The organism is Stenotrophomonas sp. YJH_SMC_91 (assembly GCF_059368495.1).
The window spans coordinates 225,067-336,395 of sequence record NZ_JCAFRT010000002.1 but is presented as its reverse complement, the minus strand read 5'-3'; the positions used below and the strand labels follow the sequence as shown (position 1 = coordinate 336,395).

The window sequence follows — 111,329 nt, the reverse complement described above, 5'->3', positions numbered from 1 at the left end:
TGTCGGTGAACACCAGCGGATTGTCGGACACGCCGTTGGCTTCAATTTCCAGCGTGGTCGCGGCCTGGCGCAGGATGTCCAGCGCCGCGCCCATCACCTGCGGCTGGCAGCGCAGGCAGTACGGGTCCTGCACGCGCACGTCGTTGTCGCGATGCGACTCGCGGATGTCCGAGCCCTGCATCAGCGCGCGCAGGGTGGCGGCGGTGGCGATCTGCCCGCGCTGGCCGCGGATCGCGTGGATGCGCGGGTCGAAGGGCGTGTCGGAACCCTTGGCAGCTTCCACCGACAGCGCGCCGGTGACCAGTGCGGCCTGGAACACGGTCTCGATCTCGAACAGGCCCGCCAGCGCATAGGCGGTGGAGAACTGGGTGCCGTTGAGCAGCGCCAGGCCTTCCTTCGCGCCCAGTTCGATCGGCTGCAGGCCGGCACGTGCCAGTGCGTCGGCTGCCGGTAGGCGCTCGTCACCGATGAAGGCTTCGCCAACGCCCAGCATCACGCTGGCCAGGTGCGAGAGCGGCGCCAGATCGCCCGAGGCACCCACCGAACCCTGTGCGGGCACCACCGGCAGCACGCCCTTGACCAGCATCGCTTCCAGCAGTAGCAGGGTTTCCTCGCGAATGCCCGAAGCCCCCTGCGCCAGGCTGACCAGCTTCAGCGCCATCATCAGGCGCACCACGCTGGCCGGCATCGGCTCGCCCACGCCAGCGGCATGCGAGAGCACGATGTTCCGCTGCAGGGTGGCTAGATCTTCGCGCTCGATGCGCACGCTGGCCAGCTTGCCGAAGCCGGTATTGATGCCATACACCGGCGCGCCCTTGGCGACGATGGCGGCCACCGCCGCCGCACTGGCGCGCACCACCGGCAGCGCGGCCGGGTCCAGTGCAAGCGGCGCACCGCGATAGACCTGCCGCCACTGGGCGAGAGTGACACGGCCGGGGCGAAGAACCAGGGTGTTGCTCATGTGTTGCTCCAGGAGGCAGGCAGGTCGGGCTGTCCGCGCACCACGCGCGCGTGCAGCGGGTTGAATCCAATGCGATAGACCAGGTCGGCGGGGCCATCGATGTCCCAGATCGCCAGGTCGCAGTCCAGGCCCACGGCGAGGCGGCCGATGCGATCGCTGCGTCCGAGCGCGCGCGCCGCTTCACGGGTGAAGCCGGCGATGCACTCATCGACGGTCAGGCGGAACAGGGTGGCGCCCATGTTCATCGCCAGCAGCGGGCTGGTCAGCGGCGAAGTGCCCGGATTGCTGTCGGTGGCCAGCGCCAGCGGCACGCCGGCCGCACGCAGCGCAGCGATCGGCGGCAGGGTGGTATCGCGGGTGAAATAGAAGGCACCGGGCAACAGCACGGCGACGGTGCCGGCGGCGGCCATCGCGGCGATGCCGGCATCGTCCAGATGTTCGATATGGTCGGCCGAGAGGGCACCGAAGCTGGCGGCCAGTTCGGCGCCATGCTGGTTGCTCAGCTGCTCGGCATGAATCTTCACCGCCAGCCCGTTGGCGCGCGCCGCTTCGAAGACCTGCCGCGCCTGCGCCGGCGAGAAGGCGATGTTCTCGCAGAATACGTCCACCGCTTCGGCCAGGCCTTCGGCGGCGATGGCCGGAATCATCACGTTGCACACCTCGTCGGTGTATTCCTGCGCCTCGCGGCCTGGCGGAATCGCGTGTGCGCCGAGGAATGTGGTCACCACGTTGACCCGGCACTCCTCGCCCAGCGCACGCGCTACCTGCAGCTGCTTGCGTTCGTCGGGCAGGGTCAGGCCGTAGCCGGACTTGATCTCGATCGTGGTCACGCCTTCGGCACGCATCGCCAGCAGGCGCGGCCGGCTTTCGCTGGCCAGCTGTTCCGGGGTGGCAGCACGGGTGGCGCGCACGGTGGAGACGATGCCGCCGCCGGCACGGGCGATCTCGGCATAGCTGACGCCCTGCAGGCGCTGCTCGAATTCGTTGGCGCGGTTGCCGGCGTAGACCAGGTGGGTGTGGCAGTCGATCAGGCCGGGCGAGATCCAGCGGCCTTCGCCATCGATGCGGGTGGTCGGCTGCAGGTGGGCGTCGCTGCCGGCCGGGCCAACATGGACGATGCGGCCGCCAGCGCAGGCCAGTACGCCATCGCGGATGACACCCAGCCCCTCGCCATCGAGGGTCATCAGGTGGACGTTGGACCAGAGGGTATCGACGTGCATGGCATCCACAACGCGGCTGTGCTTATATGTCTATACAATATAGGCGTCCATTTCGGGTTGTCCAGCCATGTCCGATTCGCGTTCCCCGCTCTGTTTCCATGCCGCCCACGCCCTTCTGGCCGACGGCTGGGCCCGCGATGTCCGCCTGCAGGTGCAGGACGGCCGCATCACGGCGATCCACATGGGGCAGGGCGCCCAGCACGGCGACACCCGCGTCGACATCCTGGTGCCGGGCCTGCCCAACCTGCACAGCCACGCCTTCCAGCGCGGCATGGCTGGGCTGACCGAGATCGGCGGCGGCGACGGTGACAGCTTCTGGAGCTGGCGTGAGCTGATGTACCGCTTCCTGGCCCATCTGCGCCCGGACGCGGTGCAGGCCATCGCCGCGCAGGCCTACATGGAAATGCTGGAAAGCGGCTTCACCCGCGTCGGCGAATTCCATTACCTGCACCACGACGCCGATGGTCGCGCCTATGCCAACCGCGCTGAGATGAGTGCGCGGATTGCTGCCGCCGCCGATCAGACCGGTATCGGCCTGACCCTGCTGCCGGTGTTCTATGCGCATGCCGATTTCGGTGGCGCGCCGCCGAATCCGGCGCAGCGTCGCCTGATCCACGATGTGGATGGTTTCGCGCAGCTGCTGGACGCCGCCAAGCCGGCACTGGCCGCGCTGCCGGATGCGGTGCTCGGCATCGCGCCGCACAGCCTGCGTGCGGTAACCGGCGAGGAATTGAGTGCGTTGCTGCCGCTGACCGACGGCCCGGTGCACATCCATATCGCCGAGCAGGTGCGTGAAGTCGAGGCCTGCCTGGCCTGGAGCGGCCAGCGTCCGGTGCAGTGGCTCTACGACCATGCACCGGTGGATGCGCGCTGGTGCCTGGTGCACGCCACCCACATCACCGACGATGAGCGCGCCGCCATTGTGGCCAGCCAGGCAGTGGCCGGCCTGTGCCCGATCACCGAAGCCAATCTGGGCGACGGCCTGTTCCCGATGCAGGCGTTCGCGCGCGAGGGCGGGCGCTTCGGTGTCGGCTCCGATTCCAATGTGCTGATCGATGCGGCCGAAGAACTGCGCCTGCTCGAATACGGCCAGCGCCTGACCCTGCGCGGTCGCAACGTACTGGCCCCGGATGCCACCCGCAGCACCGGCCGCTTCCTGTTCGAAGGCGCACTGCACGGTGGTGCACAGGCGCTGGGCGTGGCCGCTGGCCTGCAGGTGGGCGCCAGTGCCGACCTGGTCGAACTGGATGCCGGGCACCCGGCGCTGCAGGCGCGACAGGATGACGCATGGCTTGACAGCTGGGTGTTCGCCGCACGTAATGGCGCGCTGCGATCGGTCTGGCGCCATGGCCGCCAATGCGTGGCCGAGGGCCGCCACCTGCAGCGCGAGGCGATCACCACCGCCTTTACCGCCGCCCTGCGTGGCGTGCTGGGCTGATCGCCTCCCGTTACCGAGACCCCATTACGTGAAGGCCAGCAAGTCCGCCACGCTCAACCAGCGTATCCGCAGCGATCTGGAAAGCCGCATCCTCAGCGGAGAATGGGCGCCGGGCTTTCGTATTCCGTACGAACACGAGCTGATGGAGCAGTACGGCTGCTCGCGGATGACGGTGAACAAGGTGCTGACCGCGTTGGCCGAGAGCGGCATGATCGAGCGTCGCCGCCGTGCCGGTTCGTTCGTCGCGCGGCAGCCCCCGCACCTGGAGCAGGTGGCGCTGGAGATTCCCGATATCGCGATGGAGGTTGGCTCGCGCGGCCACCAGTACGCCTATCGCCTGCTGCAGCGCGACCTGCGCCTTGCCGATGCCGGCAATGCCGGTGAAGTCGAGCTGGCCGGACAGGAAAACCTGCTGGCGATGCGCTGCCTGCACCTGGCCGATGGTCGCCCGCTGGCGCTGGAGCACCGCCTGATCAGCCCGGTGGGGGTGCCGGAGGTGTTGGAGGTCGACTTCAGCACTACCGCACCGGGCAGCTGGCTGCTGCAGAACGTGTCGTGGACCCGTGCCCAGCACCGCATCAGCGCCTGGGGGGCAGATACCGCCACCGCCAAGCTGCTGGAGGTGAAGCCCGGTACCGCCTGCCTGGTGATCGAGCGCTTGACCTGGCGTGGCGAACAGCCGATCACCCGCGTGCGCCAGGTGTTCCTCGGCGACGCCTGGGACCTGGTGGCGCGCTTCGCGCCGGGCGCGCGATAGGGATTCCATCCACGCATGGCGTGGATCTACTGGGCCGGAACGACTGTCGCCTTGGACTCTGTCGGGGCGTGTGTGCGATGTGTATCGTCCCTGCATGAAGAGCAGGGACCTCATCCGGGATCTGGAAGCGGCATGTTGGATCTGTCGTCGGATCCGCGGATCCCATCATGTATTCGTGCACCCGCAGCACCCTCACATCATCACCGTTCCTCAGCCAAGGAAGGATCTGGGGAAGGGCTGGTACAGGCGTTGCGGAAGCTCGCAGGACTGACGTAGAAGGGCCCATGCGATATCCAGTCTTGATCGAGGCAGGCGATGAGCGCACCGCGTGGGGTGTGGTCGTTCCAGATCTGCCGGGGTGCTTCTCGGCGGCCGACACGCTTGATGATGCGCTCAGCGCTGCCGAGCAAGCTGCACTCGCCTGGATTGATGCGGCCCTGGATGAGGGGCGCTCGATTCCGACACCTTCCGCGCCACAGAAGATCGCCGCCGAGGCATCCAAGGACATCCGTTGGATTCTTGCGTACATCTGCATTGATCCGGCTCTGCTGGACGATACCATCGAGCGGGTCAATATCAGCCTGCCACGCCGGATCCTGGCGAGGCTGGATGCGCAGGCCAGAGCGGCGGGTGAATCGCGCTCCAGTTACATCGCCCATCTCGCGGCATTGGGCTGAGCTGGCGCCATGTGGAGCCGAGCCGATGCTCGGCTGCTGTTCGCGTGTGGCTCAACTCTGCAAAGGCATCCACGCGTGGCGTGGATCTACCAAGGGGTCGCGCATCGGGGTTCAGTAAATCCACGCCACGCGTGGATGCGGCCCCATCAGTACGTGGCGCACTGCCGCCAGCGCACCGGCTCATCCACGCCGGGGCGGGCGTTGAGCTGGATGCGCACGTTGCGCAGGGCGGGGTAGTGCAGCACTTCCTCGCAGACCTGCGGCCAGACCTTTTCCAGCTCGCCCGTGCGGTTGATCGCCAGCGTCTGCCGGGTCAGCCAGACCCCGCTGGCGATACCGGGCTTGCCGGCCAAGGCGCGGGACAGATCGGCCTGGAAGCGCTCCAGCGTGGCGGCATCCGGGTTGGGGTTGCTGCGCGCGTCGGCTGAGGGCGCGGCCGGTGCAGGCGCAGCGGCCGGCGGCGTGGTGGCGGGGGCCGGTGCCGGTTCGGGCGCCGCTCCAACCGCAGGCGCAACCGGCGCGGGGGGGGCCGCCACCTCGGCAACAGGCGCGGTGTCCTGCACATGCAAGCCTTGCAGGCTCAATCCCACCAGCAGGCCCAGCGTGACCGCGCCGAGCGCGGCAATGGCGATCCGGCGCAGGGCTTCATGGCGGGCGCTGGCACGCACACGGGTTTCGATTTCCGCCGGCAGGTAGGGCTGCAGCAGCGGCCACAGGCGTGGACCGTCCAGCACCTCGACCGCCTGCTTCTCGGCAGCGCTGCGCCCGTCGCGTTCCATCCGGCCTTCGGTCAGCAGCACGCCGCCCTTGGCGCCGGCCAGGCGCGCAGCAGCCCCCAGCTCGTTCACTGCGGCGGTGCCGATACGGTAGGCAAGGCCATGCTTGCAGGACACCAGCCACTGGTTGGGGCCGTCGCTGAGCAGGAAGTCGCTGCTCGGCTCGCGGGATTCCTCCGCCGGATCATTCAGTTCACGCAGGCCGCGCTGTTCGCGCAGCATGCGCTTGACCAGTACCGAGAACTCGCGCCAGTGCATGCCGGCCAGCGCTTGCAGGCCGAGTTGCATCTCCTTCTGCCGCCGCTTGATCCACCACAGATAGACAACAGCCAGGGAACAGGTAAGCAGGGCCGACAGCAGGGCCAGGATCCAAGGGAGCATGCAGGAGGTGCGCGGAAGGGGCGAATGCGGAAGACGACAGTGTAAAGGTCGCACTATCCGGCTGGGTCAGGACGTTCCTGACAGGAAGCGTGATGGAACGCTCAGATCGGCATACGGCGAGCACGAAAAACCCGCCAATCCTGAAGCCGTGAGGGGAGGGAACAAACGGCAGCCGAAGCGATTGGCGGGTTGCTCGCGATTGTCAATCAAATTTTATTGCATTGCAACAATGGCCGGTCAGGGCACGCTGCCTGGCGACTGATGGCTGCCCGGGGCGGGAGCATCGGTGCCCGAGGCCGCACGGTTTTCCAGCTTGGCCAGCCGCGCGTGCAGGGCGTCGATACGGGCTTCCAGCGCGGTCACCTCGTCCGCAGTTGGGACATGCAGGCGCTTGAGCACGCCCTGCACCTGGTCATCGAAGGCCTTTTCGACCTTGTTCCAGGTGCCAGAGGCCTTCTCGCGGGCCTCATCCAGTGAGGATTCCACGTTGTCGCGCCAGCCCGGGCCCTGTTCGCCGTGGCGTTCACGGCGGCGGGCCTCCCAGGCTTCGCCTTCCTTCACCAGGCCGTCGAAGAAGCGGCTGCCTTCGGCCTGTGCACGGCCCAGGGCGCCCAGGCCGGCCAGCCAGACCTGCTGCGCCGAGTCACTCAGCTTGCGCGAGAAGCGCTCGGCCTGGTCACCGAACGAGGCGTCGTCGTTGCGGCGGTCATCGTTTTCGTACTGGTTCATCGCACTTCCCGTGGGAGTTGGGCCTGCCCCGAGAGTAGCGCGCACTGGCGTTGCACGGCCGTGACGGCCGCCGCCGGGGTTCAGCCCAGCTTTTCCTTCAGGACGCGCTGGATCTCGCCCTCGACCATGCCCTTCATCGCCGACAGCAGGAAGCCCAGCTTGGCGGTCACGCGCACGGCGCCCGGCTGCAGTTCGATCGCACCGTCCACGCCGCTGCCAGAGAAGTTCAGCACGTCGGCGGCCCAGGACGACTTCAGGCCGAAGCGCTCGGACAGCTTGGCGGCGACCTGTTCGATCGCGGCGCGTGCCTGTGCGTCGGGCAGGGCGTGGGCGTGGCGGACATCGATGGTGGACATGCAGGCTCCTGGCGCAGGGCGGGGATGATCAATGAGGGCGAGCATTGTGCGCATCGAGGGCCGTCGCGCCAAGCACTCATCGCAGGTTCTTCTTCGTTGGCGGCCAACCTGCTAGGCTGCGCCGCGTGCAGAACCTGCTTGTTCACTTCAGTCAACAACAACAGCCCGACCAGCCGCTGCGGCCCGGGGTGCAACGCATCGTGCGCCAGGCCAACGGCAGCGTGCGGCTCGGCGACGCCGGCCACGGCGCCCTGCTGCTGGCGCAGTTCTGCATGGACGATCGCGGCCTGTGGCTGCAGGTCGGCAACGGTATCCGTGGCATCCACGTGAATGGTCGGCCGGTGCGCCGCATGGCGCTGCTGCGTGCAGGCGATGCGGTCTATGTGGACGGCGTGGAGATGGTGCTGCAGGGCGAGGTCGAGAGCCTGCTGCAGGCACCCGCGCCGAAGAACGACGATGGCACCGATGAGCAGCAGCGCCTGCTGCGCGGTGTCGGCGGCCTGCATCATGGCCGCAGCTATACGCTGTCGCGGGCACGGTTGATCGGCCGCGGCAGCGACGCCGACATCGCCATCGACGATCCGGCCTTCGCCGAACAGCACGCCCGCGTGGAAGTGCACGGTGATCGTGTGCTGCTGCGCGACCTCGGCAGTGCCGACGGCACCCGGGTCAACGGCGTAGCCGTGCGCCACTGCTGGCTGCAGGCCGGCGACCAGGTGGTGTTCGATGGCCAGCATCGTTTCGTGCTGGAAGTGCCGCATGATCCACGTCGGCGGCCGTTGCCGGCCGAGGACGAGTCCGGCGAGGACGCGGAACAGGCGCCGGTGCTGCCTGTGACGCCGCGCAGAGTCCGGCGCTGGCCGTGGCTGCTGGCCAGCGCCTTGTTGCTGGCGGCAGTGCTCAGCCTGCTGCTCTGGTTCGGCGCGCGCTGACGGTCGCGCGGTGACGGTAGTGCCGGCCGCTGGCCGGCAACCGCCGCCCCGAATCCATGAGGTTGCCGGCCAGCGGCCGGCACTACCCGGTCGCGTCGCCAATGGATTCCAATGAAACCAAATTTCCCTTGCGCCACAAGGCCGCAAGGCTGGTGCACTGCGGCATACTAGGGGTCTTGCCCCACAGGTGTGACATGACGCGCGCGTTCAACTTCAGTGCCGGCCCTGCGACCTTGCCGGAATCGGTCCTGCGCCAGGCGCAGGCGGAAATGCTGGACTGGCACGGGTCCGGCGCTTCGATCGTGGAAATGAGCCATCGGGGCGCGGAATTCATGTCCGTGGCTGCCGAAGCCGAGGCCGACCTGCGTCGCCTGCTCGACATCCCCGACGACTATGCGGTGCTGTTCCTGTCCGGTGGCGCCACCACCCAGCAGGCGCTGATCCCGCTCAACTTCGCCGCCCCGGGCCAGCGTGCCGATTACGTGGTCAGTGGCCACTGGGGCAAGACGGCAGTCAAGCAGGCCGGTGTCTACGTCGACGTCAACATCGCCGCCAGCAGCGAGGCCCACGGCTACCGCGAACTGCCGGCGCGTGCCGACTGGCAGCTGTCGCGCGATGCCGCCTACGTGCACATCACCGCCAACGAGACCATCCACGGCGTCGAATTCCGTGATGTGCCCGATACCGGCAACGTCCCGCTGATCGCCGACTTCAGCTCGTCCATGGCCAGCGAGCCGCTGGACGTGCGCCGCTACGGTGTGATCTACGCCGGCGCGCAGAAGAACCTCGGGCCCGTCGGCATTGCGGTGATGATCATCCGCCGCGACCTGCTTGAGCGTGGTGGCCAGCCGCGCGCGGACATCTTCGATTACCGCTCGCACGTCGCGCGCGATTCGATGCTCAACACGCCGCCGACCTGGAACTGGTACCTGGCCGGCCTGGTGTTCAAGTGGATGCTGGCCGAAGGGGGCGTGACCGAGTTCGCCAAGCGCAACGCCGCCAAGGCCGCGCTGGTGTACGGCGCCATCGACGGCTCCGGCGGCTTCTACCGCAATGAGGTCGCACATGCGGCCCGTTCGCGCATGAACATTCCGTTCTTCCTGCCCGATGCCGAGCTTGACGCCCGCTTCGTCGCTGAAGCCAAGGCCGCTGGCCTGCTGGCGCTGAAGGGCCACAAGGTGGTCGGCGGCATCCGGGCTTCGCTGTACAACGCCATGCCGCTGGCCGGGGCCGAGGCGCTGGTCGCCTTCATGGCCGATTTCCAGCAGCGTCACGGCTGAGCAATGAACGGCGCGCACCGTCGGGTGCGTGCCCCGCAACAGGGAATTCCGATGGCAAGCAGCAAATCCAGCAAGAAGGCGCCGAAGAAGGCCGAACCGGCCAAGGACAGCGCCTCCACCAAGGCCAAGGGCAAGAGCACGTCCAAGGCTGCGTCGAACCCGGCGCCCACCCTGGCGCCGCTGGCGCTGGCCGATGTGCGTTCGAAGATCGACCAGATCGACCGCGACATCCAGAGCCTGATCGCCGAGCGCGCACGTTTCGCCCACCAGGTCGGCAAGGCCAAGGGCAAGCTGGCCGCTGCCGTCGACTACTACCGCCCCGAGCGCGAAGCGCAGGTGCTGCGCATGGTGGTCGATCGCAATGAAGGCCCGCTCAGCGATGAGCTGCTGGTGCACGTCTACCGCGAGATCATGTCGGCCTGCCTGGCCCAGCAGGAGCCGCTGAAGATCGGCTACCTCGGCCCGGAAGGCACCTTCAGCCAGCAGGCGGTGCTCAAGCACTTCGGCCGCTCCGCGCTGGGCCTGCCGATGGCCAGCATCGAGGAAGTGTTCCAGGAAGTGGAAGCGGGCAACGCCGATTTCGGCGTGGTGCCGGTGGAGAATTCGGGGCAGGGCACCATCCAGATCACCCTGGACATGTTCCTGACCTCCAACCTGAAGATCTGTGGCGAAGTGGAACTGCGCGTGCAGCAGTACCTGATGTCGCGCAGCGGCCGCATCGAGGACATCGAGCGCATCTACGCACACCCGCAGTCGTTCATGCAGACCTCGGCGTGGCTGCGCGCCAACCTGCCGAAGGCCGAGAAGATTCCGGTGTCGAGCAATGCCGAAGGTGCGCGCCGTGCGCGCAACGCCGATGACGCAGCGGCCATCGGTGGCGAGAGCGCCGGCCACGTGTACGGCCTGAAGAAGGTGGTCACCAAGCCGATCCAGAACGATGCCGACAACACCACCCGCTTCCTGGTGGTGGGCCGCAACATCTTCCCGACCTCCGGCCACGACCGCACCTCGGTGCTGGTGTTCATCCATGACAAGCCCGGTGCGCTGTTCGACGTGCTCAGCCCGTTCGCCCGCCACGGCATCAGCATGAACCGCATCGAGTCGCGGCCGTCGCACCACGGCAAGTGGGAGTACGGCTTCTTCATCGACCTGGCCGGCCACATCGACGACGCGCCGATGCAGGCCGCACTGGCCGAACTGGAAGCGCACTCGGCGCAGATCAAGGTGCTGGGCTCCTATCCGGTGGCCGTGCCCTGAGTGCTGCTGCGGCGGCCATGGCCGCCGCTCCCCTGATGCATCGCCGGCGCTGCCGGTGTTTACGGAATGATCGAACGATGAGCAACGCGCAACACTGGATCGCCCGCAAGGGCCAGCCGCTGCAGGGCAGCCTGACCATTCCCGGCGACAAGTCGGTCTCGCACCGCTCGGTGATGTTCGCCGCGCTGGCCGATGGCACCTCGCATATCGAAGGTTTCCTGGAAGGCGAAGATACCCGCGCTACCGCGCGCATCTTCAGCCAGCTGGGCGTGCGCATCGAAACCCCCAGCCCGTCGCAGCGCATCGTGCACGGCGTCGGCATCGACGGCCTGAAGGCGCCGGATGCGCCGCTGGACTGCGGCAACGCCGGTACCGGCATGCGCCTGCTGGCCGGCCTGCTGGCGGGCCAGGCGTTCGACTGCACGCTGATCGGCGACGAGTCGCTGTCGGGCCGACCGATGCGCCGCGTCACCGGCCCGCTGTCGCAGATGGGCGCGAAGATCGACACCCAGGATGACGGCACGCCGCCGCTGCACGTGCATGGCGGCCAGACGCTGCATGGCATCGACTTCGCCTCGCCGGTGGCCAGCGCGCAGATCAAGTCGGCGGTGTTGCTGGCAGGCCTGTACGCACAGGGCGAAACCAGCGTTGTCGAGCCGCACCCGACCCGCGACTACACCGAACGCATGCTGTCCGCGTTCGGCGTGGACATCGAATTCTCGCCGGGCAAGGCGCGCCTGCGCGGCGGCCAACGCCTTCGTGCCACGGATATCGTGGTGCCGGCCGACTTCTCGTCTGCGGCGTTCTATCTGGTGGCTGCCAGCATCATTCCGGGCTCCGAGCTGCGCCTGAAACAGGTCGGCCTGAACCCGCGCCGCACCGGTCTGTTGCACGCGCTGCGCCTGATGGGTGCCGACATCACCGAAGAGAATCCGGCCGAGCAGGGCGGTGAACCGGTGGCGGACCTGGTGGCGCGCTATGCCCCGCTGAAGGGTGCACGCATTCCGGAAGAACTGGTGCCGGACATGATCGACGAGTTCCCGGCGCTGTTCGTGGCGGCAGCTGCTGCAGAAGGTCAGACCGTGGTGACCGGCGCCGCCGAGCTGCGGGTGAAGGAATCCGATCGTCTCGCAGCGATGGCCACCGGCCTGCGCGCGCTGGGCATGCAGGTGGACGAAACCGACGACGGTGCCACCCTGCATGGTGGCGTGCGCCTGGGCAGCGGCACCATCGAAAGCCACGGCGACCACCGCATCGCCATGGCGTTCGCCATTGCCGGCCAGATCAGTGACGGCGAAGTGCGCATCAACGATATCGCCAACGTCGCCACGTCCTTCCCGGACTTCGACGGCCTGGCCCGCAGCGCCGGATTCAACCTGGCCTGATCGTCACCGCATCCGCCGGGTCATGCCCGGCGGATCGCATTGCCCGGCAGGTGCCAACCTTGGTTGGCTCGCTCACATCTCCCGGTAGGTGCCAACCTTGGTTGGCACGCTTTCCCGCATAAAAGGACGGAGGCCGAAGCCTCCGTCTAAACATCACGAACCCCTCGTCCGCGATCAACGCTGCTCGGTACGGAAATCCACCGGGACCCGCACTACGCTTGCTACTGCGCGGCCGTCATGCACCGCCGGCTGGAACTTCCAGTTCTGCACGGTATTGAGCACCGCACGATCCAGATCGCGACTGCGCTCGCCGCTGCGCGAGACGATCGCAGCGCTGGCGACATTGCCGCGGGTATCGACATTCAGGCTGGCGATCACGCTGCCCTGCACGCCGCTACGCAGCGCGGCGGCGGGGTAGGTGGGCATGCGGTTGCTGGCCAGCGGGCGGGCTTCACGATTGCGCACTACCGGCGCGGCCTTCCGCGAAGCAGTAGCCGGGGTTGCCTGGCGCGCGGCAGGGGCCGCTGCATCCGTCACCGCGGGCTGCTCAGGGGCCGGCAGCATGCGCTCACCGATCGGCGCCGGTGCCACGTCTTCCTGGTTCGAATGACGCAGCCAGAGCAGGGCGCCGGCAAACATCGCCACGATCAGCGCGATCCACATCCAGAGCGACGTGGGCTTGTGCTGCGCGCTTGAATCCTGCGGCAGCTGCGGCGAATGAAGGTCTTCATGGGTGGTGGCGGTCATCGCAAACTCCTTCCGTCAATGGACGACGTGGGCAGTGTTGCCCGAGCCACGGACGGGAAGTGTCAGCGTTGCGTCAACGCCACCGGCAGGGTTCAGTTTGCCTGCCGGGAAGTGTTCAGTTACTGCGTCTTGAAGTCGAACGGCACTTCAATGCTGCCGGGTACGGCCTGGCCGTTGCTCTGCGCCGGAGTGAAGCGCCAGCGGCGCACAGCGTCGGTGGCGGCACGGTCGAGCTCGCGTGAACCGCTGCGCTGGATCACCGTGGCGTTGTTCGGATAGCCGGTGGCGTCCACGTCCACGCGTACCACCACCGTACCGGTTTCACCGGCGCGCAGGGCGGCGGCGGGATAGGACGGTGGCGGCGACTGTCCGGCAATCGGCATCGGCTGGCTGTTGCCGGTGGCCGCCGGCGCAGGGCCCGGTGCAGCCGGGGCCGCTTCAGCCACGGGCGCGGGCGGCGGCGGGGCCGTTTCCACCAGCTTCGGCGCTTCTTCCTCCACCGGTGCCGGCTTGGCATCGGGCATGTCGCTGGAACCGGCGGCAGCGGCCAGTGGTTCCGGCAGGGGCTCGATCTGGGCGGTTTCCTGCGGGGTCTGGGCAGCCGGATCGGCGCGGAAGAACTCCTTGTCGCGGCCGGTCAGCCAGACCAGCACGAACAGCAGTACGCCCACGCCGAAGGCGATGCCGGCGATCTTCAGGGCGTTGCGCGGGATATGCACAGTGAACGACTTGGCGGACGACGAGCGGGGTGCAGACATGGACCGGACCAGTACGGAATGGCTCGATTCTGCCACGGCGGGAATGAACCGGGCGGCAGAAATCCGTATAACAAGCGATAATCCCATCCCTGATACCCACCACGACACCTGCCATGCTTGATCCAGCCCTGCTCCGCCACCAGCCCGCCGACCTCGCCGAACGCCTGCGCACCAGCCGCGGCTTCGAGCTCGACGTGTCTGCCCTGGAGTCCCTGGAGGCTGATCGCAAGCGCATCCAGGTGCGGACCCAGGAGTTGCAGAGCCTGCGCAACAGCCGTTCCAAGGCCATCGGCCAGGCCAAGGCCAAGGGCGAGGACGTCTCGGCCATCATGGCCGAGGTCGCAGCCTTCGCCGACGAGCTGAAGGCCTCGGAAGTGGCGCTGGACGAGCTGCGCGAGAAGATCGAAGCGATCTCGATGGGCATCCCGAACCTGCCGGCCGATGACGTGCCGGCCGGTGCCGACGAGAACGACAACGTCGAGCAGTCGCGCTGGGGAACCCCGCGCCAGTTCGACTTCAAGGTGCTCGACCACGTCGAACTGGGCGCCCGCAACGGCTGGCTGGACGGCGAGACCGCGGCCAAGCTGTCCGGCTCGCGCTTCACCGTGCTGCGCGGCCCGATCGCGCGCCTGCACCGTGCGCTGGCCCAGTTCATGGTCGACCTGCACACTGGCGAGCACGGCTATGAGGAAACCAACGTGCCGCTGCTGGTCAACGCCGATTCGCTGCGCGGCACCAGCCAGCTGCCGAAGTTCGAGGACGACCTGTTCAAGACGGCCGTGGGCGATTCCACGCGCTACCTGATCCCGACCTCGGAAGTGCCGCTGACCAACATCGTGCGCGACGAGATCGTCGACGCCGAACGCCTGCCGTTGCGCATGACCGCCCACTCGATGTGCTTCCGTGCCGAGGCCGGCAGCGGTGGTCGCGACGTGCGCGGCATGATCCGCCAGCACCAGTTCGAGAAGGTCGAGCTGGTCTCGATCAGCCGCCCGGAAGACAGCGATGCCGAACACCAGCGCATGACCCGCTGCGCCGAAGTGGTGCTGGAAAAGCTGGGCCTGCCGTACCGCAAGGTGCTGCTGTGCACCGGCGACATGGGCTTCTCTGCGGTGAAGACCTACGACCTGGAAGTCTGGCTGCCGTCGCAGGAGACCTACCGCGAGATCTCCTCGTGCTCGAACTGTGGTGATTTCCAGGCCCGCCGCATGCAGGCGCGCTGGCGCAACCCGGCCACCGGCAAGCCGGAACTGGCGCATACCCTGAACGGCTCGGGCGTGGCCGTCGGCCGCGCGATGATCGCGGTGATGGAGAACTACCAGAACGCCGACGGCAGCATCACCGTGCCGGAAGCCCTGCGGCCGTACATGGGCGGACTGGAAACCATCGCCTGATTCCCTGATCGGGCGGTGCTGCGGCTCCGGTGGGTGCCATGCTTGCATGGCACCGAATCCACGCATGGCGTGGATCTACTGGAGGATGTTGCAGGCGCTCGGCATGATTTCACCGATGCCCCAGCAGATCCACGCCGTGCGTGGATGAACCGCCGTGATCACTCCACAGCGCGCAACTTCTCCAACGGCACCCATCCCGGGTCGCCGGCCTCCGGCACGCACCACGCCCAGCCATTGAGCGTGCGCTGCCCACGCAGCAGCTGCCCGGGATCCACATCCAGTTCCCGCGCGCAGTAGTCCTCCGTGGCAAACGCGCCACCCTGCGCGTCGCGACCGATCACCGGCGCCGGCACGAAACCGGGGTGCTGCCCCTCGGCCTCGCACAGGAACCAGTCATCCCAGCCCTCCGGGCCTTCATGGCGTTCGCCCACTACCAGCGCCTGGCCGCGGCGCAGGGTGATCGGGTGCGGAAATTCGCTGCGGTGCGCAGTGGTCACGATGTAGTTCATGGCCCCAGCCTAACGTGCTGGTGAGCGCCGCGCATGGCACCGATCCACGCATGGCGTGGATCTACTGATGCAAAAAAAACGGCCCCGCAAAGCGGGGCCGCCAGGGTGGGCCGGGATGGGGGAGGGGATCCACGGCCCGCGTTCAGCGCCTCGACGAGGAGAGAGCGGCGCCGAACGCTGGAACGCTTATGCAGCGACGGCTTCGACCACTTCGTGCGACGGCAGGGCTGCCAGTGCACCGGCAATCGCGTCTTCGCGGTGCTGCGGCGAGTAGGCGATGCCCTCGGCGCGCACGAACTCGACCTCGTTGACGCCCATGAAGGCGAACACCTGGCGCAGGAACGGCTCCTGGAAGTCGGCCGGCGAGTCGGTGTAGATGCCGCCGCGGCTGCTGGCGATGATCACCCGCTTGCCACCGGCCAGGCCCACCGGGCCGTTCTCGGTGTACTTGAAGGTGCGGCCGGCCACGGCCACGCGGTCGATCCAGGCCTTCAGCGTGGAAGGAATGCTGAAGTTGTACATCGGCGCGCCGATCACCACGATGTCAGCCTCCAGGAACTGCTGCATCACCTGTTCAGCATCGGTCGCCTCGGCGGCATCGGTCTTGGCCAGCGAGCTGCTGCGCAGATGCGGTACCGGATTGGCGTCAAGATCGCGATAATCGACCTGCAGGCCATCGATCTGGCCCGTGAAGCGGGCGACCACGGCGGCCGACAGCTGGCGCGAGACGGAATTGTCGCCAAGCACGCTGGCGTCGAGATGCAGAAGCTTCATGGCAGTCACCTATGTTCTGGAGGGAAGGGGCGGGGTGGCCCCGCCGACGGAGAGAACGATAGGTTGTTGCAAAGGCGGAATAAAGGTGATTGAATGCCACGTATTGTTCTAGATATGGAACTCGGGCATGCATGACCTGAATGATCTGTACTACTTCGCGATGGTGGTCGACCACGGCGGATTCGCCGCCGCCGAGCGCGCCTTGGGTATCCCCAAGTCGCGACTGAGCCGCCGCATCAGCCAGCTGGAAACCGACCTGGGCGTGCGCCTGCTGCAGCGCTCCACGCGCCGTTTCGCGGTCACCGATGTCGGCACCAGCGTGCACCGCCACGCCCAGACCATGCTGGCCGAGGCACAGGCCGCGCGTGAAGTTGTCGACCGCCTCAGCGCGGAACCGCGCGGCGTGGTGCGCGCCAGCGTGCCGGTGTCGCTGGCGCAGATGCAGCTGCCCAAGCTGCTGCCCAAGTTCCTCGAGCAGTACCCGAAGGTGCGCCTGCAGCTGAACATCAGCAACCGCCGCGTGGATATCATCAACGAAGGCTACGACGTGGCCCTGCGCGTGCGCTCGCGCCTGGACGATGACGGCAGCCTGGTGATGCGCAGCTTCGGCCAGGTGCAGGAATTGCTGGTGGCCAGCCCGAAGTACCTGGACCGCGCCGGCCGGCCGAAGGATCCGGAAGAATTGACCCAGCACGTCACCCTCAGCATCAGCGAAGACGAAGCCCGCCAACGCTGGGAGCTGCACGGGCCGGAAGGCGAAGTGCGCCGGGTCGACCTGCAGCCGCGCGTGGCCGGCTTCGACTTCCCGCTGCTGCAGAGCATGGTGAAGGACGGTTTCGGCATCACCATGCTGCCGGAAACCGTGTGCGCCGACGCCGTGCGCAACGGCGAGCTGGAAGTGGTGCTGCCGGACTGGTCGCTGCCGCAGGGCGTGTGCCATGCCGTGTTCGCCTCGCGCCGCGGCCTGCTGCCGGCGGTGCGCGTGTTCATCGACTTCCTGGCCGAACATCTGCCGCCGCAACTGGAGGCCTCGCGCCTGGATTGCGGTGGCGCCTGTGAAAAGGCCAAGGAGCGGATCAAGGCCAGTGCGCTGGGCGCGCTGGCGGTGGACGCGGGCTGAGGCACCTACCCGCAACTGCACCGCCAATCTGTGAAACGGTAGCGCCGGGCCATGCCCGGCGTTGCTACTTTTCGGCCCCGGTCAGTTCCGGCCGAACAGCCGGTCCCAGAAGCTGCGCCGCGGCGGTGCGGCCGGCCTGGGCTCGGTAATGACCGGTGCTTCCAGCACCGCCATCAGCTCCGCGCTGCGTGGCTTCTTCAGGAAGCGCGCGTAGTCCAGGTAACTGGTCACCTTGCTCATGTGCAGCCGCTCGGGCATTGCCGGCAGCGCGCCGCCCTGCAGCAGTACCCGCAACGCCTCTGGGCGATCCAGACGGATCGCCTCGAACACGGCGGTGCCACCGCATCCGGGCTCGATCTGGTTGGCGCGCTGCGGCGCATCCTCCAGCAGGGCACGCAGTGCCTCCACGTCATCGCGCTCCACGGCGGCCACCAGTCGCGCCAGCGCCTCGGCCTCCGCAGCTGGCAGGTTGTCGCGATACGCCTGGTCGGCGATCTCGCGCTGGTCGCGCCCATCACCGCCTTGGATGCACAGGAAATCTGTGACCAGAGCGACCGGAATGCCGGACGTATCCAGCGCCCAGTAGCTCGGATAGACGCCGTCGCCCCAGCCGCTGGTGAATACGACCAGGCCGTGCGGTGAGTCCTCGCCCCAGGGGCGGTACTCGGCGCCTTCATCCAGGCCGTCATGGTCGATCAGCGCATCCGACCACGCGTTGTCTTCGTCGCCATCGGCCTGTTCGATCAGGGCCAGCAGCGCCCGCTGGGTGTCGGTGTCCATGAAGCAGCCGATGCCAGCGTCGACCGGATAGCCGATGAAGCTGTCTTCATCCAGGCCGGTCAGGTCCTGCGTGGTCCAGCGCGCCATCTGCCAGTGCAGGGCAGACGCAGTGAGGGCTTCGCGGGGTTTGAACCAGACCACGGCCAACGCCGGGCGGCCGCTGTGCACGATGACTTCGACCGGATGCCGGCCCAGCGGCGCGGTGTAGTCGGCCAGCGCCGGCGCCTCGGCCTGCACCAGCGGATCGCAGACAACCAGATGCCCGCTGTTGACCGGCAGGTGTCCGGCGAAGGTGCGATGCAGGGCCACTGCGGCCAGCTGGGTATCGTCCAGCAGGGTGGTGCGCAGGTTGGCCAGATCGAGGTGGGCCATGGCGGCTCCGGATGCAGTCGAGCCCTCACCGTGCCGGATGCGAGGGGCGGGGGCAAGGGTGGTCTTGGGCAAATGGCCTTCACGTGCGAGAATACGCCGCTGCCCGGGCGACCGGGACCAGATTGGAGAGGTGGCCGAGCGGTTTAAGGCACCGGTCTTGAAAACCGGCGAAGGGTCAAACCTTCCGTGGGTTCGAATCCCACTCTCTCCGCCAAGAGGTTCAGAAGAGCCCCTGGAAACAGGGGCTCTTTTGTTTTTCCGGACAGTGCGAGAAGGATCTCGTGGGCGAATGCCGTCAGTTGAGGGCTCGTGTCATCAGTCTGACTCCGGTTGTGCCGGATATTGCTGCACGAACTGGTGGGTCGATCTCGTTCGGCTATGCCCAGATTCGCTGCCAATTGTCTCAGTTGACGCTTATGGGCAATGTCATTGATGCGGGCATCGTGTAGCTTCCTCAAGAAGCTTGTTGCCCCGCCTGCCGACTGGAAGCATCGGCTGATGGTTAGCAATGGATAGCAGCACAGTTGGATCGGAGCGACGGGCAGCGCTGCATCGATATGGTCCTATGTACATGTCGAAGCCTCCGTACCCGCTGCGAAATGCTGTTGCTAGGCAAGTTCGATCGGCAATTTCAAGGAAGAGGTAAGGTCATGAGGAAGATCCGACGGGGAAGTCCGGGTACATTTCTTTCTGAAGCACGTATCAGCTGGCTTGCCGCTCGGCTGATGATTACGCTTCTCTTTGTGGCGGGCTGTGCGATGTCCCCTGCAGCGCGTGCATACACGTCTATGCAGCAGGCAATGGCTACATGCCAGGCAACACTGCCTGCATACGCTGGGCACAACTATTGCGCACCTGGATATGGGGTCGGTTGGATCGGAAACCCGCCTGGACCTCACGCTTTCATGCGTCCTGTGGGGCAGTCACGATTGCATGTGGCAGCTTGGGGGTTTGGGTGTCCTTCCGAGGAGAAGTGGAGCAGGCGCGCAGGGCGATGCGTTCAGAAAGACGGCCCACCCGAGTATCCGCTTCCCGGTCTCGAGGATCCTGAAACTGGCGAGTACGGCTCACCGAAATGCGACAGCAATTGTCTCATTGCGGGAGGCAACGGAAGCAATCCCATTGACAGCGCCACCGGCAACAAGCGGCAGCATGAAGTCGACTTTGTTGGTGCGGGCGTCTTCCCGCTGAGCCTGGAGAGGACATACAACAGCGGTCGGGCGCTTGAAGGTGATCCTCTGCCGATGGGGGCGGGTTGGACGCATTCGTACTCAGCACGCCTTTATCCGGTGACGGATGGCAACTATGTGATGTATCGGATCATTGCGCAGCGCTCAAATGGAGCGCGGCAGAGCTTCACTCGCGTTGGCGATGAGTGGCTGAGCGATGCAGATGTTGCAGGTAGGATCAGTGTTTTCATGAGTGGAGGGGCACTCAGCTCGTTCACCTATTCGCGCGGCGACGGCACCGTAGAAACCTATGATCGTGATGGTCTGCTCACATCGATCACCGATCTTGGCGGTCATCGACAGGTACTGTCCAATGCTTATGCGGATGGCATCAAGAGGCTGGAGAAGGTAACCGACCCCGAAGGGCGAAGTCTGGTCTTCACGTACAAGGATCGAATGGTCGCATCGGTTACGTTGCCAACCGGGCGTGCTATCCGATATGGCTACGCCGATGGGGATCTGGTCAGCGTTTCCTATCCGGAAGCGCCAGCCGGTGAGTCCGTCCGTCGCTACCACTACAACGAATTGGATCAGACGACTGGTGTTTCCCAGCCCCACACGTTGACGGGCATCACCGATGAAAGTGGTCAGCGCTACGCGAGCTGGGGTTACGATGGCTATCGGCGTGGTGTTTTGAGTGTCCACGGTGACTACGCGACGGGTACCATCGATAGAACCTTGCTAGCGTTCAATGACGATGGCACGACGACTGTCACCGACAGCTTGGGGAAGGTGCGCCACTATGGCTTCGATGTGAAGCATCGTGTCGCCCGGCTCGCGTCCCTCGATGAGCTGTGTCTGGGGTGTAGCAACACCGCCAGGGCCAAGACCTATGATGGGAATGGCATGGTGCAGTCATCGGTGGACTTTGCCGGTAACGAGACAACATTCAGTCACAACGCGCGCCTGCTCGAAGTCCAGCGTGTCGAAGCTGCCAACGATGCAACGGGTCTGCGGCGAACCGTGCAGACCGACTGGCATTCCAGTTTAAGGGTGCCGGTCGAGCGCCGCATTCTTGATGCGGCGAACGTATTGGTATCCAAGTCCACCTGGACCTATAACGCACGCGGGCAAGCGCTGGCTGCCACGCAGGTCGATCCGGCGACGGGCGAGACGCGAACCACGACAAGCACCTACTGCGAAGCGGACGATGTGGCTGCAGCGCGGTGCCCATTGCTTGGTCTGCTTACTCAGGTCGACGGACCCCGATTGGATGTCACTGACACGACCTCCTATGTCTACTATCCCAGCAGCGATGCGGGCTGCGCTGCGGGCTCCGGCTCATGCCTCTACAGGAAAGGCGACCTGTGGAAAGTCGTTAACGCAGCGGGTCACATCTCCGAGGTGCTTGCCTATGACGGGGCTGGAAGACCGACGTCTGTCAAAGACCCCAATGGCATCGTTACCGAGATTGCGTACCATCCACGTGGCTGGCCAGCCATTGTCAGATTTGATTCCGCATCCGGCGCCGGTGCGCGCGCGATCAGTCTCGACTACTGGCCCACAGGCCTAGTCAGGCAGGTGACACAGCCAGATGGATCATCTATTTCCTACTCCTACGACGTAGCTCACCGATTGACGGCGATTTCCGATAGCCAAGGAAACTCAATCACCTTCATCCTGGACAATGCGGGGAATCGCGTCGCGGAAGAGACGCGGGATGTAAATGGCGAACTGAAGCGAGCGCTCAGCCGGATCTACAACCAGTTCGGGCAATTGGCGACAGAGGCGGATGCCGGCGCCAATCCCACTGATTTCTCCTACGATGCCAACGGTAACATCGCTTCCACGACCGATGCTCTGGGCCGCAAGAACCGACAGCAATACGATCCATTGAATCGCCTTGTGCTGTCCCTTCAGGATGTCGGCGGTTTGAATGTGGAAGTCCGTACGCACTACAACGCCATGGATCAGGTGACCCGGGTAACTGATCCCAAGGGGCTGTCTACAACCTATTCCTACAACGGCTTCGGCGACCTGACTGGGCAAGTCAGTCCAGACAGCGGTGCCAGTCTGTACACGGTTGACTCCGGTGGTAACCGTCGGACGTTCACCGATGCCCGTGGTGTTACTGCTTCGTATCGGTACGATGCTCTGGATCGGGTGATTGGAATTGCCTACCCGGATACCAGTCTTGACGTGAGCTACAGCTATGACCTGGCGCCAGAGTCGTGCCCTGCCGACGAGCGGTTTGCAAAGGGGAGGCTCGGCGAGGTGCAGCATGCTGGCGGCAGCACGCTGTATTGCTACGGTCGGCTTGGCCAGATCACCCGGAAGGTGCAGACGATCAATGGTCTGACACGGACAGTGCGATACTCCTACAGTCCATCCGGAAACCTTGCGACATTGGTGTACCCGGACGGGAGCATTGTCGACTACGTCCGGGATGGCTTTGATCGTGTGAATCAAATTGGCCTGACCCGGCTTGGTCAGGCCCGGCAGGTCGTGGTGAAGGACGTAGCCTACGCCGCCTTCGGTCCGGCGATCGGCTGGACGTATGGCAATGGTCGGCGGCTGGATCGTTCTCTGGATCTCGACTATCGCGCACAGGCTGTGAATGATCCGACTCCCGGGGGGCTCTCCCAGAGCTACAGCTACGATCCCGTTGGCTCCATCGTGGCGCTGAAGAATGGCAGTGGCTCGCAGGTGATGGCCCGCTATGCCTATGATGCCTTGGGGCGCCTCACGCAGACTCAGGATGGGCTCACCGCAACGCCCATCGAAACCTATGCATACGATTCCACTGGTAACCGCACGTCGCTGAAGACCGCGGGTGGCGCCTCGCTCTACACCTATCCCGCGACGAGTCATCACCTGACGGCTGTGGATGGTGTGGGGCGCGATCATGATGCCTCCGGCAACACCGTTCGCGTGGAAGGCAAGGAATACGTGTACAACGACGCCAATCGCATGGCAGCGGTGAAGCAGGACGGGAATTTGCTTGAGGGCTACGCATACAATCACCTAGGGGAGCGCATTCTTCGCGTTCCGTTCGGCGGTGATAAGCAGATCACCCTCTATGACGAAGCCGGGCAATGGCTGGGCGACCACTTTGAATCAGGTCGGTCGCAGCAGGCGATCTGGCTTGAAGACTATCCAGTGGCATTGATCAGCTCTGCAGACGCTGGTTCTCCGGAGTTGGTCTACATCCAGCCCGATCACCTCGGAACGCCGCGCGTCGTGGTCGATCCTGTCCGCAACACTGCCATATGGGAATGGAGCAGCAAGAGCGAAGTATTCGGCAATCAGATGCCGAATACGGATCCAGATGGAGATGGCGTGGCATTCGACCTTTCACTTCGTTTCCCGGGGCAGCAGGCGACGGAAGCGACCGGGTTGTTCTACAACTATCAACGCGAGTATGACCCAGCAGTGGGGCGCTACTCCCAAAGCGATCCGATTGGGCTCGCTGGGGGTATTTCAACATTCAGTTATGTAAGTGCTCGGCCTGTCCAGCGCGTTGACCCAAAGGGTCTTCGCGAGCTGCAGCGCTTGGCTGGACAGCTGGCCGATACAGGGCGGAGCTCGGAGATGGATACCGCAGGCGTTGTGGCATCGAGTGCAACGGCAGCGCAGTTCATGGATCTCGGTGCGTGGCTCGATCCGACAAGCGGCAACGCGTCGCTGTTGGGGGCGCTGATGAATTCGGCGTGGTTGACCGATAAGGAACGAAGGGATCTCGAGTACCGGAAGTACAAAGAGTTGAATCAGCAGGGATATAAGCGGGATGAGGATCCATGCAGAAATCTTAGGAATAGAATCGAGTACATGAAGAAGCTTGCCTTGGCGCGGCATTCATGGGACATGCGATGGATGACGCCAAAGTACCCTGGAGGGCGCCATGCTGCGGTGAATGCCAGAGATTGGGCGGAGCTGAAGATCCTTGAAGAGAGACTTCGGAGGGAGTGCCCCGATGAGTGCAACTGATCCGGAACTGAAGAGGCTGCTTGCGAGGTTCGATGATTACCACACCTTCGAAGGCTGCGAGCTGACGTGCCCTGAAAGCCATGGGATCGATGACGATACACCGCTGCATGTAGCGGCGTTCAACAATGACGTGGAGCTGCTGAAGGGGCTGATGCCGTTCGTGACGAATATTGACGTGCTCGGAGATATTGGGCTGACGCCGATGGCGAATGCGGTGATTAATGAAGGTTTCGAGGCCGTTGTCTATCTTCTTTCCTGTGGTGCGGACCCCATGATCTTGGATGAGGTGGGCGATTCGGTGCTGGAAATAATGAAGAGGAGGCCCGTCTTCAATGAGCTGGTCGAGCAGATCGAGAGCGGGTCGCCGGGGAAGGTTCGAGGTCGATGAGGTGTGGGTAATGGAGCGCGCTCTTGACTCTGCAGTTCTCGGCGGCCTGAGAGGATCGCGGCGTCAGGATGGCGCGTGATTGCTCGTAGGTGCCATCGTGTTTCGTCGGCGACACTTCCACTGGCGCGCTAGGCTGGATCAGCTCGTTCATATCGACTGCTGATGCATTGAGCCCAACCTGCGCCTCGAACTCTCACTTGTTCTTGTGCCTCGCGCAAGCAGGTCACCGACCGCGCTGACTCGGGGACAGGTATCGTCTTTCCCCACATTCTGTTTCAGCGCATCTCAATGGGTTCCTCGCAGTATGAGCAGGTGTGCATGCTCGGCGCGATCGCGCTCCCAGGTGATGCCGGACCGGCTTGAAAGCGCTGTGGCACGCGCGAATGCAGTCATTGACATTTCGGGTGTCCGCGCGGAAGCGTATGAGCGGGGCAGTGGCTTGAGGTCACCGCCGCTCGTGGAGCTTCGCTGTGTGTTCACCATTATCTGCAGTACGGAGGTTGCATGATCCCGTAAGAAGACGTCGTGAGGACGTGCGGGGTCTTTGCGATGCCTCGCAACTCCGCCTCCATTCAGACGAAAGCTTCGGCCCAGGAGGGGCTTTTTCTTTTCCGGAGGTGCCATGGCTCAGGGCCGGCACCCTGAGTCAGGCGCATGTGGATGGAGCAGGGTGTATTCACCCAGGCCGCCCACCCCTCGGCTTGTTATGGCACAACGGGTAACTCGAGCACGACCGGAAGGCCCCATGCGGCCCATTGCGGTCCACGAACACGCCGACCTTGCACACCGGACAGCGCTCTTCGTGGATGGCTGCGCCTGAAATCGCGGTCACTTCCACTGCTCCGTCCTTCACCAGCTCGTCCAGGAACGGCGAACGCTTCCCCTGTAGGGTGAACATGGCCACCGAGCGTCGCGCACGCGTCAGCGCGACATAGAACAACCGCCGCTCTTCGCTCAGCGGGTAGGTATCACCCTCCGGCATTGCCAGGGAAAGCACCGGGTCATCCGAGCGCAGGCTCGGGAAGCTGCGGTTGATCATGCCCGGCAGAATCACGTAGTCCGCCTCGCATCCCTTCGACCGATGGACCGTGAGGAACTCCACGTCCATCGTGCTGCCGAAGGCAGTCTTCCAATCCGGTGGTACCGCGCTGCGATCGGCGCGATACCGCCCCAGGATGAATACAGTCACGCGCCCATTGCGGCCCTGCGGCACCGCGCCTGACAACAGCTGCTGATGCAGCCTGGCGAGGTACTGGCGAACGCCATCCTGCAGCTCCTCGCGACGATTCATCTGGAACGCTTGCAGCACTGGCCCCATTGCCGGTGAGGCAGAACGAACCGCCTTGGCAATCTGCGCTGGATTCCGGCTGATGAAGCGGCTGGACGCATCGCAGAGCGCCTGCGGGCAGCGGAATGTCTGCTCCAGTTTCAGCACCTGGCCATGCCCCATCCATTCGCGGAATCCGGTCATCACCGAAACGTCGGCGCCGGCGAAGCGATTGATCGACTGCCAGTCATCGCCTACTGCAAACAGGTAGCGTCCTGGTTTACTTACCAATGCTCGGCAGAGCCGGGCGCGGGCGCGCGAGGCATCCTGGAATTCGTCGGCCATCACCAGTTCGTAGGGCGATTCATAGCGGCCCTGTTCGAGCAGGTCGGCCGCCATGTTGAGCATGTCTTCGAAATCGATGCCGTGCTCGTCAGCCAGTGCGTTGTCCCAGGCCTGGAAAACAGGGCTGGCGATTTCCAGGAAGCGCCGATGCCGTTCCTTGAACTGGTCTTCGGGCATCTGTCGCAGGCGCTCCGCCATATCGTCCAGCGTCAGGCAGTTGCTCTTGGCATGGGCAATGAAGGTGCGCATCAGCCCGATCAGATCCGCGTCCGGCATGGGCTTTGCGCCCTGCTCGGGCAGCTCGCGGTCGGGGTTGGGGTCGAGTTCGACACCGGACTCGCCAAGCCTCTCCGCAAGATCCTGCAGGGCATGTCCACTGCGCAGACCAAACGAAGTGGTTTCGACAAGGGCGGTGCCGCGTGCCGCATGCTGCTGGCGCTTCCAGTGCATGCCATCGGCGTAATGGGCGAAGTGCGGCGGCGGTTGGCCATCGGCATCCAGCGCAAAGTGCTCGTGATACAGCCCGGCGTACGGGTAATAGAAGTTGGGGCGATACTGGCAGTGGGTGTCCGTCGCAGTATCGAACTCGTAGCGTCGCTCGTAGTCGTACGTCACGCCGTTGTAGAACAGCCAGTCGGCGATCACGCATTCTTCCAGGCTCTTCACCCGCTCACCCTGCAGGGTGCGGATGTAGGGCGTGCCATCGCGTTCGTAGCCATCGGCCTCCATTTCCGCGCCGAATGCCGGCAGGTCGCGCCCGAACACCAGGCGGAACATGTCCCACTGGGTGCGGAAGTGGATCGAGCGATCCTTCAGGTCGTCCACCAGTTCGGCCAGCTTGTTGAAGCCCAGCGTGGCGTCAATGGCCCATTCGGGGATGTCGGGCTTGCGGCCGGTGGCCTTGGCGATGATGGCCAGGCCCAGGGCGTGGAAGGTCCGGGCCTCAACCACGGTGTTGCCCATGCCGAGTCGATCGAAGGTTCGCTGCGCACGCTCCTCCAGTTCCTTGGCAGCATCCTTGTTGAAGGCGAGCATCACGATGCGTTCGGGCTCGACAAAGCCGCGGTCAATGGCATAAGCGGCCTTGGCGACCATCGTGGAGGTCTTGCCGGAGCCGGCCGCGGCCACGACCTGCACCCGATTGTCGAAGCAGATGACGGCGCGGGCCTGTTCCTCGGTCAGCGGCTTGCTCTCGACCCGGCCCAGGAAGTCCCTGGCCAACACCAGCTCGCGCAGGGTCATGGCCTCATTGGCTTCGGCCCAGGCAGCGGGCCAATCCAGGTTCCAGTCGCGCAGGGCGTCCAGCGCTGCGTGATGGCTGTCCGCATGCAGATCTTCATGCACGTCTTCATCGCGGAACAGCTGCTCCAGCTCAGGCGGCTGCAGGGGCAGGTCTGAGCGCTTCGCCAGCAGCGCCTGCTGTTGCTCATGGGTGATCCAGCGGCGGCCGGCACTGCCACGATCGATGAGGGCATCCGCGTCGCTCAACCAGGACTGGATCTGCTTCAGAATCGTGTCGAACAGGGCCTTGCGTCCACGCGTGGTTCGCGCAAAGAGCAGGTGCTGCAGGGCCCCCGCAAGCCGGGACGCTGGTCCGTTGGGGAGCCCGTCCACGCACAGCCCGGCAGCATCGCCGGTCTGCAGTTCGACCCGTGACCAGCAGACCCCTCGATGGACCTGCACCTGCTGATCATCATCCACGCGCAGCCGGTACTGCTGGCCGGAGACACTGAGTTCAACGTACTCGCCATCAAGCCGCAGCGACCAATGGGGCGAACGGGTCAAGCGTCGGCCCCAGCCCGAAGGGCGCCATTCCATAGACATCCAGATACTGCCCCGCAAGCCTCAGTGGGGCGTACAGCGCCCCCAGGCCCACATGATAAGGGCCCTTGAAGATGCGTGCGGCCTTGCCCGCGGGCACGCCATCACTCGTAGGCGCGCTCCTGCTTCGTCGGCGGTACTTCCACCACATCACCGCGTCGGATCAGCTCGTCCAGATCCACCGCCGAAGCGGCCAGGGCATCCTGCGCGTTGAAATCCCACTTGTCCTTGTACTCGCGTGCCAGCAGGTCGCAGACCGCTTTGGCACGCGGATAGGCATCGTCCTTGCCCTCGTTCTGCTTCAGCGCATCGCGATGGATCTGGCACAGCATGAGCTGGTGCGCATCCTCGGCGCGCTCGCGCTCCCAAGTGATGTCGGGCAGGCCCGAAAGCGCAGCGGCAAGTGCGAACGCGGTCATTGGCATGTCAGGTGTCCAGGCGGCGATGGGAATCCGAGCGTATGCGAGCGGCGTTGGCTTGAGGCCACCGCCGCCCGCGTCGTTTCACTGCGTGTTCACCATTCGCCGCAGCATGGAAACTGCATCAAATGCAGTTGATCCAGACGATCTGCTCACGCATTCACATCCACGACAATCCGCCCACGCACCTTGCCCGGGATGATCTGCTCATAGACATCCAGCACCTCGGCAAGCCCAATCAGCTGCACTGTGCTTTCAAGCTTCTGTGGATCCAGGTCGGTGGCAAGGCGATCCCAGGCGCGCTGGCGAACCTCCTGCGGCGCATTCACCGAATCCACGCCGGCAAGCGTCACGTTGCGAAGAATGAAGGGCAGCACCGAGCCATGGAGCTCATCACTCTGCGCCAGCCCGCAGGCGGCCACGGCGCCTCGGTATTTTGTCTCGGCAATGGCGTTGACGAGGGTAGGGCCACCGGCCACATCCACCACCCCGGCCCAGCGTTCGGCGCTCACCGGCCGCTCGCGCGGTTCTGAAAGCTGCGCGCGATCGATGATCTCGGCGGCGCCCAGGCTGTGCAGGTACCCGGCGTGTTCCGGGCGCCCGGTGGCGGCCACCACGCGATAGCCCAGCTTTGAGAGGATCGCCACCGCGATCGAACCGACGCCACCGTTGGCGCCGGTCACCAGTACATCGCCCTTTTCGGGCGTCAGCCCCGCATGTTCGAGGGCCAGTACGCACAGCATGGCGGTATAACCTGCGGTACCGATGGCCATGGCGTCGCGGGTGCTGAAGTTGCCGGGAATCCGGTTGAGCCATTCGCCCCGCACGCGCGCGCGCTGGGCCAGCCCGCCGTGATGTCCCATGCTCAGATCCCAGCCATTGAGCACAACGCGGTCGCCTGGCTGGAAGTCGGCTCTACTGGATTCCAGCACCACACCTGCCAGATCGATGCCGGGAATGAGCGGGAACGTCCGGATGACCGGACTCTTGCCGGTCAGGGCGAGCGCATCCTTGTAGTTCAGCGTGGAGTACTCGACGTCCACCAGGACGTCGCCGTCCATCAGATCGGCTTCATCAAAATCGACCAGCTCGGTCGAAACCTGGTTGTTCGTCTTGCGGGTGAGCAGTGCTTTGAACGTCATGCTGGGCCTCACATTCAAGGAATGGGGCCATGCTAGGCTCGCACCGTCATCGCAACAAGAACGATGAATTTCCGTAGGTACTATGGTTTTCAGGAGTATGCATGCGTAGCAGGCGTTGGGATGGCAAGAGCGGTTGCGCGGTGGAAGTCACGCTGTCGGTGATGGGCGGCGTGTGGAAGCCGATCATTCTGTTTCACCTGATGACAGGCAAGCGACGTTTCATGGAGCTGACCCGGCGTGTGCCCAACGCCACCCAGTCCATGCTGACCAGCCAGCTGCGGGAACTGGAGGCTGACGGGGTGGTGATCCGCCACGTGTACCCGGAAGTGCCGCCGAAGGTGGAGTACGAGCTTTCCGAATTCGGTCGCACGCTGGTGCCGGTGCTGCTTGCCATGCGCGAGTGGGGTGAAACCTATCGCGGCCATAAAGGCACGGACAGCAACGGCTGAGACCTGGAGTGGAGTGCCGAAGCAGTATCCGCAGTACTGCAGGCAGCGCATGTGGCGCGCTGCCTGGTTTCATGAAGGGCTGCGATGCGGTTCCTGTTCCGTGGACGCCCGGTTGCCTATAGTGGCGCTGGAACCCTGCAATGGAATGCCCATGCACGTGATGTCCCCCAGCCGGTGTCTGACGCTTGCACTTGCCGTTGCAGTGAGTGCCGGCGCCTGTGCGCGGCCACCGTCCAACGAACACGAAAGGAATCCCGCCATGTCCGGCGCAACCCCGACCGGCCGCACGATCAACGGCCACACCTATACCGATGCACCCGTGGACGTGAAGCTCGGGCCGAATACCTTCCGCATTCCAGCCAACTACCTGGACAGCCAGATCGCACCGTGGCCGGGCGAGGGCGTGACGCTGGTCATCGAGTGGCCGGACATGAAGCCGACGGCGCCGGGTGCGCGGGCGAATCCGCGTACGAATGATTTCCGGAAGGAGATTGCTGTGGCGATCGATTACATCGATCGCGCGCCAATCGAAACATCATTGGAGCGATTGTCCTCTAACCAGGCATCCACCGAGGAAGGATCGGTGGAGCGAGGGGATCCTCGGGATCGGCTCGATCTGCGCATTGCGCGGCCCGACGTCATGGGTCTGACGCCTTACGCCATCGATGAAACGAGGATGGGGGTTTTCTCGAAGGAATACGAAGCACGCTATGGAAAACCGCCCACGCGCAATCCTGCCTTTGAAGATGACTGGTACATCGCGCGCGCTCCCAACGGCGGCCTGGCCACATTCATCAAATGCGAAAGCACGGCGTTCCGGGGGGATGGCGTTCGCCTGCAGGGCGATCAGGTCATCAGTGAGCAAGGACAAGCCGCCGCGGGGTGCTTCCACTATTTCTCGGATGTGGAGAACAAGCTTTCCATCTCGCTGAACTACAAGCGGGCCTTCCTGGCGGACTGGAAGCGGATGGAAGATGCGGTGCGGGATGTTCTCGCGCGCTCCCGCGTCCGGTAGTGAATGCATTCAGGAGCAGGCTATGAGTGGATTGACGCAAGAGAATCTCAAGATTCTGGCCAGCTATGCCAAGGCCGGAAACCGCGAGTTGTACTGGAACTATCTGTCGCAGCTGCCAGATGCGGATGGCTATGGCACGCTTGCGCTGGGTGTTGTTCGCAACGACAGCCTGCCAGGCCGCGTTGCAAACAGCTACGCGCAGGATTACGCCCGTGATCAGGAGGGCAAGGGCTCCGGCTTTCCCGATGCGCAGCTGAGCGAGCGCCAATGGGAGATGTTTGGGCAGACGCTTCTGCGCCAGGACCTGGAGCGACGCCTGTACTGGATGGAGCAGGGCCGCCCAGACCTGGCACTGAATCTTCCCGGCAAGGATGTAATGCTGGCTCACGACCGTGCATTTGAACGGCATGAACTCGATCCCAACTGCTGGACGCCGCGCGTGTTGCTGCAGGCGGCTGAGCAGAAGAGCGGCCCCGCGAAGCTGGAGCAGATCTGGACCAACATGCTCAACAATGACTACGCCGGAGGCCCGCGTGTAGGCAACACCAGCGTCGATGCCATCAGCCAGATGGGATGGACGAAAGGCGGCCAGTACCTCACCCGGTTGAGCGTGCTGGAAGCCACCCAGGCCCTGGAAGGGCGCTCGGCGGTCGATCCGAACGTCATCGGTGGCAACAGCTACTACGCGATGTACTTCGAGGCGGACAGGAAATGGGCCAGCATCAGTGCGGGCGGCGGTCACATGTCGCTGCGCGAGATCACCGATCCCTCACGTATCGCCGAACTCAACGACGCGCGCGAGGTTCGTCTGGAGCGCCTGGAGAAGCGAACCCAGTTCCACCCGGACGACCCATATCGGACCATTACCCGCAGCCCGCTGACCGCAGCGGTGGACGACGTGGCGGATCCCTCACAGGCGCCGACCCGTCTGGCCGACATTGGTCCTGGCCACCGTGAGTACACATTGCTGCAGCAGGTGCGCGAAGGCGTGGCCGCGATCGATGCCAGCGCGGGACGTACCCACGATGAGAACAGCGAGCGTCTTGTGGCGAGCGTGATGGCCTTGGCCCGCCGCAACCAGCTTGAACGCGCCGATCACGTGCTGCTGAGCGCCCAGACGGCCGACGCTCCCGCAGGGCGGAACGTGTTCGTGGTGCAGGGCGAGATGACCGACCCCGCCCACCTGCGCGTTTCAATGCCCACGGATATAGCAGTACAGACGCCGGTTGCGCAGTCGTTGCAGCAGATGAATGCGATCGACCTGGATCGCCAGCAGACTGCCGGGCAACGCCAGCAGGAAATTGATGTGCAGGCGCGCGAGAACCATGCGATGCGGATGGGATGAAATCACACCGCCAGTCGCGTATGGAACCTTTTCAGTAGTAAGGCGCAGCGCCTGCCAGCCAATGCCAGCCCCCGAAATGGGGGCCGGCACGCATCACGGCAGTGCGTGACTTACGGGATGGTGCAGCCGCTGTTCCGCAGGCAACGAGCAAACGCCGGGTAACAGACCTTCTCGCCATTACCCGCCGCCAGGCACGCGTCATACGCGGTGTAGCAAGGGGTACAGCGGGACTGCGCGGAGGCACTGCCGATTCCCAGGGTCAGTGCAGCAGCCGCAATAGCAACAGACAGCTTGAATCCAATCTTCATGCTTCACTCCGTTGATAGCCCTCCTTGGGCAACGGCAACGCTACAGGCGGAGGAGATCGTGCACAAGTGACTGGAAGTGCCGACGGTTTCGGACGTGCCTGAACCAGTGCCATGCAACGACCTGCTTGCCGACAGTGAATTCAGCGCTGCAAATGCTTCCGGTCAGAAGCTGTAGGCCGCCTGCACATACACCCGCCGTGGATCTCCGGGGAAATGCCCGTTGCGTTCAATGAAGCCACTGGCCGCGTACACCTTGTCGAACAGGTTCTTGACGTTGGCCTGGAACTGCCACTGCCTCCACGTGGTCTTCCAGCTCATGTCGAACACGGTGTAGGCCTTGACGGTCTGCCCATCCAGGCTGACGCGCTCGCCGACGTGATCCGCGCCAAAACCGATGGCGGAGTTGATCGCCGGCAGGTCATAACGCGTCCACAATCCCAGCTTGTTGCGCGGCGCATTGGCGAATCGGTCACCGGAGGCGTTGGTGATGCCATTCGGGCCGGCGTCCTTCACCCGCGCATCGTTGTAGGCGTAGGTCAGGTTCAGCACCCAGCGCTCGCTGAGGTCGGCCAGAAGGTCAAGCTCCATGCCGGTACTGCGTACCAGGCCCAGCGCGGCCAACTGGTTCACGCCACCGATCACCTCGCCGGTGGCCTGCACGATGTTGCTGCGGTCGATCCGGTAGGCCGCCATGTTCAAGGTCACACGGTCGGCCAGCAGCGACTTCATGCCCACTTCCCACTGCTTGCTGCGCTCGGCATCGAACGGTCCGCCAGCGGCCGGGTTCTGGTTGGCGGCACTCTGCGGCACGAAACCACTGGCGACGTTGGCGTAGACGTTCAGGCCCTCGCGCACGGTGAACGTGCTGCCCAGCCGCCAGCTGAGATCGTTGCCATCCACACTGTTGCCAGTGATGCGATCCTCATCCTTGAAGCCATCCCAGCGCACCCCGGCCAGCACATGCCAGCGCGGGCCCAGTGCCAGTTCGTCCTGCAGGTAGCCGCCATGGCGCTTGCTGCGGGTGGATGTGCTGCGCCAAGGCAGGGCCGCCAGGTTGTAGTCGTGCCAGGTACTGGCGCCGTACACGGGATTGAACAGGTCGATGCCGCGCACCGGCCCGGCGCCACGCGCAAGGTCAGCGCTGTTCGCGGTCTGTGCGGTGAAATCCGCATCCAGCTGGTACACATCGGCGCCGAACAGCACCTTGTGCTCAACCGTGCCGGTGGCCACCCGCCAGACGGCATTGCCGTTGGCAGTGAATGCTTCGTTGTCGCGTATCTGGTTGCGCAGCTGGCGGGTCATCCACTCGGCCACGCCATCGCGGTCACGATCGATCAGGCCCATCGGCTCGTGGTACATCTGGTGTTCGTTGTTGCTGAACCAGCGGGCGGCGAAGTCCAGGTCCAGAGTGTCGCTCGGCGCGAAACGGTACTGCGCCAGCGCCACTTTGGCGCGCATGTCGAGGAAATCACTGGCCTCGTTGTGGTTCCAGCGGCGGTCGGTCAGGAACGTGCCTGCATCGTTGACCGGCACGCCACGCAGGCGGTTGCCGCCAAGGTTCTGGGTGATGTCGGTGAACTGCAGCACCAGCTCGCCGGTCTGGCCAACGTCGAAGGCCAGCGAGGCGTCGCCGATCACGCTCTCGCTGTCGGTATTCCAGCGCACGCCCTGTTCACTGTCGGCATAGAGCCCGGCGCGATAGCGTACGCTGCCGGCGGCATTCAACGGCCCGGTACCCTCGATCGATCCGGCACGGAAGTCCTTGTCGCCGAGCTGGACCTCGATGCGGCGTTCGGCGCTGGCTTTCGGCTTGCGGGTCACGTAGTTGATGACACCGCCCGCATCACCCCCGCCATACAGCGCGCCTGCCGGCCCCTTCAGCACTTCCACGCGCTCGATGTTGAACAGTTGCGGCACCGAAAATCCTGCGTACGGGTCGCCGCGCAGGCCGTCATACAGCACGTTCTCCTGGCGGAAGCCGCGCAGGGTCACCCCGGCATAGCTGAAGTAGCTGATGCCGCTGATGCTGCGATAGAGGTCGGTCACCTGGCGCGCGGCCTGGTCGTCGATCAGTTCACGCGGGATGACCTGGATCGACTGCGGGACCAGCTCCAGGGGCGTATCGGTGCGGGTGCCGACCGCGGCATCGTCTACCCGATACAGTGTCTGTGCGCGTCCGCGGACTTCGACCTTGTCCAGATCCTTGGGTGCGGCAGCGGAGGACTCAACTGCATGCGCAAGGGTCGCCACGTGCAGGGCAAGAGCCAGGCACAGGGTGCGTTGCAGGGGCATGGGCAGGGGCATTGGGGAGGGGTACGTGTCTGCAAATGAGAAAGATTAGCATTTGCGATACTTCGACGCCTATTCCCCGGATGCGCTATGGACGCGCGCCGGGGTCCGTATACGGGGTGCCCGCCAAGGCCACCAGTACCCCGGTGGCACCGCGCACGATCAGCTGCCGCATGGCCTCACGCGGGTCCTCGCCCTGCAGCTGGCTTGCCAGTCCTTTCTCATAGGCCGCCACCATCGACGCCAGCAGCATGGCCGCGCCCAGTCGCGCTTCGGCGTCATGTTCGGGCCGGCCGACAGCGTGGGCCATCAATCGCGCCAGATCGTCAGTCAACTGCGCCTGCAGCCGTCGCGCGTGCGCGACCAGTACCGGGCTCTCCGCCACGGTGCCCCAGAAGGCGACAGCGCCGGCATTGATGCGCAGCAGCGGATGGCCAGCCTCCAGCAGCTCACGAACGAGCGACTGGAAGGCCGCGAGCGGGGTCAGGCCGCTGCGCGCCATCATGCCCTCGCGCAGCAGCGTGCGCGCCTCCTCATCCCGGTCGAACACCAGGTCTTCCTTGCTGGCGAAGTAGTTGAAGACCGTCTTGCGTGAGACGCCCGCGGCTTCGGCGATCTCGGACATGGAGACGGCCTCGAAGCCGCGCCGGATGATCAGCTCGGTGGCGACGTCCGAAATCGTTTGTCGGGTCACGGCCTTGCGTTGTTCGCGGCGGCCAGGAGGCGGGGTCATGGGCGGTTCACTTGTGAAAACGTACACCGAGTGTAACATTTGATCCGCCAGAGCGCCGACCCGGCGCTCAAAAGGAATCTCGATGCTGTACGACGTCGTCATTGCCGGTGCTGGCCCGGTTGGCCTGTTCCTGTCCTGCGAACTGGCCCTGGCCGGGTGTTCGGTGCTGGTGCTGGAACAGGCCGGGTCCGCCGGTTCGCCGTTGAAGCGCCTGCCATTGGGGCTGCGCGGCCTCAACGCCCCCACGCTGGAGGCACTGGATCGGCGCGGCCTGTTGGACGCGGTCGCCGCGACGCAGGTGCTCAAGCCCGACAAGGGCGCGCCGCCGCCCGGCACCGCCCATTGGCTGGCGCAGCCGCGTGCGCTGGGTGGGCACTTCGCGGGTATTCCATTTGCACTGGACGATGTGGACCAGGCGCGCTGGAGCTGGCGCCTGCCGACACCGGCGGGCACCCAGATGGCGGTGGAGTTGCAGGCCCTGGAAGCGGTGTTTGCCGAACGTGCGGCTGCGCTGGGCGTGCGCATCGAACGCGGGCGTGCGGTACAGGCGGTGGATGCGCACGAGGCGCAGGTTGCCGTGCACACCGGCTCCGGCAGGGTCCACGGCCGCTGGCTGGTCGGTTGTGATGGGGCCCGCAGCACGGTACGCAAGCAATCGGGCTTCCTCTTCGCTGGAACCGGGCCGGAGTTCACCGGTTACACGCTGCTGGTCGAACTGGCAGATGGGTGTGTACTCACACCAGGCCGACAGTTCACCGATCACGGGATGTGCAATTTCAACCCGCCAGGCATGCTGGCGCTGGCCGATTTCGATGGTGGCGCCGGCCATCGCACGCCACTGGACCGGCACACCGCGCAAGCGTTGCTGCGGCGGGTGTCTGGCTGCGAGGCAACGATCACTGCATTGCACCTGGCCACGACATGGACCGATGCTGCGCGCCAGGCGACGGCCTATCGCAGCGGACGTGTGCTGTTGGCAGGTGATGCCGCGCACATGCATTCGCCGTTGGGCGGCCAGGGACTGAACCTCGGCATCGGCGATGCGATGAACCTCGGTTGGAAGCTGGCCGCCGTGGCGCGCGGCAAGGCCGATGAGGCGCTGCTGGACAGCTATCAGGCTGAGCGCCATCCGGTGGGCGCCAAGGTGCTGGACTGGTCGCGCGCGCAGGTTGCGCTGATGCGACCCGGGGCCGGTTCGCGCGCACTGGCAGCGATCATGGCCGACCTGGCCGACACCCGCGATGGGGCCACGTATCTGGCCGAGCGGATCTGGGGTGTTTCGCAGCAGCTGGATCTTGACGGAGACCACCCGCTGGTCGGCAGGAGCGCGCCGGACTTCCGGTTGGTCGATGGCCGCCGCCTGGGCGAACTGCTGAGAGCGGGGCAGGGGGCGCTGCTTGTTTTCGACCCGGCCTCTTCGCCGCCGCAGCATGGCCGACGCTGGCAGCCTTCCATCGCCTGCGCCGCAGATACCGGGGATGCGGCGTCGGGCCTGGGGGCGGTGCTGGTGCGCCCGGATGGCATCGTTGCCTGGGCCTGTGGCACGCAAGGGGATATGTCCGGCCTCGATTCAGCGCTTGCTTCCTGGACCGGTCCGACCCGGTGATCTGCCGGCTAATGCGCAGTCACCATCGTCTGCGAGCGACAGCTGGCCTCGGTCATCACCAAGGCCAGCTGCTTCAGTGAGTAGGGCTTGCGCAGCAGCGTGAAACCGTGGCCTGGATCGCGGGCCAGCAGTTCGCTGTAGCCACTGGTGAGAATGATCGGAAGATCGGGCAGGCGGCTGCGGATGGTGCGGGCCAGATCCAGCCCATTGGTCCCGGGCATGACCACGTCGCTGAACACCACGTGGAAACGCGCAGCGTCGCGCTCGAGCTCCGCCAGTGCTTCGTCGGCATTGCGCGCGAGTACCACGTTGTACTCAAGCTCGCGCAGCGCACCGACTGCAAATTCGGCCACATCCACATTGTCTTCCACCACCAGCACGCACAATCCGTGACCATGCAGCAATCCCGGTTGCGCGGTCGGCAGCTCGATGGAGGCGTTTGCCTGCGCCAGCGGCAGATACAGCGTGAAGCGCGTACCGACACCGGCCTGGCTCTGTACGTCCACTTCGCCCTCGGACTGCTTGACGAAGCCGAACACCTGGCTGAGGCCAAGCCCGGTGCCCGCGCCCACTCCCTTGGTGGTGAAGAATGGCTCGAAGATCCGGTCCACCACGGACGGATCGATACCGGCACCGGTGTCGCTGACGCTGATCGCAGCGAAGTTGCCTTTCATCGGCGCCGCGAACCGTACGGAAGGCACCGATGCCAGCTGTTCCACATCGATCGTCACCTTGCCGTGGCCGTCGATGGCGTCGCGCGCGTTCACCGCGATGTTGATCAGTGCGGTGTCGAGCTGGGTCCGGTCCAGCAGCACCGGCAACGGGGCGTCGGGCAGGTTCACCGACACGGAGATGCGTGCACCCAGCACTGTGGTGATGATGTCTGAAAGCGCGCGTACGCTCTCGCAGAGGTCGAATACCTGCGGCGACAGGCTCTGCCTGCGCGAGAACGCCAGAAGCTGGGCGGTCAGGCGAGTGGCGCGGTCAGCGGCGGTTTCGATCGCCTGTACATAGCGCAGGCGCGCATCTTCGGCCGGCCAGGTATGCAGCAGCATGTCCACGGAACCGGTGATGACCTGCAGCAGATTGTTGAAGTCGTGGGCAACGCCGCCGGTCAGCTGGCCGATGGCCTCCAGCTTCTGCGACTGCCGCAGCTGTTCGCGGGCGCGTACCAGTTCAAGATGGGCCTCGCGTGCCTGCTCGGTGATGGCCGCTACCTGGCGGGTGTGCCGGTCGCGTTCGATCACCCGCTCGGTCTGCTCGCTGACCATGCAGATGATGCCGGCCACGCCTCCGCAACCGGCACGCAGCGGCGAGTAGGAGAACGTCCAGAATGTCTCGCGCAACGTGCCATCACGGTCCATCATCAACGGCATGTTCTTGAAACTGCGGCTTGTGCCGCCGAAGGCGTCGTTGACAGCATCGACGACGTCGGCCCAGACGTCCGCCCAGACGTCTTCCAATCGGCTGCCCATGGCGCCGTGCAGCTTGCCGCCCAGCATCGGCAGGTAGGCATCGTTGAAGAAGAACGCCTTGTTGTCGTGGCCCCATGCGATCCACAGAGGCTCCGGAGAATCCAGGATCATCGCCAGCAGAGCGCGAAGTTCGGGAGGAGCGTTGATCGCGTCGGTGGAACGGGCCCAGTCGCTGTCCTGCAGCAGTCGGTAGGCGAGTTGATCGGGTGCCGAGACAGGAAGGGGGAAGGGATGCATGGCCGTGCGCGAAGAAAGGTGCCGCAGCTTAGCCGAGGTGATGTCATTGTGCCCTGCACAGCTCCTTTGCCCTGGCTGTCATCGGCCCTGCGCGGCGGACGAGGTGGCTCACGGGGCGCCCTCTGACTGCACCATCATCCCTGCGCCAACAGCCTGCGTCGTGGCACCGTCGTATTGCAGCCTCAGACACCAAGAAGCGAATTCACCTGCCAATCGGCAACCCGCGCATGGCTCACCGCCTGATGACTGCCGCATCCGTCGCAGCGGAACAAGGCGCCGCCCGGCAGCTGGACCAGATTGTCTTCGCTGGCCGAGCGGGTTTCAGAGCAATGCCGGCAGATGACAGTGAGCGCCGTAATGCGCTCCACCCCGCCAGACAGGTCGAACACAGCTTCAAAGGCATGGATGACAGGGTGACCAGTGGCCGGCATCGGGAAAGTCGTCGTGATGGGGAGGCCTTATCCTGCCCCCCCTATCGTGACGGGCTGGTCGTCCGCATGCATTGGAACGATCAAGATGCCCGGCGGCTCAGAGATCCTTCTTCTTGCCGCTCAGGTCGATCGGCCTGTCACTGCCCTTGCGCTCGCTCGACCACACTTCCATGCTCTTGTTGCAGCGGCTCTCGCGGGCAGCCACTTCGGGTGGCAGGTCCTTCAGATGCGGCGACTCCTGGCAGGCCTGGTGCATGGTGCTGTCGTCGTACGTGGCACAGGCGCTGAGCGTGGCCAGGGCAATGGCGGTGAGGGAGGCGCGAAGCAGGGGCTGCAGGATCATGGAGAGTCTCGGGTGGTGCCGGGCTGGCCATGGAATTCAAATCCGTGACCCCGGGCACGAGCAATCCGTCCAACCGCACTTGTTATTCTGTAACAGATGCGCGATAGTCCGGCGCCTGCTGCTGTCAGGCGACGCAGATCATCAGGATCATGCTCAGCGCCAGCATCAGCACGAATACGCGCCGGCTCAGCGCAAGGCAGGCCAGGCAGGCGGCCAGTGCCCAGGCAGCCAGCAGCGCGCAGGCCAGCAGCCACAGCCCGATCACGATCAAGGATCCGGTCGCCAGCGCCGACAACGCGATGGCCTTGTACAGAGCCACGCCCAACACGCTGCCGAGCACGCCCGCCTGCAGGGCGATGGCATCGTGATGTGCGGGGGCAGGCGCGTGGAGCATGGTGGCTGGATGGTTCCAAGCGTGAGCGGCGCGCGTACTGTGCCCGAACACACATCCACGCCATGTGTACTTCGCCGACGGCGTGATCAGTGACGGCGGCGCGACAGCAATAGCCCAATGCCCACCACGGGCACGATCCCAAGGATCGGTGCTTTGTACAACGGCCAGCCATGCAGTACGCCCGTGATCACCAGTGCCGCCGTCGCCAGCAACAGGCCCGCACCCCAAACGCGTGCGGGCCAGGCACCGAAGAAGTGGCGACGTTGCGGAGCCGCGGCAGCGTTGGCGGGCCGATCTGCGAGCGCCTCTGCCAGTGCGTCCCGGAAGGTTGGGAAATCATGCATCGATGCCCGAGTGCGCTGCAGCAGCACGCTCGGTCCATCGATCAGGATCAGATCGACATGATCGTCCAGGTTGTAGGACCGGATCTGCTTGAACGGGAGAGGAGGACGGTGCTGGAATACCAGACGATCCTGTTCCAGTACCACCCGGTCCCGTTGTGGGGAATAGACAACGAAGCCGAGAATCAGCGGCGACAGCGTGAAAATCGCTGCCGCGCCCAGTGCCGGAAGCGGCCCAAGTTCGGGTGCGACGGCAAACAGGAGTATTGCCAGTGGTCCGGCTCCGGCGGCAACGATGGCGTACTGGTGATAGCGCCTGAAGATGCGTACTTCGCTGCCGATTTTCCGCGGCCGGGCGGGGAGACGGGAGCGGGCGGTGGGTGACTTCATGGACTGCGTTCGATCACGGCTTTCCGGCAAGAAAGCGTGGCGTCGCGTTGCAATGAAGTCCATACAACTATTTCGAATCCACCCTTGCTGGACCCCTGTGTGAGTCCTCGTGCGCCTTCGCCCACGCATCTGCTCAGTCGAACTCGCCCTCGGCCGATTCCAACCGCTGCCGGTACGCCGCCCGATGCTGGTACAGGCGCTGGCACTCGGCGGACCGGTGGATCCGGCTGGCCGGTTCGTTGGCCACGGCGTCGCACATCCTTGCGATGTGGTTGTTGGACGCCAGTTCTGTCACGAAGAACACGGCGGTGATGCCGGTACCCAGCAGCACGACATAGAGCAGGCGGCTGAGCCAGCGCGTGCGCTTGCGCTCGAAGTGCTGCTGGAGGGTCAGGTCGAAGCGGATGATGCTGAGCACGATCCAGATGATCGCGACCAGGAAGCAGAGCGTGGGCAGCAGGCCTCGCCAGAGTCCTGCTTCGTACACCGACTCGCTGTAGTGAACTGCTGCCCCGGCACCTGCGATGGCGATCGCCAGCGCCCAGTTACGGCCCAGCGAGAGCAGGTCATCGAGCAGCTTCTCGCGGTTCCTGGTCGATCCTGCTGCCACGTGGGCTCCATCTCCATGCTGCGACCGGCGGCGGAACTGCCGCCGATCCTGCAGATGGTGGAGCATCGCTGCGGCGATGAGAAGACCGCGCGGCTCAGTGTGCGATGGCGCGGGCGCCGATCCAGCGCCGGTAGCGGCGGGTCCGACACTTTGCGGCCGCCTGTGCCAGCAGCAGGGCCCATACCGGTGAGACCGTGGGTGCGGTGGGGCGGCGCCGGCTCAACCGGCCCAGCTGATACTTCACTGCGGCCATGTGCGCGCTGGCCGCCAGCGGCTTGCTGCGCCAGTTGATGTCGCGCAGTGTCGGCACCGGATCGCGGCCCTGCTGCCAGTGCTGCGGCAGATCCGGCTCGATCGCCAGCGCGGTGGCGATGCCGACCATGGCCACGCCGCTGGCCAGCACCTGCTCTGCCACTTCGCGGCGGCGGATGCCGCCGGTGACCATCAGCGGCATCGTTGCCACCGTGGCGATCTCGCGCGCGAATTCGAGGAAGTACGCTTCGCGGGCCACGCTGCGTTCGTCGCGTGCGGCGCCGGTCATGGCCGGTGCTTCATAGCTGCCGCCGGACAGTTCGACCAGATCCACGCCGAGGGGCGCCAGCATCTCGACCACGTCGCGCGCGTCCTCGGGCGAGAAGCCGCCGCGCTGGAAATCGGCGGAGTTGAGCTTCACCGCCACCACGAACATGGGCGCCACCGTCGCGCGCACACCCTGCACGATCTCCAGCAGCAGGCGCGCACGGTTCTGCAGGCTGCCACCCCAGCGGTCATCGCGGCGGTTCGACAGCGGCGACAGGAACTGGCTGAGCAGGTAGCCGTGCGCGGCATGGATCTCCACGCCGCTGAAACCGGCGCGCTCGGCCAGCTCGGCACTGCGGATGAAGCGAGCGATCACGTCTTCAATATCCGCCTCGGTCATCGCCCGCGGCGGCGCGAACTGTTTGGACAGTGCGCCCATGTCCAAGGGGACCGCCGAAGGCGCCAATGCCGGCTGGCCGAGCGCGGCCGGCATCTGCCGCCCGGGGTGGTTGATCTGCATCCACATCTGCACCCCGCGCGAGCGCGCGGCGTCGGCCCAGGCGATGAAACGCTCCAGGTGGCGATCGTCCTCCAGCACCACGCCGCCGGGGCCGGTCATGGCGCGGCCATCGACCATCACGTTGCCGGTGATGATCAGTCCGGCGCCGCCGTCGGCCCAGCGCTGGTACAACTGCAGCAGCGCTTCGGAGGGGGCGTGGTCGGCGTCGGCCATGTTCTCCTCCATCGCCGCCTTGGCGATGCGGTTGCGGATGAGGGCGCCGGAAGGCAGCGCCAGGGGCGAGAACAGCGACATGGGACAGCTTCAGGACAGGGGAATGGCGCTACGCTAACCTTCAAGTTTTATTGAAGGTCAATGGGTTCCGATGTCGAGGATTCAGGCAGATGAAGATCGGTGAGCTGGCCCGCCGCACGGGCCTGGCGGCGTCACGCATCCGCTTCTATGAGGAGGCAGGGTTGCTGGTCGTCCAGCGGCAGGCCAACGGCTACCGCGACTACCCGGAGCAGGCGGTGCTGCTGCTGGAGCTGATTACCGGTGCGCAGCGCGCCGGCTTCAGCCTGGAGGAGATACGCGCCTTGCTGCCACCGGACATGGGCCAGTGGCAGCACGACGCATTGATCTCAATGCTGCAGCAGAAGGTGGCCGACATCGAGGCGCTGCAGTTGCGGCTGGCAGAGAGCCGGGCGCACCTGCTGGCCCTGATCGAGGACATCCAGGCGCGGCCGGAGGGCATCGACTGCGCGGCCAACTCGCGGCGGGTGCTGGAGCGCGTCAAGCGCGGTGAGCTGGCGCGCCCGACACTTGCGGCCGGCGATACGGCGTTGCTGCGGCCGGATCGCCGCCGCCGCGCGGGCAGCAGCTGACAATCCGGCGCGAAGGTCAGTGGCTGCCCACGCCGGCTGTCTTGCGCTTCCTGTCCAGCATCACCGCCACGCACCACAGCAGCAGGCCGCCGATGGCGGTGGCGGCACCGACATAGCCGGTGCTGGCCGGGCTGAAGCCGGCACTGATCGCCATGCCGCCCAGCCACGGCCCCAGCGCATTGGCGGTATTGAAGGCGGCATGGTTGGAGGCGGCGGCCAGGGTCTGTGCTTCGCCGGCCACGTCCATCAGGCGCGTCTGCAGCACCGCCGCCAGCGCGCCCATGGTGCCGACGGTGATGATCATCGGACCGATCGTCCACACCGACTGCGCGGCCAGCGGATACAGCAGCAGCATCACGATCGACCACAGCAGCACCACCGCGGCGGCCTTGAAGTGGAACTTGTCCACCAGCCAGCCACCGGCGATGTTGCCGATGATCGCGCCGATGCCGAACACGCCCACCGCCAGCGGCATCCACGATTCGGCCACGCCGGTGACCTGCACCAGGGTCGGTGCCAGGTAGGTGAACACGCAGAACATGCCGGCGAAGCCAACGGCGCCGATCGCCAGCGCCAGCCACACCTGGGTGGTGTTGAAGGCGCGCAGTTCGCGCATCGGCGAGGTACGAACCTCGTCCGGGTCCGGCAGCAGGAAGCGCGCGATCATCGCCACGGTGGCGATGGCCAGCACGCTGACCAGGGCAAAGGCGGTGCGCCAACTCAGCTGCTGGCCCAGCCAGGTGGTCAGCGGATTGCCGACCAGGATCGCGATCGACAGGCCCAGCAACACGCGCGACATCGCCTGGCCGCGCTGGCCGGCCGGGCTGATCGCGGCGGCCACCAGCATCGCCACGCCGAAGTAGGCGCCATGCGGGAGGCCGGCGACGAAACGCGCAATGAGCATCGTTCCGTAGTTCGGCGCCAGTGCGCTGGCCAGGTTGCCGACGGCATAGAAGCCCATCAGTGCCAGCAGCAGCTTGCGGCGAGGGAAGCTGGCGCCGACGAAGGCGAGGATCGGGGCGCCGACGACCACGCCGATGGCGTAGGCGCTGATCAGGTGGCCGACCTGGGTTTCGGAAATCGACAGGCCGCGGCTGATCTCCAGCATCAGGCCCATGCTGGCGAATTCACTGGTGCCGATGGCGAAGCCGCCCAGCGACAGGGCAAGGATGATCAGGGTGCGCTGACGGGGCGTCAGCCGCGCAGCCAGGGAAGAGTTGGGGCTCATGCGGGGCGCGATGGGGGCGGGGAGCCGGTCATTGTACTGCTGCACCGCAACAAGGGCAGCAGCACTCAGGGTAAATCAGCGTTTGATCGGTGACACGTTCGCCCACCGGCCACCGCGCGGCGCGATCAGATGCCCAGCGCTGCCCGGGCGTGCGCATACTTGCCGCGCAGGCGCCCGGCCGTCGCCGCGTCGAGCATCGCCAGGCGCTGCGGATCGGCGTTGTCATCCAGATCGGCCTGCTTCACCTTCAGTGCCAGCGGGTGGGCGGCAATGCGCGCGTAGTAGCTGTCCGCGTCGGGGGCCGCGTCGCGGTTGAGCAGGTGCACCGCCTCGCGCAGCGGGGCGGGAAAGACCTCGATCCGTGCGGCAAACGCCGGGCAGTCTTCGGCTACGTCATGCAGCCAGGCCACCACTTCGGCGTCATCGTCGCCGCGCACCGCGGCCGCCACCCGCGCCACATGGCAGATGTAAGGCTGGCCGGCCTTGTCCGTCTGGCCCGTGTGGGCCTCGGTGGCCAGCGTGCGTGCAAGTGCTACCCAGTCCATTGCAGTCTCCTTGGATATCCGCAGACAGTTTCGCGCAGAAACCGTAGCGCTTGTGCATACGCCGATGACACTGCGATGGGCATCATGGCGGGGCAGGGGACGCAGTGTTGCCCCGACAAGGAGGAATGCGATGCAGGAATTCAGGCATGTGCTGGAAACCCGTGGCCGCTATCAGCTGGTAGCAGTGTCCTACGAGCCGGTGTACGCTCCGGGCGATGTGGTCGGCCATGCGGTCGTCGCCGACGATGGGGATCGTCTGACCGACCTGGTGTCACTGGCCGAAGCGCGCCAACTGCTGTTGCAGCGGGTGCGTGAAGAGGGCGAAGAGCCCGGGCTGGAGAACGAAAACAACCTGCGGAAGAAGGCGTCGCGCTGGCGCCGCCGCTAGGCCGTCGCGCCCTCGTGCGCATCATGGAGGATTCGGGTGTTGCCCAGTAAGAAGTATCTGCTCATCGCCATCGTCACGCTGGCGACCCTGCTGCTTGGTTTCGTGTTTTCCGGCTACCTGACCCTGTTGTTCCTGGGGTTGGACACCAAGCTGTTCACCTGGAACAAGTACTACCAGTACTACCACGCCATCGGCCAACCGCAGGTTGCGCCGTTCGTGGGCAAGATCAAGTGGGCCGGCTACGTGGGCTTCGGCCTGCCGCTGCTGGTCCTGCTGGTGACCGGTCTGGTGCTGCTGCTGAAGAAGGATAAGCGCTCGCTGCATGGCGACGCGCGTTTCGCCACCGGCGCCGACCTGTCCAGGCATGGCATGTTCAAGAAGACCGGCCAGAGCATCGTGGTCGGCAGCCATGGCGGCAAACTGGTGCGGCTGGATGGCCAGCAGTTCGTGATTCTCGCGGCACCCACCCGTTCAGGCAAGGGCGTGGGCGTGGTCATCCCGAACCTGCTGGAATACGGCGAATCGCTGGTGGTGCTGGACATCAAGCAGGAGAACTTCGACCTGACCAGCGGCTGGCGCGCCAGCCAGGGCCAGGAGATCTACCTGTTCAATCCCTTCGCCGAGGATCGGCGCACGCACCGCTGGAACCCGCTCAGCTATGTCTCCGATGATCCGGCATTCCGGGTGTCGGACCTGATGAGCATCGCCGCGATGCTGTATCCGGACGGCGCCGAGGACCAGAAGTTCTGGGTCAGCCAGGCGCGCAACGCGTTCATGGCCTTCACCCTGTATCTGTTCGAAAACTGGGACGACGAGCGCAGCAGTGGCTTCCCGGGCGGCTCGGGCACGCCGACGCTGGGTTCTGTCTACCGGTTGTCATCCGGCGATGGCACCGATCTGAAGAAGTACCTCAAGGCCTTGTCGGAGCGTTCGTTCCTCAGTGGCAACGCGCGTTCGGCGTTCGCCAACATGCTGTCCCAGGCCGACGAGACCTTCGCCTCGATCCTGGGCACCTTCAAGGAACCGCTCAATCCCTGGATCAACCCGGTGCTGGACAAGGCCACCAGCAGCAACGACTTCCTGCTGACCGACGTGCGCAAGAAGAAGATGACCATCTACATCGGCATCCAGCCGAACAAGCTGGCCGAGAGCCGGCTGATCATCAACCTGTTCTTCAGCCAGCTGATCAACCTCAACACCAAGGAACTGCCCAAGTCCAACCCGGACCTGAAGTACCAGTGCCTGCTGCTGATGGACGAATTCACCTCGATCGGCAAGGTCGAGATCATCGCCTCGGCGGTGTCCTACATGGCCGGTTACAACATCCGCCTGCTGCCGATCATCCAGAGCATGTCCCAGCTCGATGCCACCTACGGCCGGGAAGTCTCGCGCACGATCATCACCAACCACGCGCTGCAGATCCTGTACGCGCCGCGCGAGCAGCAGGACGCCAACGACTATTCGGACATGCTGGGCTACACCACCATCCGCAAGAAGAACGTCACGCACGCCCGCGAGAAGACCCACAGCTTCACCGAGGAGCGGCGGGCACTGATGCTGCCGCAGGAGCTGAAGGCGATGGGGCCGGACAAGGAAGTGTTCCTGTACGAGGGCATACCGCATCCGGTGAAATGCGACAAGATCCGCTACTACAAGGATCGCTACTTCACCTCGCGGCTGCTGCCGAAAGTCGACGTTCCCATGCTTAACGTCTAATTCACGTCGTTAAATTTGTGACGTAGATTCATATTCACTGACGTGAAAACGTGAGTTGAGTCAAGAATTCGGCATTTGTTCATAGATTTTCAGACTTGTCTGACATGGAATTGACGCGTGGTTGTGCGACCCTGTGCATGCCGTTCAGAAATGTGTGATGGATGGCAGATGTTGTAGAGCAGGGTGGCCAGGAGTTTGTGCCATGAAACATGGATGGTTTCGACGTTGGTGAGGTATGCGGGTGTGTCGCCGGGAGTGTCTGGCGGCCCCGCGACTTGGTTGGCAGCCGTTGGCTGCAGGGGAGCCGGAGTGGGTGTGCTGCCAGTCAGTGCGTCGCTCCGATTCCGGCGTGCGCGACGCAGCGCCGGACGACCAGGGGACCAATGCTCGGGACTGCTTTTTCGTACGTCAAAGTGAAGCCCGTATGAATCAGGCGTTTATCGCGAAAATGTCCATCGCCGCAGTGGCGGCGTTGATGGTGGCCGGTTGCGCCACCAAGTCCGCTCCCGATTTCGGAGGCCGCTGGAAGCCGGTGAACCGCTTTGCTGCGGCAACCACCGAGATCCCGCTGTACTCCAGCTACGTCTACCAGGCCTCGCCGATGGACGGCACGCTCAAAGCCATGCTCGAGCGCTGGGCCAAGGATTCCGGACGCACGCTGGATTACCGCCTGAGCTCGGACTTCACCCTGTACGGCGCGGTTTCCAACATCGACACCACCAACGCTCAGCAGGCCGTGATCGATCTGACGGCGGCCTATGCAGCGCAGGGCATCTCCGTCTCCATCGTTGGCAACCAGATCGTTGTGCAGAGCGCTGGCTCGACGCCGACCGCGTCGGCACAGGGCGCTGATTCCAACAGCGGCACCTGAGTCCACCTCGAAATCATCGAACGTGCCGCTCCCCGCGCCTGTCGCAGGGGTGCCACGCCCATTGATGTTTCAGCAGTACGGAAGAATCCATGTTCCGCAAGAAGGATCCCGGCAATAGTCCCAAGGTCGAGCAGTCGGTCGCCAAGGCGGTCAGCTACGAGATCACCGTGGCCGACATGGCGCGTCGCAGTGAGCGCCGTGCCTGGTGGGTCGCCACCGGCTCATTGCTGATGTCGCTGGCACTGGCTGGCGGCTACTACTACATGCTGCCGCTGAAGGAGAAGGTGCCGTTCCTGGTGATGGCCGATGCCTACACGGGTACCGCTACGGTGGCGCGCCTGAGGGGCACGTTCCAGGGCGAGACGATCACCACCAACGAAGCGGTCAACCGCAGCAATGTCGCCCAGTACGTGCTGGCGCGCGAGTCGTACGACTCCGCGGTGATGGGGTTGCGCGACTGGGAGCTGGTGTTCGTCATGTCCAGTGATGCCGTGGCCGCAAGCATGAAGCAGCGCTATGCCAGCAACAATCCGCAGAATCCGTTCGTGATGTACGGCCGGGGCAAGGCGATCAGGGTCAAGATCCTCAGCATCACCCCGCTGGGCGTGCAGGCGAACGGCAGCTTCCGTGGCGCGTCCGTGCGCATCCAGCGCAGCCTGCTCGACAAGCGCAGCGGTGTGTCGACCTATCTGGACAACCAGCTGGTCACCATGCGCTTCAAGTACAACCAGAATCTGGCGCTCTCCGAACAGGACCGCGTGCTCAACCCATTGGCGTTCCAGGTCACGGAGTACCGTGTCGACAACGACTATGCGCGCGGGGTACCCGTGCCGGATGACGGTGCCATGCAGCAGCAGGCCCAGGATGCCGCGCAACAGGCACAGCTCGCCGCGCAGCAGGCGCAGGGCATGTACGTTCCGAACAATCCGGCCGCTGCCACCATGATCGATCCCGCCACCGGTCAGCCTGTCGCAGTGCCGGCCAATGGGCAGATGCAGCCGATGCAGGGTGCGCCCATGCAGGGGCAGCCGGTCCAGGGGCAGCCGATGCCGGGGCAGGGCGCGCCGGGACAGCCGGCAATGATGCCGGCACCGAACCATTCCACCGGAAATGCTGATGGAGCAAGCAACCGATGAGTAGTCGAAAAATCAGGGGAAGCGCGTGGGCGCTGCTGTCGTTGCTGTCGCTGGTGTTTTCCAGCGCGGCGATGGCACAGGCAGTTGACCACTACGAGTATGAGAAGGACCGCATCTACCCGGTTCGCACCGGCCTGGGCCTCACCACCCAGATCGAGCTGAGCCCGAACGAGAAGATCCTCGACTACAGCACCGGCTTCAGCAGCGGCTGGGAACTCACCCGTCGCGAGAACGTGTTCTATCTCAAGCCGAAGAACGTCGACGTCGACACCAACATGATGGTGCGTACCGAGACCCATTCGTACATTTTCGAGCTGAAGGTCGTTGCCACCGACTGGCGCCAGCTTGAGCAGGCCCGTCGCGCCGGCGTGCAGTACAAGATCGCATTCGTCTATCCGAATGACACTGTGTTCGGCCCTGCCCAGTCGGCGGTCGAGGAGGAGGCGCAGCCGCTGCTCAGTACCGAGCTGGCCAAGGATCGCCAATACAACTTCAACTACTCCTATTCGACCAGCAAGGCCAAGAAGATGGGATGGCTGGTCCCGGTCAACGCCTACGACGATGGCCGTTTCACCTATCTGAAACTGCCCAACTCGCCCGAGTACAAGACCGGTATCTTCCCGGCCGTATTCGGTCGCGAGAAGGAGTATGGCGAGGATTTCGTGGTCAACACCACGGTTGAGGGCAATACGCTGATCGTGCACGGGACGTACCCGTACCTGGTCATCCGCCACGGCGACTTCGTCGTCGGCCTGCGAAGGAACGTGAAGAAATGAGCCAGCAGAACACTCCCGAAAACGATCCGAATCCGTCTCCGTACGGACAGGGGCCTGCGGCTCAGGAGCCATCGGCGAACCCTTACTACGGGCACGCGCAGGCAGAGGCGGCGCCGGATCTGGATGCCAGTGCCCCACAGCTTCGCTCTGCGGAAGAGCAGCGCTTGAACCGCAAGGCGCTGTTGTTCCTCGGCGGCATCCTGGTGTTGTTGCTGGCCATGGGCTTCCTGCTGCTGCGCAAGGGCAAGGAAGACGCTGAAGAAGCCAAGGCGCCGCCGCAGGTTGCACGTTCGAGCACCCCCGACCTGCCGATCATTGCACCCTCCGCGATTCGCGAGGCTGCCCGGGAAGCCGCCGAGCCCATTCCGATGCTGCCGCCACCGCCGCAGGAAACGATGGGCCCGACGTTCATTCCTCGTGCCGAACCCGAGCGCGAGGTCGAGCGTGGCCCGAGTCTGCTGGATCGCCGCATTGCCGGTAGTGGTGGCGCAGGCGTGGGCACGGGCGACGCTGGCGGCCAGGCCGCAGCAGGGGACAACGACGATCCCTACATGCAGGCCACGTTGGCTGCGCTGCAGGCGCAGAACGGCAATGCTCCGCCGGCCAAGGTGCGCCGCGGGCCTGATGTGGAGGATGTGTCCAATGCTTCCTACATCCGGAGCCCCGACGCGCTGCTGGTGCGTGGCACCTATCTGCGTTGTGTACTCGAGACCCGCATCATCACCGATCTTGCAGGTTATACGTCGTGCCTGTTGACCGAGCCGGTCTACTCGATCAACGGCCGCAGCCTGCTGCTGCCCAAGGGGTCCAAGATCTATGGTGCGTACGGTGGCGGTCCCAAGGGCAAGCGCGTGGAAGTGATCTGGGATCGCATCACCACGCCCAATGGCATCGACGTGGCCATGTCCAGCCCGGGCGTGGATCAGCTGGGTGGTGCCGGTCATCCTGGCCAGTACAGCGCGCACTGGGGTAGTCGCATTGCGTCGGCGTTGATGATCAGCCTGATCGCCGACGCCTTCAAGTACGCCGCAGCCGAACATGGCCCAGAGTCGACGACGGTTTCCAGCAATGGTTTCGCCGTTCGTTCGCCCTATGAAAGCGCCACCGCGCGCACGATGGAGCGTCTCGCCAACGAAGCCCTCACCAGTTCGAATCGCCCGCCGACTGTCACCATCAACCAGGGCACCATCGTGAACGTCTACGTCGCCAAGGACGTTGACTTCACCAACGTGCTCAACCCGCGCCGGTAATCCGAAGAACAACCATGGACGCCGAAGTGTCACCCCTCGCCCTCGTTTCCAGCGATTTCCTGCGCTATCAGTACGAAGTGCTGGGCATCGCCGAGTACATGACATCCCCGGAAGTGACGGAAATCTGCATCAACCGTCCCGGTGAGCTGTACCTGGAAACCCGGGCCGGGTGGCAGCGGGTGGAGGTGCCGGGCCTGACCTTCGAGCGGGCCCGGCAGTTCTGCACGGCAGTGGTGAACGAGAGCAACACCGGCCAGCGCATCACCGATGCCGATCCGGTGGTGTCGCTCACGTTCCCCACCGGCCAGCGTGCGCAGTTCGTGATTCCACCTGCCTGTGATGCCGGCAAGGTTTCGATCACGATCCGCCTGCCGTCCAAGCACACCAAGTCGCTCACCCAGTACCACGAGGATGGTTTCTTCAACCAGATCCTGGAACAGGATGGCAGTCTGAGCGAGCAGGACCGCGAGCTGCTGGAACTGCGCCAGCAGCGCGAGTACGCAGAGTTCTTCCGTCGTGCGGTGATGTACCGCAAGAACATCGTGGTCTCCGGTGCGACCGGTAGCGGCAAGACCACCTTCATGAAAGCGCTGGTCAATCATATCCCGGACAACGAGCGCCTGGTCACGATCGAGGACGCACGCGAGCTGTTTCTGACCCAACCCAATGTGGTGCACCTGCTGTACTCCAAGGGCGGGCAGAGCACCAGCAATGTCAGCGCAAAGAGTTGCATGGAAGCCTGCCTGCGCATGAAGCCAGAACGCATCATCCTGGCCGAGCTGCGCGGTGACGAGGCGTTCTACTTCATCCGCAACTGCGCATCGGGCCACCCGGGCTCGATCACCAGTTGCCATGCCGGTAGCCCGGAGCAGACCTGGGATCAGCTGGCGCTGATGGTGAAGGCCTCGGCCGAGGGTTCGGGCCTGGAGTTCAACGTGATCAAGCGACTGTTGATGATGACCATCGACATCGTCGTGCATATCAAGGCGCATGCCGGCTCGCGCTACATCACCGGCATCGACTTCAATCCTGGGCGTGCCCAGGGGCAGGAGGGCTGACCAATGCTGCCAGGACTGGAAATGATGGCGTGCCCGGAAATGGCCGTCTCGATGGACGTGATGCAGCACGTCATCAACGTGGAATCGTCGCGCAACCCCTATGCCATCGGCGTGGTCGGCGGCGCCCTGGTGCGCCAGCCCAAGGCCCTCGACGAGGCGCTGGCCACCGTTCGCATGCTGGAGGAGAAGGGCTACAACTTCTCCATTGGCCTGGCCCAGGTCAACCGTTACAACCTGGGCAAGTACGGGCTGGATTCCTACGAGAAGGCCTTCCAGCAGTGCCCGAACCTGCAGGCTGGTTCGCGCATCCTCGCCGATTGCTACAAGCGCTCCGGTGGTGACTGGGGCAAGTCGTTCAGCTGCTACTACTCGGGCAACTTCGAGACCGGCTTCCGTCACGGGTACGTGCAGAAGATCTATGACTCGATCCGCCGCGGTCAGCAGGTCGCAAGCAACGGCGTCGCGCCGATTGACGTGGTCAGCCGCGGCGAGCGTCGGGTGGTCAGGGTCGAACATCATCCGCAGACGGCCTCGCCGGCCCAGGCACGCATCGTCGCCCAGGCCAGTGCGCCGGTGTACGTGCCGTCCAATGACCCGGCCCGGGCCTACACCGTTTACCCATCCACCGGTGCGATGGCCCGCGGCAGCCTGCTGAACATCGCCGACCAGGCGGTATCGCGCGTGGTGCTGGGCTCGGTCGATCGAATGATGCAGCCACAGGCACTGGGTGGAAACGACATGCCGCAGCAAGCTCCACAGCCGTATCAGCAGCCTGGTGCGGCGCAGGGCGGGGCCGCCATGCCGCAACAGCTTCCCGGGATGGCTGCCGGGGCGAACGCGCCGGTGATGCTGCGCCCGTGGAATGAGCGTAACGCGCCGGCAGCGGACACCCAGAATTTCTACAACGCACCGGCGCCCCGTGCGCCGGTGCAGCAGATTCCCGCAGGGGATGCGGCCTTCGTGTTCTGACGAAGTCGTGGTGCGACCGGTCCCCCGGCTGGTCGATTCAGTTGTGTTAGTCCATCAACAAGGAAATCAATCCATGAAGCGATTCAATCTCGACCTCGTCCAGGCCCAGCGCACGCTGAAGACCATGCTGATGGCCGTCGCATTCGCCGGTGCTGTGTTCGCTCCGCAGGCCCTGGCCGGCACTGACTTCGGTGGTACCGATGGCAAGGTCTGCGGCTTCTTCTCCAACATCAACGGTCTGCTGAACATGGCCTCGATCGCCGTGGTCACGATCGCCGTGATCTTCGCCGGTTACCAGATTGCGTTTGCCCACAAGCGCATCGGTGACGTGGCCCCGATCCTCATCGGCGGTGTGCTGATCGGCGCGGCAGGCCAGATCGCGCGCATGCTGCTCGGCAAGGAGGCTGGCAGCTGCGAAAAGGTCGGTGGTGGCGACGGCGCTGGCATGGCGTTTGAAATGATCAAGCACGCCGTCCAGTACTACAGTGCATAAGAACGTCCTGTTCCGGGGATGCACGCGCCCAGCGATGTTCCTGGGCGTTCCCTACCTGCCATTTTTCATGGTGGCGGGTGGGTTGTTGCTGCTGAGCATGTACACGAACTTCTGGTTTCTGCTGACCATCCCGGTGGCCATCTTCATCATGCGGCAGATGGCCAAGCGTGACGAGATGATCTTCCGCCTGCTGGGCCTGCGCCTGATGTTCAAGCTCAAGGTGCGCAACGTGCAGGAGCATGATGGCATGTGGGTGTTCAACCCGAATCACTACCGCAACAAGCCAGCCCCCAGGGATTGAGGGCTGGATCCGGCCAGGCGGGCGTTGAGCGCCCGCCTGGCCAACTCCGCATCTTTGTCGGCAGTACCTTTTGGAAGCAGTCGTATGTTCAACCCAGATACCTCCATCAGCGAATTCATCCCCTTGTCGTCGCACGTGGCTCCGAATGTGGTGAAGACCACGGGCGGCGACTACCTGTTGACGTGGCACCTGGAAGGGCTGCCGTTCGTGGGGCGCGAAGAATGGGAGCTTGAGCATCGGCACAACACCTTCAACCGGTTGCTGCAGACGCTGCGCGCACCGGATTTCGTCAACGTTGCCTTCTGGGTGCATGACATCCGGCGCCGTCGCACCCTGAAGGGAAAGAGCTACTACAAGCAGCGCTTCAACCAGGATGTGTCCGACCAGTACATGGGCATGCTGTCCTCCCAGCGCATCATGCAGAACGAGCTGTACCTGACGATGATCTATCGTCCGGTGGTGGCGGGAAAGCGCTTCGTGGAGAAGTCCGCGAACGTGGACAAGCTGCGCGCCGAGCAGGAGCAGGCCGTCGAGAAGCTGATGGAGCTCGCCGGCAACGTCGAAGCTGTGATCCGCGACTACGCGCCTTACCGGCTCGGTATGTACGAAGCCAAGAACGGCGTGGTGTTTTCCGAAACGCTTGAGCTGTTCGGCTACCTGATCAACCGCATCGATGAGCCGGTACCGGTGCTGTCGGCGCCTGTGAAAGACTATCTTCCGGTCAGCCGTCATATGTTCTCGGCCAAGACCGGCGATTTCGTGATCAATACGCCCAATGGCGTCAACCATTTCGGCGCGATCCTGAATATCAAGGAATATGCCGAGGGCACCTATCCGGGCATCCTCAATGGTCTGAAGTATCTGGACTACGAGTACGTCATCACCCATTCGTTCAGCCCGATGGGACGCCAGGACGCATTGAAGGTGCTGGACCGGACCAAGGGCATGATGATCTCCTCGGGCGACAAGGCGGTCAGTCAGATCGTCGAACTCGACCAGGCGATGGATCATCTGTCGTCAGGCAACTTCGTGCTGGGCGAATACCACTTCATCATCGCGGTGTATGGCGACAGCCAGGCGAAGCTGTCGCAGAACGTGGCCTCGACCCGTGCCGAGCTGTCCAACGCCGGTTTCGTGTCGACCAAGGAGGATCTGGCAGTCACCTCGTCGTTCTATTCGCAGCTGCCGGCCAACTGGCGCTTCCGCACGCGGCTGGCCAACGTCAGCTCGCTGAATTTCCTCGGCCTGTCGCCGCTGCACAACTTCGCCACCGGCAAGCAGCACAACAACCCGTGGGGCGACTGCGTGACCACGCTGCAGACCACCAACGGTCAGCCGTATTACTTCAATTTCCATGCCACCCATCCATCCGAGAATTCGCTGGGTGAGAAGGCGATAGCCAACACCATGGTGATCGGCAAGTCCGGTACCGGCAAGACCGCGCTGATCAACTTCCTGCTCAGCCAGGTTCAGAAGTACGAGCCGTCACCGACCATCTTCTTCTTCGACAAGGACCGTGGTGCGGAGATCTTCGTGCGTGCCTGCGGTGGCAATTATCTGGCCCTGGAGAACGGTGCGCCGACTGGCTTCAACCCGTTCCAGTGCGAGAACAACGAAGCGAACGTGCAGTTCCTGGCCGACCTGATCAAGGTGCTGGCCGGCAAGCGCGAGTACAGCGCCCGCGAGGAAGAGGACATCTACCGTGCGGTGGAGAGCATGCTCGATACGCCGATGCATCTGCGCAGCATGACCAACTTCCAGAAGAGCCTGCCCAACATGGGCGACGACGGCCTCTATGCGCGCATGCGCCGTTGGACTTCGGGCAATTCGCTGGGTTGGGTCTTCGACAATCCGATCGATACGGTGGATCTGAGCAAGGCCAACATCATCGGCTTCGACTACACCGACATCATCGACAATCCCGAAGTGCGCGTGCCGGTCATCAATTACCTGCTGCACCGCCTGGAATCGCTGATCGACGGTCGACCGCTGATCTATGTGATGGACGAATTCTGGAAGATCCTGGACGGCGAGGGTGGCCTGAAGGAGTTCGCGAAGAACAAGCAGAAGACCATCCGTAAGCAGAACGGCCTGGGCATCTTCGCCACGCAGAGCCCGGAAGACGCGCTGAAGAGTGATATCTCCGCTGCCCTGATCGAGCAGACCGCCACGCTCATCCTGCTGCCGAACCCGAACGCCAGCAAGAGCGACTACATGGATGGCCTGAAGTTGACCGAGGCGGAGTTCAAGGTGGTCACGGCACTGGACGAGCGCTCGCGCTGCTTCCTGGTCAAGCAGGGCCATGCTTCCAGTGTCTGCCAGCTCAACCTGCGTGGCATGGACGACATCCTGTCGGTGATCTCGGCCTCGACCGACAACATCGACATCATGCATCGGGTGCTGCAGACGGCTGCAGTCCGCAATCGGATCACCGTGGACGAACTCACGCCGGAACAGTGGCTGGAGGACTTCTACAAGAACCGAAAGGGCTCTGGTAAAGCCAAGGCCTCTGCCGAAACCGATGCGGCTTGAAAGCCCTGGATCAGACAGCGCCGAATGAAATCCATTCCCCTGGAGAAGAACATGAGCATGACATCCCGAAATCACAAGCGCCACCGCGGTCTGCGTCAGAAGCGCCTGGCAGCCATCCTGCTGGGGAGCATGGTCATGTTCTCCACCACGTCGGTTTCGGCCGGTGGTTACCCTGTCTTCGACCTCAGTAATCTCATGCAGGCACTGAAGGACTTTGCCCAAGGGAAGGCGCAAATGAAGGCTGACGGGCTGGAGTACGCGGCTCAGGTAACTCGGTGGAGAAGGACGTTCCAGGAGTACCAAAATGCGCTTGTCCAGATCCAGGGCATGATCAACAACTTCGGCTTGCCGCCAGGCGCCACATTGGAGCGGGTTCCAGACGACTATATGGTCGCCGACCTCTGCCGTACGTCGGCGGGCTTCAGCGCTGGCAGCCTGCTGAAGAAGTTTGTGCTGGATACCTCCGGTGATCTCTACGCGCAGCAGCAGCAGCTGTGCGTCAACATCCAGATGATGGAAAACCGGAAGCGCAACGAGACGGTGGATTTCATCGAGAAGACCATTCCCAGCATCAACGCGTCGTTGTCTGAGATCATGGGCTGGCGAGGCGGCGCCGATGGCAATCTTGCGGGAACTCTTTCGGCCGTGAACAGTGACTCCCTGCGTACGGCAAACGATATTTCCAAGCTGCAGCAGGAGTGGGAGGCGCGCATGCGGTCCTACGACGCCTATCAGGAGTCAATGATGGCCAATCAGCGCGTGCTGGCGCGCGTGGCATTGAAGGGCAAGCCGGGCGTCATCTCGCAGCTGGTCAAGACGGCCGCATTGGAACGCGCTTTGCACGTCGACTGACGCCGCTTGGGGCAGGTGCATAGGCACCCGCTCCACGAGGTTGTCCGGTAGGGATACATCAAGGGATTGCGGAAATGATCAGGTCGATTGCCAATTTTGATTTCAATGGCGGATTCCAGGATTTGATGGGGCACGTTGCACGTGTCCAATCGATCGGGGATTTCGTGTTCTTCAAGTTCATCTTCGACTTCCTGCGAAGCAAGATAAACAAGTTCGGCATCGACATGATGGGGGAAATGATGCAGTGGGTCGGCGGCATCGCCCTCACGCTCATGACCCTGTGGGTGCTGGTGCAGGGCTTCCGCATCGTGACCGGCCGCAGCCGGGACTCAATGATGGTGCTGGTGACCAATATGGCGCGTGCGGCGTTGATCGTCAGCGCGGCCACCACGATGGGCGCTTTCGGCACCAACCTTCAGAGCTTCCTCACCCACGACGTCAAGGCAGAAATCACGAAGGTCGTGACAGGCTCGAACGAGTCACCCGAAGCTCAGATCGACAAGAGCCTGGCATGGATGCAGGTGGCGCTTTCCAGTATCGACGCCATCCAGATCATGAATGACGGGGAGCTGCTGGAGGACAAGAAGCGGGCACTGTTCTTCATCGGCATGGGCACCGCAGGTCCAGCCATCACCGCTGGTGCGATGCTGATGCTGTATGAAATCGCCATGGCGCTGTTCATCGGCTTTGGCCCCCTGTTCATCCTCTGCCTGTTGTTCGACCAGACCAAGCAGTTGTTCCAACGTTGGCTGTTCTACGGCATCGGCACGATGTTCTCCATGGCCGTACTTGCAGCGATGGTTTCCATCGCACTGGACATGGTGGTACGTGTGGCGGCCACTTTCTGGACCACAGCGCTGGTGCAGGAATTCATCCTCAAGGAAAGCATGTCCGACGGCATGACCAGCCAGGCGATGCAGCAGGGAGGCATGGGCCTGATCCTCACCGCGTTGATCCTGACTACACCCCCAATGGCAGCGATGTTCTTCCAGGGTACCCTGGGCACCTTCATGGCATATTCGCAGATAGGCGGTGGTGCAAGTGCCTCGCCGAGTGCCGATGGTCGTCCGCCGGGCATGTCGGCTCCGCCGCCGGCGGCTCCGGAGTCGTCTTCTGGCTCAAACTCCCATGGTCAGCAGTCGGCGATGGGGAAGATGTTTGATGGAACCGGAGGCCCGGGTTCAGCGGTTCCCGGTCAGCGTGGTGCGGCAAATCCGAGTCATGGAAACTAGAGATTCAGTTGATGAACGTAAGCGCCTCTCTAAAGCATCTGTGCTTGTCCCTGATCCTACTGGGCTCTGTGCACGTCAGTTCGGCGTTCGCTGAAGGGCGCTGCCCTCCGGGTCAGTACCCGATTGGCGACCAAGGCGTTGGTGGCTGCGCACCCATACCCGGCGCGGCTCAGAGCGCCCCGCAGGAGAATCCCGGGTATTGGGTCAAGACATGGGGTGCTGTCGCCAGCTCGCCTGGAGGAGATGCAGGTTCGGCCACTGGGCATCAGGCCAAGGCTTCGGCAGAGCGCCAAGCGGTCGAGCGATGCCGGCAGGGCGGAGCTACCGACTGCACAGTCGTTTTTACCTACTACAACCAGTGCTATGCGGTTGTCCGGGCTGCACGACCGGACAATGGCATGAGATTCAACACCGGGGCGACGAAAGAACAGGCGCAGGAGCGGGCAACCAAGGACTGCAAGGATTTGGGAAGTCAGGCTTGCTCCGTTTTCCATTCTGACTGTACCAAGCCTTTCTTCCAGCAAGACTGATCGGTTGTGACATCACACGGAGATTCAAGGCAAGGGCCGACTTCAGATCTTTGCGCGGTGATTCAGCTTTCGTAATTTCTGCTCTGCTGTTTGCTGCATTACTTGTTGCCAGCAACGCCTGTGCGGAGGGCCAATGCCCTGCAGGCCAGTACCCATCGGCGATCAAGGGGTTGGCGGGTATGCCCCGGTTCCTGGAGCAGTGGGAACTGCCCGCGAACCCGGACCTGCTGGCCAGCGCCGAGGACGCCGCCGAAGCGTGGAAGTTTGCCCAGCAGTCGTGCGGCGACACCGGTGGATGGGCGTGTCAGGTTGCATACGAGGACTGTACGAAGCCGGTCTATGAGTCATTCTGACCCGTTGATCGGATTGTCGGACTGGTAGTCAGCGCAACTCGCGATGGCGGCGGAAAGCTTCATGTGTTTGGGCGCAGCTCCGTTTGTTCTCTTGGCTCCAGCATCGACAGTGGGCAACGATCGTCCGCTCAGGTCGTCCCACCTCTCACAATGGGCAAAGGAATGATTCTCCCCATGAAACGAATCCACCTCGCTTTTCTTCCGTGTCTGCTGATTGCAGGCCTGCTGCCGTTCACTGCGCTCGCCGAAGGCAACTGCCCGCAGGGCATGTATCCCATCGGTGGCCAGGGTGTACAGGGCTGTGCGCCCATTCCGGTGAGCAGCTCAGGCTCCCCGTACAACAATCGCCCCAACTGGGCGCAGACCGTGCGTGGCGTGGCGATGGATGCCCGCGGCGATACCTTCATCAGCAACTCGATGCGTTCGCGGGGCAAGGCCAAGCGTGCTTCCATGAAGGAGTGCAGGGAGTTCGGGAAAGGCGAATGTACGTTGGCGACCCTGTTCCAGGCGCAATGCGTGGCGGTCGCCCACGCGGGTCTGGGCACTGAAACCACCAGCGTCGCCACCGCCATGTCCGAACAGGGGGCGGTCATTGTCGCGATGCAGCAATGCAACGCGAAGGCGGCATGGAAGCAGCTGCCGCAGGGACAATGCGGGATCGCCAGAACGGCCTGCACGGCGGATCTGTTCATCAGGTAAGGCGCCATTCACGCTAAGCCCCGTTTTCTGTGATCAATTCCGCTTTTCGATTTCCTCGCACTTCGACGCGGCAGAACGCCTCGCGGTAAGCTCCCCACGCGTCATGAAAATGACGCGCCAGTGCCGCCGAATGCAGGGGTTCTTCCGTCCAATGAGGACGCTGTCAGCCCCTGCATCGGGTAACGCTCGCCATCATCGCGGTCTTGCCGTACGCAAGGCTATGATCCCTGTCCGCGCAGGCGCGGATAAGCCGGAACGCGTTCCGGCTGGGCAGGGAGGCGGGTATCGGCATGACCACATTGAAGGAGTGGGAGGGGATGGAAGACAGGGTTGGCGCACACATGGACGATGCCCTGGCATTTGTTCCGTCCGGTGCGAACCTGCTGGAAGCCGTAAGGGGCGAACTCAACGGCGATGGCATCGAGTATCAGCTGCTGGTCATCGACCAGCCGACGCCGGAAGGGCTGGTGCCCGGCCAGCACGGGCCAAACCGGGTGCTGCTGTTGCTGCGCGGTGATGGGCGCGGGCGCTGGCAGCTGGCCGCGCGCAACGACAAGCTGGTGCCGTGTTCCACCCGAGGTGGCCTGGCCGGCGACCCTTTTGCGTATGCAATGGTCGAGAAGGGCACCTTCAGCGTGATCACCAATGGCGGTAGCCGCGAGCGCTGGAGCAGCACCTACCGGTTCCGCTATGCGCCCGCGGACAAGGCCTGCTGGGTTGACGGGGTGAGACGCAAGGTCGTGGATATCGAGACCGAAGCGACCAACATCCGGGATTACTCGGCGGCGGAGCTGGGCAGGGTGAGGTTCGAGGACTTCGACCCATCCAGTGTTGCCGAGGTGTCGCTTCCATGAGCCAAGCTCCAACCGGCGGAAGGGAATCCGCGCTGATGAAGATTCAGGAGTTGCACTGTGTCGACCGATAGAGAGTCGCAGCTGTTGCGACAGGCGACCAAAGCCGGCATCGACTCCCCGCTTGAACTGGCCAATTTCATGGCCCAGGCAGGGCACGAGTCGCGCGGCTTGAGCCGGCTCAACGAGAGCTTCAACTTCACCCGGGGAATCTCGCAGATCCCGGTGGAGGCTGCGTGGCGCAATGGCAACGCAGCGTTGGAGAGCGCCCGCCAGGAAGCGCTGCGTGGTCGGCCGGAAAACCTGGCTGAGCTGATGTACGGCGGGCGCATGGGCAACGACGCGCCTGGTGACGCGCTGAAGTACCACGGCCGCGGCTATCTGCCATTGGTCGGCAAGGAGAATTACGAGCGTGCCGGCAAGGCGCTGGATCTGGACCTGGTGAATCAACCGGAGCTGGCAGCGCAGCCCGAGCACGCAGGCCGTATTGCCGTATGGCAGTGGCAGACACGGGTGCCGGAGGGGGCGCGCCATGATGTGCGCGAAGCAACTTATGCGCTCAACGGCGCGCTCAATGGCATCGAGGCGCGCCGGCAACGATTTGAGGTCTGGCAGCAGAAGTTGACGCCGGACGTGATGGCGCGACTGGATCGCGGCGAAGTCGGTGCGCCGGCGCAGACCGTTGCACGCGACATGTCGCATGCCGGTGAGCCCGGCAACGCATTGTTCGAGGATGCGCGCCGGCACCTGCAGCAGATGGGGCCACAAAGTGGACTGCGCAGTGCACAGGAGCTCGACAATACCGCTGGCGCATTGGCGCTGGGGGCGCAGAAGGCCGGCCTGTCGCGTATCGATCATCTGCTGGCGGGCAACGACGGCCGTACGCTGTTTGCAGTGCAGGGCGCGCTGGGTGATCCGGCCATGCTACGTGCGTCTGTTGACCGGGAGCAGGCCTCCCAGCAGCCACTGGCGCAGAGCAGCCAGCAGTTGGCGGCCAGCGTTGCGCAGCAGGATCCGACGGCCGCGCTCGCCCGCGAGCAGGAGCAGCGTTCCCGATCCCTGTAGCACTTGATGCTGGCGGGCAGGGTGCCCGCCGGTGCTTTGCGTACGACGCGTGGCGCCCTGTGGCGCCGACATGGAAACCCACTCGTAAGGACACCACATGCGAATCGTTCCCTTGAATGCCCGGCAGGCCGCTGCCCGCTGCAATGCATCCGCGCGCCGCCTGCCGCTGCTCTGGCTGCTGTCACTTGGACTTGCCGCAGCCTCGGCACAGGCTCAGGAGGCAGCGTCGCACGTCGCGGAAACGCACGCCACGGCACAGGCGATCGCTGATGCGCCCGCAGGAACGGCACCGCCTGCTACCGCCGAGCCAACCGTTCCGGCGGTATCACCCGCACCGCCCGCATTGGCCATCGTGCCATTGTCGCCCGAGCGGGCGACCGAGCGGGCGCTCGGTGCCCGCTGCCCGGTGGATCTGGCCGGGCGACTGGCGACCCAGGGCGACCTGCTGACCGGCGCCTGCCAGGGCACCATGCCGGCGCATCTGGCCGCTCTGCTGGTTGCGCTGCCCGAGCAGGACATCCACCTGCCGCGCAACTGGCGCGAGCGAGAGGTACAGCAGAAGGCCTGGTTCAAGGCGGTGCCTGGGTACGGCCAGCGCCCGGACTTCATCGTGCGGATGGGCGACGTCTGGGTGCGCTCGCTGGAAGGGCGCGACGCCGACAGCACGTTCTACCTGGTGTCCGCGCCGTTCACCTGCAGCGACCAGGTCGCCAACCGCGATGACTACAGCGCGGAGCCGGTACGTGTGCCAGCGGGTAGCTGCCGCGAGGCCTATGTGGGCCAGCGTGTGTACCAGGTGCGTGGCGATGCGCCGCCGAGGGATGTTACCGCCGAAACGATGCCGGCCATGCCACAGGTGACCGAGGCGGATCGCGCACGCCAGCTGGCGCGTGGGGGCAGGATCACGCTGGATCACAGCAAGCTGCAGTTCGGGCCGGCCATGCGTTGGTTCGTGCAGTATCCGGAGACGGTGCCGAAGGGTGGGGCGCGTGCGTTCAGTGACTGGAACCGCGAGCATCTTGCCTTCGTGGTCTGGACCGGCGATCACTTCGAGTTGCGCGACAAGGTCCCGCGCAGCCAGTGGCCGTGTGATCCGGTCGCGCCGGGCGATCGCGCCTGCGGCGGCTTCCCGGATTCCGGGCCGGATCTGTTCGTGACCGCCAGTGCATCTGCACCGGTCGCGGCCACCAGCCCCTGAGTCACGGTGCTGAGGCGGGAGCCGGAATGACCGGCTCCCGCGCTGTCCATCAGGCCTGCAGGCTGCGGGTCTGATGCTGCTGCTGTTCCAGCTGTTGGTCGCGCTCCAGCGCAAGGCGCTGGCCTGCAGCCTGCTGGTCGATGCGCTGGCTGCTCTGTTCCAGCGGCGTGTTCATCGCCACTGCCGTATCCACCGACACGCGAAGGTGGGCGGGGTCACCGCCCTGGCCCTGCACGGCGAAGCTGCGCGAGGCATCGGCGTTCATCACCACTTCGTCGATGCGCTTGCCGCCTGCAGCGTGCATCTCCGCCGCCAGGCTGCCCGCCAGCTGCGTACTCATCACGTCCGGCACGCGGCCAACGCGCACGTCATGTGCGTGCACGCCGCGGATCGCGTCGTTGAACAGCGGGTTACCCAGGTGGTTGGCATCGTCCATGCGCAGCATGCTGGTGTGATGGCCATTCTTCTCCGCTTCGCGGCGTGCCGGTTCACCGGGCTGCAGCGGGCCGCGGATGTGGTCGTACAGATCGATGGCGCCGCCCGGGATGCCGCGTGCAGCGCGGGTGACGCCGCGACGCAGTGACTCGACGTCGTCGCGATACTCCTCGATCATCTTGGCGTTGTCTTTCGCCAGCTTCTGCGTTTCCGGGTGCTTCAGCACCGAGCCTTCGTTGAGGAAGTTGCCCAGCTTGTGCGCACCGAACGAGCTGGTGGCCGCGATGATCGGGCGGTCCGGAATCAGATCACGCAGGGCGTGATTGCTGAAGCCGTTTGCCGCGAGCGTCTTGATCTCGTCGGGCTTGGCATAGATGCGTACCTGGCCGAAATGCGGTGACGCGGCGCTGACCGGATCGGAGGCCATGACGTGGTTGATCATGGTGTTGCCGCCTTCCGGAATGCGATAGCTTAGGCTGACCGCGCCGTAGGCATTGAAGGTTTCGCCCTTGACGTTGAAGTGGTGCGAGGTGATCTGGGCAAGAGCGCCGCCGAGGGAGTGACCGGTGACGGTGACCTGGGGCGCGGGCACACCGTTCAAGCGGGATTGAAGCGCGGCGCCTTCGAGCGTCCTCTGTGTCAAAGCAATCGCGTCAGGCGCCTGCACGTTGGTGCGCGCAACCACCATGCCGCCGTCGGTCAGAATCGCATCGCGAGCGATCTGCTCGGTGCCACGATGCGCAATGACGATCTCTTTGGTGTCTACGCGCTGATAGACGGTGCCCTGATAGCCGTTAAGACGATTGTTGACATGCTCAAGTATCTTGTACTCATGGCCGTTTAACGTGACTTTTTCTTCTTGGCCGGGTTCACGTCGGCCGACGGCCCGATCCTTGTAGGCGTCATTGGATAACGCGGCGTAGTCCTGAGAGGTGATGGTCACGGCGCGACCTCACTTGCGGAGAGGGTGATCGTAAACAGCTTGTCCTGCAGATCAGCGGCGTAGTTGCTGCGATCGGGCTCGCCACTGGCTGGGAAGTTGGGAACGCGATCTGCCTTCGGATAGACCAGATCCGGATAGTAGAGCGTATGGGCGCCACCTTCGGTCAGCGGCTTGGCGTCGACGAAGGTGAGGAAGCGGGTCTCTTCTTCGGCACCCGTCGCCTTCAGCATTGCCCCGGCACCGGTGAACTCCCACTTGCAGACGCCACGACCGTAGTAGTCCTCATCCAGCATGCGGTCCACATATAGCGTGCCGCGGTACTCGCCCTCAGCGACCTTGCGCAGCTCCACCGGTTCCTGGCTGGTGATACGTGCAGCTGTGCCGGTGGCCGGCTCGATGTGGCCGCACTGATCCTCGTTGGTGACGTCGTACTGCGCTACGCCCTTGACCAGTGCGAAGTCGCCGGGTGCATCCTTCAGGCGCAATACCAGTTCATAGGCCTTGCGCGGGGTGGGGTTGAGCTTGGCGAGGCCGCGCCCGCCCTGGGCGACATCGGCTTCAGCAGCGGCACGTTCCTGGTTCATGGCGGTCTCCGGGTTGCAGGCGGTCAATAGAAGCAGAGCAAGGCACGGAATCATCTTGTGGCGCAATGTCGGCCTCCTTGGGGGTAGGGGTTGTTGAACTGGCAGCTCATGGCACGAGCTTCTGCACAGTGGTGGTGGTTGAGAACAGCGCGTCGCGCAGATCTTCGCTGTACCCCGACGGATCTTCCTCGCCACTGGCGCCAAAGTTGGCGACAGTGTCGGCGCGCGGATAGATAAGGTTTGGGTAATAAAGCGTAAGAGGTGAGTCGCTCTCCATGCGCTCCTTGTCGACGAACGTAAGGAATCGCGTATCCGCCTCGCCGGTCGTAGCGCGCAACATCGCACCGACACCCGTCAACGTCCAATGGCAGACGCCACGCCCGTAGTAATCCTCGTCCTGCATGCGGTCGAGGTAGAACGTACCGCGGTATTCGTTCTCGTCGACCTTGTGTAGTTCCACCAACTCCTGGCTGGTGATACGGCTGGCGGTACCGGTCGCCCACAGGACCCGGCCGCAGTCCCTGTGGTTGCTGACGTCGTACTGGGCAACGCCCTCGACCACCGCGAAGGGACCGGGGGCATCCTTCAGGGTCAGTACCAGCTCGTAGCCCTGCTGCGGTGACGGGTTGAGCTTGGCCAGGCCGCGTCCACCTGCGGCGACGTCACGCTCTGCGTCCGCGTAAGGCGAGCAGGCCGTCAGCGCCAGCAAGAGGCCCATCGGTACCAGATGGCGTCCCTCACGTGTCGGCATGGCTACATCCATGGCGGCATCCTGCATCGTGCATCCGTGTCCATATATCCTTCCCTGGTGACAGGTCTATCGATTATGGAGTGTTCTGGAAACCTGGCGCCAGCTACGGCAAGGTGTCCGCGACGGAATTTTGACGCATTCAGCGTTCGGGAGCGTCGCCGAATCGATTGCGGCACAGGCGATTCGGGGTCGGCCAGGCGATTGCGCTTCGCGTTCGACATTTCGCCGCCAATTTGTGACAACGGTCGCCAATTCACGCGACTCTCACGCAAGCGAGCATTACGCCATGAACCACACCATCCGTGCCGAAGCCATTGATGATCACGCCACCCTCCATGCGCTCACCGAGGCCGCATTCCGGAACGCTGCGCACAGCAGCCATACCGAGCAGTTCATCGTCGACGCCCTGCGCGCGCGCGGGGAGCTGAGCGTTTCGCTGGTGGCCGAGATGGACGGGAAGGTGATCGGCCATGTGGCGGTGTCGCCGGTGACGATCAGCGATGGCAGCACGGGCTGGTTTGGCCTGGGGCCGATTTCGGTATTGCCTGCCTGGCAGGGGCAGGGCATCGGTGCGGCCCTGATGCATGCCGCACTTGAAGCACTGCGTCAGCAGGGCGCACATGGCTGTGTATTGCTGGGCGAGCCGGCCTATTACGGTCGCTTCGGCTTCTGTGCCGAGCCGGGCCTGGTGCTGCCGGGTGTGCCGCCGGAGTACTTCCAGGCACTTTGCCTGCAGCCTCCGTTGGCACAGGGCGAGGTGCAGTACTCACCGGCCTTCGAGGCGACGGCCTGATCCGGGCCTGGCACGTTTCTGCTCAGGGCGCGCGCCAGACGGTCGGTTCGGGTTGCGGCTTCGGAATGCGGTAACCGCCGATGTGTTCAAGCAGTTCATTGGTACGGCGCTGCTCGACCAGTACTTCACGCAGCAGGTTGCGCACGGCGAAGATGGCGAACGGCACCAGGATCCAGACCAGGCTGATGCCCAGCGCAAACAGGGTCAACAGGGCTTTTGCACCATCCATGCGGCATTCCTTGGTCGAAAGCAGCCACGCTAGCACGTGGCTGCTGCCGACGGATGTCAGCCGTTGTGCCGAAGGTGGATCAGCGGATACGGACGGCCTTGCGAATCCAGCGGTGAACGTCCGGTTTCGACGAAGCCCATGCGCAGATAGAAGCCCACGGCCTGCGCGTTCTGTGCGTTGACGTCGGTGCTCAGCTGTGGGCACAGGGTCAACGCGTGCTGCAACAGTTGGCGACCAACCCCGGTGCCACGCACGTCCGGGTCAATGAACAGCGCTTCCATGTGGGTGCCGTCGATCAGCATGAATCCGAGGGGGCGATCCTGTGCGTCGACAGCAACGGTCATCGGCGCCTGCGGCAGGAAACCGGCTACTTCGGCATCGATGGCCATGCGGTCTTCGGCACTGAGGAAGTCGTGGGTGGCGTCGACGGCGCGACGCCAGAGGTCGACAAGAGCGGCGCCGTCGTCGGCGCGGGAGGGGCGGAGGGTGGTCATGGGTTCGCCAAGGTGCTTGCAAAGAATGCGTAGTATGGCGCGTCCCGATCCAGCGCGCAGATGTGGATTCATCCGGCGTTGCGATGGCGGACGAAGGGGCTGTAGGTAGTGGCCTCTGCGCGCAGCACAACGCCGTCCTCGAAATCGCTGCTGTCGTTGAAGGGCACGGTGGGCCACTGCGGCCATTGCGCCAGGCGTTCGCGGTAGTGGTGGGTTGCTGCAGCCAGTGCCTCGTCGTGTGCCTGCATGCGCTCCGCTGCCAGCCCGGAACGCACGCCGTGCACCACGTGCGGTTCCATCACGTCGAAGCCGACGTAGCGCAGGCTGTACATCAAGGGCCACAGCAGCAACCGGGTATCTCCCTCGCGGCCGTCGACTGCGCAGGCCCGTGCCGATGAGCCGGTGGTGATGCTCAGCAACGCACGCTTGCCGCGCATCGCTCCGTGCTCGTGACGCAGGCGGCTGTTGTACATCGGCCCGTACACCAGTACGCGGTCCAGCCAGCCCTTCAGGATGGCCGGCGCCGCGAACCACCACAGCGGGAACTGCAGGATCAGCAGGTCTGCGGCCCGCAGCAGTTGCAGGTGATGTTGCACATCGACGGGCAGCTGGCCCTGCTCGGCGCTGTGCCGCTGTTCGCGTTGGGCGTCGAAGTGGCCGGGATGCAGGCGATGCGGATGGTGTTCAGCCGCTTCCAGCGGATCGAAGCCCTCCGCATACAGGTCGACCACGTCCACCTGCAGCGCGTCATGCCGCAGCTGCTCGGCGGCCTGAGCGGCCAGATGTGCATTGAAGGAGCGGGGCTCGGGGTGGGCAAGCAGGATCAGGGCGCGCATGGGGCGAGGTGTTCGACGAGTGTGCGACCATCCTCGCGGTGCCGGCATGCGCCGGCAATTACGCACCTTGAGGTAAGCATGGCCTTTCCCGGGGATGTCTATGCCGCCGACTGTTCGGCACGCGATGCGCTTGCGCTGATTTCAGGCAAGTGGGTGATGCTGCTGCTGCCGGCATTGGCGCAGGGCCCGCTTCGCAACGGCGCGTTGCTGCGGAAGATCGAAGGCATCTCGCAGAAGGTGCTGACCCAGACCCTGCGCCAGCTGGAGCGCAATGGGCTGGTCGAGCGGTGTGACCGGGGCAGCAAACCACTGCATGTGGAGTACCGCCTGACCGAGGTCGCGCGCGGCCTGGTCGAGACGCTGTCCGCCCTGGATCGCTGGGCCGAGCACAACTTCCCGGCGCTCGATGCGGCCCGCGAGCGCTTCGACGCGCGCTAGCGGCGCCTGCACGGTCCCGGGCGTACAATGCGCCCCCGGCGGCCATCCTGGCCCAGTTGAAAAGCGAGAACCGCCATGACCGATGTCCTGGGTGTACCGGTGCACGACGCCGATGAACACTGGATGCGCCATGCACTAGCCCTGGCCGAGCGCGCGCAGCGTGAGTTCGACGAGATTCCGGTCGGGGCGGTGCTGGTGGGCGCCGACGGCCAGCTGCTGGGCGAGGGCTGGAACCTCAACATTGCCTCGCATGACCCCAGTGCGCATGCCGAGATCGTGGCCATGCGGGCCGGTGGAAAGCTGCTGGCCAACCATCGCCTGCTTGGCAGCACGCTGTACGTGACCTTGGAGCCGTGCGCGATGTGCGCGATGGCGATCGTGCATGCGCGCGTTTCGCGCCTGGTCTACGGCGCCAGCGACCCCAAGACCGGTGCGTGCGGCAGCGTGTTCGACCTGCTCGGCGATGCCCGCCACAACCACCGGGTCGAGATCCACGGCGGGGTGCTGGCCAAGGAAGCCAGTACGCGCCTGACCAATTATTTCCGCGCCAAGCGTGGCAAGCCGCCGCTGCTGCTGGAAGACCACGTCGGCGAGGGCTGAGGGGCGAACGGGTATGATGGGCGCCTCTTTCCTTCACCGGTAGGCCGCGCGCCTGCCCAGCAACGAGGCGACACAATGGCGGACACCGGCGCGGCCAACGAACGACTGATCTGGATCGACCTGGAAATGACCGGGTTGGACACCGACAACGATTCGATCATCGAGATCGCCACCGTGGTCACCGACGCCCAGCTGAACGTACTGGCCGAAGGTCCGGAATTCGCCATCCATCATCCGCTGGAAACGCTGGAGGCGATGGACGAGTGGAACCGCAACCAGCATCGTCGTTCGGGCCTGTGGCAGCGCGTGGTGGACAGCACCACCGCCCTCGGCCAGGCCGAGGCGCAGACGGTGAACTTCCTGGCGCAGTGGATACCGGCCGGCCTTTCGCCGATGTGCGGCAACTCGATCTGCCAGGATCGCCGCTTCCTGCACCGCCAGATGCCGCGCCTGGAGAAGTACTTCCACTACCGCAACCTGGACGTATCCACGGTGAAGGAACTGGCCAAGCGCTGGGCGCCGAGCGTGGCCGCCGGCGTCGGCAAGAACAGCAACCACACCGCACTGAGCGACGTGCACGACTCGATCGCCGAGCTGCGCCATTACCGCCAGTTCATGGGCACGCTGTCGGGCTTGCCCACGGCCTGAACAACAACGCCGGGCATGGCCCGGCGCGACCGGGTGACACGCGAACTGGTAGTGCCGGCCGCTGGCCGGCAAGGCGTCGGGGTCGGATCCCTTTCCCGCGGCAAGGGCTCCGACCCCTCTGTCGTGCCTCGCGACGAACCGTTCAACTCCCCGGCGCTAAGATCGGCGCCATGAACGAGCCCATCCTGCTTCCCCGCGACATTGCCCACGCCCCCCGCGACTGGTCCGACCTGCAGCGGGCGGTGGCCCTGCTGGAAGCGCCGACCCTCACCGCGCGCATGGCCAACCTGGTCGGCACGCCGCTGGAGTTCGCGGTGAAGGCGCTGCCCAAGGCGGTCTCCGGTCGCATACACGGAGCGGTGCAGGCGGCGCTGTCCAAGTCCGCACAGGCGGCGCTGTGGAGCATGGACAACACCCCCGGCAAGGGAGCGTCGACCCGTTGGCACAAGCTGGCGGCAGCCACTTCGGGCGCGGTCGGCGGTGCCTTTGGTTTCGCGGCCTTGTTCATCGAACTGCCGGTGTCGACCACCATCATGATGCGCGCCGTGGCCGACGTGGCCCGCAGCGAGGGCTTCGACCTGTCCGAGTTCAGCACCCGGCAGGCGTGCCTGGAGGTGTTCGCGCTCGGTGGCAACTCGCCGCGCGACGACGCCAGCGAGACCGGCTACTACCTGGCCCGTGGCTTCACCACCGACGTGATGCGGCATCTTTCGGCCGAACTGGCTGGGCGTGTGGTGACCGGCCGCGACCTGACCCTGGGCGTGGCACCGAAGGAAGCTGGAAAGCTGCTGGCGAAGATGGTGGAGAAGGTGGCGGCGCGCTTCGGCGTGGTGGTTACCGAGAAATTCGCCGCACAGGCGGTGCCGATCGTCGGTGCTGCCGCCGGTGCAACACTGAATACCATGTTCACCGACTACTACCAGGACATGGCGCGCGGCCACTTCATCGTGCGCCGGCTCGAGCTGAAGTACGGGGAAGATGTGGTGCGCGCCTGCTATGACCGCGTGGCGCATGGCGCGGTAAGGATCGAGCCAAGGCTGGAGTAGAGCCACGCCATGCGTGGATGAGCCCTCGTGGCGGGTGATCCTTGCCTCGAGGGAACAATTGTTTTGCCAGTGCATGCCTGTTGCCTGGCAGCCGGCATCCCCATCCTTTGCGGCACTCCCCCCGCAAGAGATTGCCGCCATGATGTTCACCCCCCACCGCCTGGGCGCGTTGACGCTGCCCAACCGCATCGTGATGCCGCCGATGACCCGCTCGCGCGCCGCCGATGGCAACGTCGCCACCGCGGAAATGGCCGCCTACTATGCGCAACGCGCCAGCGCCGGCCTGATCGTCAGCGAAGGTACCCAGATCAGCCAGCAGGGCCAGGGCTATGCCTGGACCCCGGGCATCCACAGTGCCGAGCAGGTGCAGGGCTGGCGGCAGGTGACCGATGCGGTGCACGCCGCCGGTGGCCGCATCTACGCCCAGCTGTGGCACGTCGGCCGTGTCTCGCATGTGGCCCTGCAGCCCGATGGCGCGGCGCCGGTGTCTTCCTCGGCATTGCTCGCCGAAGGCGTGAAAGTGTTCGTCGACCCGACTGGGGCGGGTCCCGAAGCCGGTGTGGGCGAGATGATCCAGCACTCGATGCCGCGCGCGCTGCGCGAGGACGAGATTCCGGGCATCGTCGCCGATTACGCGCAGGCTGCGCGCAATGCGCTGGCCGCGGGATTTGATGGTGTGGAACTGCACGGCGCCAACGGCTACCTGATCAACCAGTTCATCGATTCGCAGGCCAACCAGCGCACCGATGCCTACGGCGGCTCACTGCAGAATCGCCTGCGTTTCCTGCGCGAGGTGGTGCAGGCGGTGGTCGAGGTTGCCGGTGGCGAGCGTGTGGGCGTGCGCCTGGCGCCGCTGACTACGCTGCAGGGGGCGGTGGACGATACGCCGCAGGCGACCTATCTGGCTGCCGCACACCTGCTCGGTGAGATGGGGGTGGGCTACCTGCACATTGCCGAGGCCGACTGGGACGATGCACCGCCGATGCCGGTGGCGTTCAAGCAGGCGCTGCGCATGGTCTACCCGGGTACGCTGATCTACGCCGGCAAGTACACCGCCGAGCGCGCCGAGCAGGCACTGGCCGAAGGCTGGGCTGACCTGATCGGCTTCGGCCGGCCGTTCATCGCCAACCCGGATCTGCCCGAGCGCCTGCGTACGGGTGCGACGCTGAATCCGCCGGATCGCGCCACGTTCTTTGGCGGTGGTGCGGAGGGTTTCACTGATTACCCGGCGCTGGAAGAGAGCGTCGCTGCCTGATTCTGGAGGCTGCCGGCCAGCGGCCGGCACTACCAGTGGGCGAGGGGTAGTGCCGGCCGCTGGCCGGCATTTCAGTCAGGCGGCGAGGGGGGTAGTGCCGGCCGCTGGCCGGCATTTCAGTCAGGCGGCGAGGGGGGTAGTGCCGGCCGCTGGCCGGCATTTCAGTCAGGCGGCGAGGGGTAGTGCCGGCCGCTGGCCGGCATTCCACTGCCGGATCACGGCTTGTCGCGCACCAGCGCGTCGGCCTCAACCACGCCACCATCCTTGCCATGCAGGTAAAGGTGCATGTCCTGCTGCGGATACGGAATGTTGATGCCGGCCTTGTCATAGCCCAGCTTCAGCTGCTCCAGTAGCGTGACCTTGGTGCCGAACCAGTCGGCCGACTTCACGTAGCAGCGGATGCCGAGGTTGATGGCGTGTGCGCCCAGTTCGTAGACCACCACGTCCGGTGCGGGGGTCTGCAGCACACGCGGATCGGCCTTCATCAGCGCCAGCGCGGTGTCGCGTGCCAGCTGGATGTTGTCTTCGTAGCCGATGCCGATCACCAGTTCGACGCGGCGCGTCGGCTCGGCGGTGAGGTTGATGATCGGCGCGGCGGTGATCAGCGTGTTCGGAATGGTGGTGTGCTGGTTGTCGGCGCCGGTAAGCACGGTCTGGAAGATGCGCACTTCGCGCACCGTGCCGGTCTGGCCGGCCACGGTGACCACATCGCCCACGCGGAACGGACGCAGCGTCACCAGCATCACGCCCGAGGCGATGTTGGACAGCGAATCCTTCAATGCCAGACCGACCGCCAGGCCAGCGGTGCCGAGCACGGCCAGCAGCGGGGTGATCTGCACGCCCAGCGTGCCGATGGCCAGCACCACCACGATCACCAGTGAGGCGGCATACACCACGTTGCGCAGGAAGCTTCCCAGCATCGGGTCCACACCCATGCGCGCAGTGGCGCGCGGCATTGCATTGGACAAGCGACGTGCCACCCACAGGCCCACCAGCAGCACCACGATCGCGGCCAGCAACGGCACGCCGTAGGTTTCCAGCAGGCGTTCCCAGTCGAGCGAGTGGAACCAGGGCGTTGCGGCGGGGGCGGCGGGTGCTGCTGCGGCGATCATGCGGAAGTCCTTTGCTGAGAAACGGTGTCTGCGTGGGGCAGGGCGTGCGTGCACGCCAGAAACACGAAGCCCCGCAGAGGCGGGGCTTGCATGCAGCAGCAGTATCGGCCGACGCCGATGAACACGACGTCAGCCCGTGGCCATCACGGCATCAGCCGTTGGCCTTCAGCTTGGCCAGGCGCAGCCAGGTATCGACCACGGTGTCCGGGTTCAGCGACACCGACTCGATGCCTTCCTGCATCAGCCATTCGGCCAGATCCGGGTGATCGGACGGGCCCTGGCCGCAGATGCCGACGTACTTGCCCTTGGCACGCGCTGCCTTGATCGCCATCGACAGCAGCTTCTTCACTGCCGGGTTCCGCTCGTCGAACAGGTGCGCAACGATCGAAGAGTCGCGGTCCAGGCCCAGGCTCAGCTGGGTCAGGTCGTTGGAGCCGATCGAGAAGCCGTCGAAGATCTCCAGGAACTCATCGGCGAGCAGTGCGTTGGACGGCACTTCGCACATCATGATGATCTTCAGGCCGTTCTCGCCCTGCTTCAGGCCGTTCTGTTCCAGCACCTCGACGACCTTGCGGCCTTCTTCCAGGGTGCGCACGAACGGAATCATGACCCACAGGTTGTCCAGGCCCATTTCGTTGCGCACGCGCAGCACGGCCTTGCACTCCAGCGCGAAGGCGGCCGAGAAGCTCGGGTCGACGTAACGGCTGGCGCCGCGGAAGCCGATCATCGGGTTCTCTTCGTGCGGCTCGTAGTTGCTGCCGCCGATCAGGTTGGCGTACTCGTTGGACTTGAAGTCCGACAGGCGCACGATCACCGGGTTCGGTGCAACCGAGGCGGTGAGGGTGGCGATGCCTTCGGCCAGGCGGTCGACGTAGAAGCTGACCGGATCACCGTAGCCGGCGATCTTCTCATCGATCTTCTTCTTGGTCGCCGCGTCCTGGCGGTCGTATTCCAGCAGTGCGTTCGGGTGGATGCCGATGTGGCTGGCGATGATCATTTCCAGGCGGGCCAGGCCGATGCCGGCGTTCGGCAGCTGGCCGAAGTCGAAGGCACGTTCCGGGTTGGCCACGTTCATCATGATCTTCAGCGGGGCCGGCGGCATGTTGCCCAGATCGGTGGTGGTGCGCTCGACGCCGAGCTTGCCTTCGTAGATGAAGCCGGTATCGCCTTCAGCGCAGCTGACGGTGACCAGCTGGCCATCTTCAATGACCTTGGTGGCATTGCCCGAACCGACCACGGCGGGCACGCCCAGCTCGCGCGCGATGATCGCGGCGTGGCAGGTGCGGCCACCACGATTGGTGACGATGGCCGAGGCGCGCTTCATCACCGGTTCCCAGTCCGGGTCGGTCATGTCGGCGATCAGCACGTCGCCCGGCTGCACGCGGTTCATGTCGTCCAGCGTCTTGACCACGCGGGCCACGCCCGAACCGATCTTGGCGCCGACGGCACGACCTTCGGCCAGCACGTTGCCGCCCTTTTCGGTCAGCGCGAAGCGCTCGATCTGGGTGGCGTGGCTGCGCGACTTCACCGTTTCCGGGCGTGCCTGCACGATGAACAGCTTGCCGCTGACACCGTCCTTGGCCCACTCGATGTCCATCGGGCGGCCGTAGTGCTTTTCGATGACCAGCGCCTGCTTGGACAGTTCCTGCACGTCCTCGTCGCTGATCGAGAAGGTGTTGCGCAGTTCGACCGGGGTGTCCTCGATCTTCACGCGCTCACCGGGGACATCCGAATACACCATGCGGATCGCCTTGCTGCCGAGCGAGCGGCGCAGGATCGCCGGCTTGCCGGCCTGCAGGGTGGGCTTGTAGACGTAGTACTCGTCCGGGTTCACCGCACCCTGCACGACCATTTCGCCCAGGCCGAACGAGGAGGTGACGAACACCACGTCGCGGAAGCCGGACTCGGTGTCCAGGGTGAACAGCACGCCGGAGGAACCGACGCCCGAACGCACCATCAGCTGCACGCCGGCGGACAGGAACACGTCCTCGTGCTTGAAGCCGTGGTGCACGCGGTAGGCGATGGCACGGTCGTTGTACAACGAGGCGAACACTTCCTTGACCTTGTGCACGACGTCGTCGGCACCGGTGACGTTGAGGAAGGTTTCCTGCTGGCCGGCGAAGGAGGCATCCGGCAGATCCTCGGCGGTGGCCGAGGAACGCACGGCCACAGCCACGTCGCCGCCGCCGTTGTCGGCGCTGAGCTTGGCGTAGGCGGTGCGGATGTCCTGGTCCAGCTGCGGCTGCAGCGGGGCATCGATCACCCAGCTGCGGATTTCCTTGCCGGCGGCGGTCAGCGCGTTGACGTCCTCGACGTCCAGCGTGGCCAGCTTGTCGAAGATGCGCTTGGACAGATCGTTGTGCGCGATGAAGTCCTTGAAGGCTTCAGCGGTGGTGGCATAACCGCCCGGCACCGAAACGCCCAGACCGGCCAGGTTGCCGATCATCTCGCCCAGGGACGAATTCTTGCCGCCTACGCGGGCCAGATCGGCCAGACGCAGTTCGTGCAACCACAGGATGTTCTCGTTCAAGCGCGATGCTCCGTTTGGCCATCGCCCGAGGCGGGCTGAGTGGCCGCGTCCGTAGGAAGAAGCCGATATGATGCCGGGCAGACCACTGTCGGCACAAGCTTGTGCTGGCGGCCTTTTTAAGCTTCGTAGGGGGTAAAAGCGCGCATGTCGACCATCCGCCCGGTGTTCTACGTTTCCGATGGAACCGGTATCACCGCTGAAACCATTGGGCATAGCCTGCTCACCCAGTTCTCCGGGTTCAGCTTCATTACCGACCGCATGTCGTTTGTCGACGACCCCGAAAAAGCGCGTGAAGCCTGTGCCCGGATCCAGGCGGCGGGGGAGCGGTACCAGGTCCGGCCGATCGTGGTGAACTCCTGCGTGGACCAGAGCCTGAGCCTGATCCTGGCCGACAGCGGGGCGCTGATGCTGGATGTGTTCGCGCCGTTCATCGAGCCGCTGGAGCGTGAACTTGCCAGCCCGCGCCTGGCCCGGGTCGGCCAGGCCCACGGCATGGTCGACTTCGACACCTACCACCGCCGCATCAACGCGATGAACTTCGCCCTGACCCACGATGACGGTATCGCGGTGAACTACGACGATGCCGACGTGATCCTGGTGGCGGTGTCGCGCGCCGGCAAGACGCCCACCTGCATCTACCTGGCCCTGCATTACGGCGTGCGTGCGGCCAACTACCCGCTGACCGACGAGGACCTGGAAAGCGACCGCCTGCCGCCGCGCCTGCGCAACTACCGGCGCAAGCTGTTCGGCCTGACCATCGACCCGGACCGCCTGCAGCAGATCCGCCAGGAGCGCCGCCCGAACTCGCGCTACGCCAACCTGGAGACCTGCAAGCGCGAGGTGGCCGCGGCCGAGGTGATGTTCCAGATGGAGCGGATCCCGACGCTGAGCACCACGCATACCTCGATCGAGGAGATTTCCAGCAAGGTGCTGGCCACGCTGGGGCTGCAGCGCGAGTTGTATTGATCCGTGCGCCACGACCAACGGTCGTGGCCTACCTCCCGGGGCAATACCCCTCCTGCGCGGGGGCATCGACCCTCCTGCACGGTGGGTATCGACCCTCCTGCACGGTGGGTATCGACCGTTGGTCGATACCGAGCCCTTTGGTCGGGGTGATCCCGCCCCCACGTTGAAGCACCAACGTGTAGGATCGACCCATGGCCCGAGCCTTGCCCCGTACCGAACGCATTCCCCGCCTGAGCCGGTTGAGCTGGCTCATGGGCCTGTACGCGGAGAACTATCGCCATCTGGTGCGCCTGTTCGAACCGGCCGGACTGGCGGCGGGCAGCTACATTTCCTCGATCGGCGACGGCCTGGATGTCCGCCTGGACGTGATCGAGTGCCACCGCTACACGGTGGAACTTCGCCTGACCTACGACCTGGCCGACCCGGTCACCGGCGAGCCTGATCCGTCGGCCTACGTGCGCCTGTACCGTGACGCGCGCCAGGCCGAGACCACCCATTGCTATGTCGGCCGCCGCTGGCAGGACACCATGGGCCTGTACCCGCCGCCGGCGGAACTGATCAGCCACCGCATGCGCGTGAACACCTTCCTCGGCAAGTGGCTGGAATACCTCGCCGAGCGCGGCCACGGCGTGGCCACCCTGCGCCGCGATCCTGATGGCGCCACTGCGGCTGCCGAACGCCGCCTGTCGCTGGTGCGCTGATCGGCCATAATCCACGGCTGACCTGCCGCTGGATGCTGCCCATGCCGTACACCCCGATCGTCGCCACCCTGGGCTACGTGCTGTCGCCCGATCGTCGCCAGGTGCTGATGATCCACCGCAACACCCGGCCCGGTGACCACCACCTGGGCAAGTACAACGGGCTGGGCGGCAAGATCGAACCGACCGAAGACGTTGCGGCAGGCATGCGCCGCGAAATCGCCGAGGAAGCCGGCATCGACTGCACCGGCATGCGGCTGCGCGGCACCATCAGCTGGCCGGGATTCGGCAAGCATGGCGAGGACTGGCTGGGCTTCGTGTTCGTCATCGACAGTTTCGAAGGCACCCCGCACGGCGGCAACCATGAAGGCACGCTGGAGTGGGTGGACCTGGACAAGCTGGACACGCTGCCGATGTGGGAGGGCGACCGCAACTTCCTGCCACTGGTGTTCGACGCCGACCCGCGCCCCTTCCACGGCGTGATGCCGTACCAGGATGGCCGCATGGTCAGCTGGTCCTACAGCCGGCTGTAAGCCGGCGAATCGGGAGGGGGGCGATCTTTCGAGTGGGGATCAACCTTCCAGGTGGGTGCCAACCTTGGTTGGCACGCTCTTCCGGTTCATTAATGTCCGGGCAATATTGACGAACGCAAATTACCCGGGCAATATTCGCGCATCACCTCCGATGCCATTGCCATGCCTGCGTCCCGACTCCCTCCCTTCAGTTGCTTCGACGGCCACCGGCTGGTCGCCTCCGGTACCCCGGAAGTGGCTGCGCTGGCGCTGAAGCAGCTGCGTGCCGGCAACGCTGCCGGTCCGCTGCTTGTGTTCGACAACGCTACCGGCCGCACCCGTGATTTCGATACGCGCGGCAGTGACGCAGAACTGCTGGCGCGGGTCGTCGAAGCCTTTCCCGCCGCCGTCGAGGCGGATGCCGACGTTACTGCCGAAGAGGCGCCGGCAACTCCGCGTGGCCGCGGCCGCCCCAAGCTGGGCGTGGTCGCACGCGAAGTGACCCTGCTGCCGCGCCACTGGGCGTGGCTGGCCGAGCAGCCCGGCGGGGCCTCGGTAGTGCTGCGCAAGCTGGTGGAGGCGGCCAGCCGTGCTGGTGCCGACAAGGACCGGCAGCGCCGCCACAGCGAGCGTGCCTATCACTTCCTGCAGACCGTCGCCGGAGACCTGCCGGGTTTCGAGGAAGCGATCCGTGTCCTGTTCGCGCACGACCGGGCGGGCCTGGAAATGGCGTTACGCAGCTGGCCCGAGGATGTGCGCAATCACGCCCTGCGCCTGGCCTTCGATGATTCTTCGGACCACGCAGACGGCTGAGCCACCGCGCCGCTACTGAGCGGCGGCGCCACCTGATCGCGGGCCACGGCCCGCTCCCCTGTGCTTGCTTTGCTGGCGGAAACGCCGGGCAGGGCAGCGCCTTGCCCAGAGAACCCCATGGACACCCCCGCACATCCCATCCCCCCGGTCGCGCCGCCCCTCTGGCGCACCTATCTGACCCTGCTCCTGCCGATGCTGCTGACCAACGCATTGCAGCTGGCTGCAGGCACGCTGGACAACGTCTACCTCGGCCATCTGCTGGGTACGCAGGCGGTGGCCGCCGCCGCTGCGTTCTTCCCTGTCTTCTTCCTGCTGCTGGCCCTGGTAATGGGTCTGGCCACCGGTGCGATGGTGCTGATCGGCCAGGCCTGGGGCGCGGGCCGGCCGCAACAGGCTCGCGCGGTCGCCGGCAGTGCGGTGGCACTGATTCTGCTGTTGTCAGTGCTTGTGATGGCGGTGGGCGGCGGTTTCGCGCCACAGCTGCTGGCGGCACTGGGCACGCCAGCGCCGATCCTCGGCGAATCCATCGTCTATGCCCGTGTTCTGCTGCTGGCGGCACCGGCGTTCTTCCTGCTGTGGCTGGCCACTGCGGTGAGCCGTGCGGTGGGCGATGCCAAAACGCCGCTGCATGCGCTGCTGCTGGCCACGGTGGTCGGCCTGCTGTGCACGCCGCTGCTGATCCTGGGCTGGGCCGGCCTGCCGCAGCTGGGCGCGGCCAGTGCGGCAGTCTCGGCGGCGCTCGCCTCGCTGCTGGCCCTGGCCTGGCTGATGTGGCGGTGGCAGCGCATGGGGCACCCGTTGGCCCCGGGGCATGAGTTGCTGCAAGCCATCCGCTTTGATGGAGCGCTGATCCGTTCGATGCTGCACATCGGCATACCGTCTTCGTTGCAGATGCTCAGCCTGGCCATTGCCGAAATCGTGCTGCTGGGCTGGATCAACCGCTATGGCTACACGGCCACGGCCGCCTACGGTGCGGTCAACCAGTTGATGAGCTGGGTGCAGCTGCCGGCGATGTCGCTGGGCATCACTGCCACCATCCTCGCGGCGCATGCGATGGGCGCGGGGCGTACGGCACGGCTGCCGGCCATCGCACGCACAGGCGTGCTGCTTGGACTGGCGATGCTGAGCGGGGTGGTGGTGCTGGTTGTGGCGCTGGCGCCCTGGCTGACCGGCCTGATCCTGGCGGCGACCGACGTGCGCGAACTGGCCGCGTTGCAGTTGCGCACCGTGGTGTGGGGCGTGCTGGCGATGGGAGGCAGTGCGGTGCTGGTCGGAGTGATGCGCGGCAGCGGCACGGTGCTGTTGCCGGCGTTGCTGGGCATGGCTGCCGTGTTGCTGCTGGAGCTGCCGTTGGCGATGTGGCTGCAATCCCGGCACGGTCTGGCCGGGCTGTGGTGGGCATGGCCGCTGGGGTTGCTGGCCATGCTGGTGATGCAGGTGTTCTGTTTCGCGCATTGGCGGCGCCGCGTGCAGGCCGGGTAGTGCCGGCCGCTGGCCGGCAATCCGCAATGGACGGAGCAGCCGGCCAGCGGCCGGCTCTACCACTCGGTCGGATCGCATCCGGCGCGGATGCAGGTGTTCTGTTTTGCTCGCTGGCGGCCGGGCGCAGGCAGGGTAGTGCCGGCCGCTGGCCGGCAATCCGCAATGGACGGAGCAGCCGGCCAGCGGCCGGCTCTACCACTCGGTCGGATCGAATCCGCCGCGGATGCGGGTGTTCTGTTTTGCTCGCTGGCGACCGGTGCAGGCCGGCTCTACCACTTCAGTGCCGCTGTGCCAGCAGCAGGTGGAAGTGCTTTTCTCGGGTCTGGCCGTCATTGCCGGCTGCGGATTCGCGGTGGCTGCGCCAGGCCGAGACGCGGAAGCCCGATACCCGCAGCGCCAGCTCCACCGCGTCCAGCTCATGCAGCTGGAAGTCGGCGGCGAATGGCAGGCTGCGCATGAAGCTGGCATCGCCGAAGGCCAGGCACAGGCGGCCGCCCCGGCGCAGCACCCGCGCCAGTTCGTCCAGCACCGGGGCCAGGTTCGGCCAGAAGTACAGGGTGTTGACCGCCAGCGCGGCATCCATCGCGGCATCGGCGACCGGCAGTGCATGGGCGTCGCCGTGTCGCATCGCCGCACGTTCGGCCACCCCGGCGTCGGCCAGCCGCTGGTTGCCGGCCTCGACCATGGCCGTGGACAGCTCGATGCCCAGATAGTGGCTGTCGGTGGCCTGCAGCATCAGTGGCGCGAAGGCCGCATTGCCCGGGCCGACCTCCAGGACCCGTTCGCCGGCGCCGACGGCCAGCAGCCCGATTGCGGCCAGGTTGAGTGCGCCGTTGCTGCGGTTCATCGAGTCGGCCACCGCCAGCGCGGCCTCGCCGTGGGGCTGCCGCAGCTGTGCGGCCAGGGTGGGAGCATCCAGCATCATCATCGTCCGTTGCAGAGTTTCGGACGTGGCGGCGGCGGGTCCGCCGGTGACCATAGCGCCGACCCTGTGGCTTGGGAAGTAGGGAAACCCCGCTTCCGGGTGATGAGGAAATGTCCAGCGTCGCAGTCGGTGAGATCTGGTTGTCCACAGGGGGTGTGGATTACGCGTGGGCAACTTTGTGGATAAGCCGCGACAGGCGCCACCCCCCTAGGCTGTCAAGATGGGTGGCGAAAAATTCACCGCTGGTGAGGGCAGGTGAGGGAGCGGTGAAGGCGGGTCCTGCCAGTGCTGTCGCCAGCGGCGGCGCTCGCGGTAACCTGTGGGCCTTGATGCTCCGTGAGACCCCATGAAACGTCACTTCTCGATGCTGCGCGAATTCCAGCTGGCCGACTGGTTCACCCTGGCCAATGCTTTCTGCGGCACCGGTGCGGTCTTTGCCGCGATGCGCTTCCTGCAGGACGGCGAGCGTGGCTACCTGCTGTTCGGCATGGCGTTGATCCCGCTGGCCTTCATCTTCGACGCGCTCGACGGGCGCATCGCGCGCTGGCGCAAGTCCAGTTCCACCCTGGGCCGCGAGCTGGACTCGCTGTCGGACGTGATCTCCTTCGGCGTGGCGCCGGCGGCGCTGGCCTATGCCTGCGGCATGCAGGGCGGCTGGGACTGGCTGGTGCTGAGCTACTTCGTCTGCTGCGGTGTCAGCCGCCTGGCACGCTACAACGTCACTGCCGAGGCGCTGGCCGGCGACGAGGGCAAGGTCACGTATTTCGAGGGCACCCCGATCCCGACCAGCCTGGTGCTGGTGATCGTACTGGCGATTGCCGCCGGTACCGATGCCATCGGCCAGAACATCTGGTTCGGCCAGTGGCAGATCGGCCCGTGGCAGCTGCACCCGATGGTGCTGTTGTTCGCCCTGTCCGGGTCGCTGATGATCAGCAAGACCCTGCGTATCCCCAAGCCATGAGCCAGCCCTGCGGAGGCCTGCGATGACCAGCTCGGCCCACGACGCCGGCAGCAGCGATTTCGAAACGCTGGCGCGGCAGTACTTCGGTGCCTGGGGCGATGCCCTGCGCCACGCGAGCACGCCCGGTGCACCGGCCGGCGGCGACCCCGGCAGCTGGCAACGGCTGTTCGACTGGTGGAGCCAACTGTTGCCCGAACAGGGGCAGGGCGCGCCGGAAGATGCCGTGCGCCGTTTCCGGGAACAGGCCGGCAGCTGGTACGGCACCATGCAGGAAGTGGCCGCGCGTTTCGCCGGCCGCGATGCCAGCAGCGCCGAGGTGGCCCAGGCCTGGCGCGAGGCGGTGCAGGGGCAAGGCGACGGTATGCTGCAGTGGATGCTGCAGGGCGCCCGTGGCAGCACCCACGCCGGCGCCACCGTGCCCGACTTCGCCGCATGGCTGCAGCAGTTCCAGCTGCAGGCGGGCCCGTGGCTGCAGAGCCCGGCGTTCGGCCCCGGCCGCGAGCACCAGGCGCGCTGGCAGGCCCTGCTGCGGGCGCAGGAGGAGTACCAGCAGCATTCGCGCGCCTACGTTGATCAGATCAGGCAGGCGTTGGACGAGGCCTTCGCGTTGTTCGAGCAGCGTCTGGCCGAGCACGAACAGCCCGGCAGCCAGTTGACCAGCGCCCGCGCGATGTTCGACCTGTGGATCGAAGTGGCCGAGGAGGCCTACGCCAAGGTCGCCATGTCCGAACCGTTCCAGCAGGTGTACGCCTCGCTGGGCAACGCGCAGATGCGCCTGCGCGCCGGCCTGCAGCGCGAGGTGGAACAGATGAGTGAGCGTATCGGCCTGCCGACCCGCAGCGAGATGGACGCCGCGCATCGCCGTATTGCCGAACTGGAGCGCAGCCTTCGCCGCCTGCAGGCACAGGTGGCGGTGCTGGCGGGGACCGCCGCGGTCGATCCGGTGTCGCAGCCGGCACCGGCGAAGGTGAAGCCGGCCGCGCGCAAAGCCGCGAAGAAGGCGCCTGCAAAGAAGGTGTCTGCGAAGAAGGCTGCGTCTCGCGCTTCCACTCGGGCGCGTGACCGATGAAAGGACCGCTGGGCTTCAACGCCGATGACCTGATGCAGGAAACCCTGGCCATGCAGCGCAAGCTGATGGAAGGTCTGAAGCTGCTGCCGCAGGTGGAAGACGTGGACTATGGCGTGACCGCGCGCGAGGAAGTCTGGCGTGACGGCAAGGTGGTGCTGTACCGCTTCGTCGGCGAAAGGGCACCGACCCGGCGCACGCCGCTGCTGATCGTCTACGCGCTGGTCAACCGGCCGTACATGGTCGACCTGCAGGCCGACCGTTCGCTGGTGCAGAAGCTGCTGGCGCTGGGCCAGGACGTGTACGTGCTGGACTGGGGCTACCCGGATAGGTCCGAACGCTTCCAGACCCTGGAGGACTACCTGCTGCGCTACATCGACGGCGCGGTCGATGCGCTGCGTGCGCGCAGTGGTGGCCCGGTGGACCTGCTGGGTATCTGCCAGGGCGGCGTGTTCGCACTCTGCTACGCCGCGCTGCGCCGGCAGAAGCTGGGCAAGCTGATCACCATGGTCACCCCGGTCGACTTCCAGACGGCTGACAACATGCTCTCGCATTGGGCGCGGCAGGTGGACGTGGACCTGCTGGTCGACACGCTGGGCAACATCCCGGCCGACCTGATGAATGCCAGTTACCTGATGCTCAAGCCATTCCGCCTGAACGTGCAGAAGTACGTCGGCCTGCTCGACATCCTCGATGACAAGGCCGCGCTGGAGGATTTCCTGCGCATGGAGAAGTGGATCTTCGATTCACCGGACCTGGCGGGCGAGGCGTTCCGCGATTTCATCAAGCAGTTCTACCAGGGCAATGGGCTGGTGAACGGCACGGTGCGGATCGGCGAGGAAGCGGTGGATCTGTCGCAGGTGACGCTGCCGGTGCTGAACATCTATGCCGAGCAGGACCATCTGGTGCCGCCGGATGCCTCGCGCGCGATGCGCGGGCGTTTGGGCACGGACGACTACACCGAGTCCAGTTTCCGTGGTGGGCATATTGGTATCTACGTTTCCGGCCGCGCGCAGCGCGAAGTACCGGCCACGATCGATGGCTGGTTGAAGGCGCGCGATCTGTAGAGTCGAGCCATGCTCGACTGACTTGGGGGTGATGATGTACCGGATTTTGTTGATTCTTGTGGCACTGCTGACAGCACCACTTGCCCACGCCGCACCCAGTACGGATGCACGCCGGGAGATCGCCCAGCTGATCGCCAGCCTGGACGGCTCCCAGTGCCGTTTCCAGCGCAATGGCAGCTGGTACGACGGCAGCGACGCGCGCGCGCACCTGCAGCGCAAGTACGATTACCTGCTGAAAAAGGGCATGGTGGACAGCGCCGAGCAGTTCATCGAGCGCGCTGCCAGCCAGAGCAGCATGAGTGGCAAACCCTACCGCATCCAGTGTCCGGGGCAGCCTGAACAGACCGCAGCCGCCTGGTTCGGCGCACGCCTGCAGGCCCTGCGCCACCGCACGCCGTAGACATGGGGGCGGTGTAGAGTCGAGCCATGTTCGACTGCCTTGTCCGTTTCCCGGAGCTGCCGCCATGAACACCACGCCCAAAACGCTGTCGCGTTCATTGAACGACCGCATGATTGCCGGCGTGATGGGCGGCATTGCCCATCGCTTCGGCTGGAATGCAACCCTGCTGCGGGTGATCTACGTGCTGGTTTCGCTGGCCTCCGCCGCCTTTCCTGGCATCCTGGTCTACCTGATCCTGTGGCTCCTGATCCCCAACGAGGCCGATTGAAGACTGGAGCAACGCCCTGGCCGATCTGGCTGCGCGCGCTGCAGGTGCTGGGCGCGGTGTGGACGTCACCCAATTCCCTGCTCGGCGTGATCGGCGGCCTGGCCGGCATGCTCGGCGGCGCGACATTGCGGTGGAGCGGCCGTGACTGCGCGCTGGTGTTCGACCGCTGGCCGTGGGGGCCAGGTGGGGCGATCACTCTGGGAAACGTGATCCTGCATACCGGCCATGACCTGGGCATTTCCTGCCGCACCTATGCGCATCAGGCAGGGTGGGGCGCGGAGCCGCTGATCCGGCTGGATGATCACGAACGGGCGCACGTGTACCAGTACATGGTGCTGGGCCCGCTGTACCTGCCGGTGTACCTGCTGTGCGGCGGGGTGAGTGCGCGCAATCCGTTCGAACGGGCGGCCGATCATTTCGCCCGGTTCGGGCGTGGCTGGTGGCCGTAGTTTCCAGCCAACGGCGCAGCCCCTCGTGGGTGGTCGCGGAATGCGTTTCATGTGATTGGGCCGGGCGGGGTGGGTTCGCGGGACACGCCGTGAACCCGTCCCTGGGGGCTCGATGGCGCCATCCATGGCGCCAACGGTCCCGCGAACCCACCCCGCCCGGCCCCTGACAGTTTCCGTGCGCGTCCAGCCACGGAGAAGAAATAGAACAGCAGAAGCGGGTCGCGCGCTGCGCTTGCTCGCGAGCGGGGCATGGCTTGGCTTGGCTCTACAGGAAGCAACAAATCAGCCGGCCAAGCTGTTTTTGCTTTTGATCTTCTTTTTTCTTTTCCGTGGGGGGAGGCAGGCATCAGGAACCTGTCAGCGGCCGGGAGGGTGGGTGGGGCGGGGTGTCCGCGGCATGGATGCCGCGGCCAAGCCCCCAGGGACGGGTTCACGGCGTCCCCGCACTACCCACCCTCCCGGCCAGCCCCCGGGAAACCAGCTTTCCGCGAACAACCAAACCACCCACGAGGGGCTGCGCCGTTGGCGGGAATCCGCCACGGATTCGTTAGCCGGAAGTTAAAGATCCGTAAGCATTCTGCTGCGATCCCGCAGTCATCTGCATGCAACCGATCGTCATTAGCCTTTTTGACGTTCCAGTCAGGTCCGACGCGGTAAGCTCTCCCTCGATGAGCTCGCAGCATCGTTCATCGAGTGCAGTACGCAGTAGCAATTTGGAGGAATACATCACATGGCAATCGTTCTTTATGTCGGTGGTAGCAAGGATGGCGAGAAGGGCGTGGTGCCCTACGGCTTCAGCAAATCCCGCGCCGACACCGCGCTGGGGCCGGAGTTCTACACGGAGCGGTTCATGGAACTGCAGGGTGTCGGCAAGGTCCGCCTGATGGCCCTGGAAGGCATGCGTGACGAGATCGTCATGCAGCGCGCCGCCCGCCACTACCGCTGACCTTCGCAACACGCGGCAGGGCGCGCCCACCATCGCGCGCCCGCGCCGGCATCCCAGCCCAGGGCCAGTCCGAGCCCTCTCTCCGCCAGGATGCCGGCGTCCACTCCGGCCCCGCCGCTGAACCTCGCCCCCTGTCAATGCCTTGTCCGGCTCCGTCGTGGATTGCCAGAATGGGATCTTCCCGTACCGCGGCACAGACCTGAAGCAATGCACGACGCCAAGAACGCCCAGAGCGCGCTCGCCCAGCAGATCGCCCAGACCATCGCCGACGAGATCGGTGCCCAGTCCGCCCAGGTGCGCGCCGCCGTCGGCCTGCTCGACGAGGGCGCCAGCGTTCCGTTCATCGCGCGCTACCGCAAGGAAGTGACCGGGGGCCTGGACGACACCCAGCTGCGCAACCTGGAAACCCGGCTGACCTACCTGCGCGAGCTGGAGGAGCGCCGTGCGGCGGTGCTGGCCAGCATCAGCGAGCAGGGCAAGCTCAGCGACGAGCTGCGCAACGACATCCTGGCCGCCGACACCAAGAGCCGGCTGGAAGATCTGTACCTGCCGTACAAGCCCAAGCGCCGTACCCGCGCCCAGATCGCCCGCGAGGCCGGTCTGGAGCCGCTGGCCGATGGCCTGCTGGCCGACCCCACGCAGGATCCGCAGGCATTCGCCGCCGCCTTCGTCAACACCGACAAGGGCGTGGCCGACACCAAGGCCGCGCTGGAAGGTGCGCGCGCGATCCTGATGGAGCGCTGGGGCGAGGACGCCGCGCTGGTGGGCGAGCTGCGCACCTGGCTGGGAGAGAACGGCGTGATCCGTGCCCGCGTGGCCGAGGGCAAGGAAACCGAAGGCGCCAAGTACCGCGACTATTTCGAACATGCCGAATCTCTGGCGAAGATTCCTTCGCACCGGTTGCTGGCGCTGTTCCGCGCGCGCCGCGAAGAGATCCTGTTCCTGGAACTGGACCCGGGCAGCGATGCCGAGGCCGGCCACCAGTACGCCGAAGGCCGCGTGGCGCGCAGGGCCGGCATCGCCGACCGGGGCCGCGCCGCCGATCGCTGGCTGCTGGACGCCTGCCGCCTGACCTGGCGCGCCAAGCTGCACACCCATCTGCTGCTGGACCTGTTCAACCAGGCCCGCGAGAAGGCCGAGGCTGAGGCCATCGCGGTGTTCGGCGACAACCTGAAGGATCTGCTGCTGGCCGCACCGGCGGGCCCGAAGACCGTGCTTGGGTTGGACCCGGGCATCCGCACCGGCTGCAAGATCGCCGTGGTCGATGCCACAGGCAAGCTGGTGGCCACCGACACCATCTACCCGCATGAGCCACGTCGCCAGTGGGACCAGTCGGTGCAGACGATCACGCAACTGTGCGCCAAGCACAACGTTGAACTGATCGCGATCGGCAACGGCACCGCCAGCCGCGAAACCGACAAGCTGGCCGGCGAAGCGATCAAGGCTGCCGCCAATCCGAAGCTGCAGAAGGTCGTGGTCAGCGAGGCGGGCGCCTCGGTGTACTCGGCCTCCGAGTTCGCGGCCAAGGAGTTCCCGGGGCTGGACGTGTCGCTGCGTGGCGCGGTGTCGATCGCGCGTCGCCTGCAGGACCCGCTGGCCGAACTGGTCAAGATCGAACCCAAGGCGATCGGTGTCGGCCAGTACCAGCACGATGTGGACCAGTACCGGCTGGCACGGGCGCTGGATGCGCGCGTGGAGGACTGCGTGAACGCCGTGGGCGTGTACGTGAACACCGCATCGGCCGCGCTGCTGTCGCGGGTGTCCGGCCTGTCGGCCACGGTGGCCGAGAACATCGTGCGCCATCGTGACGAGAACGGCCCGTTCAAGCGCCGCAAGGATCTGCTGAAGGTCGCGCGCCTGGGCGAGAAGACCTTCGAACAGTGCGCCGGCTTCCTGCGCATCGCCGACGGCGACCAGCCGCTGGATGCTTCGGCGGTGCACCCCGAAGCCTATCCGGTGGTCGAGCGCATCGTGGCCAGCACCGCACGCCCGATCAAGGCGCTGATCGGTGATGGCAGCTTCCTGCGTGGCCTGAAGGCCGAGCAGTTCACCGATGACACCTTCGGCTTGCCGACCGTGCGCGACATCCTGAAGGAACTGGAGAAGCCGGGCCGCGACCCGCGTCCGGAGTTCAAGGCTGCGCGCTTCGCCGAAGGCGTCGAGGACATCAAGGACCTGCGCGAGGGCATGGTGCTGGAAGGCGTGGTGAGCAACGTGGCGGCCTTCGGTGCCTTCGTCGATATCGGCGTGCACCAGGACGGCCTGATCCACATTTCGGCGCTGTCCGACACCTTCGTGAAGGACCCGCGTGACGTGGTCAAGGCTGGCGATATCGTCAAGGTGAAGGTGCTGGAGGTGGACGTGGCGCGCAAGCGCATTGCCCTGACCCGGCGCCTGGACGATACCCCCGGGCAGGCCACCAGCCGCCCGGGCCAGCGTGATGAGCGCGGCCATGGGCAGGGTCCGCGCCGGGATGCAGGCGGCCAGAACCGCGGGCCGAACCGGGGCCAGGGCAATGGCGGCCGTCCCGCCGCGTCCACGCCCCCGGCCAACAACGCCCTGGCCGAGGCCTTTGCCCGCGCCAAGCGTAGTTGAGGATCGTGTTCCCCGTCACGCTTGATTCGTGGCGGGGGACTTGTCGATTTTCCCCGTGATTGCGCACACTTGCGCTTGAGGGGAGGCGTCCGGCCACCCCGCTGTCGCTGGGGAGGGCCATGACGCCAGCAGGACCCGTCGTCTTCGTTGAGGTCTGCAGCGTCGCGCTGCGGCCGCTGCCTGCCTGCGCGGGCCGGGGGCAGCGGTGATGGCGGGCCAGGGCACCAACGGCAACGGGTTGCTGGAGCGCCGCCTGCAGGCGCTGGCCGAAGAGCGTCGGCGGCTGGCGATGATCATCGATGGCACCGCCGCGGGCACCTGGGAATGGAACGTGCAGAACGGCGAGATGCGGGTCAACGCGCGCTGGGCCGAGATTGTCGGTTACCGCCTGGAAGAGCTGGAGCCGGTCTGCCAGAAGACCTTCCTGAAGCTGGTCCATCCCGATGACATAGCGCTGTCGGACGCGGCACTGGACGAGCATTTCGAGGGGCGCACCGACAACTACGCGTGCCTGCTGCGGATGCGCCACAAGAATGGCCAGTGGATATGGATCCAGGACCGTGGCCGCGTCTTTGAATGGGACGCGCAGGGCAAACCATTGTGGATGGCCGGTGCGCATGCCGACGTGACCGAGCTGCAGCAGGCCCGACAGGATGCGGCCGAAACACGGCAACGCCTGCAGGCCGTGGTCGATGCCTCCGACGAGGTGGCGGTGATCGCCACCGATATCGATGGCACCATCACCCTGTTCAACACCGGCGCGCAACGCCTGCTGGGCTACAGCGCGGCGGATGTGGTCGGCCAGCGCCGGCTGGATGCCTTCCACGATCCGCAGGAACTGAATGCCTGGCTGCGACCGCTGGCCGATGCCGATGGCCAACTGCCAGATGTGTTCGAGGCACTCAGTGCGCGTGCCGATGGCCAGACCTATTCGCGGCAATGGACGCTGCTGCGCAAGGACGGCCAGCCACGCCAGGTACGCCTCTCGATCAGCCGCATGGACGGTGCCGACGGTGTACGCATCGGCTATGTCGGGATGGCCATCGACATCACCGAGATCCTGCAGGCGAGGGCCGAAGCGCGCTTGTCCGCGGAGAAGTTCGCCGGTGCGTTCACCTCGGCTGCGCTGGGCATGGCGCTGGTGTCACTGGAAGGGCGATGGCTGGACGTCAACGATGCGCTGTGCCGGATCCTCGGCTATCCGCGGGAAGAGCTGCTGCAGGTGGATTTCCAGCGTCTCACCCATCCTGATGACCTGCAGACCGACCTGGCCCTGGTGCAGGACCTGCTGGCCGGGCGTCGCAGCCACTACCACCTGGAAAAGCGCTATCTCGATCGCGATGGCAAGGTCATCTGGGCCCGATTGTCGGTCTCGCTGGTGCGCAACGAGCATGGCGAGCCGTTGCATTTCGTGTCGCAGATCCAGGACATCACCGCCCAGCGCAGCAGCGAGCAGCGGCTGTTCGAGAGCGAACAGCGCAGCCGCATCACCCTGGATGCCGTGGCCGACCTGGTGCTGAGCGTCAGCCTCGATGGCCGTATCGATTACGCCAATGCCGCTGCAGTACGCATGTTGGCCGGCGATGGCGCGTTGTCGCTGGCCGGACACAAGGTGCAGGATGTGCTGGCGCTGACCACCGAATACGCGCCGGGTTCGGTGCTGGACGTGTCGGTACTGCTGGATCCGGACAGCAATGCGGTCGACCTGCATGCCGACCTGCTGCTGCGCCTGGGTGCCGCCACGGTGCCGGTGGACCTGACCCGCGCCTGGTTGCGCGATGACGAGGGCCACGTGCGAGGCGCGGTCTGGGTGCTGCGCGACGATACCCAGCAGCGTGCCCGCCAGCGCGAGGCGCGTCATCTGGCCGAGATCGATCCGCTGACCGAACTGAGCAACCGCCGTGGCTTCGAGGTGCATCTGCAGCAGGCGATCACCCGTGTCGAACGTACCGGCCAGGCCGCGTCGCTGATGTACATCGATCTGGACCGGTTCAAGCCGATCAACGATACCTGGGGCCATCTGGCTGGCGATGCGGTGCTCTGGGCGGTGGCCAGCGTTCTGCGTCACGGGGTGCGCGATTCGGATGTGGTGGCGCGGCTGGGCGGCGATGAGTTCGCTGTGATCCTGTCCGGTTGCACGCCGCGTCGTGCAGCGCGCATTGGCGGCGAGCTGTTGCATACCCTGGCGTCGCTGTCGATTCCGTGGGACCAGGACCGGTTGCGGGTAGGGGCCAGCATCGGCATCGCGCCGCTGGCCGGAGGGATGAGCGTGGATCAGGCGGTGGCCGCGGCCGATGCCCAGTGTTACCGGGCCAAGGCGATGGGCCGCAACAACGTGCAGGTGCAGGGCGAGGCCAGTGAGCTGCCGGGCGATGATTCCGAGGTCGTCGAGGGCTGATCTCAGCCTGTGAGAGGGCGGGCGCAAATACTCCGCGCACCTCCTCTCTTACAGGTGATCCCATGAATGTCTGCAACCCGATGGCGGTGCGTGCCTTCGCCCCGGCCCTGGTCGGCTGGTGCCTCGCGCTGGCGGCCGGGCTCCGGCTGGAGGAGGTGCGTGAGGACCGTCTCGCCCAGGCAATGTTGCCGGTGCTGCAGGCGAGCGTGGTGGCGCTGCTGGCCCTCACCCTGGCGTGCACGGTGGCGGCCAGCCTGGTGCTGTGGCGGCACAGGCGCCGGGATCACCGTCGCGTTGATGCCGGTACTACAGAGGCGCAGCATCCATCAGCAGGAACCGGCATGGCGCGCGCTGGAAGGCATTGATCTGCGGCACCAGCCGCTGGAAATGTTCGCTGGCGCAGTGGATGTCCAGGGCGGCGCGGTCCGGCCATTGCTCGATGAAGACGAAGTGCCCGGGATCCTTCTGGTCCACGAACAGTTCATAGCCGAGGCAGAGCGGCTCGCGCTGCGTGCACGCGACCAGTTCCCGGTACAGCGGAAGCACGGTGTCCACGGCATCGGGATGGATGAAGTCTTCGGCGATGACCTTGAGCATGCAGGCACCTCTGGATGGGGCCCTGCAGGATAGTGCCGGCGGGTGGCCGGCACCCATCCCGTCAACGCAATACTGCGTCCGCACTGACCAGCTGCACATCGTGCATCTGGTTGAGGTAGGCCTCGTAGTAGCCCTTGTGCGAGGCACCGACGATGGTCAGCATGCGGGTGCCCGGGTGCTGGCCGAGCACGTGGCGCATGTTGGCGACCATGCGCAGGTTGCGGGTTTCCCAGTAGCCCACGTAGTTGCGGCCGAAGCCTTCCGGCGAGGGTTCGACGAGCGTCGCGCCGAAATCGCTGTTGAAGGCCAGCATCGCGGCCTCGGGTGCGTTGTAGGCGCGATACATCGCGAGCAACCCATCCGGTTGAGCAAGATTGGCTTTCAGTCGTTCATCGGCCGCCCTGCGCGCTTTGACGAAGGAATTGTCCCAGGCACCGCGTATGGCGGCAGCGTAGGCCTTCTGCTGCGATTCCGGTGTAGGCGAATCCGCAGTGTGGTCGTCGACCGCCCACAGCCGCTCCAGCCCCAGGCGCGCGGCGAGGACGCCGGCCACCAGGCCGGCCTCGTTGCGGCGTGCCATGCGCGTGTCGAGGAACTGCACCAGCTCCGGTGTCAGGCTGTCCGAGGCACGTCGCTCTTCCCTGGGCAGCCGCAGCCATTGGACGACTGCCGAGCTGCTCTCGCCCGCAGCCAGGAACACTGCGGCCAGTCGGCGTCGCTGGGCGGCGGTTGGCGCCTTCGGCCAATCCGCAAGCAGGCGTTCCATCTCCACGTTGGCGCTTGGCACGTCCAGGCCGGTGGCGGCCTGCGCTGGTGCCGGATCGACGCAGTAGTCCGCTACGCTCTCGGCGTATCGGGCCGGATTGCGGCGCATGAAGTCACACTGCAGGCCGGACAGGTTCTCTACCGCGATCGCGGTGGGCCGCCAGGCTTCCAGGCGCTGCAGCAGAGGTTCCAGCATCGCCGGCGTGAAGGTCTCCGGCAGGCTGGACAGGTGCGGGCTGCCCAGCACCAGCACTTCGTTCGGGCGCCCTGCGGGCGGTCCCTTCAGCTGGTCCGGGTGGAAGGCCGGTCGATAGGCGGTGTCGTTGGCCAGCGCGCTGCTGCTCCACACGGCCAGGAAGAGAAGGCTGGCAAAGCGAGGGAACATGCGATCTCCATGTCGATGAGCATCCTGAGGGACCTTCATGCTGGTCATATTCTCCTGCCGCGGAATCCCGCATTGGTCATGTAAACCTTTTTGCCTTGAGCTGCATCCTTCTGCTGAGCGATGCTGTACCCAGCGCTCAGGCAATGCAGAACATGACGTCCGACGACTGGACCATCGACAGTCCGCGGCTGCACCTCCGGCCATTCACGCCCGGTGACGCCGACGAGGCATTTGCGGGAATCACCCCCGGGCTGATCCGCTACATGTCCTTCGAGCCGCCGCCGTCGAAGGAGGCGTTTGCTGCTGTCTGGCGAACGTGGCTGCCCACCATCGCCGACGGGACCGACATCACGTTCGTGATCCGCAGGCGCGAGGATGGTGTATTCGTTGGCCTGGCAGGCCTGCATCGAGCCCGTGACGCAGAACCCGAACTGGGCATCTGGATCGCAGAAATGATGCATGGGCACGGCTATGGTCGCGAAGCCGTGGCGGCGGTGTGGTCGGCCGCCTCAGGGCGCCTGCGCTGTGCTGCGTTCCGCTATCCGGTGGCCGAGCAGAACCGGTCCAGCCGTTCCCTCGCTGAGTCCCTCGGGGGACTGCCTGTAGCACGTGAGCAGGGCGTGAAGTACACGGCAATCGTCTACCGCATTCCGGCTGCAATGCACGGAGTTGCGACGGACGTCGCGGAATCCCGCTAAAGCGGCTGACGGCATCGCCGATACTCCCTCTGGATCCCGCTCCAGTCACCCGCCGCAGGACCCCAGGCTGCCCCCGATGGGCGGTCCGCGCAGTGTGTTCCGCCGCTCCCAGATGCCGATCGCACCCGCAGCAGACGTTCTTGGCAGTCGCTCGAGAGGTGCCGTTGGCACCTGTAGTCCCTGGCAACTGATGTTGCCGCCGGGCATCCCGCCCGTCGGGTCACAACCGCTTACCGGACACCGAGGATCAGACAATGCTCATTCCAGGCTTCACGGCAGGCGCGCAGGCGCCGGCCGAGCTGCACACCCGTTGGTCGCCGTGGCGTGCGCTGCTTGGCGCACTGGCGCCGCAGCAACGCACCGGCACAGAGAAGGCGATGACCGACCGCACCGAGCTGGAAGCGCAGGTGGCCGCGCTGCATCGCGTGCAGGCCGTCATCGAGTTCGCGCTCGACGGCACCATCCTGCAGGCCAATGACAATTTCCTGCAGGCGATGGGCTACCGGCTGGAGGAGATCCAGGGCAAGCATCATTCCCTGTTCGTCGACCCCGAGCTGGCGCGCAGCGCCGAATACCGCGACTTCTGGGCGCGCTTGGGGCGCGGCGAATACGACGCCGGACAGTACCGCCGCTTCGGCAAGGGCCAGCGCGAGATCTGGATCCAGGCCTCGTACAACCCGGTACTGGACCGCCAGGGGCGGCCGTACAAGGTGGTCAAGTTCGCGACCGACATCACCGCGCAGAAGCTGCAGGCGGCCGACTCGGCGGGGCAACTGGCCGCGATCGCCAAGTCGCAGGCGGTGATCGAGTTCAGCATGGATGGCCGCATCCTGTTGGCCAACGACAATTTCCTGGCCGCCACCGGCTACAGCCTGGACGAAGTGCGCGGGCAGCACCATTCGTTATTTGTCGAGCCCGAGCATCGCAGCAGCATCGAATATCGCCAGTTCTGGGAGAAACTGGGGCGCGGCGAATACGACGCCGGCCAGTATCGGCGCCTTGGCAAAGGCGGGCGTGAGGTCTGGATCCAGGCATCCTACAACCCGATCCTGGACCTCAATGGCAAGCCGTTCAAGGTCGTCAAGTACGCCACCGACATCACCGTGCAGGTGCATGAAAACCAGGCCATGCAGCGCGCGGTGGCGCAGACCCGCGAGGTGGTGGCCGCGGCCAAGCAGGGCGATCTGACCCAGCGCGTGGCCACCGCCGACAAGAATGGCTCGATCGCCGAACTGTGCGAAGGCGTGAATTCGCTGGTCGAGGCGATGGCCGCGATCATCGGCCAGATCAAGTTCGCCGCGGACACCATCGCAGTCGGCGCGACTGAAATCGCACAGGGCAACAGCGACCTCTCGCAGCGCACCGAGCAGCAGGCGGCTTCGCTCGAGGAAACCGCGGTGTCGATGAAGGGCCTGGCCGAGACCGTGCAGCGCACCGCCACCAACGCGCGCCAGGCGAGCCAGCTGGCCGGTGGAGCCGCCGATGTCGCTGCGCGCGGCGGCAGTGTGGTGCATGAGGTGGTCGAGACGATGGCGGTGATCAATGCCTCGTCGCGGCGCATCGTCGACATCATCGGGGTGATCGACGGCATCGCCTTCCAGACCAACATTCTCGCGCTGAACGCAGCGGTGGAGGCGGCGCGTGCCGGTGAACACGGCCGTGGATTTGCCGTGGTTGCCACCGAGATCCGCGAGCTGTCGCAGCGTTCGGCCAGCGCAGCGAAGGAGATCAAGCACCTGATCGATGAGTCGGTTGCCAATGTGGGTGCCGGTACGGCGCAGGTTGAGAGCGCGGGCCGCACCATGGACGAGATCGTGACCAACGTGCGCCGGGTGAGCGACCTGATGACCGAAATCAGCACTGCCTCGCAGCAGCAGAGCGACGACATCCAGCAGATGAACCATGCCGTCGATCTGATCGACCAGGGCACCCAGCAGAACGCGGCCCTGGTCGAGGAGGCGTCGGCGGCGGCACGCAGCATGGAAGAGCAGTCGGCGCAGCTGCTGCAGACGGTGGCCAGCTTCCGCTTGCAGGGCGGCGCCGGGCACCGGCACGGAGCGGCGGCGCTGCATGCGGTCTAGGCGCGGCGACCGGACTGTTCTTCCTTGGTTTCGGTGTCGCCGCGTACGCAGTTGCGACCGGCATGCTTGGCGCGATACAGGGCCTGGTCGGCGCGTTCGACCAGGCCGCGCGGATCGCCGTCTTCGCCGGGTGCCTGCCAGGCCACGCCGATGCTGATGGTGACGGTGGCCACGGGGGCGGGCAGGGCTGCGGCTTCGACCGAAGCGCGCAGCCGTTCGCCCAGGCCCAGGGCGTGGGTGGCATCGGGCGAGGGCAGGGCGGCGATGAACTCTTCGCCGCCATAGCGGGCCAGCAGATCGTCGCCCCGTTGCAGGCAGCCATCGAGGATGCCGGCGACGGCACGCAGGCGCCGATCACCTTCCGGGTGGCCGTAGGTGTCGTTCAGCCGTTTGAAGTGGTCGATGTCGATCATCAGTACCGCCAGGCCCTGGCCCTGGCGGCGCGCGCGGCGGTGGGCCCGATCCAGCGACTCATCGAAGCTGCGCCGGTTGCCCAGTCCGGTCAGCGGATCGCGCCGCGCCAGCGTTTCCAGTTCATCGCGCTGGCGCTGGATCTCGATCTGGCTCAGCACGCTGCGCAGCGCATAGCCGAGCAGGGAGCCGATGAAGCCGACCGTGGCCAGGGTCGGCTGCAGGCGCGCGACCAGAAGCGCCACCAGCATCAGCAGCAAGGGCAGCATCAGTGGTACGCCGGCATCGACGATGCGCCGCAGGCTGCGGGATACCTCCACTGCCGGGCAGCGACGATGGCTGCCCGCCAGGATGGCCAGCAGCACGAACAGTCCACTGATCAGCAGGTCGCCCCAATTGCCGTCGGGCACCTGCGGCTGATAGGTATTGATGTAGAAGGCCAGCAGGAAGTAGCCCAGCGCGTAGATCGTCAGCGTCCGGAAAAAATCGCGGCGGTCCGGATCGTCCTCGGCCAGGAAACGGATCAGTGCGAAGCAGAACACAAGGCTGTTCTGCACGCCGCTCATGGTGTTCAGGCACTGCGTCCACAAGGCGGTGTTCAGCGGCGCCATCGCCCGCGCATGCAGGTAGTACAGCAGCCAAAGCAGGGCAATGATCCCGAGGTCCACCGCACGGATGTAGCGGTTCCCGCCGCCCGGGCTTGCAGCGACGTAGGTCAGGGGGATCCGGTAGAACACGTACAGGATCAGTGTTGAGGCGGTCATCTGCGCAGGGGCGAGGCCGGCCACATTGCGGTACAGCAGGGCCAGCAGCGCGAGAGAGAACAGGCCGACGGCCGCGCCGAGCAGTCGCCACTGGCAGGCCGCCTGGCTGACACGTGCACGCCGTACGCAGGCCAGTGCAGCCAGCAGCGGGGCGGTGATCAGCATCAGGTAGGAGCCGACCGGGTCCTGCGGGCCGACAAAGGCAATGACGAGCGCGTGCGTGACGAGAAAAAACAGTGCAGCACGCAACGTCATGCAGTCCCCCACCCCCGGATCCGGCGGGATCACGATAGGCAGATGTACGTGAGGCTGGCAAGAAAAGTGTGCACTACGTCTTGCGGCAACCCTGTCAACGGTCGCAGTTTTGCGTCAGCACAGTGACACCGGAGCGGCTACATGGGCCTGCATCGCCTGAAAAGCAAAAGGCCAGGTCATGGACCTGGCCTTTGATGCTGTGGTGCCGGTGAAAGGACTCGAACCTTCATGGGGTCACCCCCGGCTGATTTTGAGTCAGCTGCGTATACCATTCCGCCACACCGGCAGGCAGCGTGTGAGTGTAACCGAGGAGGGCAGGGCTTTCATAGGGGCAAGGCAGATCGAGGCGTTTCCTGTCGGCATCGGCTCTGCGATGGCTATACTGCGCCGGCTTGAATGCCTCCAGGAGCCATAGCCGATGACAGTGTTGCAGGACCTGAGGGTGCTGGTGGTCGAGAACGACGAGATGAGCGCAGCCTTGCTGCAGATGCAGCTGGTGCATGCCGGCGCGACCGTGGTCGGGTTGGCGGCGAGCGTGGCTGAAGCATTGCGCGTGCTGGAAGACTCGGTTCCCGATGTGGCCCTGCTGGACTATCGCCTGGCCCGCAACGAGACCAGCGAGCCGGTGGCGGCAGCATTGTCGGCGCGAGGCGTACCGTTCGTGCTTGCCACCGGAATGCTGGCTGAGCAGCTGCCCGAGTCTATGCTGTCCGGAGTACTGCTGGTCAAGCCGTATCTGTCGGCGGACCTGACCCGGGCGCTGAGCCGTGCGGTGGGCCGTTCCAGCGCAACGGCGTGAGAACGGCGCTTCAGCCGGCCTCTTCGTACAGGTAACGGATGTCCTCGCGGTCGTCGAGGATGCTGTACTGCCCGGCCAGGTTGTCCGGATCGGGGTTGAGCCACGCATCGAGATGCTCCCTGCGGATCGGTATCACGCCTCGATCGTGACCTGCCGCGGCGACATCGCGTGGCGGGGTGTCGGTGATCGTGGCGAATGAGAGCAGGCGTCCTTCCGGTCCCTCCCATTCCGCCCAAAGGCAGGCCAGAAGCAGGTCGCGGGGCGGGTCCGGGCGAAACTCCAGCACCACATCCTGTTCCTTTTCACTGGCGCCAAGCGCGCGCCCTGCGATCGCGTGGCGTGGTACGTGCTCATAGAACGCCTGCACCACGACAACGCCGTGGCGAAGGCCGAACGCGCCGCGCCAATAGCCTTCCAGGCTGTCGCGTCGTGCGTTGTAGGTGCCGGGGTAGAGCACGTCGTTGCGTGCCGGCTTGTCCGGCAGCCGGCATTGGTAGCGCATCGGCTTGATCACCCGTCGGCCGCTCTCGCTGACCATCACCGGCGCGTAGGTGCCGGGAAAAATGCGGTTGTCGCGCGGCAGTAGTTGTACCCGGTGCAGGTCCTCAAGCCGGGCCTGGGCGCGCTCGATGCGGTTGCCGGCCACGCGCAGGTCGTTGCGTGCCTTCTGGGTGGGGCGGGTGGCGAGCGTCGCGTGGGCGATATCGCGGCGCTCGCGTTGGCGGGCCAGCTCCGCCTCCAGAGCCTGGCGTTCCTGCGCATGCCACTGCTGGATCTTCGCGACGATGTCGCGACCCTGTTCGGTGCGCGCGCCGGCAAAGCCGTCGTCCATGGCCTTGGGGGTTTTCGGCCGCTTCTTGCCGGGATCGTGCGCGTACAGTTCGGCGAACTCCTCCAGCGACAGGATGGCACCGAACTCGCGGACCAGCTTGGCGTAGTCAGCGCGGATCAGGGCGGAATAGCACATGGGAACTCTGCAGGCCTGGGTCGCAGTCGTTGCGACGTGGATGCGGCAGGATAGCCCGACCTACAGGGAGATACCGCATGAATGATTCCGTCAGCTGCCAGTTCCGCGAGGCTGTCCCCACGGTCGAAGACTATTGCCAGCTGCGTGTGCTGGCGGGCCTCAGTGCCAAGAGCCAGGAGGCGGCGGCACGCGCGCTGCCCAATACCCTGTATGGCGTGTGCGCCTACCAGGGCAATGAGCTGGTAGCGATGGGCCGCATCGTCGGCGATGGTGGGTGCCACCTGCAGGTCTGTGATATCGCCGTGCTGCCGCGCCTGCAGGGGCAGGGCCTGGGCAAGGAAGTGATGCGTCGCCTGGATGGCTGGATGCAGGCGAACCTGCCGCCGTCTGCATACGTCAGCCTTCTGGCCGATGGTGAAGCGCACCGGTTGTACGCGCAGTTTGGTTTCGCACCCACCGCACCTGCATCGATCGGGATGTATCGCCGGTTCTGAGGTGTGTTCAGGCTGAGGCCATCCATGCGTGGCATGGATCTACTGGGCCAACCGGCCGCCGGATCCATCCCGGCCCTGCAGTAGATCCACGCCATGCGTGGACAGGGCTTTCCCGGGAATCTCAGGCAAAGAAAAACCCCGGCCGAAGCCAGGGTTTTCAAGAATTGGCGTCCCCACGGGGATTCGAACCCCGGTCGCCACCGTGAAAGGGTGATGTCCTAGGCCTCTAGACGATGGGGACGCACGAAAACTTCAAGTTGTAGATCCTTCGACGGCCTAATGTCGAAGTGGTGGAGCCAAGCGGGATCGAACCGCTGACCTCCTGCATGCCATGCAGGCGCTCTCCCAGCTGAGCTATGGCCCCATGAAACTCCGGATGATCTGCCGGGAGCAGAGTCCGTTTTGAAACTGGCGTCCCCACGGGGATTCGAACCCCGGTCGCCACCGTGAAAGGGTGATGTCCTAGGCCTCTAGACGATGGGGACGCACGAAAAACTTCAAGTTGTAGAACCTTCGACGGCCTAATGTCGAAAGTGGTGGAGCCAAGCGGGATCGAACCGCTGACCTCCTGCATGCCATGCAGGCGCTCTCCCAGCTGAGCTATGGCCCCGTGTTACCGAGCCGCCTATCATACCTGCGTGTTCACGTTTGTGGAAGTCTTTTTTGAACTTTTTTCGTTCCGGTTCAACCGCAGCCACGAGGGCAGGGGAACCGCAACGCCACACCCTGAATACCGGTAGGCGGTGAACAAAAAAGACCCGGTTATCGGCCGGGTCCTCGTTGTTCGTGATGAGTGGCGTCCCCACGGGGATTCGAACCCCGGTCGCCACCGTGAAAGGGTGATGTCCTAGGCCTCTAGACGATGGGGACGCAATTCTCATCAATGTTCTTTAGCGACCTTTCGACGGCCTAATGCCGAAAGATTGGTGGAGCCAAGCGGGATCGAACCGCTGACCTCCTGCATGCCATGCAGGCGCTCTCCCAGCTGAGCTATGGCCCCACGTCGCTGAGGAGCGAAATAATAGCCTTGCCCCAGGGGGTTGGCAAGCATTTGTTGCACTTTTCTTCACGCGTGTTGCGAAGCCGATGTCAGTCGCCTGCGGCCGTGGTGTCGTCGGTCAGAGCGGCCAGGATCGGGCACTGGTCCAGCGCGCCATGGCCGGGGCAGGCGTCGACCAGCTGCGACAGCGCGATGTGCATGCGCTGCAGTTCGGCCATCCGTTGTGCGATGTCCTGCAGGCGGGCCTGCGCGGTGTCACGCACGCTGCCCATGTCCTGCTGGTGGTGATCACTGAGCGCGAGCAGTTCTCCGATTTCCTCCAGGCTGAAGCCCAGTGCCTTGGCGCGGCGGATGAAGCGCAGCCGGCGCAGATCCGGCTCGCCGAAGATGCGGTAACCCCCGGCCGAGCGCGCCGCCGTCGGCAGCAGCTGCTGCCGTTCGTAATAGCGGACCGTATCGATCGGCACGCCCGCCTGACGGGCCAGTTGTCCAATGTTCATGGCAGCTTTCCTGCGGATCCTGCCGGCCATTGTGAAGCCTGGAGTCTGGTCGAGAGTCAAGGCTTCAGCTCGGTGCGCGCATTCAGCCCACTTTGCAACTTTCTTCATAGCCCCGCAGATGGGCCTGTTCCTACCCTTCGCCTGAACCGGCCGTTCGATGGCCTGCAACGAACCGAGGAGGTGGTCTGTGGAGGGAGTCAGGAACGAAGCATTCGTAGAGGTTGCGGTGGTCGAATATCCGGGAGGGGACCCCTCCGCCGCCTCTGTGCTGGCCGAAATGGCCCACGTCGCCAACCGCCTGGCCCAACAGCAGCGCCGACCCTTCAAGCGTGTGCTTGTCACCCGCTGGATCGTTCCCGCCAGCCAGACCGGTGTACACCGCATCGCGGGTGCTGAAATGCTCGACGCCGCCATTCCCGCGGTGATCGCGGTTCCCGGCCAGATCAGCCCCGGAGCCTGTCTGCGCGCCGAAGAGGTCCTGCTGGACTGGTTGCGGGCCCACTACGACGGGGGCAGCCTGCTGGCTGCTGCCAGCGACGGGGTCGGTGTACTGGCCCGTGCGGGACTGCTGGCCGGAAGAACGGTCAGCGGCCCCGATCTGGGGCGACATCCAGGGTTGCAGGCGCAGGCGGTGAGCTGGGTGCCCAGTGAGCGGGCGCTGGTCGACGATGGCGATCTGCTGACGGTTGGCGGATCGCAGGCTTGGCGTTTCCTCGGGCTGCGTTTGCTGTACCGGCTGCACGGGCAGGGCGTGGCGAGCGCGGTCGCGCAACAGCTCGGGATCGTCGTGCCCGCAGGGATCCAGCAGGATCTTGAGCGTTTCAGTGCCAACTTCGCCCACGGTGACCGCGATGTACTGAAGGCCCAGCGCTGGCTGCATACCACTGCCGCACGAGGAGCCACTCTGGCCGCAATCTGCGAGGTTTCCGGATTGGAACCGCGCACCCTGCAGCGGCGCTTCCTCCGAGCGACCGGTCTGCGGCCGATCGAATACTGCCAACGGCTGCGCATTGCCAAGGCGCAGACCCTGCTGCAGCAGGGCGCAGGCATCGAGGAGGTGGCCTGGGGGGTGGGCTACGCTGATCAGAGCGCATTCCGGCGACTGTTCCTCCGCATCGTGGGCATGACACCGGCCAACTATCGCCGCCACGTCAACTGCAAGCGGCGGGAGCGACCGTTGATGCCGTCGGTGGCCGGAAGTCTGCGCGGCCTGCAGGCGTCCCCCGGAATGCAGTTGGGGCGCAGTGCGGCCTGACCATGGGGGGCGGGCGAGCGCTTGCAACCTGGGCGTGACGCTTTGACCATGCAGGCAGTGGAACTTGAACAGGTGGGCTGATGTCGAGTGTTGGACCGGTACCGATGCCGGTGGTGTTGATCCTGATGTGCACGTTGCTGGCCATGACCGTTGCCCGTCTTTGGCCGCGCAGGGCAGTGGGAATGCCGCTGCCGTCGGCAGCAGGCATCGTGCTGGACATGCTGCTGATCGGCCTGCTGTGTGGTCGTGTCAGTTTTGTTGTGCTGAATTTCGCGCTCTATCGTTCGGAGCCCTGGAGCATTCTGCAGGTCACCGATGGTGGCTATCACCTGATGGTGGTGCTGGTGGCCGGGCTGTCGTGGGGATTATGGCGTCTGCGGCCGTGGCGTCAGTTGCGTGCACCGGTGCTGACGAGCGCACTGGTAGGCGTGTTGTTCTGGGTCGCTGGTGGCCAGTTGCTGTCGGCATGGCAGGAGCGGCAGATGCCGTTGCCGGCGCTGCAGGTGGCGGACCTTCAAGGCGATCGTATCGATCTGCAGCAGTTCCGCGGCAAGCCGCTGGTGCTGAATCTGTGGGCCACATGGTGCGGGCCCTGCCGGCGTGAGATGCCGGTGCTGGCGACGGCACAACAGGCACATGATGACGTGCAGTTCGTATTCCTCAACCAGGCTGAAACCCTGGATGAGGTCCAGGGTTTCCTGGCCGGCGAACGACTGATGCTGGGCAACGTGCTGCTGGATGATGACGCTGCTGCTTCCACCGTGCTCGGCGTTCAGGCATATCCTTCCACGCTCTTTTTCGACGCCGATGGGCGCCTGCGTGAACTGCACCTGGGCGAACTGACTGCGGCCGGCCTTGAACACAAACTGCGCCGGCTGCGGTAGCCTGCGCGGGCATCTCACTACGGAGTTCCCATGTTGTCGATTTCCCTGCGCACCGCCCCGGCGGTGCTCCTGCTGCCGGTCATGCTGGCATTGGCCGCCTGCAGCCAGGCACAGACGCCGCCGGGCAAGGCCGCTACGGCTTCGGCGACGACTGCTCCGGCATCTGCCGCCAAGGGCGACCGTCCAGCCGTGCTGAAGGGCATCGAGAAGCACGGCTTCGAGGTCGTTGCCGAATTCGATGCGCCGGACGGCCTGCGCGGTTTTGCTGGCGTGGTGGGAGGGCAGCAGCCTGCAGCGGCCTATGTCACGGCCGATGGCAAGCACGTACTGGTGGGCAGCCTGTTCGATGCCGAAGGTAATGATGTGGCTGCCGAAGCGGTCGAGAAGCTGGTTGCCGCACCGATGTCGGCCAAAATGTGGACCAAGCTCGAAGCCAGCGCCTGGGTGCGTGATGGCAAGGCCGACGCGCCCCGCGTGGTCTATACCTTCAGCGATGCCAACTGCCCGTATTGCCACAAGTTCTGGGAGGCGGCCCGTCCGTGGGTCGACGCCGGCAAGGTACAGCTGCGCCACATCATGGTGGGTGTGATCCGCGAGGACAGTCCGGCCAAGGCCGCAGCCATCCTCTCCGCACGTGATCCGAGCGCGGCGCTGCTGGAGAACGAACACCAGTTCGACCGTGGCGGCATCAAAGCGCTGCCGAACATCAGCCGCGAGATCGCCGGCAAGCTTGACGCCAACCAGGTGTTGATGCTGGAGATGGGGTTCCAGGGCACCCCGGGCATCCTGTTCCAGGATGCACAGGGCCAGGTGCAGCGCCGGGCCGGATTGCCGCAGGGCGACGACCTGCAGACGGTGCTTGGTCCGCGCTGATCCACGCCTGCATGATGATGTAGACCACAGGCCCGCATGGTGACATGCGGGCCTGTTGCGTTCCTGCCCCAGGCGAACACAACCGCTTGCGCATTGTCTGTTCGTCGTCACGTCTGAATCGTGACTGAGATCAAGCATCGTGCCTTGATTCCAATCAAGGCCAAAAGCGACAAACGGACTAGCCTTTGACGCATGGAATACAGCGTCAATGCGCGATGGATGCCGCGCTCGCCACGCCCTGATCAGGGTCGGCCGGCACAGCCATTCACGACACTCTCACTCTGTGCTTGTTACCCAGACCGCTGCGGTCGCCACCTCTCTGGCAGCGCGGCCTTGATGGAGTCGACATGGGTGCAGGCGGGGCAGTGTCATCGTCCTGTTGCCTGCCGTGCGCAGGCTGGCCGATGTCGTCGACGCAGTACCCGCATTTCCAGCAACGGCAACGCGAAGCCAGGGCGGCGCATGCATGCGCTCCGGAACCGTGATGCGAGTGTTCGTCAGGGGAGGATGCAATGCGTTTGGCCGTACTGAGTCTGGCATGCCTGGGGGCACTGGCGATCACGCCGGCGTACGCTCAACAGGGTGATGCAGAGGATGCGCAGGCATTGCGGCGCGAGATGGCCGCCATGCGCCAGGCGCTGGAAGGCATGCAGCAACGGCTGGACCGGCTTGAGCAGCGCGATGCTGCGCCTGCGCAGGCAACAGCCGCGCCTGCAATGGCGCCGATGGCCTCTGCCGCCCCTTCCGACGTGATCCATCGCACCCAGGTGCCGGGTGTGGCGCAGCCGGTACTGCCGCAGCGCGATTCGGTCGCTGATCCGTCCACTGCGGCATCGCGACCGGACAGTGCGGCGGGCCCGACCGACCCGGATCTGAAGGGGTTCTTTGCCATACCCGGCACTGATACGGTGATCCGCATCGGCGGTTACGCCAAGCTGGATGCCATCGCCGATTCGCGCGCGGCCGGCGACGAGGATCAGTTCATTCCCTCGTCGATGCCGGTGGGCGGCAGCCACCGCGATGTCTCCAACTTCAACATCCACGCCAAGCAGACCCGCTTCAGCTTCGAGGCGCGGCGTCCAACCACGCACGGCAACCTGCGCTTCTATCTGGAGAACGACTTCTTCGGCAGCAGCGATGGCTACGAGTTCCGCCTGCGGCATGCGTATGGACAGCTCGGCAATACCTATGCCGGCTATGGCTACTCCAGCTTCATGGACCCGGACAGCCTGCCCGACACGCTGGACTTCGCCGGGCCGGGTGGCGCCGGCTATCTGCTGGTGGCCGGCATCCACCACAGCTTCACGATGGGCAAGGGCAGCACGCTGACCGTGGCGGCCGAAGACCCGAAGACTGAACTTGCCGGTGCCAGTGATGAGCGGGCTGCGGTGAACCGTCTGCCGGACGTAACCGTGACCGCGCGCATGGAGCGCGACTGGGGCCACCTTCAGGTGGGCGCGGTGGCGCGCAGCCTGGCCTATGACGGCGATGGCGAGCGCGACCGGCGAATGGCCGGCGGCCTGCAGCTGAGTGGCTCGGCCTCGGTGGGCGAGCGCGACCTGCTGCTGTTCGGTGCGCTGGGAGGACGCGGCCTCAGCCGCTATACCGCCGACCTGACCGGCTCCGGGCTGGACGCGGTGGTCGGTGCCGATGGCCGCCTCGACGCGTTGGACCTGCACGGCGGCTTCGTCGGCTATACCCACTATTGGTCCGAGTTGTGGCGATCGAACCTGATCTTCGGCCAGCTGACCCTGGAGCGGAACGCTGCACTGGCGGCCGATGCCTTCCGACAGAGCCGGTACGGCGTATTCAACCTGATCTGGAGCCCCGCGCCGTCGTGGACGATGGGCATGGAGCTGCTGTACGGCCGCCTGGAACAGCAGGGCGGCGCACGCGGCGACACGGTCCGGGTGCAGGGCAGCCTTCAATACAACTTCATCAAATAGGCGCCAGCGGTCGTACGCCAGCGCAACCGTCCCCACGCCCGGTGCTGCCGGGCTCATGCCAGTACCGGAGATCGTCATGGCAGAAGCAAAGAAAATCGGGGTGGTCGGAGCCACCTTCCTCGTCGCCGGCAACATGATGGGCTCAGGCGTGTTCCTGCTGCCATCGAGCCTGGCCAAGATTGGTACCGCCTCGATCTGGGGCTGGCTGATCACCACCGCCGGTGCGCTGTTGCTGGCCTTCGTGTTCGCCAAGCTGGGCAAGCTGGCACCCAAGGCGGGCGGCCCGTACGCCTATGCGCGCGACTGGTTCGGGCCGTACATGGGCTTCCAGACCAACACCATCTACTGGTTCGCCAACTGGATCGGCAACGTCGCCATTCCGATCGCCGCAGTGGGCTATTTCAGCTACTTCTTCCCGATCCTGTCCGAGCCGCTGGTGCGCTGCATCGCGGTGCTGATCCTGGTGTGGGCGCTGAGTTTCGCCAACGTGATCGGTCCGGCGTTCGTCAGCCGGGTGCAGACCGTCACCACCAGTTTTGCGCTGGTGCCGATCCTGGGCATCGCCATCTTCGGCTGGTTCTTCTTCGATGCCGACATTTTCAAGGGCGCCTACAACGTGTCCGGCGAATCGAACTTCGGCGCGATCTCCAGCGCCGCGGCGCTGACGCTGTGGGCCTTCATTGGCGTCGAGTCGGCCTCGGTCACCGCTGGTGTGGTCGAGAACCCCGAAAAGAACGTGGCCCGTGCCACCCTGGCCGGCGTGTTCCTGGCTGCCATCGCCTATATCGCCAGCTCCTCGGTGATCATGGGCATGGTGCCCAATGGCGAACTGCAGACCTCCGATGCGCCGTTCGCACTGGCTGCGGCCAAGGCCGTCGGTGGCTGGGGCGGTGCGCTGGTCAGCCTGTGTGCCTTCATCGGCGCTGCCGGTTCCCTAGGCGGCTGGATCCTGCTGACCGCACAGAGCGCCAAGGCGGCCTCCGATGACGGCCTGTTCCCGAGCATCTTCAGCAAGACCAACAAGGACGACGTGCCGGTCAAGGGCGTGCTGATCGTGGCCGTGCTGATGACCCTGGCGGTGCTGGTCACCTCCACCTCGGAAACCGCGTCGGCACAGTTCGACGTGATCACATCGGCGGCGGTGGTGCTGACCCTGCTGCCCTACATCTACTCGTGCGTGGCCTGCTACTTCGTGGTCGAGCGCTCGCACACCCTGGTCCACACCGGTGCGTTCTGGACCCTGACCAGCCTGACCGTCGTTTACTGCCTGTGGGCGATCTACGGCTCGTCGGGAACCATCGTGCAGTACGCGTTCCTGTTCGTGCTGTTCATCACCGTGTTCTATCCCTTCTTCAGCGAGGAGCGCCGCCAGCAGCGGCAGCGCGCCCGCGAGGCCTCGGCGATCAGCGCCGGCGCCCAGCGTTCCTGAGTTAGACAAGGAGAATCAACGTGTACTTCAAGTCCCTGGACTACCCGGTCATTGTCATCGACAACGACTACGAGTCGCCGCGCATCGGCGGCATCCTGATCCGCGCCCTGGTGGAAGAGCTGCGCAGCAACGACCAGCGCGTGCTGTGCGGCCTGAACCTGGATGATGCCCGTGCCGGTGCCCGCACCTACGTGGCGGCGTCGGCGGTGCTGATCTCGATCGATGGCAGCGAAGAGGTGGATGGCGAGTTCCAGCGCCTGACCGCCTTCCTGCGCGAGCAGAGCGCGCGCCGCGCCAACCTGCCGGTGTTCCTGTACGGCGAGCGCCGCACCATCGAGAAGGTGCCGAGCAAGCTGCTCAAGTACATTCACGGCTTCATCTTCCTGTTCGAAGACACCAAGAGCTTCATCTCGCGGCAGGTGATGCGCGCGGCCGAAGACTACATGAAGAACCTGCTGCCGCCGTTCTTCAAGGCGCTGATCCATCACGCGGCCGAGTCGAACTATTCCTGGCATACGCCTGGCCATGCCGGCGGCGTGGCGTTCACCAAATCGCCGGTCGGCCGCGCGTTCCATCAGTTCTATGGCGAGAACACGCTGCGCAGCGATCTGTCGATCTCGGTGCCGGAACTGGGTTCGCTGCTTGACCATACTGGTCCGATCAAGGACGCCGAGAACGAGGCGGCACGCAACTTCGGTGCCGACCATACCTTCTTCGTCACCAACGGCACCTCCACCGCCAACAAGATCGTCTGGCACGGCACAGTGGCCCGCGGCGACGTGGTATTCGTCGACCGCAACTGCCACAAGTCGCTGCTGCACGCGCTGATCATGACCGGCGCGGTGCCGGTGTACTTCACCCCCAGCCGCAACGCGCATGGCATCATCGGCCCGATCAGCCTGGACCAGTTCACGCCCGAGTCGCTGCAGCAGCGTATCGCCGCCAACCCGCTGGCCAGCAAGGCCTACAAGGCCGGCTCCAAACCGCGCATCGCAGTGGTGACCAACTCCACCTACGATGGCCTGTGCTACAACGCCGAGAAGATCGCCGACGAGATCGGCAGCGCGGTGGACTTCCTGCATTTCGACGAAGCCTGGTACGCCTACGCTGCGTTCCATCCGTTCTACGAGAACCACTACGGCATGGCCAAGGGCAAGCCGCGCGAGCAGGATGCGATCATCTTCACCACGCATTCCACGCACAAGCTGCTGGCCGCGTTCTCGCAGGCCTCGATGATCCACGTGCGCAACTCGGCGCAGCGCAATCTGGATGCCGAGCGCTTCAACGAGTCGTTCATGATGCACACCTCGACCAGCCCGCACTACGGGGTGATTGCGGCCTGCGACGTGGCGTCGAAGATGATGGAAGGCGATGCCGGCCGTTCGCTGGTACAGGAAATGCACGACGAGGCGATCGCCTTCCGCCGCGCGATGCTGCACGTCCGCGATGATCTCGGCCGCGACGACTGGTGGTTCAGCGTGTGGCAGCCGACCCAGGTCGAGCGCAGTCTGGACAAGGGCGATACGCCGGCACCGATGGTGGCCAAGCGCGAGGAGTGGTACCTGCAGCCGGATGCGCACTGGCACGGCTTCGAGAACCTGGTGGATGACTATGTTCTGATCGACCCGATCAAGGTGACCCTGCTGACCCCGGGCCTGGCGATGGACGGCAGCATGGGCAAGCTGGGCATTCCGGCGGCGGTGCTGAGCAAGTTCCTGTGGGGCCGCGGCATCACCGTGGAGAAGACCAACCTGTACTCGGTGCTGTTCCTGTTCTCGATGGGCATCACCAAGGGCAAGTGGAGCACCCTTGTCACTGAACTGATGGCGTTCAAGGAACTGTACGACCGCAATGCGCCGCTCAGCCAGGCACTGCCGACGCTGGCCGCCGACTATCCGAATGCCTACGCCGGTTGGGGCCTGCGTGACCTGTGCGACGCGCTGCATGCGTTCAACCAGGAGTTCGCGGTGGCCAAGGTGATGCGCGAGATGTACGTGGATCTGCCGACGCCGGTGATGACCCCGGCCGATGCCTACAACCACCTGGTGAAGGGCGAGATCGAGCGGGTCGACATCGAGCAGGTCAGTGGTCGCATCGCCGCGACCATGCTGGTGCCGTACCCGCCGGGCATTCCGACCATCATGCCGGGCGAGCGCTTTGGCGACAGCGATGAGCCGATCATCCAGTCGCTGCGCATCGCCCGTGAGCAGAATGCCCGCTTCCCGGGCTTCGAGTCGGACGTGCACGGGCTCATCACCGAGAACGACGGCGATGTGACCTCGTACAAGGTGGAGGTACTGAAGGCCTGACCGGCGACGGTCGGCCCTTCGGCGAACGATGGATACCGCGCGCGAGCAACGCATCCTGAAGTTCTCGATCGGGGTCACCATCGCGGTCAGCGTGGTCGGCTTCAGCGGTGGCCTGCTGGTGGGATCGCAGGCCATCCTGTTCGACGGTGTGTACAGCCTGGTCGACGTTGCCCTGACCCTGGTGTCGTTGTCGGTGCTGCGGCTGGTGGCGCGGGAACAGAGCCCGCGCTTCCAGTACGGCTACTGGCACCTGGAGCCGATGGTCGAGGCGCTGGGTGGTGTGATCCTGTCGCTGGCCTGCGTGTATGCGCTGGCCAACGCGGTGATCGGTTTGACCACGGGCGGACACGAGGTGAAATTCGGGCCCGCGCTGTGGTGGGCGGCGCTGCTGAGTGCCAGCAACCTGGCGATGGCGGCGTTCGTCGCCCAGCGGGCGCGGCGCCTGCGCTCGGCGCTGTTGTGGCTGGATGTACGGGGCTGGCTGCTGGGTGGGTTGATGAGCCTGGCGGTAGTGCTGGCCTTCGTACTGGCCTTGGTCCTGCATGGCGGTGAGTGGCACCACTGGGTGCCGTACCTGGATTCGATCGTGCTGGCATTGATCAGCCTGGCGGTACTGCCGGTACCGGCGCGCAGTGCGTGGAAGGCCATGCGCGAAGTACTGCAGGTGGCGCCGGATGATCTGGACCGGCGCGTGCAGCAGGTCATGCAGGCATTCGTGGCCGAGCGTGGCTATGCCGGTTTCACCAGCCACGTGGCGAAGATGGGGCGGATGCGTTTCATCGAGATCCATGTGCTGGCCGATCCGGCTACGCCCTTGGGCTCGGTGGGCGAGGTCGATGCGATGCGTGACGAGATCGCGGTCAGGCTGGATGCTCGGGGCAGCACGTTCTGGCTGACCATCGATTTCACCGCAGATCCGGCGTGGACGTGACCACGCTTCTGTAGAGTCGAGATAGCTCGACTGCTTTTCGTCAGCGGAAGTCGAGCAGGCTCGATTCCACGGGATCGCGTGATCGTTGCGCGTGGCAGACCGGTCTGTTGCACCGGATCCGTTTGACCTCAACCGGGGTTGAGGTCACAGACTGCCGGCAACCCCCACGAGGCGCGCGGCATGAACCTGCTGACCACACCGGACTTCAGCCATGGCCTGCTGGAGCTGTTCAATCCACCGGGCCTCTACGATCCTTCGGCCAACGGCTACTCACACGTGGCGGTGGTGCGCCTGCCGGCACGGGTGATCCACGTGGCCGGGCAGGGCGGTGAAGATGCGCAGGGCCGTCTCTCGCCCAGCTTCGAAGACCAGGTCGGGCAGGCGCTGGACAACCTGCAGACCGCGCTGCGCTCGGCGCAGGCAAGCCTGGTTGATGTGGCGCGGTTGCGCATCCTGGTGGTCGGCCACGATGAGGACCGGCTGGGCATCATTGCCCACCAGGTGCGGCGACGCTGGCCGAACCGTGCGGCGCCCACCTGCACGCTGATCCCGGTGCCGCGACTGGCGCTGGACGGCATGCTGTTCGAGATCGAGGCGGAGGCCTACGCCGCCTAGCGCAGGTAGTACTCCACCGGCACCACCAGTTCCTGTGGTGCCTTCAGTTCATCGGGAATGGGCGGTAGCGGCTGCGCGC

108 protein-coding genes and 8 tRNA genes (2 of these 116 only partly in view) are annotated in these 111,329 nt (G+C 65.1%); 69 read left to right on the top strand and 47 right to left on the bottom strand.

Going from position 1 to position 111,329, the window contains the following annotated elements:
• Both hutH and hutI read right to left on the bottom strand, forming a co-directional pair.
• Positions 1-961 carry the 5' portion of a histidine ammonia-lyase gene (hutH, locus tag AC5P5X_RS05175; RefSeq protein WP_012480726.1) on the bottom strand. The gene continues 581 nt to the left of window position 1, outside the view, so the window shows 961 of its 1,542 coding nt (coding positions 1-961); the start codon lies at positions 959-961; the stop codon falls past the left edge of the window.
• Complete coding sequence (hutI, locus tag AC5P5X_RS05170) at positions 958-2,181, bottom strand: imidazolonepropionase (protein ID WP_044571424.1); 1,224 nt, start codon at positions 2,179-2,181, stop codon at positions 958-960. Before hutI ends, hutH begins: the two co-directional genes overlap by 4 nt.
• A 67-nt stretch (positions 2,182-2,248) precedes the next feature.
• On the opposite strand from hutI, the gene AC5P5X_RS05165 reads away from it, so the two are divergent.
• The 4 genes from AC5P5X_RS05165 (at position 2,249) to AC5P5X_RS05150 (ending at position 5,053) form a co-directional block, all read left to right on the top strand.
• Positions 2,249-3,619: a formimidoylglutamate deiminase gene (locus AC5P5X_RS05165; protein WP_099523297.1), complete on the top strand. Its 1,371-nt coding sequence runs from the start codon at positions 2,249-2,251 to the stop codon at positions 3,617-3,619.
• 28 nt (positions 3,620-3,647) lie between these two features.
• Positions 3,648-4,376, top strand: coding sequence for a histidine utilization transcriptional repressor HutC (gene hutC / locus AC5P5X_RS05160; protein WP_043034622.1), 729 nt, complete (start codon positions 3,648-3,650; stop codon positions 4,374-4,376).
• A 94-nt stretch (positions 4,377-4,470) separates the two neighbouring features.
• Positions 4,471-4,647, top strand: a complete 177-nt coding sequence (locus AC5P5X_RS05155) for a type II toxin-antitoxin system HicA family toxin (protein ID WP_227860257.1) — start codon at positions 4,471-4,473, stop codon at positions 4,645-4,647.
• Positions 4,648-4,660: 13 nt separating this feature from the next.
• Positions 4,661-5,053: a type II toxin-antitoxin system HicB family antitoxin gene (locus AC5P5X_RS05150; RefSeq protein ID WP_495215915.1), complete on the top strand. Its 393-nt coding sequence runs from the start codon at positions 4,661-4,663 to the stop codon at positions 5,051-5,053.
• Positions 5,054-5,199: 146 nt separating this feature from the next.
• On the opposite strand, the gene AC5P5X_RS05145 is transcribed toward AC5P5X_RS05150, so the two are convergent.
• The 3 genes from AC5P5X_RS05145 to AC5P5X_RS05135 form a co-directional block, all read right to left on the bottom strand.
• The gene (locus AC5P5X_RS05145; RefSeq protein ID WP_227860256.1) at positions 5,200-6,210 is read right to left on the bottom strand and encodes a restriction endonuclease; all 1,011 of its coding nucleotides are present in this window, start codon (positions 6,208-6,210) and stop codon (positions 5,200-5,202) included.
• Positions 6,211-6,447: 237 nt separating this feature from the next.
• The gene (locus AC5P5X_RS05140; protein WP_012480721.1) at positions 6,448-6,939 is read right to left on the bottom strand and encodes a phasin family protein; all 492 of its coding nucleotides are present in this window, start codon (positions 6,937-6,939) and stop codon (positions 6,448-6,450) included.
• Positions 6,940-7,019: 80 nt separating this feature from the next.
• Positions 7,020-7,295 carry a polyhydroxyalkanoic acid system family protein gene (locus tag AC5P5X_RS05135; protein WP_005410185.1) on the bottom strand — a complete coding sequence of 92 codons (276 nt, stop codon included), beginning with the start codon at positions 7,293-7,295 and terminating at the stop codon, positions 7,020-7,022.
• Between the two features lie 125 nt (positions 7,296-7,420).
• Here AC5P5X_RS05135 and AC5P5X_RS05130 point away from each other — a divergent pair, with 125 nt between their 5' ends.
• The 4 genes from AC5P5X_RS05130 to aroA all read left to right on the top strand — a co-directional run bounded on the left by AC5P5X_RS05130 (position 7,421) and on the right by aroA (position 12,149).
• Positions 7,421-8,227, top strand: coding sequence for an FHA domain-containing protein (locus AC5P5X_RS05130; protein ID WP_005410184.1), 807 nt, complete (start codon positions 7,421-7,423; stop codon positions 8,225-8,227).
• Positions 8,228-8,421: 194 nt separating this feature from the next.
• Complete coding sequence (gene serC, locus AC5P5X_RS05125; RefSeq protein ID WP_043034625.1) at positions 8,422-9,507, top strand: 3-phosphoserine/phosphohydroxythreonine transaminase; 1,086 nt, start codon at positions 8,422-8,424, stop codon at positions 9,505-9,507.
• Between the two features lie 51 nt (positions 9,508-9,558).
• Positions 9,559-10,764 carry a prephenate dehydratase gene (gene pheA, locus AC5P5X_RS05120; RefSeq protein ID WP_005410182.1) on the top strand — a complete coding sequence of 402 codons (1,206 nt, stop codon included), beginning with the start codon at positions 9,559-9,561 and terminating at the stop codon, positions 10,762-10,764.
• Positions 10,765-10,841: 77 nt separating this feature from the next.
• Positions 10,842-12,149, top strand: a complete 1,308-nt coding sequence (gene aroA / locus AC5P5X_RS05115) for a 3-phosphoshikimate 1-carboxyvinyltransferase (protein WP_043034626.1) — start codon at positions 10,842-10,844, stop codon at positions 12,147-12,149.
• 174 nt (positions 12,150-12,323) lie between these two features.
• On the opposite strand, the gene AC5P5X_RS05110 is transcribed toward aroA, so the two are convergent.
• Entirely contained in the window at positions 12,324-12,896 is a 573-nt protein-coding gene (locus tag AC5P5X_RS05110) for an energy transducer TonB (protein ID WP_043034627.1), read from the bottom strand.
• A 119-nt stretch (positions 12,897-13,015) separates the two neighbouring features.
• Entirely contained in the window at positions 13,016-13,654 is a 639-nt protein-coding gene (locus AC5P5X_RS05105; protein ID WP_005410179.1) for an energy transducer TonB, read from the bottom strand.
• A 113-nt stretch (positions 13,655-13,767) separates the two neighbouring features.
• Here AC5P5X_RS05105 and serS point away from each other — a divergent pair, with 113 nt between their 5' ends.
• Complete coding sequence (gene serS, locus AC5P5X_RS05100) at positions 13,768-15,048, top strand: serine--tRNA ligase (RefSeq protein WP_005410178.1); 1,281 nt, start codon at positions 13,768-13,770, stop codon at positions 15,046-15,048.
• Positions 15,049-15,206: 158 nt separating this feature from the next.
• Here the strand turns inward: serS and AC5P5X_RS05095 are convergent, their stop codons facing one another.
• Positions 15,207-15,557, bottom strand: coding sequence for an SH3 domain-containing protein (locus tag AC5P5X_RS05095; RefSeq protein ID WP_099527313.1), 351 nt, complete (start codon positions 15,555-15,557; stop codon positions 15,207-15,209).
• Between the two features lie 186 nt (positions 15,558-15,743).
• Positions 15,744-16,331, bottom strand: coding sequence for an FMN-dependent NADH-azoreductase (locus tag AC5P5X_RS05090; RefSeq protein ID WP_024956390.1), 588 nt, complete (start codon positions 16,329-16,331; stop codon positions 15,744-15,746).
• A gap of 127 nt (positions 16,332-16,458) precedes the next feature.
• Here AC5P5X_RS05090 and AC5P5X_RS05085 point away from each other — a divergent pair, with 127 nt between their 5' ends.
• Positions 16,459-17,451 (top strand): LysR family transcriptional regulator, encoded by a 993-nt coding sequence (locus AC5P5X_RS05085; RefSeq protein WP_005410175.1) that lies wholly within the window; start codon positions 16,459-16,461, stop codon positions 17,449-17,451.
• A gap of 81 nt (positions 17,452-17,532) precedes the next feature.
• Here the strand turns inward: AC5P5X_RS05085 and AC5P5X_RS05080 are convergent, their stop codons facing one another.
• Positions 17,533-18,603, bottom strand: coding sequence for a DUF4241 domain-containing protein (locus AC5P5X_RS05080; RefSeq protein ID WP_049396719.1), 1,071 nt, complete (start codon positions 18,601-18,603; stop codon positions 17,533-17,535).
• 124 nt (positions 18,604-18,727) lie between these two features.
• On the opposite strand from AC5P5X_RS05080, the gene AC5P5X_RS05075 reads away from it, so the two are divergent.
• The 3 genes from AC5P5X_RS05075 to AC5P5X_RS05065 all read left to right on the top strand — a co-directional run bounded on the left by AC5P5X_RS05075 (position 18,728) and on the right by AC5P5X_RS05065 (position 24,147).
• A tRNA-Ser gene (locus AC5P5X_RS05075) sits at positions 18,728-18,817 on the top strand.
• 436 nt (positions 18,818-19,253) lie between these two features.
• Entirely contained in the window at positions 19,254-23,759 is a 4,506-nt protein-coding gene (locus AC5P5X_RS05070) for an RHS repeat-associated core domain-containing protein (protein WP_329762637.1), read from the top strand.
• Positions 23,746-24,147: an ankyrin repeat domain-containing protein gene (locus tag AC5P5X_RS05065; protein WP_043034632.1), complete on the top strand. Its 402-nt coding sequence runs from the start codon at positions 23,746-23,748 to the stop codon at positions 24,145-24,147. The genes AC5P5X_RS05070 and AC5P5X_RS05065 overlap by 14 nt, the downstream gene beginning before the upstream one ends.
• A gap of 676 nt (positions 24,148-24,823) precedes the next feature.
• On the opposite strand, the gene AC5P5X_RS05060 is transcribed toward AC5P5X_RS05065, so the two are convergent.
• The 3 genes from AC5P5X_RS05060 to acuI form a co-directional block, all read right to left on the bottom strand.
• On the bottom strand, positions 24,824-27,577 hold the full coding sequence (locus tag AC5P5X_RS05060; RefSeq protein ID WP_043034633.1) for a UvrD-helicase domain-containing protein: 2,754 nt from the start codon (positions 27,575-27,577) through the stop codon (positions 24,824-24,826).
• Between the two features lie 107 nt (positions 27,578-27,684).
• Positions 27,685-28,005, bottom strand: coding sequence for a hypothetical protein (locus AC5P5X_RS05055; RefSeq protein ID WP_043034634.1), 321 nt, complete (start codon positions 28,003-28,005; stop codon positions 27,685-27,687).
• A gap of 146 nt (positions 28,006-28,151) precedes the next feature.
• Complete coding sequence (gene acuI, locus AC5P5X_RS05050; RefSeq protein ID WP_043034635.1) at positions 28,152-29,141, bottom strand: acrylyl-CoA reductase (NADPH); 990 nt, start codon at positions 29,139-29,141, stop codon at positions 28,152-28,154.
• Between the two features lie 101 nt (positions 29,142-29,242).
• Here acuI and AC5P5X_RS05045 point away from each other — a divergent pair, with 101 nt between their 5' ends.
• The 3 genes from AC5P5X_RS05045 (at position 29,243) to AC5P5X_RS05035 (ending at position 31,950) form a co-directional block, all read left to right on the top strand.
• A complete protein-coding gene (locus AC5P5X_RS05045; protein ID WP_005410145.1) occupies positions 29,243-29,590 on the top strand; it encodes a winged helix-turn-helix transcriptional regulator in 348 nt (115 codons plus the stop codon).
• A gap of 151 nt (positions 29,591-29,741) precedes the next feature.
• Positions 29,742-30,605, top strand: coding sequence for a Smlt3025 familytype IV secretion system inhibitor (locus tag AC5P5X_RS05040; RefSeq protein WP_087803497.1), 864 nt, complete (start codon positions 29,742-29,744; stop codon positions 30,603-30,605).
• A gap of 22 nt (positions 30,606-30,627) precedes the next feature.
• Entirely contained in the window at positions 30,628-31,950 is a 1,323-nt protein-coding gene (locus AC5P5X_RS05035) for a Smlt3024 family type IV secretion system effector (RefSeq protein WP_100438703.1), read from the top strand.
• Between the two features lie 110 nt (positions 31,951-32,060).
• On the opposite strand, the gene AC5P5X_RS05030 is transcribed toward AC5P5X_RS05035, so the two are convergent.
• The 3 genes from AC5P5X_RS05030 to AC5P5X_RS05020 form a co-directional block, all read right to left on the bottom strand.
• Positions 32,061-32,258, bottom strand: a complete 198-nt coding sequence (locus AC5P5X_RS05030) for a hypothetical protein (protein ID WP_005410142.1) — start codon at positions 32,256-32,258, stop codon at positions 32,061-32,063.
• Positions 32,259-32,420: 162 nt separating this feature from the next.
• Positions 32,421-34,562 (bottom strand): TonB-dependent siderophore receptor, encoded by a 2,142-nt coding sequence (locus AC5P5X_RS05025; protein ID WP_111189453.1) that lies wholly within the window; start codon positions 34,560-34,562, stop codon positions 32,421-32,423.
• Positions 34,563-34,635: 73 nt separating this feature from the next.
• Positions 34,636-35,280 carry a TetR/AcrR family transcriptional regulator gene (locus AC5P5X_RS05020; RefSeq protein WP_005413851.1) on the bottom strand — a complete coding sequence of 215 codons (645 nt, stop codon included), beginning with the start codon at positions 35,278-35,280 and terminating at the stop codon, positions 34,636-34,638.
• 82 nt (positions 35,281-35,362) lie between these two features.
• On the opposite strand from AC5P5X_RS05020, the gene AC5P5X_RS05015 reads away from it, so the two are divergent.
• Complete coding sequence (locus tag AC5P5X_RS05015; protein WP_111189452.1) at positions 35,363-36,886, top strand: FAD-dependent monooxygenase; 1,524 nt, start codon at positions 35,363-35,365, stop codon at positions 36,884-36,886.
• 8 nt (positions 36,887-36,894) lie between these two features.
• On the opposite strand, the gene AC5P5X_RS05010 is transcribed toward AC5P5X_RS05015, so the two are convergent.
• The 7 genes from AC5P5X_RS05010 to AC5P5X_RS04980 form a co-directional block, all read right to left on the bottom strand.
• A complete protein-coding gene (locus AC5P5X_RS05010; protein ID WP_059034740.1) occupies positions 36,895-38,598 on the bottom strand; it encodes an ATP-binding protein in 1,704 nt (567 codons plus the stop codon).
• A gap of 182 nt (positions 38,599-38,780) precedes the next feature.
• The gene (locus AC5P5X_RS05005) at positions 38,781-39,029 is read right to left on the bottom strand and encodes a hypothetical protein (RefSeq protein ID WP_005410137.1); all 249 of its coding nucleotides are present in this window, start codon (positions 39,027-39,029) and stop codon (positions 38,781-38,783) included.
• A 97-nt stretch (positions 39,030-39,126) separates the two neighbouring features.
• Complete coding sequence (locus AC5P5X_RS05000) at positions 39,127-39,372, bottom strand: hypothetical protein (RefSeq protein ID WP_005410136.1); 246 nt, start codon at positions 39,370-39,372, stop codon at positions 39,127-39,129.
• 124 nt (positions 39,373-39,496) lie between these two features.
• Positions 39,497-39,766 (bottom strand): hypothetical protein, encoded by a 270-nt coding sequence (locus tag AC5P5X_RS04995; RefSeq protein WP_005410135.1) that lies wholly within the window; start codon positions 39,764-39,766, stop codon positions 39,497-39,499.
• 86 nt (positions 39,767-39,852) lie between these two features.
• Positions 39,853-40,497 carry a hypothetical protein gene (locus tag AC5P5X_RS04990; RefSeq protein ID WP_012480650.1) on the bottom strand — a complete coding sequence of 215 codons (645 nt, stop codon included), beginning with the start codon at positions 40,495-40,497 and terminating at the stop codon, positions 39,853-39,855.
• 133 nt (positions 40,498-40,630) lie between these two features.
• Positions 40,631-41,107, bottom strand: coding sequence for a membrane protein (locus AC5P5X_RS04985; protein WP_005410133.1), 477 nt, complete (start codon positions 41,105-41,107; stop codon positions 40,631-40,633).
• A 94-nt stretch (positions 41,108-41,201) separates the two neighbouring features.
• A complete protein-coding gene (locus tag AC5P5X_RS04980) occupies positions 41,202-42,440 on the bottom strand; it encodes an NADH:flavin oxidoreductase/NADH oxidase family protein (protein ID WP_062607309.1) in 1,239 nt (412 codons plus the stop codon).
• A gap of 89 nt (positions 42,441-42,529) precedes the next feature.
• On the opposite strand from AC5P5X_RS04980, the gene AC5P5X_RS04975 reads away from it, so the two are divergent.
• Entirely contained in the window at positions 42,530-43,009 is a 480-nt protein-coding gene (locus AC5P5X_RS04975) for a MerR family transcriptional regulator (RefSeq protein ID WP_005410131.1), read from the top strand.
• A 16-nt stretch (positions 43,010-43,025) separates the two neighbouring features.
• Here AC5P5X_RS04975 and AC5P5X_RS04970 read toward each other — a convergent pair whose 3' ends face one another.
• Positions 43,026-44,237 carry an MFS transporter gene (locus tag AC5P5X_RS04970; protein WP_005410130.1) on the bottom strand — a complete coding sequence of 404 codons (1,212 nt, stop codon included), beginning with the start codon at positions 44,235-44,237 and terminating at the stop codon, positions 43,026-43,028.
• Positions 44,238-44,362: 125 nt separating this feature from the next.
• Entirely contained in the window at positions 44,363-44,782 is a 420-nt protein-coding gene (locus AC5P5X_RS04965) for an HD domain-containing protein (protein WP_043034643.1), read from the bottom strand.
• Between the two features lie 130 nt (positions 44,783-44,912).
• Between AC5P5X_RS04965 and AC5P5X_RS04960 the strand changes: the two genes are divergently transcribed.
• The 19 genes from AC5P5X_RS04960 (at position 44,913) to AC5P5X_RS04870 (ending at position 63,052) form a co-directional block, all read left to right on the top strand.
• A complete protein-coding gene (locus tag AC5P5X_RS04960) occupies positions 44,913-45,170 on the top strand; it encodes a hypothetical protein (protein ID WP_005410128.1) in 258 nt (85 codons plus the stop codon).
• Between the two features lie 36 nt (positions 45,171-45,206).
• On the top strand, positions 45,207-46,886 hold the full coding sequence (locus AC5P5X_RS04955; protein WP_111189451.1) for a type IV secretory system conjugative DNA transfer family protein: 1,680 nt from the start codon (positions 45,207-45,209) through the stop codon (positions 46,884-46,886).
• A gap of 424 nt (positions 46,887-47,310) precedes the next feature.
• Entirely contained in the window at positions 47,311-47,757 is a 447-nt protein-coding gene (locus AC5P5X_RS04950) for a hypothetical protein (RefSeq protein WP_012480646.1), read from the top strand.
• A gap of 89 nt (positions 47,758-47,846) precedes the next feature.
• Entirely contained in the window at positions 47,847-48,893 is a 1,047-nt protein-coding gene (locus AC5P5X_RS04945; protein ID WP_111189450.1) for a VirB8 family type IV secretion system protein, read from the top strand.
• Positions 48,890-49,669, top strand: a complete 780-nt coding sequence (locus AC5P5X_RS04940) for a TrbG/VirB9 family P-type conjugative transfer protein (protein ID WP_012480644.1) — start codon at positions 48,890-48,892, stop codon at positions 49,667-49,669. Before AC5P5X_RS04945 ends, AC5P5X_RS04940 begins: the two co-directional genes overlap by 4 nt.
• Entirely contained in the window at positions 49,666-50,919 is a 1,254-nt protein-coding gene (locus tag AC5P5X_RS04935; RefSeq protein ID WP_012480643.1) for a TrbI/VirB10 family protein, read from the top strand. Before AC5P5X_RS04940 ends, AC5P5X_RS04935 begins: the two co-directional genes overlap by 4 nt.
• Before the next feature lie 14 nt (positions 50,920-50,933).
• Complete coding sequence (virB11, locus tag AC5P5X_RS04930; protein ID WP_033833165.1) at positions 50,934-51,977, top strand: P-type DNA transfer ATPase VirB11; 1,044 nt, start codon at positions 50,934-50,936, stop codon at positions 51,975-51,977.
• Between the two features lie 3 nt (positions 51,978-51,980).
• Positions 51,981-52,946, top strand: a complete 966-nt coding sequence (locus AC5P5X_RS04925) for a lytic transglycosylase domain-containing protein (protein WP_111189449.1) — start codon at positions 51,981-51,983, stop codon at positions 52,944-52,946.
• A 73-nt stretch (positions 52,947-53,019) separates the two neighbouring features.
• Positions 53,020-53,439, top strand: coding sequence for a TrbC/VirB2 family protein (locus AC5P5X_RS04920; protein ID WP_012480640.1), 420 nt, complete (start codon positions 53,020-53,022; stop codon positions 53,437-53,439).
• Positions 53,432-53,740, top strand: coding sequence for a VirB3 family type IV secretion system protein (locus tag AC5P5X_RS04915; protein ID WP_012480639.1), 309 nt, complete (start codon positions 53,432-53,434; stop codon positions 53,738-53,740). The genes AC5P5X_RS04920 and AC5P5X_RS04915 overlap by 8 nt, the downstream gene beginning before the upstream one ends.
• 84 nt (positions 53,741-53,824) lie before the next feature.
• Complete coding sequence (locus AC5P5X_RS04910) at positions 53,825-56,272, top strand: VirB4 family type IV secretion/conjugal transfer ATPase (protein WP_024958424.1); 2,448 nt, start codon at positions 53,825-53,827, stop codon at positions 56,270-56,272.
• Between the two features lie 51 nt (positions 56,273-56,323).
• Complete coding sequence (locus AC5P5X_RS04905) at positions 56,324-57,124, top strand: hypothetical protein (protein WP_123958716.1); 801 nt, start codon at positions 56,324-56,326, stop codon at positions 57,122-57,124.
• A 74-nt stretch (positions 57,125-57,198) separates the two neighbouring features.
• Complete coding sequence (locus tag AC5P5X_RS04900; protein WP_012480636.1) at positions 57,199-58,356, top strand: TrbL/VirB6 family protein; 1,158 nt, start codon at positions 57,199-57,201, stop codon at positions 58,354-58,356.
• A gap of 11 nt (positions 58,357-58,367) precedes the next feature.
• The gene (locus AC5P5X_RS04895; RefSeq protein ID WP_111189448.1) at positions 58,368-58,886 is read left to right on the top strand and encodes a DUF4189 domain-containing protein; all 519 of its coding nucleotides are present in this window, start codon (positions 58,368-58,370) and stop codon (positions 58,884-58,886) included.
• A 179-nt stretch (positions 58,887-59,065) separates the two neighbouring features.
• Positions 59,066-59,239: a hypothetical protein gene (locus AC5P5X_RS04890; protein ID WP_154329493.1), complete on the top strand. Its 174-nt coding sequence runs from the start codon at positions 59,066-59,068 to the stop codon at positions 59,237-59,239.
• Between the two features lie 162 nt (positions 59,240-59,401).
• Complete coding sequence (locus AC5P5X_RS04885) at positions 59,402-59,938, top strand: DUF4189 domain-containing protein (protein ID WP_223846427.1); 537 nt, start codon at positions 59,402-59,404, stop codon at positions 59,936-59,938.
• A 317-nt stretch (positions 59,939-60,255) separates the two neighbouring features.
• Positions 60,256-60,792 (top strand): hypothetical protein, encoded by a 537-nt coding sequence (locus AC5P5X_RS04880; RefSeq protein WP_005410114.1) that lies wholly within the window; start codon positions 60,256-60,258, stop codon positions 60,790-60,792.
• Positions 60,793-60,849: 57 nt separating this feature from the next.
• Positions 60,850-61,854, top strand: coding sequence for an XVIPCD domain-containing protein (locus AC5P5X_RS04875; protein ID WP_111189447.1), 1,005 nt, complete (start codon positions 60,850-60,852; stop codon positions 61,852-61,854).
• A gap of 97 nt (positions 61,855-61,951) precedes the next feature.
• Entirely contained in the window at positions 61,952-63,052 is a 1,101-nt protein-coding gene (locus tag AC5P5X_RS04870; protein ID WP_111189446.1) for a hypothetical protein, read from the top strand.
• Between the two features lie 49 nt (positions 63,053-63,101).
• Here the strand turns inward: AC5P5X_RS04870 and AC5P5X_RS04865 are convergent, their stop codons facing one another.
• From AC5P5X_RS04865 to AC5P5X_RS04855, 3 genes are read right to left on the bottom strand one after another with little or no spacing between them, the layout of a single operon-like run.
• Positions 63,102-64,430: an XVIPCD domain-containing protein gene (locus AC5P5X_RS04865; RefSeq protein ID WP_005410111.1), complete on the bottom strand. Its 1,329-nt coding sequence runs from the start codon at positions 64,428-64,430 to the stop codon at positions 63,102-63,104.
• Positions 64,427-65,080 carry a hypothetical protein gene (locus tag AC5P5X_RS04860; protein ID WP_012480629.1) on the bottom strand — a complete coding sequence of 218 codons (654 nt, stop codon included), beginning with the start codon at positions 65,078-65,080 and terminating at the stop codon, positions 64,427-64,429. Before AC5P5X_RS04860 ends, AC5P5X_RS04865 begins: the two co-directional genes overlap by 4 nt.
• A 40-nt stretch (positions 65,081-65,120) precedes the next feature.
• Positions 65,121-65,777 carry a hypothetical protein gene (locus AC5P5X_RS04855; protein WP_060381224.1) on the bottom strand — a complete coding sequence of 219 codons (657 nt, stop codon included), beginning with the start codon at positions 65,775-65,777 and terminating at the stop codon, positions 65,121-65,123.
• Positions 65,778-66,051: 274 nt separating this feature from the next.
• On the opposite strand from AC5P5X_RS04855, the gene AC5P5X_RS04850 reads away from it, so the two are divergent.
• On the top strand, positions 66,052-66,558 hold the full coding sequence (locus AC5P5X_RS04850) for a GNAT family N-acetyltransferase (protein WP_060380226.1): 507 nt from the start codon (positions 66,052-66,054) through the stop codon (positions 66,556-66,558).
• Positions 66,559-66,580: 22 nt separating this feature from the next.
• Here the strand turns inward: AC5P5X_RS04850 and AC5P5X_RS04845 are convergent, their stop codons facing one another.
• The 3 genes from AC5P5X_RS04845 to AC5P5X_RS04835 all read right to left on the bottom strand — a co-directional run bounded on the left by AC5P5X_RS04845 (position 66,581) and on the right by AC5P5X_RS04835 (position 68,117).
• Positions 66,581-66,787 (bottom strand): hypothetical protein, encoded by a 207-nt coding sequence (locus AC5P5X_RS04845; RefSeq protein ID WP_005410107.1) that lies wholly within the window; start codon positions 66,785-66,787, stop codon positions 66,581-66,583.
• Positions 66,788-66,843: 56 nt separating this feature from the next.
• Entirely contained in the window at positions 66,844-67,281 is a 438-nt protein-coding gene (locus AC5P5X_RS04840; protein WP_060380224.1) for an acetyltransferase, read from the bottom strand.
• 68 nt (positions 67,282-67,349) lie between these two features.
• A complete protein-coding gene (locus tag AC5P5X_RS04835; RefSeq protein ID WP_111189445.1) occupies positions 67,350-68,117 on the bottom strand; it encodes an NAD(P)H-dependent oxidoreductase in 768 nt (255 codons plus the stop codon).
• Between the two features lie 78 nt (positions 68,118-68,195).
• On the opposite strand from AC5P5X_RS04835, the gene AC5P5X_RS04830 reads away from it, so the two are divergent.
• The 5 genes from AC5P5X_RS04830 to AC5P5X_RS04810 all read left to right on the top strand — a co-directional run bounded on the left by AC5P5X_RS04830 (position 68,196) and on the right by AC5P5X_RS04810 (position 72,104).
• Positions 68,196-68,555 carry a winged helix-turn-helix transcriptional regulator gene (locus AC5P5X_RS04830; RefSeq protein ID WP_005410104.1) on the top strand — a complete coding sequence of 120 codons (360 nt, stop codon included), beginning with the start codon at positions 68,196-68,198 and terminating at the stop codon, positions 68,553-68,555.
• Positions 68,556-68,630: 75 nt separating this feature from the next.
• Entirely contained in the window at positions 68,631-69,155 is a 525-nt protein-coding gene (gene tadA / locus AC5P5X_RS04825; RefSeq protein ID WP_005410103.1) for a tRNA adenosine(34) deaminase TadA, read from the top strand.
• Between the two features lie 75 nt (positions 69,156-69,230).
• Positions 69,231-69,803, top strand: a complete 573-nt coding sequence (gene orn / locus AC5P5X_RS04820; RefSeq protein WP_099490477.1) for an oligoribonuclease — start codon at positions 69,231-69,233, stop codon at positions 69,801-69,803.
• Between the two features lie 170 nt (positions 69,804-69,973).
• Positions 69,974-70,849 (top strand): EcsC family protein, encoded by an 876-nt coding sequence (locus AC5P5X_RS04815; RefSeq protein WP_111189444.1) that lies wholly within the window; start codon positions 69,974-69,976, stop codon positions 70,847-70,849.
• A 139-nt stretch (positions 70,850-70,988) separates the two neighbouring features.
• Positions 70,989-72,104 (top strand): alkene reductase, encoded by a 1,116-nt coding sequence (locus AC5P5X_RS04810; RefSeq protein ID WP_012480623.1) that lies wholly within the window; start codon positions 70,989-70,991, stop codon positions 72,102-72,104.
• Between the two features lie 215 nt (positions 72,105-72,319).
• On the opposite strand, the gene AC5P5X_RS04805 is transcribed toward AC5P5X_RS04810, so the two are convergent.
• On the bottom strand, positions 72,320-73,216 hold the full coding sequence (locus AC5P5X_RS04805; RefSeq protein WP_005410099.1) for a mechanosensitive ion channel family protein: 897 nt from the start codon (positions 73,214-73,216) through the stop codon (positions 72,320-72,322).
• Positions 73,217-73,367: 151 nt separating this feature from the next.
• Positions 73,368-75,746 carry a phosphoenolpyruvate synthase gene (gene ppsA, locus AC5P5X_RS04800; RefSeq protein WP_099484042.1) on the bottom strand — a complete coding sequence of 793 codons (2,379 nt, stop codon included), beginning with the start codon at positions 75,744-75,746 and terminating at the stop codon, positions 73,368-73,370.
• Positions 75,747-75,890: 144 nt separating this feature from the next.
• Here ppsA and ppsR point away from each other — a divergent pair, with 144 nt between their 5' ends.
• From ppsR to AC5P5X_RS04775, 5 genes are all read left to right on the top strand, one after another.
• The gene (gene ppsR / locus AC5P5X_RS04795; RefSeq protein ID WP_005410097.1) at positions 75,891-76,712 is read left to right on the top strand and encodes a posphoenolpyruvate synthetase regulatory kinase/phosphorylase PpsR; all 822 of its coding nucleotides are present in this window, start codon (positions 75,891-75,893) and stop codon (positions 76,710-76,712) included.
• A 191-nt stretch (positions 76,713-76,903) separates the two neighbouring features.
• Complete coding sequence (locus AC5P5X_RS04790) at positions 76,904-77,413, top strand: DUF1249 domain-containing protein (RefSeq protein WP_099484043.1); 510 nt, start codon at positions 76,904-76,906, stop codon at positions 77,411-77,413.
• A gap of 41 nt (positions 77,414-77,454) precedes the next feature.
• Positions 77,455-77,943 carry an NUDIX hydrolase gene (locus tag AC5P5X_RS04785; RefSeq protein ID WP_005413820.1) on the top strand — a complete coding sequence of 163 codons (489 nt, stop codon included), beginning with the start codon at positions 77,455-77,457 and terminating at the stop codon, positions 77,941-77,943.
• Positions 77,944-78,105: 162 nt separating this feature from the next.
• The gene (locus AC5P5X_RS04780; RefSeq protein ID WP_033833148.1) at positions 78,106-78,735 is read left to right on the top strand and encodes a DUF2239 family protein; all 630 of its coding nucleotides are present in this window, start codon (positions 78,106-78,108) and stop codon (positions 78,733-78,735) included.
• A gap of 117 nt (positions 78,736-78,852) precedes the next feature.
• Positions 78,853-80,217, top strand: coding sequence for an MATE family efflux transporter (locus AC5P5X_RS04775; protein WP_111189443.1), 1,365 nt, complete (start codon positions 78,853-78,855; stop codon positions 80,215-80,217).
• 277 nt (positions 80,218-80,494) lie between these two features.
• Here AC5P5X_RS04775 and AC5P5X_RS04770 read toward each other — a convergent pair whose 3' ends face one another.
• A complete protein-coding gene (locus AC5P5X_RS04770; RefSeq protein ID WP_049449956.1) occupies positions 80,495-81,145 on the bottom strand; it encodes a class I SAM-dependent methyltransferase in 651 nt (216 codons plus the stop codon).
• 343 nt (positions 81,146-81,488) lie between these two features.
• On the opposite strand from AC5P5X_RS04770, the gene AC5P5X_RS04765 reads away from it, so the two are divergent.
• The 9 genes from AC5P5X_RS04765 to AC5P5X_RS04725 all read left to right on the top strand — a co-directional run bounded on the left by AC5P5X_RS04765 (position 81,489) and on the right by AC5P5X_RS04725 (position 91,292).
• The gene (locus AC5P5X_RS04765; protein ID WP_014647547.1) at positions 81,489-82,103 is read left to right on the top strand and encodes a CDP-alcohol phosphatidyltransferase family protein; all 615 of its coding nucleotides are present in this window, start codon (positions 81,489-81,491) and stop codon (positions 82,101-82,103) included.
• A 22-nt stretch (positions 82,104-82,125) separates the two neighbouring features.
• Positions 82,126-83,172 (top strand): class III poly(R)-hydroxyalkanoic acid synthase subunit PhaE, encoded by a 1,047-nt coding sequence (gene phaE / locus AC5P5X_RS04760; RefSeq protein ID WP_099497756.1) that lies wholly within the window; start codon positions 82,126-82,128, stop codon positions 83,170-83,172.
• Complete coding sequence (locus AC5P5X_RS04755; protein WP_060380858.1) at positions 83,169-84,236, top strand: class III poly(R)-hydroxyalkanoic acid synthase subunit PhaC; 1,068 nt, start codon at positions 83,169-83,171, stop codon at positions 84,234-84,236. Before phaE ends, AC5P5X_RS04755 begins: the two co-directional genes overlap by 4 nt.
• A 31-nt stretch (positions 84,237-84,267) precedes the next feature.
• Positions 84,268-84,636: a YfeK family protein gene (locus AC5P5X_RS04750; RefSeq protein WP_049449953.1), complete on the top strand. Its 369-nt coding sequence runs from the start codon at positions 84,268-84,270 to the stop codon at positions 84,634-84,636.
• A gap of 64 nt (positions 84,637-84,700) precedes the next feature.
• Positions 84,701-84,904: a PspC domain-containing protein gene (locus AC5P5X_RS04745; protein ID WP_005410087.1), complete on the top strand. Its 204-nt coding sequence runs from the start codon at positions 84,701-84,703 to the stop codon at positions 84,902-84,904.
• On the top strand, positions 84,901-85,353 hold the full coding sequence (locus tag AC5P5X_RS04740; protein WP_043034666.1) for a hypothetical protein: 453 nt from the start codon (positions 84,901-84,903) through the stop codon (positions 85,351-85,353). The genes AC5P5X_RS04745 and AC5P5X_RS04740 overlap by 4 nt, the downstream gene beginning before the upstream one ends.
• A gap of 730 nt (positions 85,354-86,083) precedes the next feature.
• On the top strand, positions 86,084-86,299 hold the full coding sequence (locus AC5P5X_RS04735) for a hypothetical protein (RefSeq protein WP_005410085.1): 216 nt from the start codon (positions 86,084-86,086) through the stop codon (positions 86,297-86,299).
• Positions 86,300-86,506: 207 nt separating this feature from the next.
• Entirely contained in the window at positions 86,507-88,894 is a 2,388-nt protein-coding gene (locus AC5P5X_RS04730; protein WP_099497740.1) for a Tex family protein, read from the top strand.
• Positions 88,895-89,102: 208 nt separating this feature from the next.
• Entirely contained in the window at positions 89,103-91,292 is a 2,190-nt protein-coding gene (locus AC5P5X_RS04725; protein ID WP_005410083.1) for a PAS domain S-box protein, read from the top strand.
• 306 nt (positions 91,293-91,598) lie between these two features.
• Here AC5P5X_RS04725 and AC5P5X_RS04720 read toward each other — a convergent pair whose 3' ends face one another.
• Both AC5P5X_RS04720 and AC5P5X_RS04715 read right to left on the bottom strand, forming a co-directional pair.
• Complete coding sequence (locus tag AC5P5X_RS04720) at positions 91,599-91,889, bottom strand: putative quinol monooxygenase (protein ID WP_005410081.1); 291 nt, start codon at positions 91,887-91,889, stop codon at positions 91,599-91,601.
• A gap of 61 nt (positions 91,890-91,950) precedes the next feature.
• Entirely contained in the window at positions 91,951-93,039 is a 1,089-nt protein-coding gene (locus AC5P5X_RS04715; RefSeq protein ID WP_099490401.1) for a DUF5694 domain-containing protein, read from the bottom strand.
• Between the two features lie 152 nt (positions 93,040-93,191).
• Here AC5P5X_RS04715 and AC5P5X_RS04710 point away from each other — a divergent pair, with 152 nt between their 5' ends.
• A complete protein-coding gene (locus AC5P5X_RS04710; protein WP_171968737.1) occupies positions 93,192-93,737 on the top strand; it encodes a GNAT family N-acetyltransferase in 546 nt (181 codons plus the stop codon).
• Between the two features lie 254 nt (positions 93,738-93,991).
• On the top strand, positions 93,992-95,818 hold the full coding sequence (locus tag AC5P5X_RS04705) for a methyl-accepting chemotaxis protein (RefSeq protein WP_099490399.1): 1,827 nt from the start codon (positions 93,992-93,994) through the stop codon (positions 95,816-95,818).
• Here AC5P5X_RS04705 and AC5P5X_RS04700 read toward each other — a convergent pair.
• Positions 95,815-97,248, bottom strand: a complete 1,434-nt coding sequence (locus AC5P5X_RS04700; RefSeq protein WP_060380301.1) for a GGDEF domain-containing protein — start codon at positions 97,246-97,248, stop codon at positions 95,815-95,817. The genes AC5P5X_RS04705 and AC5P5X_RS04700 overlap by 4 nt on opposite strands.
• Before the next feature lie 200 nt (positions 97,249-97,448).
• A tRNA-Leu gene (locus tag AC5P5X_RS04695) sits at positions 97,449-97,534 on the bottom strand.
• A 132-nt stretch (positions 97,535-97,666) separates the two neighbouring features.
• Between AC5P5X_RS04695 and AC5P5X_RS04690 the strand changes: the two genes are divergently transcribed.
• Positions 97,667-98,047, top strand: a complete 381-nt coding sequence (locus AC5P5X_RS04690; protein ID WP_005410076.1) for a response regulator — start codon at positions 97,667-97,669, stop codon at positions 98,045-98,047.
• Between the two features lie 10 nt (positions 98,048-98,057).
• On the opposite strand, the gene AC5P5X_RS04685 is transcribed toward AC5P5X_RS04690, so the two are convergent.
• Positions 98,058-99,014 (bottom strand): SOS response-associated peptidase family protein, encoded by a 957-nt coding sequence (locus AC5P5X_RS04685; protein WP_033833934.1) that lies wholly within the window; start codon positions 99,012-99,014, stop codon positions 98,058-98,060.
• 77 nt (positions 99,015-99,091) lie between these two features.
• Here AC5P5X_RS04685 and AC5P5X_RS04680 point away from each other — a divergent pair, with 77 nt between their 5' ends.
• Positions 99,092-99,508 (top strand): GNAT family N-acetyltransferase, encoded by a 417-nt coding sequence (locus tag AC5P5X_RS04680; protein WP_005410074.1) that lies wholly within the window; start codon positions 99,092-99,094, stop codon positions 99,506-99,508.
• A gap of 165 nt (positions 99,509-99,673) precedes the next feature.
• On the opposite strand, the gene AC5P5X_RS04675 is transcribed toward AC5P5X_RS04680, so the two are convergent.
• The 7 genes from AC5P5X_RS04675 to AC5P5X_RS04645 all read right to left on the bottom strand — a co-directional run bounded on the left by AC5P5X_RS04675 (position 99,674) and on the right by AC5P5X_RS04645 (position 101,008).
• Positions 99,674-99,749, bottom strand: a tRNA-Glu gene (locus AC5P5X_RS04675).
• A gap of 47 nt (positions 99,750-99,796) precedes the next feature.
• A tRNA-Ala gene (locus tag AC5P5X_RS04670) sits at positions 99,797-99,872 on the bottom strand.
• Between the two features lie 45 nt (positions 99,873-99,917).
• Positions 99,918-99,993: transfer RNA gene (locus tag AC5P5X_RS04665), tRNA-Glu, on the bottom strand.
• 49 nt (positions 99,994-100,042) lie between these two features.
• Positions 100,043-100,118, bottom strand: a tRNA-Ala gene (locus tag AC5P5X_RS04660).
• A gap of 184 nt (positions 100,119-100,302) precedes the next feature.
• Positions 100,303-100,378, bottom strand: a tRNA-Glu gene (locus AC5P5X_RS04655).
• Positions 100,379-100,432: 54 nt separating this feature from the next.
• Positions 100,433-100,508, bottom strand: a tRNA-Ala gene (locus AC5P5X_RS04650).
• Between the two features lie 89 nt (positions 100,509-100,597).
• Positions 100,598-101,008 carry a heavy metal-responsive transcriptional regulator gene (locus AC5P5X_RS04645; protein WP_005410073.1) on the bottom strand — a complete coding sequence of 137 codons (411 nt, stop codon included), beginning with the start codon at positions 101,006-101,008 and terminating at the stop codon, positions 100,598-100,600.
• Between the two features lie 187 nt (positions 101,009-101,195).
• Here AC5P5X_RS04645 and AC5P5X_RS04640 point away from each other — a divergent pair, with 187 nt between their 5' ends.
• From AC5P5X_RS04640 to AC5P5X_RS04605, 8 genes are all read left to right on the top strand, one after another.
• Entirely contained in the window at positions 101,196-102,263 is a 1,068-nt protein-coding gene (locus AC5P5X_RS04640; RefSeq protein WP_005410072.1) for a GlxA family transcriptional regulator, read from the top strand.
• An 80-nt stretch (positions 102,264-102,343) separates the two neighbouring features.
• Positions 102,344-103,147 carry a TlpA disulfide reductase family protein gene (locus tag AC5P5X_RS04635; protein WP_043034672.1) on the top strand — a complete coding sequence of 268 codons (804 nt, stop codon included), beginning with the start codon at positions 102,344-102,346 and terminating at the stop codon, positions 103,145-103,147.
• 30 nt (positions 103,148-103,177) lie between these two features.
• Positions 103,178-104,020: a thiol:disulfide interchange protein DsbG gene (gene dsbG, locus AC5P5X_RS04630; protein ID WP_005410070.1), complete on the top strand. Its 843-nt coding sequence runs from the start codon at positions 103,178-103,180 to the stop codon at positions 104,018-104,020.
• A 512-nt stretch (positions 104,021-104,532) separates the two neighbouring features.
• The gene (locus AC5P5X_RS04625) at positions 104,533-105,966 is read left to right on the top strand and encodes a DcaP family trimeric outer membrane transporter (protein WP_043034673.1); all 1,434 of its coding nucleotides are present in this window, start codon (positions 104,533-104,535) and stop codon (positions 105,964-105,966) included.
• A gap of 76 nt (positions 105,967-106,042) precedes the next feature.
• Complete coding sequence (adiC, locus tag AC5P5X_RS04620; RefSeq protein ID WP_005410068.1) at positions 106,043-107,395, top strand: arginine/agmatine antiporter; 1,353 nt, start codon at positions 106,043-106,045, stop codon at positions 107,393-107,395.
• 20 nt (positions 107,396-107,415) lie between these two features.
• Entirely contained in the window at positions 107,416-109,704 is a 2,289-nt protein-coding gene (locus AC5P5X_RS04615; protein ID WP_164225572.1) for an Orn/Lys/Arg family decarboxylase, read from the top strand.
• Between the two features lie 28 nt (positions 109,705-109,732).
• Positions 109,733-110,635, top strand: coding sequence for a cation diffusion facilitator family transporter (locus AC5P5X_RS04610; RefSeq protein WP_005413800.1), 903 nt, complete (start codon positions 109,733-109,735; stop codon positions 110,633-110,635).
• 180 nt (positions 110,636-110,815) lie between these two features.
• Entirely contained in the window at positions 110,816-111,250 is a 435-nt protein-coding gene (locus AC5P5X_RS04605) for a RidA family protein (RefSeq protein WP_005410065.1), read from the top strand.
• Here AC5P5X_RS04605 and AC5P5X_RS04600 read toward each other — a convergent pair.
• A protein-coding gene (locus AC5P5X_RS04600; RefSeq protein WP_099531030.1) for an energy transducer TonB family protein crosses the window boundary here: on the bottom strand, positions 111,247-111,329 show its final stretch. Its footprint extends 631 nt past the window's final position; only the last 83 of its 714 coding nucleotides appear in the window; the start codon falls outside the window, past its right edge; it ends in the stop codon at positions 111,247-111,249. The genes AC5P5X_RS04605 and AC5P5X_RS04600 overlap by 4 nt on opposite strands.

Excerpts from the sequence above, each read along its gene's own strand:
- pheA (WP_005410182.1), top strand. The coding sequence starts at position 9,559 with ATGGCAAGCAGCAAATCCAGCAAGAAGGCGCCGAAGAAGGCCGAACCG.
- AC5P5X_RS05145 (WP_227860256.1), bottom strand. The coding sequence starts at position 6,210 with ATGCTCCCTTGGATCCTGGCCCTGCTGTCGGCCCTGCTTACCTGTTCC.
- AC5P5X_RS04610 (WP_005413800.1), top strand. The coding sequence starts at position 109,733 with ATGGATACCGCGCGCGAGCAACGCATCCTGAAGTTCTCGATCGGGGTC.
- AC5P5X_RS04980 (WP_062607309.1), bottom strand. The coding sequence starts at position 42,440 with ATGTCGCTGTTCTCGCCCCTGGCGCTGCCTTCCGGCGCCCTCATCCGC.
- AC5P5X_RS04880 (WP_005410114.1), top strand. The coding sequence starts at position 60,256 with ATGGAAGACAGGGTTGGCGCACACATGGACGATGCCCTGGCATTTGTT.
- AC5P5X_RS04905 (WP_123958716.1), top strand. The coding sequence starts at position 56,324 with ATGAGCATGACATCCCGAAATCACAAGCGCCACCGCGGTCTGCGTCAG.
- AC5P5X_RS04750 (WP_049449953.1), top strand. The coding sequence starts at position 84,268 with ATGATGTACCGGATTTTGTTGATTCTTGTGGCACTGCTGACAGCACCA.
- AC5P5X_RS04970 (WP_005410130.1), bottom strand. The coding sequence starts at position 44,237 with ATGAGCCCCAACTCTTCCCTGGCTGCGCGGCTGACGCCCCGTCAGCGC.
- AC5P5X_RS04700 (WP_060380301.1), bottom strand. The coding sequence starts at position 97,248 with ATGACGTTGCGTGCTGCACTGTTTTTTCTCGTCACGCACGCGCTCGTC.
- AC5P5X_RS04975 (WP_005410131.1), top strand. The coding sequence starts at position 42,530 with ATGAAGATCGGTGAGCTGGCCCGCCGCACGGGCCTGGCGGCGTCACGC.
- AC5P5X_RS05135 (WP_005410185.1), bottom strand. The coding sequence starts at position 7,295 with ATGTCCACCATCGATGTCCGCCACGCCCACGCCCTGCCCGACGCACAG.
- AC5P5X_RS04870 (WP_111189446.1), top strand. The coding sequence starts at position 61,952 with ATGCGAATCGTTCCCTTGAATGCCCGGCAGGCCGCTGCCCGCTGCAAT.
- AC5P5X_RS05040 (WP_087803497.1), top strand. The coding sequence starts at position 29,742 with ATGCACGTGATGTCCCCCAGCCGGTGTCTGACGCTTGCACTTGCCGTT.
- adiC (WP_005410068.1), top strand. The coding sequence starts at position 106,043 with ATGGCAGAAGCAAAGAAAATCGGGGTGGTCGGAGCCACCTTCCTCGTC.
- AC5P5X_RS04940 (WP_012480644.1), top strand. The coding sequence starts at position 48,890 with ATGAGTAGTCGAAAAATCAGGGGAAGCGCGTGGGCGCTGCTGTCGTTG.
- AC5P5X_RS04730 (WP_099497740.1), top strand. The coding sequence starts at position 86,507 with ATGCACGACGCCAAGAACGCCCAGAGCGCGCTCGCCCAGCAGATCGCC.
- AC5P5X_RS05025 (WP_111189453.1), bottom strand. The coding sequence starts at position 34,562 with ATGCCCCTGCCCATGCCCCTGCAACGCACCCTGTGCCTGGCTCTTGCC.
- phaE (WP_099497756.1), top strand. The coding sequence starts at position 82,126 with ATGACCAGCTCGGCCCACGACGCCGGCAGCAGCGATTTCGAAACGCTG.
- AC5P5X_RS05060 (WP_043034633.1), bottom strand. The coding sequence starts at position 27,577 with ATGGAATGGCGCCCTTCGGGCTGGGGCCGACGCTTGACCCGTTCGCCC.
- AC5P5X_RS05045 (WP_005410145.1), top strand. The coding sequence starts at position 29,243 with ATGCGTAGCAGGCGTTGGGATGGCAAGAGCGGTTGCGCGGTGGAAGTC.
- AC5P5X_RS04745 (WP_005410087.1), top strand. The coding sequence starts at position 84,701 with ATGAACACCACGCCCAAAACGCTGTCGCGTTCATTGAACGACCGCATG.
- AC5P5X_RS04645 (WP_005410073.1), bottom strand. The coding sequence starts at position 101,008 with ATGAACATTGGACAACTGGCCCGTCAGGCGGGCGTGCCGATCGATACG.
- AC5P5X_RS04635 (WP_043034672.1), top strand. The coding sequence starts at position 102,344 with ATGTCGAGTGTTGGACCGGTACCGATGCCGGTGGTGTTGATCCTGATG.
- acuI (WP_043034635.1), bottom strand. The coding sequence starts at position 29,141 with ATGACGTTCAAAGCACTGCTCACCCGCAAGACGAACAACCAGGTTTCG.
- AC5P5X_RS05095 (WP_099527313.1), bottom strand. The coding sequence starts at position 15,557 with ATGAACTACATCGTGACCACTGCGCACCGCAGCGAATTTCCGCACCCG.
- virB11 (WP_033833165.1), top strand. The coding sequence starts at position 50,934 with ATGGACGCCGAAGTGTCACCCCTCGCCCTCGTTTCCAGCGATTTCCTG.
- AC5P5X_RS05140 (WP_012480721.1), bottom strand. The coding sequence starts at position 6,939 with ATGAACCAGTACGAAAACGATGACCGCCGCAACGACGACGCCTCGTTC.
- AC5P5X_RS05035 (WP_100438703.1), top strand. The coding sequence starts at position 30,628 with ATGAGTGGATTGACGCAAGAGAATCTCAAGATTCTGGCCAGCTATGCC.
- AC5P5X_RS04715 (WP_099490401.1), bottom strand. The coding sequence starts at position 93,039 with ATGTTCCCTCGCTTTGCCAGCCTTCTCTTCCTGGCCGTGTGGAGCAGC.
- AC5P5X_RS04770 (WP_049449956.1), bottom strand. The coding sequence starts at position 81,145 with ATGATGATGCTGGATGCTCCCACCCTGGCCGCACAGCTGCGGCAGCCC.
- hutI (WP_044571424.1), bottom strand. The coding sequence starts at position 2,181 with ATGCACGTCGATACCCTCTGGTCCAACGTCCACCTGATGACCCTCGAT.
- AC5P5X_RS05165 (WP_099523297.1), top strand. The coding sequence starts at position 2,249 with ATGTCCGATTCGCGTTCCCCGCTCTGTTTCCATGCCGCCCACGCCCTT.
- AC5P5X_RS04720 (WP_005410081.1), bottom strand. The coding sequence starts at position 91,889 with ATGCTCAAGGTCATCGCCGAAGACTTCATCCATCCCGATGCCGTGGAC.
- AC5P5X_RS04900 (WP_012480636.1), top strand. The coding sequence starts at position 57,199 with ATGATCAGGTCGATTGCCAATTTTGATTTCAATGGCGGATTCCAGGAT.
- AC5P5X_RS04690 (WP_005410076.1), top strand. The coding sequence starts at position 97,667 with ATGACAGTGTTGCAGGACCTGAGGGTGCTGGTGGTCGAGAACGACGAG.
- AC5P5X_RS04845 (WP_005410107.1), bottom strand. The coding sequence starts at position 66,787 with ATGGATGGTGCAAAAGCCCTGTTGACCCTGTTTGCGCTGGGCATCAGC.
- orn (WP_099490477.1), top strand. The coding sequence starts at position 69,231 with ATGGCGGACACCGGCGCGGCCAACGAACGACTGATCTGGATCGACCTG.
- AC5P5X_RS05090 (WP_024956390.1), bottom strand. The coding sequence starts at position 16,331 with ATGAAGCTTCTGCATCTCGACGCCAGCGTGCTTGGCGACAATTCCGTC.
- AC5P5X_RS04990 (WP_012480650.1), bottom strand. The coding sequence starts at position 40,497 with ATGAAGTCACCCACCGCCCGCTCCCGTCTCCCCGCCCGGCCGCGGAAA.
- AC5P5X_RS04705 (WP_099490399.1), top strand. The coding sequence starts at position 93,992 with ATGCTCATTCCAGGCTTCACGGCAGGCGCGCAGGCGCCGGCCGAGCTG.
- AC5P5X_RS04780 (WP_033833148.1), top strand. The coding sequence starts at position 78,106 with ATGCCTGCGTCCCGACTCCCTCCCTTCAGTTGCTTCGACGGCCACCGG.
- AC5P5X_RS04950 (WP_012480646.1), top strand. The coding sequence starts at position 47,311 with ATGAATCAGGCGTTTATCGCGAAAATGTCCATCGCCGCAGTGGCGGCG.
- AC5P5X_RS05015 (WP_111189452.1), top strand. The coding sequence starts at position 35,363 with ATGCTGTACGACGTCGTCATTGCCGGTGCTGGCCCGGTTGGCCTGTTC.
- AC5P5X_RS05065 (WP_043034632.1), top strand. The coding sequence starts at position 23,746 with ATGAGTGCAACTGATCCGGAACTGAAGAGGCTGCTTGCGAGGTTCGAT.
- AC5P5X_RS04895 (WP_111189448.1), top strand. The coding sequence starts at position 58,368 with ATGAACGTAAGCGCCTCTCTAAAGCATCTGTGCTTGTCCCTGATCCTA.
- tadA (WP_005410103.1), top strand. The coding sequence starts at position 68,631 with ATGACCGATGTCCTGGGTGTACCGGTGCACGACGCCGATGAACACTGG.
- AC5P5X_RS04960 (WP_005410128.1), top strand. The coding sequence starts at position 44,913 with ATGCAGGAATTCAGGCATGTGCTGGAAACCCGTGGCCGCTATCAGCTG.
- AC5P5X_RS04805 (WP_005410099.1), bottom strand. The coding sequence starts at position 73,216 with ATGATCGCCGCAGCAGCACCCGCCGCCCCCGCCGCAACGCCCTGGTTC.
- AC5P5X_RS04755 (WP_060380858.1), top strand. The coding sequence starts at position 83,169 with ATGAAAGGACCGCTGGGCTTCAACGCCGATGACCTGATGCAGGAAACC.
- AC5P5X_RS04710 (WP_171968737.1), top strand. The coding sequence starts at position 93,192 with ATGACGTCCGACGACTGGACCATCGACAGTCCGCGGCTGCACCTCCGG.
- AC5P5X_RS04965 (WP_043034643.1), bottom strand. The coding sequence starts at position 44,782 with ATGGACTGGGTAGCACTTGCACGCACGCTGGCCACCGAGGCCCACACG.
- AC5P5X_RS04925 (WP_111189449.1), top strand. The coding sequence starts at position 51,981 with ATGCTGCCAGGACTGGAAATGATGGCGTGCCCGGAAATGGCCGTCTCG.
- AC5P5X_RS04840 (WP_060380224.1), bottom strand. The coding sequence starts at position 67,281 with ATGACCACCCTCCGCCCCTCCCGCGCCGACGACGGCGCCGCTCTTGTC.
- AC5P5X_RS05150 (WP_495215915.1), top strand. The coding sequence starts at position 4,661 with ATGCGATATCCAGTCTTGATCGAGGCAGGCGATGAGCGCACCGCGTGG.
- AC5P5X_RS05030 (WP_005410142.1), bottom strand. The coding sequence starts at position 32,258 with ATGAAGATTGGATTCAAGCTGTCTGTTGCTATTGCGGCTGCTGCACTG.
- AC5P5X_RS05000 (WP_005410136.1), bottom strand. The coding sequence starts at position 39,372 with ATGATCCTGCAGCCCCTGCTTCGCGCCTCCCTCACCGCCATTGCCCTG.
- serS (WP_005410178.1), top strand. The coding sequence starts at position 13,768 with ATGCTTGATCCAGCCCTGCTCCGCCACCAGCCCGCCGACCTCGCCGAA.
- AC5P5X_RS04785 (WP_005413820.1), top strand. The coding sequence starts at position 77,455 with ATGCCGTACACCCCGATCGTCGCCACCCTGGGCTACGTGCTGTCGCCC.
- AC5P5X_RS04680 (WP_005410074.1), top strand. The coding sequence starts at position 99,092 with ATGAATGATTCCGTCAGCTGCCAGTTCCGCGAGGCTGTCCCCACGGTC.
- AC5P5X_RS04810 (WP_012480623.1), top strand. The coding sequence starts at position 70,989 with ATGATGTTCACCCCCCACCGCCTGGGCGCGTTGACGCTGCCCAACCGC.
- AC5P5X_RS04935 (WP_012480643.1), top strand. The coding sequence starts at position 49,666 with ATGAGCCAGCAGAACACTCCCGAAAACGATCCGAATCCGTCTCCGTAC.
- AC5P5X_RS05070 (WP_329762637.1), top strand. The coding sequence starts at position 19,254 with ATGAGGAAGATCCGACGGGGAAGTCCGGGTACATTTCTTTCTGAAGCA.
- AC5P5X_RS04725 (WP_005410083.1), top strand. The coding sequence starts at position 89,103 with ATGGCGGGCCAGGGCACCAACGGCAACGGGTTGCTGGAGCGCCGCCTG.
- AC5P5X_RS04855 (WP_060381224.1), bottom strand. The coding sequence starts at position 65,777 with ATGGATGTAGCCATGCCGACACGTGAGGGACGCCATCTGGTACCGATG.
- AC5P5X_RS04910 (WP_024958424.1), top strand. The coding sequence starts at position 53,825 with ATGTTCAACCCAGATACCTCCATCAGCGAATTCATCCCCTTGTCGTCG.
- AC5P5X_RS05020 (WP_005413851.1), bottom strand. The coding sequence starts at position 35,280 with ATGACCCCGCCTCCTGGCCGCCGCGAACAACGCAAGGCCGTGACCCGA.
- AC5P5X_RS05110 (WP_043034627.1), bottom strand. The coding sequence starts at position 12,896 with ATGACCGCCACCACCCATGAAGACCTTCATTCGCCGCAGCTGCCGCAG.
- dsbG (WP_005410070.1), top strand. The coding sequence starts at position 103,178 with ATGTTGTCGATTTCCCTGCGCACCGCCCCGGCGGTGCTCCTGCTGCCG.
- AC5P5X_RS05055 (WP_043034634.1), bottom strand. The coding sequence starts at position 28,005 with ATGCCAATGACCGCGTTCGCACTTGCCGCTGCGCTTTCGGGCCTGCCC.
- AC5P5X_RS04835 (WP_111189445.1), bottom strand. The coding sequence starts at position 68,117 with ATGCGCGCCCTGATCCTGCTTGCCCACCCCGAGCCCCGCTCCTTCAAT.
- AC5P5X_RS04790 (WP_099484043.1), top strand. The coding sequence starts at position 76,904 with ATGGCCCGAGCCTTGCCCCGTACCGAACGCATTCCCCGCCTGAGCCGG.
- AC5P5X_RS04775 (WP_111189443.1), top strand. The coding sequence starts at position 78,853 with ATGGACACCCCCGCACATCCCATCCCCCCGGTCGCGCCGCCCCTCTGG.
- serC (WP_043034625.1), top strand. The coding sequence starts at position 8,422 with ATGACGCGCGCGTTCAACTTCAGTGCCGGCCCTGCGACCTTGCCGGAA.
- AC5P5X_RS05080 (WP_049396719.1), bottom strand. The coding sequence starts at position 18,603 with ATGGCCCACCTCGATCTGGCCAACCTGCGCACCACCCTGCTGGACGAT.
- AC5P5X_RS04830 (WP_005410104.1), top strand. The coding sequence starts at position 68,196 with ATGGCCTTTCCCGGGGATGTCTATGCCGCCGACTGTTCGGCACGCGAT.
- AC5P5X_RS04920 (WP_012480640.1), top strand. The coding sequence starts at position 53,020 with ATGAAGCGATTCAATCTCGACCTCGTCCAGGCCCAGCGCACGCTGAAG.
- AC5P5X_RS04885 (WP_223846427.1), top strand. The coding sequence starts at position 59,402 with ATGATTCTCCCCATGAAACGAATCCACCTCGCTTTTCTTCCGTGTCTG.
- AC5P5X_RS04815 (WP_111189444.1), top strand. The coding sequence starts at position 69,974 with ATGAACGAGCCCATCCTGCTTCCCCGCGACATTGCCCACGCCCCCCGC.
- AC5P5X_RS04890 (WP_154329493.1), top strand. The coding sequence starts at position 59,066 with ATGCCCCGGTTCCTGGAGCAGTGGGAACTGCCCGCGAACCCGGACCTG.
- AC5P5X_RS04625 (WP_043034673.1), top strand. The coding sequence starts at position 104,533 with ATGCGTTTGGCCGTACTGAGTCTGGCATGCCTGGGGGCACTGGCGATC.
- aroA (WP_043034626.1), top strand. The coding sequence starts at position 10,842 with ATGAGCAACGCGCAACACTGGATCGCCCGCAAGGGCCAGCCGCTGCAG.
- AC5P5X_RS04850 (WP_060380226.1), top strand. The coding sequence starts at position 66,052 with ATGAACCACACCATCCGTGCCGAAGCCATTGATGATCACGCCACCCTC.
- AC5P5X_RS05155 (WP_227860257.1), top strand. The coding sequence starts at position 4,471 with ATGAAGAGCAGGGACCTCATCCGGGATCTGGAAGCGGCATGTTGGATC.
- ppsR (WP_005410097.1), top strand. The coding sequence starts at position 75,891 with ATGTCGACCATCCGCCCGGTGTTCTACGTTTCCGATGGAACCGGTATC.
- AC5P5X_RS05105 (WP_005410179.1), bottom strand. The coding sequence starts at position 13,654 with ATGTCTGCACCCCGCTCGTCGTCCGCCAAGTCGTTCACTGTGCATATC.
- AC5P5X_RS04735 (WP_005410085.1), top strand. The coding sequence starts at position 86,084 with ATGGCAATCGTTCTTTATGTCGGTGGTAGCAAGGATGGCGAGAAGGGC.
- AC5P5X_RS04945 (WP_111189450.1), top strand. The coding sequence starts at position 47,847 with ATGTTCCGCAAGAAGGATCCCGGCAATAGTCCCAAGGTCGAGCAGTCG.
- AC5P5X_RS05085 (WP_005410175.1), top strand. The coding sequence starts at position 16,459 with ATGCATGACCTGAATGATCTGTACTACTTCGCGATGGTGGTCGACCAC.
- AC5P5X_RS04765 (WP_014647547.1), top strand. The coding sequence starts at position 81,489 with ATGAAACGTCACTTCTCGATGCTGCGCGAATTCCAGCTGGCCGACTGG.
- AC5P5X_RS05010 (WP_059034740.1), bottom strand. The coding sequence starts at position 38,598 with ATGCATCCCTTCCCCCTTCCTGTCTCGGCACCCGATCAACTCGCCTAC.
- AC5P5X_RS05005 (WP_005410137.1), bottom strand. The coding sequence starts at position 39,029 with ATGCCGGCCACTGGTCACCCTGTCATCCATGCCTTTGAAGCTGTGTTC.
- AC5P5X_RS04605 (WP_005410065.1), top strand. The coding sequence starts at position 110,816 with ATGAACCTGCTGACCACACCGGACTTCAGCCATGGCCTGCTGGAGCTG.
- AC5P5X_RS04685 (WP_033833934.1), bottom strand. The coding sequence starts at position 99,014 with ATGTGCTATTCCGCCCTGATCCGCGCTGACTACGCCAAGCTGGTCCGC.
- AC5P5X_RS04995 (WP_005410135.1), bottom strand. The coding sequence starts at position 39,766 with ATGCTCCACGCGCCTGCCCCCGCACATCACGATGCCATCGCCCTGCAG.